Raw genomic sequence first — 101,418 nt, 5'->3', positions numbered from 1 at the left:
CAAACCGCAATCCCGGACAAGGCCCGAAGGGCCGCCGATCCGGGACCCACTCGCACCGCAGCGGCGTCAAGATCACGAACAAACGGAGTACCGTGCGGCAAGTCGGGATGAGAGTGGGCCCCGGCTCTGCGCTGGCGCTCCGGCCGGGGATGCGTTGGGAGATCGACAATCATCTCGAGGTATCGCGGCGAAGCGCCGCGAGATGCGGGGCCGGCCCGCGGCATCCCGTTCCTCGCCATCCCTCCCAAACCGCAATCCCGGACAAGGCCCGAAGGGCCGCCGATCCGGGACCCACTCGCACCGCAGCGGCGTCAAGATCACGCATAGATGCGGTGTCCTGAGGCAAGTCGGGATGAGAGTGGGCCCCGGCTCTCCGCTGGCGCTCCGGCCGGGGATGCGCCGCGAGATCGACAATCCTCCCGAGGTATCGCGCCAAAGCGCCGCGAGATGCGGGGCCGGCCTGCGGCGGCCAGGTGATGCGTCGGGTGATGCCGTGCGGGCCGTCGATGTTCTCGGGGGAGGGTGCGATACCGTTTGATACTGGCCGCCGGAATGACCGTCCCGATATGCCTTCGCTTCGCCATGATGGCGCCGCGTCGGACGGCTAGATGTGGTATCCCCATCCGAACCGGAGCGTCCCATGACCGCGGCCAGCCTGCCCTTCGTCGCCGCCTATCGGCCTCCGGCGCCGGTGCCCCATGCCGCACCGCTCAAGCCGCGCCAGTATATCCGCGCGCTGACCGACAATCCGCTGACCATCTGGACCCAGGCACAGTTCGAGGAGCTCTATATCCAGATCGACGGCCGGCTGCTCGGGCCGCGGCTGATCATCAACGACCCGGAGGGCATCCGCCATGTCCTGGTCGACAACGAGGCCAACTATCTCCGCGACGATCTGCAGAAGCGCATCCTGACCCGGACGATCGGGCTCGGCCTGTTCGCTGCGGAAGGACAGGCCTGGCGGGCGCAGCGGCGGATCCTGGCGCCGCTCTTCGCACCGCGCGCGGTCGGCGGCTTCCTGCCGGCCATGGTGGAGGCCGCTGCCGCCGGAGCCCGCCGGCTGGCCGCCCTGCCCGAGGGCTCGGTCATCGATGCCGCGCCGATGATGAGCGCGATCGCGCTCGACGTGCTCGAGCGGACGCTCTTCCGCGAGGGCTTCGGCGTGCCGCTGGCCGAACTGTCGCGACACTCCAACGCCTTCATCGAGGGCGCCGGTGGGGTCTCGCTGCTCGATCTGTTCGGCCTGCCGTCCTGGATCCCGACTTGGCGCGCGCTGAGGGCGCATCGCTCGCGCCGCTTCATCGGCGACATGGTCGACCGGATGGTCGCCGAGCGGCGCGCCCGGCTCGCGGCCGGGGCCGCCGGAACGGGGGAGGGCGAGATTCGCGACCTGCTTGCGCTGCTGCTCGATGCGGCCGACCGGGAGACCGGCATCGGCCTGTCCAACCGCGAGGTGCGCGACAACGTCCTGACCTTCATCGGTGCCGGCCACGAGACCACCGCCGGTGCGCTCGCCTGGACGCTGCTCCTTCTCTCCGGTGCGCCGGACGTGCGGGCGGCGGTCGAGGCCGAGATCGACAGCGTGCTCGGCGCGGGGCCGGTGACGGCCGAGACGGTCGCCGATCTGGTCCTGACCCGGGCGGCCATCGAAGAGGCGATGCGGCTCTATCCGTCGGCCCCCTTCCTCGGTCGCGCGGCGGTCAAGGACGACGTGATCGGCGGCCGGCCCGTCAAGGCGGGCACCATCGTGATGATCGTGCCCTGGATCATCCATCGCCATCAGCGCCTGTGGTCCGATCCCGGCCTGTTCGATCCGGGCCGCTTCCTGCCGGGCCGGCGCGATTTGATCCCGCGCTATGCCTATCTGCCGTTCGGCGCCGGTCCGCGCGTCTGCATCGGCTCCGTCTTCGCGCTGCAGGAGGCGGTCGTCGTGCTGGCCAACGCCTTGCGTGACCACCGCTTCGATCTCGTCGAAGGCGCTCGGATCGAGCCGACCCAGCGCATCACGCTGCGCGCGCGGCATGGCATCCCGATGCGGGTCTCGCGGCGGCGCTAGTAGGGTCGGCAGACCGGCAGAGGCTGCGGATCTCGGCTGCTGCCGGACGGCCTTGACGCGGATGCGGCGGCCGGCGCAGCGTCGTCGGCCTCAGAAGACCGCCGTCGCGAGGAGCCGCGCCCATGACCGTCCAGCCCAAGGCCACGATCTCGATCGCGGCTGCCGCCCTGCCGAAAGTCGCCTGGGGCGAGGGGCTGTCGGTCTACGACACCAACGGCAAGCGCTATATCGACGGCTCCGGCGGGCCGGCGGTCTACTGCCTCGGTCACGGCAATCGGGAGGTCAATGCAGCGATCGCGGCGCAGCTCGACCGGATCGCCCATGGCTACCGCTACACCTTCACCAGCGACCCGCTCGAGGAACTGACCGCTCTGGTGGCGGCGAATTGCGGTGGCGGGCTAACGCGGATGGTGTTCGTCTCCGGCGGTTCGGAGGCGGTCGAATCGGCCATGAAGATCGCGCTCCAGTATCACGCGGCCCGGGGCGACATGTCGCGCCGGCGCTTCATCTCGCGCGAGCGCTCCTGGCACGGCAATACGCTCGGCGCCCTGTCGATCTCGGGCTTCCGCGAACGTCGTGCGCCCTATGAGGGTGCCCTGATCGAAGGCGGCGCGCTGATTTCTCCGGCCAATGCCTATCGGCCGCCCGAAGGTGTTGCGCCGGAAGCCCTGCCGGCCTGGTATGCTGCCGAGCTCGAGGAGACCATTCGGAGGATCGGTCCGGATGCCGTCGCCGCCTTCGTATTCGAACCTGTGGTCGGTGCGGCCGGCGGCGTCGTGCCGGCGCCGCCCGGCTATGCGGCCGCGATGCGGGAGGTCTGCGACCGCTACGGCGTGCTGATGATCGCCGACGAGGTGATGTGCGGCGCCGGGCGTTGCGGCACGTGGCGGGCGCTCGCCCATGACGGCGTCGAGCCGGACATCATGACCGTCGCCAAGGGCCTCGGCGGCGGCTTCCTGCCGCTCGGCGCGACAGTCTACCACCAACGCGTCGCCGAGCCGATCGACCGGGTCTATGGCGGCGTGCTGACCGGCCATACTTTCACGGGCCACACCGCCGCCTGTGCGGCCGGCGTCGCCGTGCAGACGATCATGCGGCGTGAGAAGTTGGTCGAGCGTGTCCACGACCTCGGGCCGGTGTTCATGGGTCTGCTCGCGCGCGAACTCGACGGTATCGCGGCGGTCGGCGACCTGCGCGGCCGCGGTTTCTTCGTCGGGGTCGAGTTGGTCGCCGACCGGGCCCTGAAGACCCCGTTCGATCCGGCCGAGAAGCTCTACATCCGCATCCGCAACGCCGCCTTCGAGCGCGGTCTGATCTGCTACCCCTCGGGCGGCAATGTCGACGGCACGGCCGGCGACACGGTCATCCTGGCGCCGCCCTATATCGCCACCGAGGCCGAATTGGAGGAGATCGCCGTCCTGTTCGGGCTGAGCCTCAGGGCCGCCCTGGCGGAAATCGGCGCCGGCTGACATTCGCCGCAAGGGGGCTGCGGTCGGCGCCCAGAAATCCGGTCGCGGGCGAGAGACGGACGGGCATCACCCGCGCCTGGCCGGAACGGGCCATAGGTGGACGCCGTTGCGCGCCGCCATCCGAGGCCGTCAGGCGCCGCGCCAGAGGCCGACCCTTCGGCGCCTGGCCTCGGCGGCGGCGCGGGTCAGGGCGGCGTCCGGCTCCCCGGCCGGCTCGGCCCAGCCCGACCGGACCATCCATTCCGACAGGTCGACGGCGCCGACCCGGCAGCGCGTCTCGACGGCGCCTTTCGCGGGCTCCGCCGGCAGCGCGCACAGGACCGGCCGATTGCGCAGGAAGAGTTCGAGATGAGTCCGCGCACGCCCGCCACAGGTGTCGGGCGTGCCGTCGAGCATCCGGCAGGTGCGATCCGGCGCGGGGATGCGGATGCCGGCCAGCCGGATGCGCCGGCCGGACGCGGTGAAGCTGCGCCCGTCGGTGACCTCCACCTGGCTGAAAGGCGTGTCGCGCAGGCGGGGTTCGGCCGCATCGGCACCGGGCGCCGTGCCGACAGGCGGCAACAGCCCGGCGGTGCGGACGGGCGGCCTGCCACGGACTGCGCCGGATGCCGATGCCGTTTCCCCGGCGGTTGCGGCCTCGACGCCGGTCGAGCCGCCGAAGCGTCCGGCCGGCGGCACGACCGAATCGGAGCGTTCGGGCACGGTGAACCGCAGCGACCGGGTGACGGTGGCGGGGGCCGGCGGCCGGACCTCGCCGGCGCTGAAGTTCGACGGCTGGAACCGGCGCGGCCGGGTCTGGGCGTCGGCGGTCCGGCGCGCGGGCAGCGATCCGGTCTCGACCGGGTCGGCGGCCACGACGGTCGCGCCGCCCTCGGCCGGCCGGGTCGGGGCGACGAGCTTCGCCGCGATGATCCCCGCCATGGCGAGGCCGGTCAGCGAGACGGTGGCGAAATGGCTCTTCCAGGCCTTCATGGCAACCGGATCCGATGGGGCGGCGCCCTCAAGGCCGCGCCCCGGAACCGGTTTGCGGCGCTTTCGCGGCCGTTCCCGACGATTGCCCGGACACCGTGAATCCGCGGTTCACCGAAATGGTTAAGAAAATCATGGTCGGGATACGCAGGAACCCCGATTCCGGTGCTACCGTCGGGGCCAAGGCAATTGACGCAAAGTCGTTTGCCATTTGTTAACCATGAAAAATCAGCGAATTTTACACTTAAGGACTTGTTTATGGCGCGCCGCCACGGTGGGTGACGGGGAAGGGAAGGGTGCCGATCGAGGTCAGGTTTTGCGTACCAACACCGTCGTCATGCTTCTGCTCGCGCTCGTCTTCGGCGGCGCGGCCGTGTTCATGTCGCAGTCCTATCTTGAACGGCAGGCTGAGAAGCGCGCACGGACCATCGAAGTGTCCGGCCCGGCTGTCGCGGCGTCGACCGTCGTCGTGGCGGCCAAGCCGTTGAATTTCGGGGCAGAGATCGCGCGCGACGCGTTGAAGGAAGTGGCCTGGCCGGCGGAAGCCGTACCGGCCGGCGCCTTCCGCACTGTCGCCGAGCTCTTTGCCCAGCAGGGCCGCCGGGTTGCGCTGGTCGCCATCGAGGCGAACGAACCGATCCTGCCGGCCAAGATCTCCGGCCCTGGCCAGCGCGCCACGCTGTCCTCGGTGATCGAGGAGGGCATGAAGGCGGTGACCGTGAAGGTCGACGAGGTCAACGGTGTGGCCGGCTTCGTCCTGCCCGGTGACCGGGTCGACGTGCTGCTCACGCGCCATCAGGGCGAGGGCGATGCGATCACCGAAGTCCTGGTCGAGCGGGCTCGGGTGCTGGCCGTCGACCAGAGCTTCGACCAGCGCGCCGAGAAGCCCGCGGTGCCCAAGGCGGTCACGCTGGAAGTGCATTCCGGTGTCGCCCAGAAGGTCGCCTTCGCCTCGTCGGTCGGCACGATCTCGCTGGTGTTGCGCCGGGCCGGCGAGGCGCTGGCCGACAATCAGAAGAATACCCGGGTGCGTGCGGCGACCGTCTCGGTCTCCCGCGCCACCAAGCGCCAGGAATACGGGGTCCGCTCCGAGGTGGAGTAGGTCCGGGATGGTCCGACACCGCCGGCAAACGGCGGGTTGGAGAACGAAGCCGTCGCCGGAATGGCGATCGGGGGTGCGACGTGAACGATGATGGCGGAAGGCTCCGGTTCCGGGGCGTGGTGAAGACTGTCGGAGCCCTGTGTCTCGGCGCGGCGGTCCTGGCGGGGCCGCTGCTTGCGGCCGTTCCGACGGTGCGGGCGGAAGATCGGCTGGTCCGGGTCGGCGACGGCAAGGTCCAGCAGATCCGAGTGACGCGCGGCAAGTCCGAGACCATGCGCATCGAGGCCCCTTTCGCCGATCTGGTCGTCGGCGATCCGGAGGTCGCCGATGTGGTGCCGCTGACCGACAAGAGCTTCTATGTGCTCGGCCGCGCGATCGGGACGACCAACGTCTCGGTCTATGATTCCAAGAAGCAGTTGATCGGGATCATCGATGTCGAGGTCGCCCACGATTCGGGCCGCCTCCAGGCCGAGCTCAATCGCCGCCTGCCGACCTCGCGCATCACGGTTTCGACCTATAACGGCAAGGTCATGCTGTCGGGTACCGTGCGCGACGCGGTCTCGGCCGATCGCGCCGTCACCATCGCCAAGCAGTTCGCCAGCGAAGTGATCAATTCGATCGGCGTGACCGGCTCCCAGCAGGTGATGCTGGAGGTGCGCTTCGTCGAGGCGAACCGCGATGCCGGTCGGGATCTCGGCTTCAACTGGGGCATCTTCGGCTCGAAGATGATCCACAATCCCTCGACCGGCTCGCTGGCCTATCCGTCCAATGCCTCGGTTGCCGGCGCCTCGTCGGGCACGTCAGGCCTGCTGTCCGGCAACACGCCGTTCGGCGTCGCCGTCGCCCAGGTGCTCGGCAACGGCATCGGCGCCGATATCCTGATCAAGGCGCTGGAGGAACAGCGCGTCGCCCGGCGCCTGGCGGAACCGAACCTGGTGGCGCTTTCTGGCGATACGGCGAGCTTCCTGGCCGGCGGCGAATATCCCGTTCCAATGAACAACAAGAACGGCGAAGTCACCATCGAGTTCAAGAAGTTCGGCATCGGTCTCGCCTTCACGCCGACCGTACTCGAGAACGGCATGATCAATCTCAAGATCATCCCGGAGGTCAGCGAACTCGACTATTCCAACGCGGTCACGCTCTCCGGCGTCACCGTGCCGTCGCTGAACGTGCGACGCGCCGATACGACGATCGAACTGCGCGACGGCCAGAGTTTCGCCATTGCGGGCCTGCTCCAGTCCAACGTCTCGACGCTGCTGCAGCAGTTGCCATGGGCCGGCAACGTGCCGGTGCTCGGAGCGCTGTTCCGCTCGTCTTCGTACCAGAAGAACGAGACCGAACTGGTGATCATCGTCACGCCGCGCCTCGTGCGGCCGATGGTTCCCGGCCAGCCGCTCAAGACCCCGCTCGACAATCTGCGTGCGGCCAACGACCCCGAATTCTTCGCCGGCGGCAAGGGCGAGGTCCGTGCGGATTCCGTCCGCATGCCGCCAGGGGGGGCCGCCCCCGCACCGCTCGGCCATATCCTCGACATGCCCCTAGGAGGTTCTCGTGTTGTCCTTCGCTGATCGTTTCGCCCGGGGCGTCGCCCTCGTCGCCGTCCTCGCCCTCGGCGCCTGCTCGGGCGGCACCGACAGCCTGGAGAACCAGGATTCGGTGACCATGCAATTCGGCGACGCGGTCAACACCAACAAGGCGCTGCAGACCATCGATCCCTGGCCGCGCGCCGTCGCCGACACCCGTCTGACCACCAGCGGACAGCGCTCCGCGGCGGCCGGCGAACGCTACCGGACCGGCATGATCCTGCCGCCGGTGCCTGCCACAACCAACGCCATCTCGTCGGCGGCCCCCGCGCCGACTGCTCCCGCCGGCACGACCGCGCGCTGACCCCGCCGTCGTTGCTCGGTCATCAGGCCTCCCGGAACGCTCCGGGAGGCCTTTTTGCGTCCGTGCGGCCGGTCCTCGAGACCCGTCTCTGCCTGTTCCCGGAAAGCTCTCGTGATCCCGTTGGCATGCCGGACTGTCGCGTTGTTCATTCCGTAAAATTGTAATTGATATTGCTTCAACGCGCCTTCGACTTGGTGGTCCTGTGTTTACCGTCGCAGTCGGGTGATATTGGCGGGCGGTCATTGTTTATCCGACCTTAATGTCCCGGGCGTTGACTGCCAGGCGAGAGTGGATTGCGATCTGGCGATGCGCCGGACGGCATGAGAACCGGGAAGTCATTGACGATGTTCTTCAGTCGCATATCGGGCCAGGACAAGGTGATCGCCCTGAAGGTGATCGTCGTTTCTCCCGATACCGCCTCCCGCCCGGCCCTGGAGGCCGCGTTCGGAGCCGGTGCGCGGTTCACGGTCGAATTTGTCAGCGAGACGCTGGAACGGGCCGAGGGCCGCTTCGACGCCTCGGCTGCGGCCGTGGTGGTGGTCTTTCTCGACTCCGGGTCCCGTCCTGAACTGCTCGCCCTGCAGCGCTTCATGGCGCGGACCGGCGGGCGCGTGCCGGTGATCGTCGTCACCGAGAATTTCGACGAGGCGCTGGCCCGCTGGTTTCTGCAGATCCGCGTGACCGACTTCCTACGCAAGCCGGTCGAGCCGGCGGAGCTGGTGCGGACCTGCCTCAAGGCGGTCGAGGCACGGCCGGTTGGGGAGACCAAGGAAGCCGAGATCTACACCTTCCTGCCGGCCGCGGGGGGTGTCGGGGTGACCACGCTGGCGGTCGAGACCGCCTTCCTGCTGTTGAGGGAAGGCAAGAAATCGGGCACGACCACCTGTCTGGTCGATCTCGACTTCCAGAACGGGTCCTGCGCCGACCATCTCGACATCGAGCCACGACTGCTGCTCGACGAGATCGTGCCCAATCCGGAACGGCTCGACGACCAGCTTCTGGAGATGATGCTCGCCCATCACGCCTCGGGCCTGGCGGTGCTGGCCGCGCCGAACAAGCCGGCGGAGATGCGCAGCTTCCAGCCGGGCGTGGTGACGCGGCTGCTCGATCTGGTCTCCACGCGCTTCGACAATGTGGTCATCGACCTGCCGCGGACCTGGTTTCCCTGGACCGACGACGTCCTGGTCGGCTCCGACCACTTCTACATCGTCACCGAAATGACCGTACCCGGCCTGCGCCTGGCGCGCCGGCTGGCGACGGCGATCCGCGAGCGGCTTGGCGACGAAGCGACCCCGAAGGCGATCGTCAACCGATTCGAACAGCGCCTGTTCGGTCCCGGCCTGCGCAAATCCGATGTCGAGGCCGCGCTCGGTACCATGATGGCCGGGGTGGTCTCGAACAACTACCGGCTGGTACGCGAAGCGATCGACCGGGGCGTGCCGATCGAGGAGGTCAAGGCCGGCTCGAACGTCGTCACCGACATGCGCAAGATCATCTTCGCCGAGACGGGCGCGAAATGACCGGTTCGGTCTGCCGCGCCTGAAGAGGACATGCCCCCGATGCTCGGACGCTTCACCGCCCGCCGCCAGATGCCCCGTATCGACGAGGTTCCGCTGCCGCCCGTCCCCTCGGCGGCGGCCGGGACCGTGCACGAACTGCCGCCGCCGCCGGACATCGCGCCGCCGCCGCCGCCTCAGGGACCCGACGTGCACGAACAGAGAGCGCGGGTCGAGGAGGCCATGGCGATCGGCCCGGATGACGGGCCGGCCGTCGAGACGCCGCCCGACCCGCCGCCCGGTCCTCTGGTCGCCCCCAATGCGGCACCGGCCGAGGCCGACCCGAATGCGACCCGTCTCTCCGCCAAGCTGCTCGACGCCCGCGTCCGTCTGCACCGGCGGCTGATCGAGGAAATCAATCTCTCCTCGCTCGAAAGACTGCCCGAAGCGGAGATGCGCCGCCAGGTCGGCCAGTTGGTGCAGCAATACGTAGTCTCCGAGCGGATCGCGCTCAACGCCCAGGAACTGGAGATCTTCGTCAAGGAGATCATCGATGAGATGACCGGGCTCGGTCCGCTCGAGCCGCTGCTGCAGGACGATTCCATCGCCGACATCCTGATCAACGGCCACGAATGCGTCTTCGTCGAGCGGCGCGGCATGTTGGAGCGCACGCCGACCCGGTTCAAGGACGAGCCGCATTTGCTGCGCATCGTCAACAAGATCGTCTCCGCGGTCGGCCGGCGCGTCGATGAAAGCCACCCGCTCTGCGACGCGCGCCTGCTCGACGGCAGCCGCGTCAACGTCGCCATCCGGCCGATCGCGGTCGACGGGCCGCTGGTCTCGATCCGCAAATTCTCGAAGAAGAAGCTTTCGCTTGCCCGCCTGGTCGAGGTCGATGCGATCCGCCAGCAGATGGCCGACGTGCTCGCCGCTGCGGTCAAGAGCAAGATCACGCTGATCATCTCGGGCGGCACCGGCTCGGGCAAGACGACGATGCTCAACGCCCTGTCGGCCTTCATCCCCGAGACCGAGCGCCTGATCACCATCGAGGACGCGGCCGAACTGCAACTGCAGCAGCCGCATGTGGCGCGCATGGAGACCCGGCCGCCGAACATCGAGGGCAAGGGCGAGATCCGCCAGCGCGACCTGGTCAAGAACGCGCTGCGCATGCGCCCCGACCGCGTCATCCTCGGCGAGGTGCGCGGCGAGGAGGCCTTCGACATGCTGCAGGCCATGAATACCGGCCACGAGGGCTCGATGGCCACCATTCACGCTAACAACCCGCGCGAGGCGATCTCGCGCCTGGAGCAGATGCTCGGCATGTCGGCGATGCCGATGACGGTCTCCTCGATGCGCAGCCAGATCTGTGCCGCCATCCGGGTGATCGTGCAATTGCAGCGCATGAGCGACGGCAAGCGCCGGATCACTTCGATCGCCGAGATCACCGGCATGGAGGGCGACATCCTGCAGATGCAGGAGATCTACAAATATGTGCGCCTGAAGACCGATGCCGACGGCACCATCCATGGCCAGTTCGTCGCCACGGGCGTGCGTCCGCGCTTCCTCACCGAACTGGTCGCCAAGGGGATCAACATCCCCGGCAGCCATTTCGATCCCTCGAAGCCGCTCTGAGGACCCTCGCCATGCCGGCCCTCGACCAGATCGATCCGATCTACCTCGTCTCCGGCTTCGTCGGCATCGCCGCCGTGCTGGCGGTCGAAGCGATCTATCTCCTGTTCTTTACCGGCGAGAGCTACCGCGACCGCGTCAATCGGCGCCTCCGCGTGCTGTCCGACAAGCCCAACCGCGAGGAAGCCCTGGTCATTCTGCGCCGCGAGCGCGGGCTGACCGGCGAGGGTTTCTACATGACCCGCGTCAAGGCCTTCAATCGCCTGGTGTTGCAGTCGGGCGTGACCCTCGGCCTCTATCGCGTCGCGCTCCTGATGGCCGGTGCCGGGCTCGCATCCGGGATCGGCATATGGATCTGGAAGCAGGAGGTGCTGTGGGCGGCGATCGCGGTGCCGCTGTTCGGCCTCGCCGTCCCGCTCTTCGTGTTGCGCTGGCTGAGGGCGCGCCGCCACAACAAGTTCGCCGCCCAGTTCCCCGACGCGATCGACATCATCGTCCGCTCGCTCAAGGCCGGCCATCCGGTGCCGATCGCCATCGCCATGGTGGCCCGCGAGATGGGCGACCCGGTCGGCACCGAGTTCGGCATCCTGGCCGACGAGGTCACCTATGGCAGCGATCTCGAAACCGCCATGCGCAGTCTGATGTTCCGCGTCGGCCAGGAGGACCTGCCGCTGTTCGTCACCGCGGTCGCCATCCAGGGCTCGACCGGCGGCAATCTGTCCGAGATTCTCGCCAATCTGAGCCGTGTCATCCGCGAGCGCTTCAAGATGCGGCGCAAGATCCGCGCCCTGTCGTCGGAGGGCCGCTTCTCGGCCCTGGCGCTGACCGCAATGCCGATCCTGTTCTTCTGCGCGGTCACCTTCACCAATCCGGACTTCTACGGCGGCATCATCCACCTGAAGGTGACCAAGATCGTGCTCGGTGTCGCCGGGACCTGGATGATGATCGGCAACCTGATCATGCGCCGCATGATCAACTTCCGGGTCTGAGGGCGGATGCCATGCTCGACTTGATCGACGACGTCCTCGCCGGCTCCGACATCGGTGTCGTGCTGCCGAGCGTATTCCTGTTCCTTGCCGTCGTTGCCGTGACCATCGCGGTCGGCCAGTTCGTCCAGTCGCGCGGCACGATCCGGCGCCGCGCCTCCGAGGTCGGATCGCTCGACATCGACGTGACAGTCGACGATCCGCGCTCGCCGATGGCCGAGAGCCGGGCATCCGGCCGCAAGCTGATGGAGCGGGTCGCCAAGAACTTCGTGCCCGACGATGTGCACCAGATCGCCAAGCTGAAGCGGCAGCTGCTGCAGGCGGGCTTCTACGAACCGTCCGCGGTGGTCTGGTACTTCGTCGCCCGCGTCGGTCTGGCGCTCGCCTTCGGCGGCGGTGCCGCCGGTGCGCTGGCGACCGTTGACCTGACGCCGCAACTCTACTGGATGTTGCTCGGTGGTCTCGGCGTCCTCGGCTACCTGTTGCCGTCCTTCTATCTCGGCAAGCGCGTCAAGGCCAACATGGAGCAGCACCGTTCCGGCTTCCCCGACTTCATGGACCTGATGGTGGTCTGCGCCGACGCCGGCCTATCGATGGAATCGGCGATGGACCGAGTCGGCCGGGAACTCGCCCAAAGCTATCCGTCGCTCTCCGCCAACATCGCCATGACGACGCTCGAAATGCGGGCAGGGCGCACGCTCGGCGAGGCGCTCGACCATCTCGGCGACCGATTGGGGATCGCCGAGGCGCGCTCCTTTGCGACCCTTCTGCAACAGTCGGAAGAACTCGGTTCCAGCATGACCGAAGCCCTGCGGATCTACTCCGACGACATGCGTCATCAGCGGTTGAGCCGGGCCGAGGAGAAGGCCTATGCGCTGCCTGCCAAGCTTGTGATTCCCATGGGACTTTGCATCTTCCCGGTCTTGCTTCTCGTCACGATCCTGCCGGTCTATGTCCGGCTGAAAGGCTATTCGAACTGACCGGATCGCATGGCGCATCGACAATTCTTAACCGATCGGTGCTCTAGAATTCACAACGAGCCTGCGCCGAGGCGCCGGCTGAAGACGGGTGCGGAGTGGTGTCGATGGGCGGGATGGGGATGGGCAGCCTTCGAGAGCGGGTGCCGGGGGCGCCCGGTTCGATTGCGGCGCGGCGGGCCGGCGGTCTCCTCGGCCTCGTCTGCGCGGCGGCCCTGCTGGCCGGCTGCGAGACCGGCGCCATGCTGGTCCGCGGCGAGGCCGACGGGGCCACTCCGAAGCCGGTGGCAAGCGCCTCCGAACCCACAACGACGGGCTCCGCCGCGACGCCGGTCGTCGTGATGGACGATGCCGGAGCGGTCGCCGCGACCGGGTTGACGGGCGCCTCGCCGGTCGATCCGGTCAGTGTCGGCAAGCGCCATTTCCGGGAAGGGCATTTCGGCCTGGCCGAGCAATCCTTCCGCAAGGCCGTCGAACTCGGGCCGCGCGATGCCGAGGCCTGGGTCGGCCTGGCCGCCTCCTACGACCGTTTGCGGCGGTTCGATCTCGCCGACCGCGCCTATGCGCAGGCGATCCGCTTGGCCGGGGCAAATCCGGTCATCCTGAACAACCAGGGCTATTCGTACCTGCTGCGCGGCGATCTCGTGCGGGCCCGTGCCAAGCTTGCGCAGGCGCGCGCCAAGGATGCCGGCAATCCGGTCATCGCTGCCAATCTGGCGGCTCTCGACGAAAGCATGAAGCTGGGCAAGGACATCCGATAGGTGCGCGTTGCGCGGCCGTCGGCCTAAGCGTGCGGGGTGTCATGATGGCGGCCGGTCAGATTTGCGGGTCACGGACGCCGCGGGTCCGGCCCGAGGTCGCAACGACGGCTGCGCGGTTCGCTACGGGTCAAGCAGTCAAGCGGTTCGCTCGATGCGGACACTTGTTGTCCGTTCCGAGCGAACCGCCTGCATCGCTGTGGGCCTGAGGGCGTTGTGCAGGAACGCCGTCTCGGCTCGATGATCATCGGCGTCGTCGCCGGAGTTCGGCGGTTCCGCCTCGACCGATGCGTATTGAAGCCCATCCCGTCGGCGGTCCGGGAGCCTGCCGCCGACGGAGCCGGGCTGAAAGCCTTCCCTTAAGACTGATACATCCGGATCATCGTTCGAATGATTTCCCGAACGGAATCGCTTGCAAGGGAATAGTAGACGAGCTTGCCTTCCCGGCGCGTCTGAACCAGTTCGTCGGCGCGCAGGCGCGCCAGCTGCTGGGAGACGGCCGGCTGCCGGATCGCAAGCATGCTCTCAAGTTCTGTTACCGATCTCTCCCGCTCGCCGAGTAGGGCAAGAATGACCAAACGCCCCTCGTGGGCCATTGCCTTCAACAGCTCGCTCGCTTCGCGGGCATTGGCAACGAGGGCGGTCGGCTGCGGGCCTCCCGCGTTCGGTAGACCAGCGGGTGTTGTCGCCAACACAGTCGCGTCAAGTGCCATCAAGAGGTGATCTCCGTCCGAGAGTCATACTCAGGTTGTCCGGCTGCTGCGCGCCCGCATGCACAACAACTGGATGAAAACGTCGAGCAACCATTCAGCAGATTGCTCATGAACAGCCCGACATTCCGGAATGGTAGTTCACCAAATCGCTTTATGCAACGCGATCAAGGAAAGAAATAAACTGACATACCTGTAGTATATAAATCCATATCCATGCCAAGATCAGTTGATGCCAGTAGGAATGATTGTATGCTGTAAGTTCATGGCATTGTCACATGCGGAAAAAATTAAGTATGAAGTGCCGGTTTGTCTGAATATATGGTGGCCGTGCGAGATTGGATGCTTGCACATTTTACTCCGGAGTGAAGGCCACGAAACTTAAAGTCAGCATTGTATCGTTATAGAATATCAAGAATTTACGATCTGATCCGGCAGCCTGATTGGGAATCTGATCGTGCTCTTGGCCATGCCTTATTGGTGGGGCTGCCCTGAATTTCGAGCAAACCGAGTGTACAAACTAGAAATAGTTGTTCGAGCTAGCCGTCCCTCGTGCCGATGCGCGAGTATACCGCCTTGGCAATCAACGGAAGTGCGTAGATCGGAAACTGGGCCAGTGCGAAATAGGCCCATGTATCGGCCGGCGTGATACCCGATATCGCCCCGACGATCAGTCCCAGGTTGCGGTTGCCCCCGCACCAGCCTAGGGCAAGGGCCGTCGACCGCCCGAAGGGGCGACAGATTGCCGTCTGGATCACAATGCCGCCGACGGCCAATCCGATGCCGAGTGCCAGGATGCCGCCCATTCGGGAGGGCTCCGCAAGGAAACGCGCGGCAATGCCGTCCATGGAGCCGATGGCGAAGATTGCCAGCGGGAAGATCATCAGCCCGGTCAGCGATTGCCGATGCCGGAGGATGCGCTCGCTGCCGAGGCTCGCACGGATCGCGGTCGCGAGAAGGACGGCAGGACCGACGATCATGGCCAGGCGCCAGGCCAGGGCTGCGGCGTCGACCGGGAAATCGACGCCCAGACCGCCGGCGATCAACGGAATCAGGATCGGTGCGACGAGCGTCAAGCCAAGACACAGCGCCAGGGCCGGCGCGGCGTCGAGACCCAGAAGAGCGGCGAAGGCCGGTGCGGACAAGGTCGGCGGTGCGAAAGCGAAGATGTAGAGGCCGAGCATCAACCCGGGGCCGAGCGACGGGCCGATGATCGGTTCCAGCCCGAGAACCAAGGCAGGCGTTGCCAGCGACATGGCGGCGGCCCCGGCCAGGAGGGGAAGCGGCCGGCGCAGTGTTCCGGCCAGCCGGGCCGGCTCCACCATCAGCAGGGCGAGCGTCAGGATGCAGGCGACGAACGAGCCGAGCCAGGGTCTGACCTCGGTCGCGAGATCGGGAAGAAGCAGGCCCGTGAACACCGACGCCGCGGAGAGCGCGGTGCCGTGACGGCCCATCCAGGACAGAATTGCCTGCAATCAAATCCTCCTGCCGGGTCGCGGCTCGGGAACAGTCGGCGCAACCGGCGAACGGGCGGCAGGCACCAGGATCGGCCGTCCCTGTCCGCCGATCGGATCGCCTCGACGGCAGCGGCGCACCGGCACGTGTCCATGCCGGTGCTTATCCGTTTGGCATGTGCATCGGAAGTGGGCGCATCGCCGTGACCGATGCTGCGTCCAGCGCAGCGACGATCGGGGGCCGCGGTCATCGCCGTCCCGCTCAGAATGGGGCGTTTATTGGTGGACCGGTGCAAGGCACGCGTGCTCCCGCCGGTGACCGCTCGGGGCGATGCCAATCCGATCGCCCGGGCGTCGCCGCACCGGCATGCGGCCAAGGCGTTCCCGAACTTCGCACGCTGTGCGTTTCCAGCCTGTCAGCCAGCTAACGCCGCACGGTCCCCGATTCGATCAGCCTCCCCTTGACCCCTGGTCGGAATTGGCCTGTGATATCCGCGGGCAGGAGGCTTTTCTTGGGAGGGGCGTTCTGCCGGGTCGCGATCGCTGAGCGCCGAAACCCCGTCCATCCGGGCCTTCCGGCCGGAGGGGGATTTCCGCTTCTGCAAATGCCGCCCGGGCCTGCGCCGCGCATGTGACGCCGCGCTGGCGCCCCGGGATTGGCACGGATCTTGTGGAGGAGGGCGCGCTCGCCGGCCGTGAAGGGATGCGACGTGAATTTTCCGAAGGCAACAGCTAAGGGCTCGAACATGAAAACCAAATTCGTCACGGCGGCGCTCGGTGCCGTGCTCGGTTTCGCTGCCGCGACCACGGCGTCGGCGGGGACGCTGGACGACGTGAAGACCAAGGGCTTCCTGCAATGCGGCTCCAACACCGGACTGACCGGCTTTGCGCAGCCTGATACCTCCGGCAACTGGACCGGCCTCGATGTCGAACTGTGCCGTGCCATCGCGGCGGCCATCTTCAACGATCCGAACAAGGTCAAGTTCACTCCGCTGACCGCCAAGGAGCGCTTCACGGCGCTGCAGTCCGGCGAGGTCGATCTCCTCGTCCGCAACACCACCTGGACCATGTCGCGCGACACGTCGCTCGGCCTCAAGTTCGCGGGCGTGAACTATTATGACGGCCAGGGCTTCATGGTTCGCAAGAGCCTGAACGTCACGTCTGCCCTGAATCTTTCGGGTGCCTCGGTGTGCGTCCAGACCGGCACCACGACCGAACTGAACCTCGCAGACTTCTTCCGCTCCAAGGGCATGAAGTACGAACCGGTGGTGTTCGAGAAGAGCGACGAGGTCAACAAGGCCTACGATTCGGGTCGCTGCGACGCCTTCACGACGGACGCCTCGGGCCTCTATTCCGAGCGCCTGAAGATGACCAACCCGGGCGACCACATCGTCCTGCCCGAGATCATCTCCAAGGAGCCGCTCGGCCCGCTGGTCCGCCAGGGTGACGATGCCTGGTTCAATGTGGTCAAGTGGACGCTGAATGCCATGATCACTGCCGAGGAACTCGGCGTGACCAAGGCCAATGTCGACGAGATGCTGAACTCGACCAATCCGGACATCCGCCGCCTGCTCGGCAAGGAAGGCAAGTACGGCGAAGGCATCGGCCTGTCCAATGCCTGGGGCTACCAGATCGTCAAGCATGTCGGCAACTACGGCGAGTCCTTCGAGCGGACCGTCGGCCAGGGCTCGCCGCTCAAGATCGCGCGCGGCGTCAACGCGCTGTGGTCGAAGGGCGGCCTGATGTACGCCCCGCCGATCCGTTGAGCGTGACGGCTGCGGCCCGGTCCTCGTGGGATCGTGGCCGCAGCGTCCGCGGGGTGCGCCGTCCCGAAATCCGGCCTTCGGGCCGGTCCGCGGCCGGCGCGACCCGCGGAAGCGATCTCGACAACGACAGGACATCCGGCGGGGCCGGTCGGGACGGCGGTGGATCGTCGTCTGGGCCGGACAAGGAGGGGCGATGGCAGTAGCGGATGGGCCCGCAGCGGGCGAAGCCAAGGTCGTTTGGTACAATGATCCAGTCGTGCGTGGTCGCATCTTCCAGGGACTGACCCTTTCTTTCGTGGTCTTCCTGACTTGGGGCATCATCCACAATACCGCCGTCAATCTGCAGAGCCGGAACATCGCCCAGGGGTTCGGATTCCTCTCGACGACCGCCGGTTTCGATATCGCGCAGTCCCTGATCGACTATCCGCAGGATGCCGACTACGGCCGCGCCATCCTGGTCGGCCTCGTCAACACCATTCTGGTCGCCGTGCTCGGCGTGATCCTGGCGACTATCTTCGGCTTCATCGGCGGCGTCGCGCGGCTCTCGTCCAACTATGTCGTCCGCAAGCTGGCCACCGGCTATGTCGAGATCGTGCGCAACGTGCCGCTGCTGCTGCAGATCTTCTTCTGGTACTTCGGCGTTCTGCGCGTCTTGCCGGGCCCGCGCGACTCCATCCAGCCGATCCCGGGCTGGATCTTCCTGAACAATCGCGGCCTGATCATGCCGCAGGTCACGATGACGAAGATCACCGCCGACGCGATGTTCTATGGCGTGCTGGCGGCGATCATGGCGATCTTCGTGTTGCGCAGCGTCCTGCGCAAGGTGCAGGAGCGCACCGGGTATCAGGCACCGGTCTTCCTGATCTCGCTTGGCATCCTGGTCGCGTTTCCGGCCATCGCCTATCTGGCGTCGGGCGCCGGCGTGACCCTTACGGCACCCACCAGGTCGACCTTCAACATCTCCGGCGGCACCCGGGTCATCCCCGAATTCATGGCGTTGTTGATGGCGCTCGCCTTCTATACGGGCGCCTTCATTGCCGAGATCGTGCGCGCCGGCATCCTGGCGGTCAGTCATGGCCAGACCGAGGCGGCGTCCTCGCTCGGCCTCAAGCCGAACAACATCCTGCGGCTGGTCGTGGTTCCGCAGGCGCTGCGCGTGATCATCCCGCCGCTGACCAGCCAGTATCTGAACCTGACCAAGAACTCCTCGCTCGCGGTTGCGGTCGGCTATCCCGACCTGGTCTCCACTGGCGGTACGGTGCTGAACCAGACCGGACAGGCCGTGGAGGTGATCGCGATCTGGATGGTCATCTATCTCGGCACCAGCCTGACCACATCCGCCTTCATGAACTGGTACAATGCCAAGATGGCGATACGGGAGCGCTGAGCGATGACCATGACATCAGCCTCCGATACCGCAGCGATCGCCTTCGTGCGACGTGAAATGGTCCAGGCCGAACCGCCGCCGCCGAGCCTGGTCGGCATGCAGGGCTGGCTGAAGAAGAACCTCTTCTCCACGCCCGGCAACGTGCTTCTGACGGCCGTGGGGTTCTTCCTCGCGGCCTGGCTCATCTGGCAGGTGGTCGATTTCGCCATCGTGCGCGCCGTCTTCGTCGGCACGAGCGGCGAGGATTGCCGGAAGTCCGCCGATGTCGGCGCCTGCTGGCCCTATGTGCAGGCCTACTGGAAACTGTTCGTCTATGGCCGCTATCCGATCGCCGAGCGCTGGCGGGTCGACCTGACCGGTCTGGTTTTCGTGGTGCTGCTGGTGCCGCTGATGATCCCGGCCGCGCCGCTGAAGCGGCTGAACGTGATCCTGTTCTTTGTGATCTTCCCGGTCTTTGCCTTCTCGATGCTGGTCGGCGGCTGGTTCGGTCTGGTCCATGTCGAGACCGCCTTGTGGGGCGGCGTGCTGGTCAGCCTTGTGGTGGCCGTCACCGGCATCGTCATGTCGCTGCCGCTCGGCGTCCTGCTGGCGCTCGGACGACGGTCGAAGATGCCGGTGATCCGTCTGCTCTCGACCATCTTCATTGAATTCTGGCGCGGCGTCCCGTTGATCACCGTGCTGTTCATGGCCTCGAACATGCTGCCGCTGTTCATGCCGGCCGGCGTCGATGTCGACAAACTGCTACGCGCGCTGATCGGCGTCTCGCTGTTTTCCGCCGCCTATATGGCGGAAGTGGTGCGTGGCGGCCTGCAGGCGATCCCGAAGGGCCAGTATGAGGGCGCCATGGCGCTCGGCCTCAGCTACTGGCGCATGATGGGCCTCGTGGTTATGCCGCAGGCGCTGAAGCTGGTTATTCCGGGCATCGTCAACACCTTCATCGGCCTGTTCAAGGACACCACGCTGGTGTCGATCGTGTCGATCTTCGACCTGCTCGGCATGATCAACTTCACCCGAACCGACTCGGCCTGGGCGGCCCCGACCACCGCCATGACCGGCTATCTGGTCGCCGCCATCTTCTACTGGGTCTTCTGCTTCGGCATGAGCCGGTATTCGATGTTCATGGAAAACCGCCTCAACACCGGCCACAAGCACTGAACGGAGCTTCCGCCATGTCCGACAACACCGTCTCCGCGATCGAGCTCAAGGCCGACCGTTCCAAGATGAAGGTCTCCGACGAGACCGCCGTGAAGCTTGCCGGCGTCAACAAATGGTACGGCGATTTCCATGTCCTGAAGGACATCAATCTGACCGTCATGAAGGGTGAGCGGATCGTCATCTGCGGCCCGTCCGGCTCCGGCAAGTCGACCATGATCCGCTGCATCAACCGCCTGGAGGAGCACCAGAAGGGCCAGATCGTCGTCGACGGCATCGAACTGACCAACGATCTGAAGAAGATCGATGAGGTGCGGCGCGATGTCGGCATGGTCTTCCAGCACTTCAACCTGTTCCCGCACCTGACCATCCTGGAAAACTGCACCCTCGCGCCGATCTGGGTCAAGAAGATGCCCAGGAAGGAGGCCGAGGAGGTGGCGATGCACTACCTGAAGCGGGTGCGCATTCCCGAGCAGGCCAACAAGTATCCGGGCCAACTCTCCGGCGGTCAGCAGCAGCGCGTCGCGATCGCCCGGTCGCTGTGCATGAACCCGAAGATCATGCTGTTCGACGAACCCACCTCGGCGCTTGACCCGGAAATGGTCAAGGAAGTGCTCGAAGTCATGATCAGCCTTGCCGAGTCCGGCATGACCATGCTGTGCGTGACCCACGAAATGGGCTTCGCCCGCCAGGTGGCCAACCGCGTCATCTTCATGGATGCCGGCCAGATTATCGAACAGAACGAGCCGGAACGGAAGCCTTCTTCGGCAATCCGCAGCACGAGCGCACCAAGCTGTTCCTCAGCCAGATCCTGCACTGATCGAACGATGATATCCCGGGAAGGACGGTCCCCGGCCGCCTTCCCGGGCCTTGCTTCAGCTTGGAATCCCCCCGCGACTGTCGGCAGACCCGATGCGCTGCCGTGCCGTGCCGGACGCGGCCCATGATGCGAAGGCCGCAGCCTCACGTGAGGGCCCGGCCGCATGAGCGGCCATTGTCGGCGAACGCCACAACATCACAAGAATGCCACCGAACGCGCAGGCGCCGGGCGATATGCCCGGTCGGGCCTTGCATAGGCCGTGGCCTCGATCCTTGGCGCGCCCGATCCGCCTGTTGCGAGGCCGAGGGGGCAGGGCCGGCCGCGTCTCGCGTCGTTGAAACCGGCATTTCGTTGATGGCACCGTCATTGGCGCCGCGCTTCCTGAAGACCCGCAAGGAGCCTCGCCCCCGGCGCGAAAGGAGGCCTTCATATTCAAGTATGCCGGCGGCGCGATGTCGGTAACAGTCTGCAAAAGTTCCGGTTTGGCCGTTGCATGCGACAGGGCGCCTGTGTATGAAACGTTTACCATTGAACAAACGAGTACTCTGCCTTGTCTCGCGGACCGACACGTCGGCTTTTTCTGGCAGCGCCGTTTGGGATCGCGCTGGCATCAACGGCAACCGCGCCGGGGCAGGCGTTGACTCAAGACGAAACTGATCTTGCGAAGCTGATATCCAGAGGAAAGCTCCGCGTCGTCGTTCCTTCGTTCGAGTCTCCTCCGTTTTTCTACAGACGAGATGGAACACCGGCCGGAATCGACATCGATCTTGCTTCGGCAATGGCGACCGCGCTCGGGGTTGAACTCGAACTCGATCGTCGTCCGGCAAGCTTCAACGATGCCGTAGATGTCATCATCAGAGGTGAGGCCGACCTCGCTGTATGCAAACTGAGCCGTACACTGAACCGCGCGCGAGTGATCCGCTATTCGCAGCCTTACGCGCGGTTGAGCCACGGATTGATCGCCAATCGGGTTCGTTTTGCTGCATTGTTAGGCACGCGCAAAATTGAGACTGTTATCCGCAAATTCGACGGCCGAATGGGCGTGATTGCGAAATCGTCCTTCGCCGAATTCGCCCGACGCAATTTCCCGAATGCGAAGCTGGTCGAGTTCGCGTCCTGGGGCCATGTGCTGGACGGCGTGCGCAGCGGCGATGTCGATGCCGCCTATCGCGACGAGTTCGAGATCAAGCGCGTGCTGCTCGACGATCCGTCGCTGACGCTCGTCGCCCGTTCGGTGACGCTGACCGATCTGACCGACACGATCGGGATCGGCATCGCGCCCGGTGCCTCGCATCTCGCCGCCTATGTCGACACCTTTCTGGCGCTGACCGACCGCTCCAACGCCCTGTCGGCCGACGAGATCCTCCGACACTACAAGCTCGCCGAGAAACCGGCCTAACCTCCAGAGACCATCCGAGGAACCGGACATGAAGACCGATCGGATCGTTTCGATCCTGCAATCGCCGGTGTCGGTATTTGCCTTCATCGGCGGCGGCGTCCTCTTCGGGATCAAGTACCCGGATCTTTCCCGCGATCTGGCGCCGCTCGGACAGACCTATCTGAGCCTGCTCAAGATGGTCGTGCTGCCGTTCATCGTCTCGTCGATCATCTTCTCGGTCCGTGCCCTGATCCGGGACCCGGGTTCGTCGAAATATCTGCTCCGGATCGTGGCCGCGATCCTGCTGGTTTCGTTCATGTCGGTGGCGGTCGGCGGCACGCTGGCGCTGACCTTGAAGCCGGGCGAGATTCAGGACCAGCAGACGCGTCTGGAGTTCGGCAAGCTGGTCGCTCGCGACAACGGCGTCGCCACCGACCTGCAGATGACGCTCGCGGAACCCTCGAAGGCGCCGGATGCCCATAGCCCCTTCGCATATGTCGTCGAGTTGGTGCCGAGCAACATCTTCAACGCGCTCGCCAGCGGCGACACGCTGAAGGTTCTGTTGTTTTCGATCCTGTTCGGGATCGCCGTCGGGCATGTCCCGCATACCGTTTCGGCCAGTCTTGCCGATGCGCTCGACACCGTCTACCGAGCCTGCATCGTCCTGACCCGCTGGTTCAACGTGCTCCTGCCCTTCGCGTCCTTTGCGATGATCGCCGAGCAGGTTTCGAATCTCGGGCCCCAGTCGCTTCTTGTGATGCTCGACTATCTGCGTGTGATGGGCATCGCGACGCTGGTCTTCGTCAGCGCGTCCCTGATCATCGTCTCGCTCGCCACCGGCATGTCCATCTGGCGTGTCTTCCGCGAGCATCAGAACGTTTTCATGATGGCGATCGCCACGCGCTCCAGTGTCGCCTGCATTCCGGTCATGATCGAACTTCTCTCGGAGCGGCTGCAGTTCCGGCGCACCGTGGTCGAACTGATGGTGCCGTTGCAGACCGCGCTGCTGCGCGCCGGCCCGATCATGGTCTATGTCATCGGCACGCTGTTCATCGCCCAGCTCTATGGCCGGGAACTGCGTCCGGAGGAACTGGTCTTGCTCGGCCTCTCCTCTGTCCTGTTGGGGCTGACCACCGCCGGCATGTCGGGGATCGTGATCATCTCGCAGATGTCGATCCTGTGCGGCTACTTCGCGATCCCGTTCGAGGCCGCCTTCGTCCTGTTCATCGCCGTCGAGGCGGTGTCCGACACGTTCCGGACCCTGACCCTGGTTTCGACCATCACGGCCGCCACGGCCGCGGTGTCGCCGCTCGATCCCCGTGCCGACCCGATCGAGGATCTGGACTTCGATCTGGTCTCGCGCCCGGCGGCGTGACGGCGATGCCTGTGCGCCCCCGGCTCGGCGTCATCGGCGGGCTCGGGCCGATGGCCTCGGCGGACTTCTATCGCAAGATCGTGGAACTGACTCCGGCCGCGATGGATGCCGATCACCTGCCGCTGGTCCTGCTCAGCCTGCCGCAGATCCCGGACCGGTCCAGCGCCATCCTGGCCGAGACCGATGCGCCGCTCCCGGCCCTGACACAGGCGGTGGCGACGCTCGACGGACTTGGCGTTGAGGCGATCGCCATCGTCTGCAATACGGCCCATCACTGGTATGAAGAACTGACCGGATCGGCGCGGTCGACCCTGTTGCACATTGCCGATTGCGCGATCGCGGAACTGGCCGTCCATCGCGTCGCGGGGCCTGTCATGATCCTGGCGACGCGCGGGACGCTGCAATCCGGCTTCTACCAGCGAAAGCTCGCCGCGGCAGGGTATACGGCCTGTACGGCCTTCGACATCGGCGCCCAGGCGACCGTCGATACCGTCATTGCCCGGGTGAAAGCGGGCGACCTCGCCGGCGCGCGGGCGGTCATGTCCGAAGTCATCGAAGTCGCCGCGGCGTCCGGCGTCAAGGCGGGCCTGCTTGCCTGTACGGAACTGCCGCTGGCGGCGGAAGGCCTGGCCTCGCCCGACATGGTCCTGATCGATCCGACCGCCGAACTGGCGCGCGCCTGCCTGCGGCGCTTCGGCATGGCGATTTGATGTCGACCTTTCCGCAATATGCGTCTTAGGCCGGGCCGGTGACGACCTCGGTCTCCGGATGGCCGCCCCATTCGGACCATGAGCCGTCATAGAGGCCGAGCCGGTTGTGGCCGAGCGTCTCCAGGGCGAGCCAGAGTACGGCGGCGGAGACGCCCGAGCCGCAGGTCGTCACGACCGGCCGGTCGAGATCGACGCCGCCCGCGGAGAAGGCGGCGGCGATGGCGGCCGGTTCGGCCAGACGGCCGTCGACGACCAGGTTGGCATAGGGCACGTTCAGGGCACCGGGCATGTGACCGGACCGCAGACCCGGACGCGGCTCGGGTGCTTCGCCGGCGAAGCGGGCGGCCGGGCGCGCGTCGACGACCTGATGCGAGCCGGCGGCGAGCGCGCGGCGCACGTCCTCGAGGTCGCGGACCATGCCGTGGTCGAAGCGGGCGGTGAAATGGGCCGGCTGGCGGCGGGTCGGCTCGTCGGTCAGCGGCCGGCCTTCGGCCTTCCACTTCGGCAGGCCGCCGTCCAGGATGACCACGTCGCGCGCGCCGAAGATGCGGAAAGTCCACCACACGCGCGGCGCGGCGAACAGACCGAGGCCGTCATAGACGACGATGCGCATGCCGTCGCCAATGCCGAGCCGGCGCACTGCGGAAGAGAAGACCTCCGGGCTCGGCAGCATATGCGGCAGCGGGTTGCTCTCGTCCTTGACCGCGTCGAGGTCGAAATGCACTGCACCCGGGATGTGGGCGGCGCGATACTCGGCGGCGCCGTCCCGCTCCATCGGCGGCAGATACCAGGAGGCGTCGACCACCACGACGTCCGGCGCCTCGAGATGGTCGGCAAGCCATTCCGTCGAGACGAGGTGGTTCGAGCGATCGGCGGCCGGCATGGACGTCTCCTGTCAGGTTCGGGCCGACGGTGATAGGGCCACCGGCCGGCCTTGTCGAGCCGGCCCGGTCCGCTACGTGTCCCCGAAGTCCCATCGGCGAGGAGAGTCCGGCAGTGCCACAGACCATTACGACCGGATGCAAGGCCTTGGTCGAGGCGGCCGAACGCGCGATCGAGACCTTGTCGGTCGAGGCGGCGGCGGATCTGATTGGTCGCGACGATACCGTTTTCGTTGATCTGCGCGACCCCCGCGAACTGGAGAGGGAAGGGCGCATGCCGGGTGCCTTCCATTGCCCGCGCGGGATGCTCGAGTTCTGGATCGATCCGGAGAGCCCCTATCACAAGCCGGCCTTCGCCGAGGACAAGCTCTTCGTCTTCTTCTGCGGTGGCGGCTGGCGGTCGGCGCTGGCGGCAAAGACCGCGCAGGATATGGGTCTGAAGCCGGTCGCCCATATGGCGGGCGGTTTTTCGGCCTGGAAAAAGGCGGGCAGGCCGGTCGCCTGACGCCGCCGGGCGGGACGATTTGCTCCGGCTGCCGAAATGATCAGTCCGGTTGAAGGGCGGGTTCAAGCATTCGCGTTGGACCGCGCCTGTCCGCCGTGATTGCCTGCTGTCCATCGCAACACGGAGGGATCCGGCCCATGCGGCTCGTTATCGCCAACAAGCTCTACTCGTCCTGGTCCCTGCGTCCCTGGCTGGTCGCTGCGCATTTCGGCATTCCGTTCGAAGAGCTCGTCATCCCGCTCGATCAGCCGGATACCCATGCGCGCATCCTGGAGCATTCGCCGAGCGGCCGCGTGCCCTGTCTGATCGACGGCGATCTGCATGTCTGGGAATCGCTCGCGATCATCGAATATCTCGCCGAGACCTTCCCGGATCACGCCATCTGGCCGCGCGACCGGGAAGCGCGTGCGCTGGCGCGGTCGATCTCCAACGAGATGCATGCCGGCTTCCAGGGCCTGCGCAAGGCCTGCCCGATGAACCTGCGGCGGGACTTCGCCTGGCGTGATTTCGGTCGCGAGGCGTCCGAGAATGCGGTCCGCATCGTCGAATTGTGGCGCGACGCGCGTCGCCGGCACGGGGCTGCCGGGCCGTTCCTGTTCGGCGCCTTCTCGGCAGCCGACGCCATGTATGCGCCAGTGGTGATCCGCTTCAACGGCTACAACTGGCCGGTGGAGCCGGACATCCGCGCCTATATGGACGCCGTGCTGACCCTGCCGGCCTTCGAATCCTGGCTCTCCGCCGCCCGCAAGGAGACCTGGATCGTGCCCTCCGACGAGATCGAGCCGGTCTGACGCTCCGGAACGACATGCCGCCGCCGACCCGGGTGAACCGGGCCGGCGGCCGGACTTCAAGACGATGTCAGTTTGTCAGGCCGAACGGTCCGGGCAGGCCGCCGGGTCACTGCACATAGAGGCGATGGCCGCCGGGGTGCTGCCAGTGCGGATGGTGGCCGGCATGAGGGCGGTGGACCCAGGGCTGCCAGACATAACCGCCGTTCCAGTGCGGGCGATGATGGTGGTGCGGCGGGCGAACCACATAGACCTGCCCGCCATAGACGGGAGGACGGACGACATATCCGTTGCCGCCGTAGCCCTGGCCATAGCTACCGCCATAGGATCCACCCTGGCCGTAGCCGCCGCCATAACCCTGGCTGCCGCCATAGCCGCCCTGGGATTCGTAGGTCTGTCCGTAGCCGCCGTCATATTGCGCCTGGAGCAGCGTCGACGCACTGCCGGTGTCCGCCTCGCCGGACGCCTCGCCGGTCGCGGCGGGAGCCTCTTCGCCGTTGTCCTGGACCGCGTCAGCCGGCGGGATCAGGTCCTCGTCGGTGCCGGCGGTATCGGCAACCGTCGTCAGTCGGGCGGCATCCCCGGCCGTCGCGGTGCCGGAGGCGGCCTGGGCGGCCCCGGCGAGGGCGGTGGAAAGCAGAAGGGCGGCAGCGGATGCGATGAGGGGACGCATGGTGTCCTCGATTCGGGGACGGGTTCGGCCGCACGGGATCGTGCCGGCCGTAGCGGGTCGCGTCCGGACGACCTGACCGGGCGCAACGGACTCGGCGGGACCGCCGGAGCGGTCCGGTACGGCCCGCTGCCGAGAGCGAGCCGACGCTTCGAAGGCGTGTTATGGATCGGGCAGTTCGCGGTCCGACGTTACGGTACAGCGCGCACCGCCGGCTCGAATCTGGGTGGGTGGGGGAGATGGGCTTCGCGCAGGCGGCGCTGCCGTCGCTTGGGGCGACAGGAGCGCCGGGGACTGGCGCTTCGTCACGACCTTGACCTCGGTGAGGGTTCGCGGGATGAGGACGATTATTGTCCCGCCTAAATGAATGCACACGGAATCAAGATGTTGGCTGGGGTTCATCGAGGCGGCGCCGGGGCGTCGAAAGGATGGCGGCGGTGCGGCGATTGATCGTCCACATCGGGACGCCGAAAGCGGCGTCGACCAGCCTGCAGGCCTGGCTGGCTGCCGAACGCACCCGCCTGGCGGCCGTGGGAATCGAGTATCCGGCCCTGGCGAAAGCGGATTCCGGTCATCGGCGGCTCGCCCTAGGCCTGGAAGGGACGCTCGGCCCGGCTGCGCGGCGGGTGGAGATCGAGCGGCTCGGCCATGTGCTTACAGGGACGTCGGCGGATGCGGTGATCCTGTCTGCCGAGCAGTTCGAGGGAGCCCCGGAACCCGCCGACGTCCCCGGACTGATCGCCGAAATCGCCGCACGGCACGGCTTCCGCCCGCTCGCCCTGGCCGTCGTTCGCCCGCGACCCGACTATCTCAACGCGGTCTATGCGCAACATGTCCGCCGCCTGTTCACGGCCGAGCGCTTCGGCCCCTTTTCGGTACGGATGGAAGGCCATCCGCGGTTCGACTATCCGCGGCGGTTCAAGCCATGGTTCAACCGTAACGACATGGACTTCATGGCGATTCCTCTCACGGCGTCTGAACTTTCCGGCGGCATCGGCCCGCGCCTTCTCGCCGCCGCGGGCCTGACCGCGCCGCCTGATGCCGGTCCGGCTCCGCGGCTCAACGTGACGCCGGGGCCCGCGACCATCGAGGCGTTCCGGCGGCTCGCCGCGCAATCGGGGCGTCGGCGCCTCGGGCGTCGCGACGGTCCGGCGCGGGCGGCGTTGGAAACGGCCGCAGAGGCCGCCGGATGGAACCGCTGCCGGTTTTCGGGCCTTGCGCCCGAACTCGCCGCCCGAATCGAGACCCGCTACGCCGACGCCGACGAAGCCTTCGCGCGACGTTTCTGGGGACGGTCCTTCGTGGAGGTTTTCGGCGCGGAGCGTGCGGCATCGGCCGGCTCGAACGAATGGAACGGCCCAGGTCCCGAATCGGCTGCCATCGACGATCTCGTCGCCGACATCCTGGCCCGGTACGGCCGGCCCGAAAGGGTGAGCGAAAGACTGACCCGACGCTGGCGCATCCCCGGGTGAGCCTGCCGCCACCGTCGGAACGAATTCGGGTGGACAAGTGCCGAGGGTGCGGTTGACGGCGGCGGACCGAGGGCGTTTCGTCGACCCATGACCCTCAACCTCTTGAAGCTCTGCGTCGGCTGCGACAGCGTGCGCGACCTCACCGATTGGGTGGACGAGCGGCTGGCCGAGAAGCGGCGGCTCGGCCAGGAGCCGGTCCACATTCATCGCACGCGCCAGATGCCGAAGCGCCGCGACGAAATCCTGGAAGGCGGCTCGCTCTATTGGGTGATCAAGGGCAGCATCATGCTGCGCGAGCCGATTGTCGATCTGCGCGCGGTGACGGACGAGAATGGCGTGCCGCATTGCGACATCGTGCTGACCGGCGCCTTCGTTCAGGTCGAGCCACGCCGCTTCCGGCCGTTCCAGGGCTGGCGCTATCTCGACCCGAAGGAGGCGCCGGCGGATCTGCGCTCGGCCGGCGCCCGCGATCTGCCGCCGGAATTCGTCAAGGAACTGGCCGGGTTGGGGCTGCTCTGAGCGGGCCGGGTCTGATCGCCGGCCGGGGTGGCGCATCGCGACTTCCTCAACCCGGTTCGCCGCGCTAGACTCGTCGCTCCAGGGCCGCCGGATCGGCGGCCGGTATTCGGACTTCGATCATGGCTCGCACGCTCGCGCTCATTGCCGTCACTGTCCTGGCCGGCCTCGGCACCACCGCTTCGGCCGGGGCCGCCGAATGTGTCGGCGCGCGCAACAATCCGGCCTTCTCGTCGAGTGCCGCAACGGGCGCCGCGGACCCTTGCCGCGTTCCGGCGAAGCCGGCCGTGACCGCGACGGCCCGTCCGCTGCCGGCCGGCAAGCCCAACCCCTCCGCGCTCGACATTCCCGCCAAGACGCCAAAGGCGAAGGCCGAGACCACGACTTCGGTGGACGAACAGGGGCGCACCGTCTATCGCACCGGCGAAACCGAGGTCCGTGTCGGCGGATATGTCCGGGTCGATGCGGTCAGCCGTTCCGGCAATCTGAAACCCTGACGGCGGATCGGCCGCGTCGGAACGGCCGGCCGTTCGGTAACCGGTATCAAACGGCGCAATTGTCGATCAGGCGGGTCCGGCCGAGCCAGGCGGCCACCAGCAGCCGCAGCGGCCGCCCGGGCGCGGACCTGTCGAAGATGGGCTCCAGGGTCTGGGCATCGCGCAGGTCCAGGTAGTCCAGCGCCCGGAATCCGGCGGCCAGGATGGCGCGGCGCCCGTCGTCGAGGGCTTGGTCCGGCGGCACGCCGTCGCGCAAGGCCGCCGCCGTCTGCATCAGAACGTCATGCAGCACCGGCGCGACATCCCGTTCCTCAGGGTTCAAATAGGCGTTGCGCGACGACATGGCGAGACCGTCCGGCTCGCGGACCGTCGGCGCGCCGACGATCTCGACCGGCAAACCCAGATCGCGCGCCATGCGGCGCACCACGGCGAGTTGCTGGTAGTCCTTCTCGCCGAAGATGGCGAGGTCGGGCATGGCGGCGACCAGCAGTTTGGCCACGACGGTCGCCACGCCGCCGAAGAAGTGCGGCCGTGAGTCCGATTCGAGGCCGAGCGCCGGACCGGCCGTCTCGATCCGGGTTGCAAAGCCCGGCGGATACATCTCGGCGGCCGAGGGCGCAAAGACCAGATCGGTGCCGAGCAGTTCCAGAAGTTCCATGTCGCGCACCTCAGTGCGCGGATAGCTCTGGAAATCCTCATGTGGCGCGAACTGGGTCGGATTGACGAAGATCGAGACGACCACCCGCTCGGCCCGTTCGAAGCCGATCCGGACCAGGGACAGATGCCCGTCGTGCAGCGCGCCCATGGTCGGCACCATCGCGATGCGGTCGCCGGTGCGCCTCCAACCGGTGACGCGGGCGCGCAGATCGGCGACGGTGCGAACGATGGCGGGGCCGGTCGCGGTGTGGGCGGCGGCGGTATTCGTCTCCATGCGTTTCCCTCAGGCGTCTCTGTTTGTCATCCTTGGGTCCGTCGACCGGTCGGGGCTTCGCGCGCCATGGTCGCATGGACCGGGTGGCGGAGTCCTGGGGGAGACGGATCGAGTCCGGCATCGCGATCCCCATCGGCGGGTCCTCGACCGCCGGGAAAGCGAGCCGGGCAGCTCAGGGCCATTCCGGTTCGCAGCGTTAGTCCGAACCTTCGACGTGCGGCCCCCTCGCGCGGCGAACCGGCGCCGCGGAGGAAATTCCCGAGATCGGGCTTTTCCGGGGCATGGCGCGATGCCACTTTGACAGATGGCGCGTCTCCGGGCCGTTTCGGCGGTACGATACGTTCGGGCGTCGGCGAGGAGAGGTTCAGGCATGGTCGACGACCGCAACGATCGCGACGGGCGCCCGGCAGCGCGGGCCGGCGAAGGCCTCGAACGGTCGGCGCCCGGTGCGCGTGCGGTCGAGAGCTTTCTCGCCGAGGCCGCACGCCTGGCGCCGCGGGCCGGCGCCGGGCGGCTCGTCTTTTCGCTGGACGCGACCATGAGCCGCCAGCCGACCTGGGACCGTGCGGCCGAGCTTCAGGCCGGCATGTTCGAAGAGGCGGTCGGGCAGGGCGGGCTGCTGGTCAGTCTGGTCTATTTCCGGGGTCTCGGCGAATGCCGGTCAAGCCGCTTCGTCGGCGACGCGGCGGCTTTGAAGCGCCTGATGAGCGGCATCGAATGCCGCAGCGGCTTCACCCAGATCGGTCGCGTCCTCGGACATGCCGCCGCGACCGCGCGCGAGGCGCCTTTGGCCGCTCTGGTCCATGTCGGGGATGCCGCCGAGGAGGAGATCGACGGGCTGGCCGGCCGGGCCGGGGATCTGGCCCTGCTGGGTGTCAAGGCCTTCATGTTCCAGGAGGGTGACGATCCGGCCGCCGCCAAAGCCTTCGCCGAGATCGCCCGCCTGACCGGCGGCGCGCATTGCCGGTTCGATGCCGGGTCGGCCGGTCGGCTGGCTTCGTTACTCAGGGCCGTTGCGGCCTATGCCAGCGGAGGCTATCCCGCACTGGCGCGCGCCGCAGAGCGCGGCGGCGAGGGGGCGCGCCTGCTCGTCGGTTCGCTCGGTCGGGACCGTGGAGCATCATGAACACCATCTTCCTCGGCGTGGCCGCCCTGCTCGCATTCCTTTTGATGGCGAAGAGCTTCGCGAACGCCAATCCGACCCTGCTGGCACGCGGCTTCAAGCAGGTCATCGGTCTGACATTGCTGATTTTTTCCGGTTTTTTGCTGATGACGGGACGCTATCTGGTCGCCATACCGCTGGTCGTGTTCGGGCTCAGCTTGCTGCTACCGAAGCTGCTTCAGGCTCGCACGCGCTCGGCTGCGGGCGATGACGACGCGGTCGAAGCGGGACGCCGGTCGTCGGTGCGTACGGCAGTCCTGGACATGGAACTCGATCACGATTCGGGAGACCTGCGCGGCCGGGTCCTGGCCGGCGCCTTCGCCGGCCGCGATCTGGCCCGGCTCACGACCGACGACCTCAGGCGCCTCTGGCGAGACCTCCGCTCCGATCCGGAAAGCCGGGCTCTGCTAGAGGCTTATCTGGATCGCCGGGATCCCTTCTGGCGTGAAGACCTGAACGGCGACACGGCATCGGGGCATGGCGGCGCGGCGGCTGCGGGCGCGATGACAGAGCAGGAGGCTTACAAGATTCTTGGCCTTGAGCCCGGAGTTGGCGAGACCGAAATCCGAGACGCGCATCGGCGCCTCATGAAAGCGGTTCATCCCGATCACGGCGGCTCGACCTTCCTGGCGGCGAAAATCAACGAGGCCAAGGACCGACTCATCGGGAAGCATCGCACGCGCTCCAATCACTGATTACTCGACACGGGAAACCGGGTGGCTCCGGGGCAAGACCCCGGCCTCCCACTCATTGACGCAAGGCAAGACAGGCATAGTTGCTGCGCTTCAGACTGGCACAGGCGGCATTGGCGGAGGCCTGGTCGGCAAAGCCGGCGAAGCGCGCGCGATAGAAGGTCGAACTGCCCTTGGAAACGGCCTCGGCCACCGGATGGCTGCCGGAGAGGGCACTGCCGACCTGACCGCGGGCCTTGGTCAGCAGAGCCTTTGCGGCCGATTCCGTGTCCACGGCTGCGATCTGCACCATCCAGCCTTTGTTGCCGGATGCGGCATCGCTCTTGACCGGGTCCGGCTTCGCCCCCGCATCCGGCTTCGTCGTATCGGCGCGGCGCGGATCGGGCTTGCGGCCGGCAGGGTCGACCGACCGTGTCACGATGGAGTCGATCTCGCGTTCGCCGACGGTGCGACGCGGATCCGCATAGCCGCTCGCCGTGCTGCCAGGGATGGCGGCGGGCGGGGTCAGGCCGGCGGAGCGCACGGTCGCGCTCGAAGAGGCCGGAGCGCCGGGAGCCGGCGCCGGACTGGTGGCGGCGGTCAGCGTCGGCATCGAGAAGCTGGACACGCTCGCCGCGGCGGTGCGGGTGCCGATGGAGGGCGGCAGGATCGAGATCGGCTCGTAGGCCGGCCGGGAGCCGGCCTCCGGCAGCAGGATCGCCTTGGCCATGGCGACCGCGGCTCCGCGCTCGATCGGCGCGCGCTCCTCGGTCCGGGTGACGGCGCCGTCGATCGATGCGACCTTGTCGCCACCGGCCTTGCGGGTCGGGACCGGCGCGTCATCGCGGCCGGTGTCGTTGATCGCGAAGGTCTTCGACCCGCGACTGGCTGCGGGCAGATAGGTCTCCAGCAGTTGTGCCATGTGGTTGTCGCGCGAACGGCCGGTCGGTCCGCCCATCACGGCGGCGACGAGGTGCCGGCCGTCCCGGCGGATCGAACTGACCAGGTTGAACCCGGACGCCTGGGTGTAGCCGGTCTTGATGCCGTCGATGCCTTCGACCCGGCCGAGCAACCGGTTGTGGTTGCCGATCACGCCGCCGCGCCAGGCGAAAGCGCGGGTCGAAAAGAAGCGGTAGTAGTCCGGGAAGCGGTCCTGCAGCGCGAGACCAAGTGTCACCATGTCTTTTGCGGTGGTGATCTGGCCCGGATTGGGCAATCCCGAAGCGTTGCGGAAGGTCGTGTCGCTCATGCCGATCCGGCGCGCGGTGCGGGTCATCCGCGCCGCAAAGGCATCCTGCGAGCCGGACAGGTTCTCGGCGATGACCACGGCGACGTCGTTGGCCGACTTGGTGACCAGCGCGCGGATCGCGTCGCCGACCTCGATCGTATCGCCCGGACGCAGACCCAGCTTCGACGGTGCCTGATTGGAGGCAAAGGCCGAGACCTCGAAGGGCGTGTCAAGCTTGACGCGGCCGCGCTCCAGTTCTTCGAACAGGACGTAGAGCGTCATCATCTTGGTCAGGGAAGCCGGATAGCGCTGCGCATCGGCGTTGCGGGAGAACAGCACCTTGCCGGTTTTGCCGTCGACCACGAATGCGGCGTAGCGGCCGCTTTCTCCCATGGACTCCGACTTCGCAGCGGCATTTCCGCCGGGCGCGGCCGTTCCGCGCCGATGCCGGCGCGCGGCATCCGCCTCGACGACAGACGCGCAAAAGACCACCGTTGCGAGAATCGCCGCCATGAGGCGGCCCCGCCCGAACAGACGATTGTGATGCACTTTCCCGTCCCCGGTTGCAGCGGCCGGATCGTCCCGATCCGGTCGGACTTCACGCCGGGACGCCTGATCTGACGCCCACACTCCACACGGCCAGCCCGCCACGTCCCGGTTCGTTGTCCGGGTCGGTCTCACCGGCAGCCATCGTCTGACCCGAGATCGGGGCCGGATGGTGGCGCCGGCGGTCCTGGGCGTTGCGGACCGTCCACGGTCGTTAGAATGCCGTGCTCTCGGTTGAAGAAGGGTAAACCGTATTAGTTGCGTATGAAATCATTTTGCGGCGCAAAAATTCTGTTGACCCTGGGCTGGGGGCTGCGTATTGTGCGCTGCAACATAGAACGGACTGCAGGAATGGCCCGCGGTCCTGAAGAAAGGAAACGAACATGGTCAACGTCGACGAATTCCAGAAGGCTTCGAAAGAGAACATGGATAACGCCATGAAGCAGATCGGCGTGATTTCCAAGGGCGTGCAGGCCATCGCGGTCGAAGTCGCGGACTATTCGAAGAAGTCCTTCGAGCAGAGCACGGCCACGGTCGAGAAGCTGTTCGGCGTCAAGACGCTGGATAAGGCGATCGAACTGCAGAGCGAATACGTCAAGTCCGCCTACGAAGGCTATGTCGCTGAACTCACCAAGGTCGGCGAGATGTATGTCGACCTCGCCAAAGAGCTCTACAAGCCCTACGAAGGCGCTTTCGCCAAGTTCCAGGCCAAGTAAGTCCGGTGCGCCCTTGAGGGCGCCCGACTGATCAGACGAGCGATCCGAGCCCGGCCCAGTGCCGGGCTTCGTGCTTTTCGGGACGGATTGATACGCATCCGGTCTTGCGACCGCCGTCCAGCCGTCATGCAAATCTGCCATCCGTTTATGTCGCAGCGCGGAAACCCGACCGACCGCGGGCGCCTGCGCTCGTGCCGATGCCGCCCGGCCCCTCCGTGAATCTCGCGCGATCCGGCCGCGGATGCGGCCCTGTCCGGCACGCGCCGGCTTTCCGAAGCGCCGGCCCTGCGAGGGCCGCGCGCTCGTCCGTCACACCGGGGTGGCGGTTTGTCCGCTCAATTCCTTGAGCGTCGCGTTGCCCTTGTCGGAAACTCCCTTAAAATGAATCCGGAGCCGCCCCATATGTGTTCGGGTCGGGCGGCTTGATGCGCGGCGGCGGACCGGCCGAGAGTGCCTATCGGGCTCCCGGCATCACGGTTCCTTGCTTGGCGGCGGGCTTACCGAATCCGGCGTAGCCGGACATTATTGGCGGACGAAAATGGACGCGAGTCAGGCCGACAGATGAGCAAAGACGCGCGGCGACCTGGAGAGCAGGATCCCGGAACGGTCGTGGTCACCAAGACGCGACCGAAGACGAAGCGGCCGAACATGTACCGCGTGCTGCTGCTGAACGACGACTACACGCCGATGGAATTCGTAGTCCACGTCCTCGAACGCTTCTTCAACAAGGGGCGCGAAGAGGCGACACGCATCATGCTGCATGTCCATCATCATGGCGTTGGGGAATGCGGCATCTACACCTACGAGGTGGCCGAAACCAAGGTCACCCAGGTGATGGACTTCGCCCGCCAGCACCAGCATCCCCTGCAATGCGTCATGGAAAAGAAGTGAGGTCCTGCCAGTGCCATCCTTCTCACGCAGCCTCGAGAAGGCGCTCCACCAGGCGCTCCACTATGCCAACGAGCGCCGGCAGGAATATGCCACGCTCGAGCACCTGCTGCTTGCGCTTCTGGACGACCAGGATGCGGCCGCGGTCATGCGGGCCTGCAACGTCGACCTGGAGCTTCTGAGGCGCAATCTCGTCGAATATATCGACACCGAGCTCGACAACCTGGTCGGCGACGGAGAGGACGATTCCAAGCCGACGGCCGGATTTCAGCGCGTCATTCAGCGTGCCGTGATCCACGTCCAGTCTTCCGGTCGGGAAGAGGTGACGGGGGCGAATGTCCTGGTCGCAATCTTCGCCGAGCGGGAGAGTCATGCGGCCTATTTCCTGCAAGAGCAGGACATGACCCGCTACGACGCCGTCAACTACATCAGTCACGGTATCGCGAAGCGCGTGGGGCTCGCGGAGAGCCGCCCGGTGAGAGGAGCCGACGACGAGATGTCGGGAGGCGAGAACGGCGAAGGGCCGAAGAAGAAGACCGACGCGCTCGAAGCCTATTGCGTGAACCTCAACGACAAGGCGCGCAAGGGCAAGATCGACCCGCTGATCGGACGGGACAGCGAGATCGCGCGCACCATCCAGGTGCTGTGCCGCCGCTCCAAGAACAACCCGCTCTATGTGGGCGATCCCGGCGTCGGCAAGACCGCCATCGCCGAAGGTCTTGCCCGGCGGATCGTCAACGGCGAAGTACCGGACGTGCTCAAGGGCTCGACCGTCTTCGCCCTCGACATGGGTGCCCTGCTGGCGGGCACCCGCTACCGCGGCGACTTCGAGGAGCGGCTCAAGCAGGTCGTCAAGGAGATCGAGGAATATCCCAAGGCGATTATGTTCATCGACGAGATCCACACCGTGATCGGTGCCGGAGCCACGTCGGGCGGCGCCATGGATGCCTCCAACCTGCTCAAGCCGGCGCTCGCCGGCGGCTCGATCCGCTGCATCGGTTCGACCACCTACAAGGAATACCGCCAGTTCTTCGAGAAGGACCGGGCCCTCGTCCGTCGTTTCCAGAAGATCGACGTGAACGAGCCGACCATTCCGGATGCGATCGAGATCCTGAAGGGTCTGAAGCCCTATTTCGAGGACCATCACCGCGTCCGCTATACCAACGACGCCATCAAGGCGGCGGTGGAACTGTCCTCGCGCTACATCAACGACCGCAAGCTGCCCGACAAGGCGATCGACGTGATCGACGAGAGCGGCGCGGCGCAGATGCTGGTGCCGGAATCGAAGCGCCGCAAGGTGATCGGCGTGAAGGAGGTCGAGGACACCATCGCCACCATGGCGCGCATCCCGCCGAAGTCCGTCTCCAAGGACGACGCCGAGGTGCTGCAGCATCTGGAGACCAATCTCCGGCGCGTGGTCTACGGCCAGGACAAGGCGATCGAGTCGCTCTCGGCGGCGATCAAGCTCGCCCGGGCGGGCTTGCGCGAACCGGAGAAGCCGATCGGCTCCTACCTGTTCGCCGGACCGACCGGCGTCGGCAAGACCGAAGTGGCGCGCCAGCTGGCCAAGCTGCTGGGCGTGGAACTGCTCCGCTTCGACATGTCGGAATATATGGAGCGCCACACCGTCAGCCGCCTGATCGGCGCACCGCCCGGTTATGTCGGGTTCGACCAGGGCGGCCTGTTGACCGATGGCATCGACCAGCACCCGCACAGCGTGCTGCTGCTCGACGAGATCGAGAAGGCGCATCCGGACCTGTTCAACATCCTGTTGCAGGTCATGGACCATGGCAGGCTGACCGACCACAACGGCAAGCAGGTCGACTTCAGGAACGTCATCCTGATCATGACCACCAATGCCGGCGCAGCCGACCTCGCCAAGGCGCCGATCGGCTTCAACCGGGTCAAGCGCGAAGGCGACGACCAGGAGGCGATCAACAAGCTGTTCACGCCGGAATTCCGCAACCGGCTGGATGCGGTCGTGACTTTCCAGCACCTCCCCATGGAGGTGGTGCACCAGGTCGTCACCAAGTTCGTGATGCAGCTGGAAGGTCAGCTGGCCGACCGCAACGTGACCTTCGAACTCGACGACGCTGCCGTGAAGTGGCTCGCCGAAAAGGGCTACGACAGTCAGATGGGCGCCCGCCCGCTCGGACGCATCATCCAGGAACACATCAAGAAGCCGCTCGCCGACGAGGTTCTGTTCGGCAAGCTGCGCAAGGGCGGCGTGGTCAAGGTTTCGGTGAAGGAGGGCGGCACGGAACTGTTGCTCGACTCGATCCCGGCCGAGGCCGCCGCCCCGGCGGAACCGCAGCCCGAGCCGGAAGTGCAGGCCAAGGCGCCGCCCAAGGCCAAGCCCAAGAAGGCCGGTCCGCCCGTCCCGGCGCGCGGCAGCAAGGGACTGATCCCGAAGGTGCCGCTCGGCTGAGCTGCCCGCTCACGATGCGACGATCGATCGGCCCGTCCGGAGACCAACCCGGGCGGGCCTTTGCGTGAGCACCGGCGCTCTGGCCCGCCGGCTTCGCCGCTGCTCGGGCGGCCCTCTCCATCTTTGCGCTTGCTGCACCGCCTGCATGTGGCTCGGCAGGGCTTTGCCGCAATTCCGGCGCCCGGGGCGATGAGGTAGGACGGAAAGGCGACGTCTCCGCTGAGTCGGTGTGCCGTCTGCCTGCCCGACACTTCCAGCGGCCAGTTGCGCCCGCGACGTCCCGGAGTTTTCCATGGCCACGATTTCGAACCGGCTGCGCATCGCTGTTCTGTTTGGCGGCCGGTCCGCCGAGCATGAGGTGTCGGTCATGTCGGGTACCAACGTGATGCGCGCACTGGCGCCGACGAACTACGACATCGTGCCGGTCTACATCACCCGGGACGGCCGCTGGCTGCTCAGCCGTTTCGAGGACGGCGTGCCGGAGCGGCCGGAAACCGGCACCGAGATCTGCCTGATCCCGGGCGGGCAGGGACGGGCACTGGCCATTCCGCAAAGTGGCGCACCCTACGAAGTCCCGGAGATAGGCGTTCTCTTTCCGGTTCTGCACGGACTGCAGGGCGAGGATGGGTCCGTTCAGGGGCTCGCCGAGGTTGCGCGCATTCCGTTGGTCGGATGCGGCATCATCGGCTCGGCCAATGCGCTCGACAAGGACGTGGCCAAGCGCCTTCTGATCGAAGCCGGCGTCCCCGTCGCGCGTTCGGTGACCGTCCACCAGGGTGCGGAGCCGACATTTGCGGCGCTCGAGGCCGCACTCGGCCTGCCGCTCTTCGTCAAACCGGCCCGGCAGGGTTCCTCGGTCGGCGTCAGCAAGGTGGTCGACGAGGCCGGCTATGCGGCCGCGCTCGAGGAAGGCTTCCGCCACGACCGCAAGCTGCTCGCCGAGGAATTCATCAAGGGGCGCGAGATCGAATTCGCCGTTCTGGAAGACCCGGCCGGCGGCCTGTTCGTGTCCCGGCCGGGCGAGATCGTGCCGGCCGAAAGCCACGGCTTCTATACCTACGACGCCAAATATGTCGACGAGGCCGGCGCGGCGCTGAAGGTTCCGGTCGAACTGCCCGATGCGGTCGAGGCGGCGCTCAAGGAGACCGCCGCCCGCGCCTTCCGGGCGCTCGGCTGCGACGGCATGGCCCGGGCCGACTTCTTCCTGATGGACGACGACCGCTTCGTCGTGAACGAACTCAACACCATCCCGGGCTTCACCAATATCAGCATGTACCCGAAAGCCATGGCGGCCAGCGGGATCGGCTATGCCGAGCTGATCGACCGCCTGGTCGCCCATGGTCTGGCGCGGGCCGGCCGGGTCGGCTGAGGCCGACGGGACCGTGCTATTCCCGGCTGTGCGTCGCAGGTTGTCTTCGATACCGTCTCCCGCATGCGCGGGCCGGTCGCCTGATGCAAGGTCCCATTTTGACTCTGGGTGCTCAGACATGCTCGACCATATCGGCGTTCCCGTCTCCGACCTTGCCCGCTCGCGCGCCTTCTACGAGGCCGTGCTGGACCCGCTCGGCTATGGCGTCGTCATGGAGGTGACGGCGGCGGAGACCGGCGCGGAGGCGCATTGCGGTTTTGGTGCGAACGGCAAGCCGTCCTTCTGGATCGCTTCCGGGCAGGCCCTGACCGGCTGCCTGCACGTCGCCTTCCGGGCTCCGGACCGAGCGGCTGTCGACGCCTTCCATCGCGCCGCCATGGCCATGCTTGCCATCGACAACGGCCCGCCCGGCCTCCGGCCGCATTACCACCCGAACTACTACGCGGCCTTCGTCCTCGATCCCGACGGCCACAATATCGAGGCGGTGTTCCACGGGGCGGGCTGACCCCGGTTCGTCCCGGACCGCCGTGCCTCTGCGAACGGGCGGCCCTTGACGGCTCCCGCATTCGTGCCCTGCGGCCCTGTCCGGTTGCCTGCCGGGCGGATCCCCCTTATGTCCGGGGCGCCGAATTCGGGGCGCCCGATGGATAACCCTGCCGATCCTGCCGATCCTGCCAATCCTGCCGAGACCGTCTCCACCGCGCGCTGGTTCGCGCGCGGCGCGCGTCAGTTCCTGTCGATCCCGGCCATGATCCTGATGGCCTCCTTCGTCGGCTTCGCCGGGTTGGCCCGCGCCTCGGGGATCGGGCTGGTCGAGACGGTCGTGATGGCCGGCGGGATCTGGGCGCTGCCGTCCTGCGTGGTGCTGGTTGGCGCGGTGCAGACCGGGGCCTCGCTGGCGGCGACCTTCATCGCCGTCAGCCTGTCGGCCTTCCGGCTGATGCCGATGGTCATGTCGATCGTGCCCGTGATGCGCGCCGAGCGAACCTCGAAGCTCACGCTCCTGTTCCTGTCGCATTTCGTGGCCGTGACCGCCTGGGTCTTCGGCATGGCCAAGCTGCCCGGCCTGCCGCGCGAGGCGCGGGCCGCCTATTTCGCCGGTTTCGCGGTCACGTTGACCTCCGGGGCGATGATCGTCGCCGGCGTCTCGCACGAACTGGCCGGCGCGCTGCCGCCGCTGCTCGCCGCCGGGCTGACGCTGCTGACCCCGCTCTATTTCACCGTTTCGCTCTGGGGCGCGGCGCGGCTTGCCTCCGACCGGCTGGCGCTGGCCTTCGGCGTCGCGGCCTGGCCGGCGATGCACTGGCTGGAGCCGAATTTCGAATTGATCTGGACGGGCCTCGTCGGCGGCACGGCCGCCTTCCTGGTCGGACGCCGGATCGATGCTGGGCGGCGCCGGCGGGTGCCGGCGGCGACCGAGAATGCCGGGATGGAGGTCGGACCGTGAATCTCCTGACCGCCACCTATCACCAGTTCGATGCCTGGTGGTGGCCCTATCTCTTCATTCTGATCGCCGGTTGGTTCGCCAACGACATGTGGCGCATCCTTGGCGTAGTCCTCGCCGGGCGGCTGTCCGACGACAGCGCGATCTTCACCTATGTGAAGTCGGTCGCCACCGCCCTGGTCGCCGGGGTGATCGCCCAACTGATCTTCCTGCCGTCCGGCAGCCTGGGGCTGGCGCCGATGTGGCTGCGGCTCCTGTCGGTCGCGGCCGGCTTCGCCGCCTACAAGGCGTCGCGCAACAACGTGCTGGTCGCCGTGCTCGTCGGCGAGGCGGTGCTGCTCGGACTCTGGGCCGGCCTCGTCGGCATGCCGTAGGGTCCGAGGCATCGCGGGCAGCGCGCCGGACCCGTTCGTGCCGAGCCCGGCGCAAGCCGGCAAGGCCGGCCGGACCGCGGCCGATGCGCGCTTGGGGCCTTCCGATCCGCGTCGCCACGGGCGATACTGGCGTCAAGCGGAGTTGAGCCAGCCATGGATTGGTTTCGGCGGCGGGCCGACGCGCCGCGCCTTGCAGCCGACGAACTGCCGACCGAAATCGTCCGGCCGCCGCCGCGCCCGCCGACCCTGCCCGAGTGGGTACTCGCCGGCGCGCGCGCGACGCTCGACGGGTCGACGCTGGTGCCGGTCCTCAACTTCCTGGCCTTCGGGACGCTCGCCCGCGAAGCCGGCCTGTCGTTCGGCGAGATGCTTATCGTCGGCGCCGGGGTCTGGTGGATGTCGGCGCAGGTGGTGCTCGCCCATGGCATCGCGCAGGGTGCCATGCTGGCGCCGACCGCGCTTTCGGTACTGCTGGCCTCGATCCCGCTTCTGCCGATGGTCGTCTCGGTGCTGCCGCTGTTCGGCGCGCGCGACCGGCGCCGTTTCGCCCTGCCGATCGCGCAGGCGATCTCGACGGTGCCCTGGTCGATGGCCCAGCAGCGCCTGCCGCTCCTGCCCGAGGCCGCACGTCTGCCCTTCTTCTCCGGCTACGCGATGGCCTTCATGACGTTCAGTCTCGCCGCCGGAGCGATCGGCCACCAGGCCGCCGCGGCCCTGCCGCCGCTGGTAACGGCGCTCCTGGTCTTTATCCTGCCGATGCATCTCCTGTTCAATGCGGCCGGTTCGGCGCGCAGCGCCACGCCCTGGCTGGCGATCGCCATCGGGGCCGTCGCGGCGCCGCTGCTCGAACCCGTTCTGAAGGATTTCACCCTGATCGGCGTCGGCCTCGTCGGCGGCACGCTGGCCTTCGCGACGGTGCGCCTGTGGCGCCGCATCCTGCCGCCGGAGGTGCCGTGAACGGTCCGGCCTTCGCGCATCCCGGCGACATCGGGCTGACCGCCTTCGTGCTGGTGGCCGGCGTGGCAGTGATCGCGGGCCTGCGGCTCGCTGGCATCGTGATCGGGTCGCGGCTCTCTGCCAGCCATCCGCTGTTCGAATGGGCGCGTGCGGTCGCCGCCGCCGTCATCGCCGCGCAGGTGGCGCTGCTGGTCGGCCATCCGATGGGCTCGGTCGGCGTCCTGCCGCTCGGCGTCCGCCTCGGCGCGGTCCTGGCCGGATTCCTCGCCTATCATTTCACCGGCCGTAGCGTGCTGGCCGGCGTCGCCGTGGGCGACGCCGTCATCCTGGCCGCCTTGGCGGCCGGGGCGTAGGTCGCGTCGTCTGCGACCCCGACATCATGGCCTCGGGTGCCGCTGGGCCGCAGACGGTGTGAAGGCGAATGCCGTCAGAGCGCGGCGCGGATGGCGTCGGCCTGCCGGCCGAGTTCGGCCATGTCGGCCACCGAGCGGGGCAGGGGACGCAGCTTCTCGCCCTCCTTGCGCGGAATGACATGGAAATGCAGGTGGAACACCTCCTGCCCGCCGGCCGCCTCGTTGAACTGCTGGATGGTCACACCGTCGGCCGAGAAGGCCTTGCGGGTGGCCAGCGCGAGCTTCTGCACAACCGCCGTCACTGCCGCCAGATCCTCGGCCGGGCAGTCGAAGATGTTGCGCGCGGGTGTCTTGGGGATGACCAGGCAATGGCCGTCGGTCGCCGGCATGATGTCCATGAAAGCGAGGGTGCGCTCATCCTCGTAGAGCCGGAAGCAGGGGATCTCGCCGCGCAGGATCTTGGCGAAGATGTTGTTGCTGTCATAGGCCGTGGACATGGGCGGCTCCGGGCAGGGCGTGCGGGTGGCGTGTTGTTTCATCGCTGAGTAAGGCCGGCGCCGGTGGCGGTCAATCCCGCCGAGCGGGTGCCCTGCCGCCTCAGCGGCGGCAGGGTCGGGCGGTCGCCTTTCGGCAAACCCTACACCCACTCTACCCGGTGCGCCTCGATCAGGCTCGGCGGTTCCCATTTGTCGGCGAGGCGGCGGATCACGGCGTCGGGGACGACGGCATCGCGGGCGCGGTTCTGAGCGAGAATCTTCGCCTCCGGGCGGTCGAAGGCGTGGATCGCGATCTCGGCCTCGTAGTCGAGCAGCAGGCCGAGCACCTTGGTGCGCAACTGCCGGGTCAGGTTGGTTGCGTTCCACACGAAGGGCTCGCGCCGACGCAGGTGCACCCGTGCGGCCTCGTGGACGGCCTGCACGACGCGGCCCTGCGGGTCTTCCGGATCGATCCCCAACGTGCCGCGCAGCCGGTCGAGGGAGACCTGCGGCAGGTCCTTCAGGGCGGCCGCGGCGTGGGTATCCTTGCCGGCCCCCGGCAGGCCGGACAGGACGACGACCCGGCTGCCTTTCGGCGCGGGCGCCGCATAGTCGGGCGCGCGGCTGGGTGTGGCGAAGAAGCGGACGCGGCTCTCGTCATTGGCGAAGGGGAAGGGGTGGTCGAGCAGATCCTGCTCCTCGAGCCAGAGCTCCAGGAGGTCGAGCTTTTCGGTCGTTTCGTCCGCATTCGGCGCGATGCGGCCGCGATTGTCGGCGCGGACCAGGGTGAGGAGCGCGCGCCAATGGCCGACGGCCGCGAAGGTGATCGCCTCTCGGCGCATGTCCGTTGCGGTCCAGAGGTGGAACGGCTTCTGGTGCCAGGCGATCAGCCATTGCACCTGCTCACGCAAGGGAAGCGGCAGGCCGGCGCGCCACAGCGCCGTCCAGGCCATGCGTGCGCCGAGCCGGGCATGGCCGGGCTGACGGATGCGCATGCGGTTCTCGGTACCATCCCATTCCTCCACGGTCGTCGCCGGCTTGGCGACATCGTGGAACCAGGCCGCGAGCAGGAGCGCCTGGCGGGTCTCGGGATCGAAGGCGCGATAGGCCGGGTCGGCGAGAAGCTCGCCGACCACCATTTGGGTATGGGTCCAGACATCGCCCTCGGCGTGATAGACCCGGTCCTGCGGGCAGGCGGCCATGGCTGCCACCGCCGGCCAGGCGCCGGCGATCGCGGCGGTGTCGGGCGTCTCGGACAGGAGCAGCGGCAGCCAGGTCATGCCAGCCCCCCGAACAGGTCGACGCCAGGGGCGAGCCGGTTGGTGACGATCGGCCGGTCGGCCCAATGCGAGCCGGACGACAGGATCGCCTGCAGGAAGTCGGCGCGCACGAACTTGTACCGGCCGATCACCCGGCCGTCCTGCTCCTGCTTCACGTAGAGCCCTTCCGCGCGACGGCTCCGGTCGGTCTCCCGGGCGACGCGCGCGGGGTCCTGGCCGGTCTCGCGGGCGGCCGCAGCCAGCGCCGCCTCCCAGTCGTTCGACTTGTAGAGCGAAGGCGCGATCAGCGCCTCGAGCGCCTTGCGGGTCTCGACCCGGCCCTCATGCAGGACCGGCACGGACACGATCGGCAGTCCCTCGAGCAGGGTCCGGCGTGCGGGTGTCGACAGGAACCGGCCGGTCTCCCGGTCGAACACGTCGAATTCCAGGAAATAGTGCGGCAGCCGGTCGTAGAAGACCGTGTGCTTGGCGAAGCACCACTCCCCGTAGACGATGTAGCGCCGGCCGAGCACTTCATGCAGGTCGGGCTCGATCGTCTGCGCCCAGGCCTTGAGGAGCGCGAACTGCGCCTCGCGCGGGCCGCCGGCAAGCGGATGGCCGCGCGACTGCAGCATCAGCCGCCCGTCGGCGTCGAAGCTGATCCCGGCATTGGCGCCGTCGATCTTCTCCTCGATCACGAGGATGCCATCGGTCAGGTCGCCGACCGGGATCTGGCCGGACGGGTCGTCGCCGGGCTGCAGCCGGGACCCGACGAGATGGGGCGTGCGCGGGTATTTGATGAAATCGGAGGACATCGGAGGCTCGCATCGGTCCGCGTTCGCGGACGAGCCCAGCTCAACCGCGTCGCATCAGATCGGATAGGGGCAGGATCTGGCCGGGCGCAGGCCCGAACCGGGTGCCAGGGATCACATGACGTCCTCTCTCAGGAAACCCGATATGCCGCAGTTCCCTGGGGAACACAAATCACGCCGCCGCAACCGCCGGGAAGGCGCTCGGCCCCGCCCGTCGCCAAAAGCCCTCGGCGCGGGCTTGTGCGGCCGACGCCCGTGGCCGGCGTCTGTCGTCAGAATCCGTCGGCCTCGGCGCCGTCCGGATGGCGGTAGGGCGCGTGGGCGGCGAGCATGTCGCCGATCTGGGCGACCTCCTGGCGTTCCATGGCCAGGTAGCGGTCGACCGCGCGGCGCAGGCCCGGATCGACGATGAAATGGGCCGAGCGGGTCGTCGTCGGCAGATAGCCGCGGGCGAGCTTGTGTTCGCCCTGCGCGCCGGCCTCGACCCGAGCGAGACCGCGGCGGATGGCAAAGTCGATCGCCTGATAGTAGCAGACCTCGAAATGCAGGAAGGGCTGCTCCTCGGTCGCCCCCCAATAGCGGCCATAAAGGGCATCCGACCCGATCAGGTTGAGGGCGCCGGCGATCGGCCGGCCGTGGCGGGTGGCGAGCACGAGCAGGACCGCATCGGCGAGCCGTTCGCCGATCAGCGCGAAGGCGGTGCGGTTGAGATAGGGCCGGCCCCATTTGCGGCCGCCGGTATCCATATAGAAGGCATAGAAGGCGTCCCAGTCGGCCTCCTGGATCTCGGCCCCGGTCCTGGCGACGATCTCGACGCCATTGGCCAGCGCGTCGCGCCGCTCGCGCTTGACCTGCTTGCGCTTGCGGCTCTGGAAGCTGTCCAGGAAATCCTCGAAGTCGCGAAAGCCGCGATTCGGCCAATGGAACTGCTGGTCGGTGCGCGCCAGCCATCCGCCGGACGCGAAGGCGGCGACATCGTCGTCGAGCAGGAAGGTCGCGTGGACCGAGGAGGCGCCGGCCTGTCGGGCAAATCCGGCGAGCCCCTCGACCAGCAGCGCCCGGTCGCGCGCCGCGTTCGCACCGGGCCGGACCAGCAGGCGCGGGCCGGTCGCCGGGGTGAACGGCACCGAGACCTGCAGCTTCGGATAGTAGCGCCCACCGGCCCGCTCATAGGCCTGCGCCCAAGCGTGGTCGAAGACATATTCGCCCTGGCTGTGGCTCTTGGCGTAGCAGGGCGCGAGAGCTGCGGTCGCCCCGTCGACCCCCACCAGCACGAGATGCCGCGGCGTCCAGCCGGCGCGCGCGGAGACCGAACCGGATTCCTCCAGGGCCGAGAGGAAATCATAGGCGAGGAACGGATTGTAGGCCGGCGCCACAGCCTCCGCGACGCCGTCCAGACGTACCGGACCGCCCGGCGCCAGCCGCCAGCCGGGATTGGCCAGCGCATCCCAGGTCTCCCGCCCGATCTCGGCGATCCCGGCGGCGACGCGCAGCGTGGCGGTTTCGGCAGGCGCTTTCGGCATGGGGCGGGATCCGGAAAGGCGATACGGCCCCAGTAGATAGGCCCAGGCCGCGATCCCGCAAGCGCGAAAAGCGCGCTCCGCTTCACGGCTCGGCGATGACGGGGCGGCCGACATCGCGGCATGAGCGCCAAGCCTCCATCCCGACCAGGCTCCCGCGCTCCATCCCGCGGTTCCTTCCCCTTCGCCCCTCGGAGGGGGGAGAAGGTGCCCGAAGGGCGGATGAGGGGGGACCGATGCCGCGGAAGGGCTGAGAAATCGCGGATCGGATCGGTTGCCAAAGCGATCGTCAGAAAAGAAGATGCCCGGCCTTGCGACCGGAACGGCCCCCAAAAAAACGAACAGGCCCGGTCTTGCGACCGGGCCTGGCGTTCCTGGAGAGCGTTTCGGGGGGCGATGATCCGCTCTCCGTGGAATGAAATCAGTGGCAAACCTTGGTCTTGTAGGGGTTGCCGTAGGCGTCGTAGGCCCAGACCTTGTGGCACGACGGCGCATAGGCCGGGGCCGGCACGACATAGGCCGGGGCCGGGCCGTAGTAGTAGCCGGGGCCGTAGTAGTAGGGGCGCGACGCGGCGACGACAGCGCCGCCGACGATGGCGCCGCCGACGAGGCCGGCGATGAAGTTGCCGCCGCCGGCCTGGGCCTGGCTGGTGGTGCCGACCGTGGCAGTGGCAATGGTGGCGGCCGCGACGGCCGCGGCGAGGAACTTGCTGGCGGTATTCATGGCTCTCTTCCTTCCCTCAGGGGACGGCTCTGACCCCCGTTCGATGGTCAGACGGTAGCCGTCCATCTCATAACCAAGTCCGAACGGTACGTTCAGAAATCGTTCATCTGATGGCAGGTCGATCACGAACCCGTGATCGCCAGGACTGCCGACCCGGAGGTTGGTCGCCTAGCGCGGCTTCGCGTCCGGGTCGAAGCCCTCGAACACTATCTGGTCTGCATAGGCTGACGCAACGGCGCGATCGGCCTCGGTGCGCACCGTCCAGGTGATGACTGGCTTTCCCATCACTTTTCGCGCGAAAGTCGGTCCCAGCGCCGGCAGATACTTGACCCCGTAGGAGATGAAATGGGGTTTGGTCCGCGGCATGTGAAGGAGGTGGCGCAGGGAGAATCGCGCCAGCGCGCCAAGCCGGCCGTAGTGGTCGGGATCGCGGGCATCGTCGGCGACGATCCCGCGCGGCAGGTCGGGCGCCAGGCGGCCGACCTCGGCGACCATGTCGGGATCGAAGGACTTCACCGCGACCGGGCCGCGATAGCCCTTGAGACCCGCGACGGTGCGCCGGACCAGCCGCAAATCGGCCGGCCGGTTGAAATCGCTCTTGATCTCGATGACCAGGCCGACCCGGCCGGCCACGGTGTCGAGCAGTTCGGCGAGCGTCGGCACCCGGTCGTCGGAGACGCGGAACGGCGCGGACTTGATCTCGGCCAGCGTCTTGCGGTCGAGCCGGCCCTGGCCGGTGGTCAGCCGGTCGAGGGTGAAGTCGTGGAAAACCACGGCCTCCCCGTCGCCGGTCAGTTGGACGTCGACTTCGATGGCGAAATCGCGCTCGACGGCGGCACGAACCGCCGTCAGGGTGTTCTCGACCCGGCCCGCCTTGATGTCGTGGTAGCCGCGGTGGGCCACCGGGCGGCGTAGGAGGAAGCCGAGATCCATCGGAACACTCCGGGTCAGGCGATCTCGAAGATGCCTTCGACTTCGACGGCGACGCCGAAGGGCAAGCCGGCGACGCCGACCGCGGAACGCGAATGCCGACCGCGCTCGCCGAGCACCTCGACGATGAGGTCGGAGGCACCGTTGACGACCTTCGGCTGGTCGCCGAAGCCGCTGGCGGAATTGACGAAGCCGGTCAGCTTGACGCAGCGAACGGAATCGAGATCGCCGGCATGCGCCTTGACCTGGGCGAGCAGGTTGATGGCGCACAGGCGCGCGGCGGCGCGGCCGGTGTCGATATCCGTATCGGCGCCGAGCTGGCCGACATATTCCACACCGTTCGGACCCATCGGGATCTGGCCGGAGACGAACAGGAGATTGCCGGTCTTCACGGCCGGGATGTAGTTGGCGGCCGGCTTGCTCGGGGTCGGCAGGGTGATGCCGAGTTCGGCGAGGCGCTGTTCGGTCTGGCTCATGGTGCTGTCGTCCGGCTTGGAGGATGGAGCCGTTCCCATGGCCGAAATCGGCCCGCTTGGCAACATCGCGGGGCGCAGTCCGGACACTCGGAAAGGGGCTTCCGATTGCGCGTCCCCTCCGCAGGCCGGCGGACATCTGGGCTGCCAGCCGGTGCGGCGTTGTCCTCGACCCTCGGACCGCCCGGGCCATGCCGGGATCGCTGTCGAGACGGGCACACCAAAATGAGGGTTGTCCCGGCGGCGCCCGCTGGCCGGTTCGGGCAAAACCGGATAGCAAGGTCGCATCCACCCGCGGCGGCTGCGGTCGAGCCCAGGCAGGTCCCGTTTTCGCCGAATTTGGCGTGCTGATGGGACCGACATCAGACGAGGAAATCCATGATCCGCTCCACCGCGATCCTCCTGTCGGCGGCCGTCATCCTGGCGCCTGGCCCAGCCGGTGCGGCGAGCGCGACGATCACCGGCCTCAAGTCTCATCGGGCGGTCTATGACCTGAAGCTCGCCAAGCGCACAGACAAGTCGGAGATCGGCGGCGTCACAGGACGGCTGGTCTACGAGTTCGTCGGCTCGGTCTGCGACGGCTACGCCACGCAGTTCCGGCTGGTCACGCGCCTGGAAAATACCGACGGCAAGTCGCGCGTCACCGACATGCGCACCTCGTCCTTCGAGGATGCGGACGGCAAGCTGTTCGATTTCCTGTCGCAGAACTTCATCGAACAGACCATGACGGACGAATCGAAGGGCTCGGCCAAGCGGACCGAAACCGGATCCGTCGCCAGCATCGTGCGGCCCGCCGAGCGCAAGGTGCCGCTGCCGGCGGAGGCTCGCTTCCCGACCCAGCACATGGCCGACCTGATCGACGCCGCCAAGGCCGGCAAGAGCTTCGACCAGATCCGCCTCTATGACGGCTCGGACGGCGGCGAGCGCATCTACGATACTGCGGCGGTGATCGGCAAGCCGATCGAGGGCCCGGGCGAGGCCGGCGAGGAGAAGGCCGCCGACCGGCCCGAATTGGCCGCGGTCAAGCGCTGGCCGATGACCATCTCGTATTTCGATCCGGCCAAGCGGGAGAAGGGCGAGGACACGCCCGAATACCAACTGTCGTTCCAACTCTACGAGAACGGCATCAGCCGCCGCCTGCGCCTCGACTATGGCGATTTCGCCCTCGACGGCCGCATGACCGAACTGACCTTCATCGACGTGAAGCCCTGCAACTGAACGGAGCCCAACGTTGAGGCCGAGGCATCACGGCGGCGATATCATGGCGGGCAGCGCAGATAGTCCGGGTCGATGATGCCGAAGATCGTCACGTTGCCGATGTGAACCGGCACCGCCGGCACAAAGTAGCCAGGCTTCGGCCCGTCGGTTACGCTGGCGTAGTGGAAGACGTGGCCATTTGGGACGTGGCCGATGATCCGTTGAGACCTGGGACCTTCCAAAACGGGGATTGGGGTGCCCTGCGGCGAGCCGGTGGGGTCGACCAACCGGCAGGACCCTTGCGCGGCGGCACCGGATGCGGCCATCGCCGACATTGCCAGAGCAAGTCCCAGGCTCCGCATCATGCTTCGGCTCCGTTCCCGAACCGGGGTCAACCGATCCGGCGTCCCTTGGTGGTCGCCTGACGGGCGTCGATCTCCAGCGCGATGACCTTGCGGCCATCAAAGGACAGCGCGATCTCGCCGCGCTTCAGTTTCAAGGCGACATTGCCGAATATTTCGCGCCGCCACCCCTTCAGGACCGCGACGTCGGCATTGTCGTCGGCCGCGATCGCTTCCAGATCGTCCACCGTGGCGATCACCTTGGCGGCCACGCCGTGGGTCTCGGCGACGAATTTCAGCAGCACCTTCAGAAGGTCAACTGCCGCGCCCGAGCCGTCCGGCATCGGCTTGCCGCGCGGGATCGCCGGCAGCTTGTCGCGCGGGGTGGCGAGCGCGCGCTTCACGGCGGCGACGATCTCCTCGCCCTGGCGCGAGCGCTCGTAACCCTTCGACAGGCTGCGCAGATTGCCGAGCCGCGACGGCTCGACCGGCTGCTCGGCAACGATCTCGTAGATGGCCTCGTCCTTGAGCACGCGCGCGCGCGGCACGTCACGGGCCCGCGCCTCGCGCTCGCGCCAGGCGGCAAGCTCTTTCAGAATGGCCAGTTCGACCGGTTTCTTCACGCGGATCTTGAGCCGCTCCCAGGCGTCCTCTGGGCGCAGGTCGTAGGTGCCGATCGAGGTCAGCACCTTCATCTCTTCGGCGACCCAATCTTGCCGGTCCTGCTCGGCCAGGCTGGCGCTGAGATAGTGGTAGACCTCGCGCAGATGCGTCACGTCGGACAGCGCGTAATCGAGCTGGCGCTCGGACAGCGGCCGGCGGCTCCAATCGGTGAAGCGCGACGACTTGTCGATCTGGTGGCCGCTGACGCGGTTGACCAGCTGATCGTAGGAGATCGAATCGCCGAAGCCGCAGACCATCGCGGCGACCTGCGTGTCGAAGACCGGCGCCGGGATGAAGCCGCCGAGATTGAACACGATCTCGATGTCCTGCCGGCCGGCATGGAACACCTTGACGACGCGCTCGTCGCGCATCAGGTCCAGAAAGGGCGACAGGTCGAGACCGGGCGCCAGCGGATCGACCACCACGGCGAGATCCGGCCCGGCCAGCTGGACCAGGCAGAGCTTCGGCCAGTACGTGGTTTCGCGGAGGAATTCCGTATCCACGGCGACATAGGGGTGGCCGGCCAGGGTGCGGCAGGCATCGGCGAGGGCGGCGGTCTCGGTAATCATGGTCATGTCGGCTCTATAGCGCGTCGTTCCGCGCTTGTCGTGGGGCATTGGCGCAACCCGGAACCTCACGGACAACAAGGATCGCGACGAAATCTTGCTGAAACATCGGCCACATCCTGCCGAAACGCGGGCGTGCCAGGGTGCCCCCCGTCGAAGGTCGGGGGGCTCCCACATGTTGCATGCGATCCGGATGAAGCTGCGTGCCGAATTGGAGGCGCCGCGCGAGGCGCGCGGCTTCGGCACGGGATGGATCGCCGGCACGCTGGCACTCCTGGCCGGGGCGACCGGCCTGCTCCTGGTGCTGGTCCTGAAGCATCCCGGCTGGCTCGGCGTGCCGGAACTCTCGCTCCTGCGCGACCACGCGCTGTTCCGCCCCGTGCTCTGGGCGGTGGTGATCGCCGCCTATCTGCTGTCGATCTTGAGCCTGGTGCTGCGGCCGGAGAAGATCCTCGGCTTCGCCGGCATGACGGTGACGCTGGCGGCGACCATTCTGGGCGCCGTGCCGGGCGAGCCGGCCAGCGCGTCGACGCCGGGCGGCCTGTTCCTCGGGGTCGATTTCTTCGTCCTCAACGTGCTCTTCATGGGCTTCCTGTTCGTGCCGCTGGAACGCTTCCTGGCGCTCCGGCCCGAACAGGTCCTGTTCCGCGAGGAATGGCGCGAGGACATCTTCTACTATCTGGTCAGCTCGCTCTTCGTGCAGGTGCTGACCTTCCTGACCCTGGCGCCGTCCAAGGCGGTGATCGCGGTCACCGGCGACTGGTCGGCCTTCCGCGCCGCCGTCGGTGCGCTGCCCTGGCTCGTCCAGGTGGTCGCCATCATGGTGCTGACCGATTTCGCCCAATACTGGGTGCACCGGGCCTTCCACCGCGTGCCGTTCCTGTGGCGCTTCCACGCCGTCCACCATTCGGCCAAGTCGATGGACTGGCTCGCCTCGGCGCGTATGCACTTCCTGGAGATCATTGCCCTGCGCAGCCTGACCGCGCTGCCGATGTTCGTGCTCGGCTTCTCGGAGAGCGCGCTGCAGGCCTATCTCCTGATCGTCTACATCTATTCGGCCTTCATCCACGCCAATATCCGCGGCCGCTTCGGCGTTCTGGAGGAGATCTTCGTGGTGCCGCGCTTCCACCACTGGCATCACGGCATCGAGCGCGAGGCGATCGACGTGAACTTCGCCATCCACTTCCCGCTGCTCGACCGCCTGTTCGGCACCCACCACATGCCCGAAAACCGCTGGCCCGAAGGCTACGGCATTTCCGGCCACCCCGTGCCCAAGGGCTACTGGGCCCAGTTCCTCTACCCGTTCCGGAAGGGATAGCGCGGCGGCGGCGCAAGTCCTCGCTTCAAATCGATGCCGCCTTGTGGTCGAATCCGCCGGACCAACGCAAGGCGGGATGGATATGGTCGACCTCTCCCAGTGGTTCCGGAACTGGCACGGAAATCCCGGCGCGACGTCGGATGTCGTTGAAATCGAACAATCCAGGTTGGGCATTGCACTGCCGGGCGAGTATCTGGATTTCGTTCGGCAATCCAATGGTGGCATGGGCTTTGTCGGCGATGCCTATGTCGATTTCTGGCGCATCGACGAACTCAGACAGTTCAATAGCGAATGCGAAAGCCACATCTACGCGCCGGGAATCCTGTTGTTCGGAACGAACGGCGGCAACGATGGCTACGGCTTCGACTTCCGCGAACCCGTCGTGCGCTTCGTTCGCATTCCCTTGATCGGAATGGCTCTTGATATGATCGAACACCTGGGAGACACGTTCGGAGCTTTTCTGTCAAACATTTCGAGTGACCAATGAGCGGGAGCGCAACGAACGGGCGATCAACCGATCGATTCAGCAAGATCAGGCATCACATCACACCCTTGATTTTGGGAGGTGATCCGGTCAGCGAAAACAATATCATTTGGGTCACGCGGCAAGAGCATTTTGTACTTATACGATATTGGAATGAAATCATCGCAAGAATGCGAAGGCAGAATAACCCATAGCGGTTGACGTCAATCATAGATACTTATATTCTTGATTCTGGTTTTTTACTGCGAATCGTGTCGGACTGCTGTCTTCGCCGACGGCAGATATTTGAGCCGTGGCACGCTCAGTATCCTTGCTTGGCCAATTCGGCGGCCCTGGCGTCCAGGGCGGCATCGATGTCGGCATCGGTCGCTTCTCCGCCGGCCGCGATCGAGGTCTGCAGGGTGGCGCGCAGGGCGCTGAGCCTGGCCTCGCGCTCTTCGACCAGTCGAAGTCCCTCGCGGACGACCTCGCTGGCCGACCCGTAGCGGCCGGCCTTGACGGTTTGGTCGACGAACTGCTCCCAGCGCTCGCCAAGAGATACGTTCATGGTCGGGTCCTCCTTCTGGGCTGACAGGATAGGTCGATAACGAAAACTGCGCAATTTATGTCATCGTCAGGGGTGTACCGAGGTCCGGGAGAGTTTCTTCCCGCTGCACGTCCCCGTGCTTGGAAGGCCGCGCAGAGGGGGCGATGGCGCCTCCGTCCGGCCCGCAATCCGGCCGCGCGCAAGGAGCCGTTTCGGGCCGCACCGAGCCCAAGGGTACTTGAACCCTGTCCCTTGGCCCGTTCGCGAAGGGATAGCGCGGCGGCGGCGCAAGTCCTCGCTTCAAATCGAGGGCGAAGGCGGCTAGAAGACAGCCCGATGAGTTCGCCGGGCCGCGCGTGCCCGCCTTTCAGAAGCAGGACCACCATGCATCGCTATCGCTCCCATACCTGCGGACAACTCGGCCGCGCCGCCGTCGGCTCGACCGTCAGGCTCTCGGGCTGGGTCCATCGCGTGCGCGATCACGGCGGCGTGCTGTTCATCGACCTGCGCGACCATTACGGCATCACCCAAGTGGTGATCGACCCGGACAGCCCGGCCTTCAAGGCGGCCGAGACGGTGCGCGCCGAATGGGTCATCCGGCTCGACGGCAGCGTCAAGGCGCGCACGCCGGAGACCGTCAACGCGAACCTCGCGACCGGCGAGATCGAGGTCTATGCGCGCGAGATCGAGGTGCTCTCGGTCGCCCGCGACCTGCCGCTGCCGGTCTTCGGCGAGCCGGACTACCCGGAAGATATCCGGCTCAAGTACCGCTTCCTGGATCTGCGCCGCGAGACGCTGCACGCCAATATCGTCAAGCGGACGAAGATCGTCGCCGACATGCGCCGTCGCATGGGCGAGGCCGGCTTCACCGAATACACCACCCCGATCCTGACCGCTTCCAGCCCGGAAGGCGCGCGCGATTTCCTGGTGCCGAGCCGCATTCATGCCGGCAAGTTCTTCGCGCTGCCGCAGGCGCCGCAGCAGTACAAGCAGCTGCTCATGGTCGCCGGCTTCGACCGCTATTTCCAGATCGCGCCCTGCTTCCGCGACGAGGATCCGCGCGCCGACCGCCTGCCGGGCGAGTTCTACCAGCTCGACCTGGAGATGAGCTTCGTCACCCAGGAAGACGTCTGGGCGACGATGGAGCCGATCCTGCGCGGCGTCTTCGAGAGTTTCGCCGACGGCAAGCCGGTGACACAGTCCTTCCCGCGCATCCCCTATGACGTGGCGATCCGGAAGTATGGTTCCGACAAGCCGGATCTGCGCAACCCGATCGAGATGCAGGCGGTCACCGACCATTTCCGGGATTCCGGCTTCAAGGTCTTCGCCCGCATGATCGCCGACAACCCGAAGGTCGAGATCTGGGCGATTCCGGCCAAAACCGGCGGCAGCCGCGCCTTCTGCGACCGCATGAACGGCTGGGCACAGTCCCAGGGCCAGCCGGGGCTGGGCTACATCTTCTGGCGGTCCGAGAACGGCGCGCTTGAAGGCGCCGGTCCGCTCGCTAAGAATATCGGCCCGGAGCGCACCGAGGCGATCCGCACGCAGCTCGGTCTCGGCGAGGGCGACGCCTGCTTCTTCGTCGCCGGCGAGCCGGACAAGTTCTACAAATTTGCCGGCGAGGCCCGCAACCGCGTCGGCGCGGACCTGAACCTGACCGATACCGAGCGCTTCGAGTGCTGCTGGATCGTCGACTTCCCGTTTTACGAATGGGACGAGGAGGAGAAGAAGGTCGAGTTCGCCCACAATCCCTTCTCGATGCCGCAGGGCGGGCTGGAGGCGCTGGAAACGCGCGACCCGCTGACCATCAAGGCGTTCCAGTACGACATGGTCTGCAACGGCTTCGAGATCGCCTCGGGCTCGATCCGCAACCAGTCGCCGGAGCTGATGGTCAAGGCCTTCGAGATGGTCGGCCTGAGCAAGGCCGATGTCGAGGAGCGCTTCGGCGGCATGTATCGCGCGTTCCAGTATGGCGCGCCGCCGCATGGCGGCATGGCGGCCGGCATCGACCGCATCGTCATGCTGCTCTGCGGCGTGCAGAACCTGCGCGAGATCACGCTGTTCCCGATGAACCAGCGCGCCGAGGACCTGCTCATGGGCGCGCCGTCCGAGGCGACGCCGAAGCAGCTGCGCGAACTGCATCTGCGCCTGAACCTGCCGTCGGCCTGACGACGGCGTCCAGCATTGATTAACCGCGTGCGGTATCCTTAACCCCGCGCGCGGTTTTTCCGGCCCGTCCAAACGGGCGATTCACCTTTCCGGGCTAGCGTCGCCTCGTCTTTTTGAGACGAGTGGGTGTTGCCTTGAGTGCTTCCGCGTCTTCCGTCCCCCTGGTCGTCGACGTCGACGGAACCCTGATCCGCACCGATCTGCTTTACGAGGCCTTCCTCGATACGGTCGGGCTCGGCACGCGCCATGTCCTGGCGGTCGCGCAGAGCCTCGCCGCCGGAAAGGCTGCGCTGAAGCGCTTCCTCGCCGAGCGCTCCGGGCTCGCCTACGAGACGTTGCCCTACGATCCGGCCGTGCTCGACCTCGTCCGCAGCGCGCGCGCCGAGGGCCGGCCGGTCTATCTCGCCACCGCCGGCGACCGGCTGCATGCCGAGAAGATCATGACCGAGCTCGGCCTGTTCGACGGCTTCTACGCCTCGGACGGCCGCACCAACCTGTCCGGCGACGCCAAGGCCGACAAGCTCGCCGCCGAATTCGGCGAGCAGGGCTTCGACTATGTCGGCAACGACGCGGCCGACCTGCCGGTCTGGCGCAAGGCGCGGCGGGCCTATGGCATCCGCCTGGTCGCCACCGTCAAGGCGCGGCTGGCTGCGCTGAAGCCCGATTGGGTCGAGCTGTCGGCCGAGCCGGCCAGTCTGCGCGTCTGGGCCAAGGCGATCCGGGTGCACCAGTGGTCGAAGAACCTGCTGGTCTTCGTGCCGCTGATCACCGCACACCATTTCGGTCTCGCCGATCTCGGCGCGGCGCTGATCGCCTTCGCGGCCTTCTCGCTCTGCGCCTCTTCCGTTTATCTGGTCAACGACATGGTCGACCTGAAGGCCGACCGGGCGCACCCGACCAAGCGCAACCGGCCGCTCGCCGCCGGCCGCATCACCATCGCGGAGGGCGCGATTGCGGCCGCCGTGCTGCTCGCCGTCTCGGCCGGGCTGGCGCTCATGGTCTCGCCGGTCTTCCTGATGATCCTGGCGCTCTACTATCTCTCCACGCTCGCCTATTCCTTCGTCCTCAAGCGCAAGCTGATGGCCGACGTGATCGTGCTGGCCGGGCTCTACGGCCTGCGCGTCTTCGCCGGCGCGGTGGCGATCGGGGTCTTCGTGTCGGAATGGCTGTTCGCCTTCTCGATCCTGTTCTTCACCGCGCTCGCCCTGGTGAAGCGCCATGTCGAGCTGTCGGTGCTGATGGCGCGCGGCTTCGACCAGTCGGCCAATCGCGGCTACCGGGTCGCCGACCGGGCGATCGTGCTGGCGCTGGCGGCGGCGGCCGGCATGAATGCCGTCACCATCTTCGCCTTCTACGTCTCGACCCCGACGGTGGCCGGCCTCTACACCCATCCGCAGATCCTGTGGCTGATCTGCCCGATCCTGCTCTACTGGATCGGCCGGGTGCTGATGATGGCCGGGCGCGGCGATCTCGACGACGACCCGATTGTCTTCGCCATCCGCGACCGCAACAGCTGGGCGGCGGCCGCCTTCTCGGGCGCGTGCATCCTCGCCGCGCTCTGAGCGGCGGCGGGACCGGGAAAGAAGGGCAGGGTGCGGCCGTGAGCGTCGAACTGTCGGGCTGGGGACGCTATCCGGTCGCCGCCACGGACCTCCTGCAGCCGGCCTCGGCGCAGGCGGCGGCCGCCATGGTCGCCGGGCGGACGGGGGCTATCGCGCGCGGCAACGGCCGGGCCTATGGCGATGCGGCGATCGGCGAGGAGACGACGGTCTCGCTGCTCGGCCTCGGCCGCATGCGTGCCTTCGATCCCGCGACCGGCTGGCTCACCGTGGAAGCCGGCGTCACGCTCGCCGAGATCGTGGCGGCCTTCCTGCCGCGCGGCTTCTTCCCGGCCGTGGTGCCGGGCACCCAGTTCGTCACGGTCGGCGGCATGATCGCGGCCGACGTGCACGGCAAGAACCATCACCGCGACGGCGGTTTCGGCGACCATGTCGCCGCACTCGACCTGATGCTGCCGGACGGCACCCGGCTTTCCTGCTCGCGCGAGCAAAATGCCGAGCTGTTCCACGCCACCATCGGCGGCATGGGGCTGACTGGCTACATCCTCGCCGCGACGATCCGGCTGATCCCGGTCGAGACCGGCTGGATCCGCCAGCGCACCCTGGTCGCCGAGACCGTGGCCGACACGGTGCGCCTGCTCGACGCGGCGCAGGACGCGACCTATTCGGTCGCCTGGATCGACGGGCTGGCGCGCGGTGCCGCCCTCGGCCGGTCGCTGGTCTATCTCGGCGAGCACGCCACCCGCGCCGCGTTGGGGGGCGCCCAAGTCCCCTATCGCTTCGGCCCGGCCGCCAAGGCCGGACCCGGCGTGCCCTTCGACCTGCCGGCGCTGACCCTCAATCGGCTCTCGGTTGCGGCCTTCAACGAAGCCTATTTCCGGCTCGGCGCCGCCAAGGCCGGCCCGGAGCGGCTGGTCGGCTGGCGGCCCTATTTCTTCCCCCTCGACGGGGTCGCGGACTGGAACCGCATCTACGGCCGCAACGGCTTCGTGCAGTACCAGTTCGTGCTGCCGGCGGCGCGTTCCGCCGACCTGCTGCCCGACCTGCTCGACCGCATCGCCCAACGCGGCAGCGCCTCGTTCCTGGCCGTGCTGAAGCGGCTCGGCCGGGGCGGTGGGCTCCTGTCCTTCCCGTTCGAGGGCCACACCCTGGCGCTCGACATGAAGATGGAGCCGGGCCTGCTCGCCTTCCTGGCCGAGTGCGACCGCTTGGTCGCGGCGGCCGGCGGGCGTCTCTACCTCGCCAAGGATGCGCGCCAGACGCGCTCGACCTTCGAGGCCGGCTATCCGGGCCTCGCCCGCTTCCGCGACATCCGCCGCCGCTACGGGCTCGAAGGCCGGCTCGCCTCGCGCCTCTCCAGAAGGATCGGACTGTGACCGAAATGAAGACCGTCCTCGTCGTCGGCGGCACCTCCGATGTCGGCCGCGCCGTCGCGCTCGCCTATGCGACCGCCGGCTGGTGCGTGCAACTGGCCGGTCGCGACGGCCCGGGCCTCGAGCGCGAGGCCGCCGATATCGCGACCCGCACCGGCATGGCGGTGACGACCCACCGGATCGACATCCTGGACACGGACGCCTTCCCGGCCTTCGCGGACACCCTGCCGGCACTGCCCGACACGGTCGTCTCGGTGGTCGGCCTGCTCGGCGAGCAGGCGCGCGCCGAGACCGATCCGGTCCATGCGACGACGGTGATGCGCAGCAATTTCGAGGGGCCGGCCCTGCTGCTCGGCCTCTTCGCCGAACGCTTTCTCGCGCGCGGCCACGGCACGCTGGTCGGCGTCAGTTCGGTGGCGGGCGAGCGCGGACGGGCCTCGAACTACGTCTACGGCGCTGCCAAGGCCGGCTTCACGGCCTTCCTGTCCGGCCTGCGCAACCGGGTCGCCAAGCGGGGGCTGCATGTCGTCACCGTCAAGCCGGGCTTCATCCGCACCCGCATGACCGCCGGCATGAAACTGCCGGCGCGGCTGACCGCCGAGCCGCAGGCGGTCGGCGACGCCATCTTCCGGGCGGCCGAGACGCGGCCGCGCGACGTGATCTATGTGAAGCCGGTCTGGGCGCTGGTCATGGCGATCATCCGGGCCCTGCCGGAGACGATCTTCAAGCGCACCAAGCTCTGAGCGCGGGGGCGGCGGGCCGGTCAGTCCTCGCGCGGGACGCGGCCCCAGCTCGACGAGCCGTCGCGCATGGCGAAATAGCTGCCGCAGCCGTATTTCCAGTCGCGCGGCGTGCCCACGTCGACATGGACCAGCGACTGGTGGCAATACTGCCCGACGCCGCCGACGCCCGGCACGGTGCGGGCGAAGCTGGTCAGCGACTGGGCCGAGACGCCCGGGATGACGATGTCGGCGGCGGCGCAGCGCCGGTGCAGCGAGCCCGGGCGGCCGTGGTCGCGATAGCCGGATGTGATCACGACCTTCTTGCCGTAGTGGCTCTCGATCTTGCGCAGCACTTCGATCAGTTCGGGCCGCAGGCATGCGGTATCGACGGACTCGGTCTGCAGGACGTAGGGCACGCCGAACGGGGTGCGGGTGATGACCGGCGGGGTCGCGGATGGCACTTCCGGCTTGGGCGTCGAACTCGTCGCCGACGTGAGCAGTGCGAGGATCGAGTTTGGCCGGGAGGGAGGGGGCGGAGCCGGCGCGGCGACCTCGGGCGCGTTGAGCGGTCCGCGCCGCGGCATGATGGCGCCCGGTGCCGTCGTCGCGGTCGCGGACGCCGCAACGGCAGGGGCGGACGCCGCCACATGGGGCTTCGGCAACGGCAGGGGAACCGGGATCACGGCCGGTGCGGGGTCGACTGCCGCGACCTTCGGCTTGCGGATCGGTAGCGGCAGGAACTCGGGTGCGTCTTCGTCTTCCTCGGCGACCGGCGGCGGCAGGATGGCGGGCTTCGGTTTCGGCATCTGCTGGATGCCGGGCCGTGCCGGCACGATCAGCCGGTCGAACGGGGAGGACTGCTCGCCGAAATCCGCATAGGCCAGGACCGGCATCGCGACGGTCTCGCCGGTCCTCAGCGAACTGGTCGTGATCACCAGTCCCTTGCCGGCCGGCTTCACCGCCGAGGCGGCGACCGACCGATCGCGCCCGGGCGCCACCGGCAGCCGGTCGACCTTGCCGGAGGCGATCGACTTCCGGGCGGTGGCCGGCACGGCTTCCGCAACGAACGATGCGGTGGTCTTCGGTTCGGCCTGATCGGTGTCGAGCGGGTCGACGCTGAAGGGCTCCACCTCGACCTCGGCGCGGGCCACGGCGGCGCGCATCGGCGCGTCCTCGCTGTTTCCGCCAACAATCCAGGCCGTCCCGATCCCCGCTACCGAAGCGAGACCGAGACCGACCAGGACGAGGCGGACAGGCCGCATGCAGTAGAACTCCCTCATCGCGACCGCACGCCAAGCGTGCGATTGGCCCGCGCGGTGCCGACCTGTAAGTCTTTTAGCCAGATCCGGTGCCACGGCAAGGCCTTGACGAGCACTCATTCGTCGCTCGCGACCCGAACCTTAGCGCCTCGAATCACCCTTGCAACATGGTTAACGCCACAGTCCACCGCAAATCCTTACCGAGTCGTGTCCAAATGCCCCACAATGGGCGCATTCGACGGCGCGCGCTGCACGAAATGCGTGTGCTCTGCCGGCCGAACCGCCGCCCGCCGGCGCGCTGACGGTGCCGCTTGGCAGGATCGGATGTCGGGCGAGGGCGGTGGGGCCGTCGGTCTCGGCAGGTCCCTGCCGCCGGCCCGGTTTCCGGTGATGGCGGTCGGTCGCCGCACCGGAAGCCAGTTGAACGGCCGGGCGGCGCATACCGGCCCGGCCGTCGGTCAATGCTGGCGCGGGAAGATCACTTGTTAGCAAGGACATCCACGGCGAGCACGGACGGGATCGTCTGCGGGGCGACCATGGCGGTGCCGACCACCTGGGCGACCGGCACGGGCTGGGCCGGCTTGGCGATGATCGCGATCGACTTCGGTGCCTTCAGGAAGGCGGCGACGGCGTCCGAGACCTTCTTCTCGAAGGGCTTGTTGTTCATCGAGGCGATCATCAGCGGGACCATGGCGGACAGGCCGACGACATACTGATCACGCTTGGTGTTCTGCGCCTTGGCCTGGGCGTCGAGCATGCGGTCGACGATCGAGGCATTGTCGAAGCGCAGCGCGATCTGTTCGATGGTGAAGCTTTGCAGCACGGTCAGCTGGGCGTTGGCATCGTCCTTGGACGCCTGCAACTGCTTGAGGGCGTCCTGGGATACGTTGCCGAAGGCGAACGAAAGGTTCAGCGTGCCCATGTCCTTGGCCGCGATGGTCAGGCGGTCGAGCGACAGGCGCTGGGCCTTTTCGTCCCAGACCGCGTCGGAATCGACATCGACCGCGATCTCCTTGTAGCCGAGCGCCACGATGTCCTTCATTTCCGGATTGGCGGCATCGACCGGCACCACGATCTTCGAGACCGAGGCCGAGCCCTTGTTCGGATTGGCCGGATCGACGCTCGCCGAGATCGAGGCGACCGAGAATTTGGTGTTCGGTTCCGAATAGGTGATGTCGGACATCTTCAGGCTGCCGACCTTTTCGGCGAACGGCGAGAGCTGCGTTGCGCCTGCGGTGGCGCTGGAATAGGCCGTGATGTTCATCGAACCGACCGTCAGCGTGCTCTCGTCATCCTTGCCGGTGATCTGCTGGATCGCGATCGAGCCGATGGTGTAGCCGCCGGACGCGTTCGCGGCGACATTCGAGAAGGTCGTGGTCGGTGCGGTGAACACCTTTTCGGTGCCGTCGCCTTCCCGGACGATCTTGTAGTCCTTGACGGTGAAATTGCTGTCGTCGCCGCTCACGTCGCCATGGCTCACCGACTTGGCGCCACCCTTCTTCAGGACGCCGTCGATGTCCGCGATGACCCGGTCGCGCAGGGACTGGGCATCGGCCGCAGCAGGCGCGAACAGAATGACACCGCCGAGCAGCGTGGCGGCAAGGCTCGGGCGGAAGGCAAGCTTGGTCATGGAGCGTGGTCCCGTTGGGTAGGCCGATCGGTCGCGACCGGCGGAGGAAGGAGGAAGGAAGAAAGAAGAAGGGGTGGGCAGACGCCCGATGCCCCAAGTCAGGGGCACCGGGTTCGCCGGATCGGAGAACGCCGGCGGTTCTACTGGTTCGCCTCGGCGTCGAGCATCAGGAGGTCGGGCAGACTCTGCGGCCGCGCCTGGGCGGTGCCGATGATCTGAACGATGGGCAGCGCCGCGGTCAGCTTCGACGAGATCGTCAACGATTTCGGATTGCGGACAAAGGCGGTGACGGCGTCGACCATGCGGCGATTTCGCTCCGGATCGCGGACTTCGGCAAGAACGAACTGCAGGCCGGCGAGGGCCTGATTGCGCAACACATCAGGCGATTGCTTCATTTTCGCGGCAGCGAATTTCAAACCGCGATCCGCCAGCGAGTCGTCCGTGTAGCCGAAGCTCACCGTCTTGAGCAGCAGGCCGACGAGATATTGCTGCGCGGTCTTGGGATCCTCGAAGACCGCGCGCGGCAGATTGCCGAGCGCGAGGGTGGCGAACAGGCTGCCGGCACCGGTCATCGAAAGGCGCGCTGTGTTCAGTGTCAGGTCGGTGCTCGCCTCATCCCAGCGGGCATCGATCTCGCCGGACAGGTCGATCCGGTCGTAGCCGAGCGCGACGAGAGCTTCGCGACCCTTTCGGTCCTCGACATAGGAGGCCGGAACGGTCAGGTTCTTCAGCGTCATGCGCACCGAGGTCGGGATCGCCTTGACGTAGCCGGCCAGATCGAGAGCGTAGCTGCCGAGCGCGATCCGTTCCTTTCGGGCCGGGCTGACCTCGACATTGTCCAGCCGGACGAAGCCGAGCGTTGGAATCACCGACTGGGGATCGACCTGACCGCCGGTCGTGGCGGCCGAGAACGCCTCCTCGAACGCGGCGCGCGGCGGAAAGACCAGGTCGCCGAAGGAGAACTTGCCGACGCGGATGACGTTGCCCTTTCCGTCGGCATCGAGGCCCTCCAGCGAGAACTCGCCGAGGCCGGCGCCCGAGAAATCTTTGAACGCCAGCCGCGCCATCCGGAACCGGTCAAGGTCCTGCGCTTTGATGTTCCAGCCCTCGAGCGAGTAGCTCTTGATCCGGAACGCGCCGAGATAGCCCAACCCGAACTTCATTGCCGAGGCCGGATCTTTTTCGAAGTATTTCGGATCGACCATGATCTGGTCGAGGATGCCGCTGATCGGCGTGTCGAACTGGCGCAGCTCGAAGCCGCCGATCTCCGCCTTGGCGATCGAGAACTCGGCCGGCCCGGCCGTCACCGAGATGCCCTCGGCTGTGGCCGAGGCCTGGAGCTGGCGCCAGACGCCGTCGCCGCGTCCGTTCACATAGGCCGCATCGTCGACGATGTGCAGGTAGGCCCCGAAATCGTAACCAGAGATCTGAGCGGACCCGATGCGGATGTCGATTTCGACCGGTGCGCCCGATTTCGCATCCCGGACAGTCGACGTGATCCGGCCGGCGCCCGAGGTCGCACGCTCGATCTTTCCGTCGGCGAGGCCGATCAGAGTGAGCCCGTCATAGCTGATCGAGACCGACTGCCCCTCCTTCGGGGTCATGGTCATGTCGAAGCGTCCGATCCGCGCGGTCGAGGCTCGGGCGCCGAGCAGTGCCCTTAGGTAGAGCAACTGATTGGAGAATGGCCGGTTCGGGTCGTAGCTGACCTCCGGCGATTTCGGCATCACCACGTCGGCCGCGTCGAGACCACCGATGGCGATCGAGATGCGCCCGTCCTCGGACTGACCGGCCGACGCGGCGACCACGATCGATTTGGCCGAGATGACGCCGTCCGGACTTTTGGCCAGGCCGGCGAAGAACACGCTCGGCGTGCGCTGAACCAGGGACGGCAGCGCACCGATGCTGCGCGTGGTCACTTTCAGGTCGCGCACTTCGACGGTGTCGGCGCCCGGCTGATAGGTGATGGCGCCGGTCTCGACCGTCAATCCGGTCGCACGCAGCGTCTCGAGCCAGCTGCGGACGATGTCGTCGGCCGTCTCGGCGGCGGCAGGGCGGCTCGATCCGACCACAAGCGCAGCCAACAGGATGGCACTGGCGCGACGCAGGACGGCCGGCGAGGACGGGGGCGGCGAGTGAAACATGAGAACTCCCACGGTTCGTGCTGCCATCCCGGAATTGCCCGGACGGCCGGGAGTTTTCTCCCTTTGTCGCCCAGTGTGACACCGGATGCGGACGCACGACAATATGGCGTTCGGCAACCGATCGGACGGCTTTCGCCCGGACGACGGCGGCTGTCAAGCGGCGGATCCAAGGCTGTCATGGTGCCGCATGCCCGAAAAGGCGCCAATCGGATTGAACCCCGTGCCGGCGCCCGGAAAGGCGACAGGGTTACCGCCTCTTAACCGGTCATGGTTCATGCTTTATTACGGTGTCTTCTTCGTTCCCGTGTGCCGATCGGCACCGAGGCGGGCGAGGTCGGTTCCAACGGTTGAAACCGTATCGGACATGAGCGTGGCGCGACGGATCGCCTTTTGGACCCTGCTGGCCTGTTCGGGCTTCGCCATGCTGCTCGCAGGGCTGGCCGGCGCGCGCGCGGAGCCGTCACGGCCGCTCAGCATCGTCCCGCCGGCGGCGTCCGGCAGCAAATCCGGCGGCAAGCCGAGCGTGGCCCACCGCGCCGCGAAGCCGCGGTCCGGCCAGACCGCGCCGTCCCGCCGCGTCGCTGCGCCCGCGAAGGGGCCGCCCCCGCAGCGGACCGACCCGTCGACGACCGGAGCCGTCCCTCCCGAGCCGGCCTTGACGGCCGGGGCGGCCGGGGCGACCGGGGCTACAGGGGCGGCGCTGCCCGGTCGGCGGGCGGGCGGCAGCCCGGCTTTGCCGCTCGCCGCCGTGCCGACCCGCGGGTCAATCGATCCGCTCACCGCGATCGGCGGCGCCGCAACGGCTACTCTCGGCGAGCCCATGGCCTATGCGCCGGCGACGACCGGCAATGCGCGTCTCGATGCGATCGCGACGGGGGCGGGCGGCGGCCGGGAATCGATGAGCCTGGGTGTGGCCGGCCGGACGTCGGCCGGTGCGCCCGCCATGGCGGCGCCGGCTGTCGACGCTCCGGCTGCCGGCGAGCCGCCGGGTGACGCGGGCGGCCCTCCGGCCGTCGCCAGCCATCCATCGATCGCCGTCGATCACGAACGGACCCGGTTCACGATCGACCTGTCGCGGCCGGTGGCGATCGACAGCTTCGGTCTGGCTGATCCCTACCGTATCGTCATCGACATGCCCGAGGTCCGGTTCGATCTCCCGCAGGAGGCCGGGCGCGCCGGCGGCGGGGCGATCGCGAGCTGGCGCTGGGGGTTGTTCATGGCCGGTCGATCGCGGTTGGTGTTCGATGCCAACGGGCCTCTGGCGATCGAGCGGGCCGCGATCGAGCGCGGCGAGAATGGCGGCCCGGCCCGCCTCGTCCTCGTGCTGCGCGAAACCTCCCGCGAGGCCTTCATGGCCGCGCATGTCCGCCAGACCCGGCCGCCGGCCCTGAGCGAGGGCACCGGCGTGCTGGCGAAAGGTGATCGCGAGCCGACCCGCGCGCAGAAGGTCAAGCCCGTCGTTGTCATCGATGCGGGCCATGGCGGCATCGATGTCGGGACCCGCAGTCCGGCGACCGGCACGGTCGAAAAGGGTGTCGTGCTGGATATCGCACGCCTTCTGGAAAAGAAGCTGGTGTCGACCGGACGTTACGAGGTGCATATGACCCGGCGCGAAGACACCTTCGTGCCGCTCGGCGAGCGCGTTCGCATCGCACGCCAGCATCATGCGGATCTGTTCCTGTCGATCCATGCCGATGCCGAATATGACCGTCTGGTGCGCGGTGCCACCGTCTACACCCTCGACGATCGGGCGTCCGATTCGGCCGCCGCGGCCCTCGCGGCGAAGGAAAACGCCTCCGATGCGCTTGCAGGTGTGGTGCCGGACGAGGCGCCCAGCGCGGTCGCGGACATTCTGATCGATCTGATCCTGCGCGAGACCAAGCGCTTCAGCCATGTGCTGGCCCGCAACCTGGTCGAGGACCTCGGTGCGGTCGGGCGTCTGGTCAAGGTCCAGCCGCATCGTTCGGCCAATTTCCGTGTACTCAAGGCGCATGACGTGCCTTCGGCCTTGGTCGAACTCGGCTTTCTGACCAACAAGGACGACGAGCAGCTGCTGATGTCGGCCGACTGGCGCGAAAAGACGACCTCGGCGCTGATGTCCGCCATCGACCGCTATTTCCAGAACCGGGTCGCCAACGCGCCGTGAGCCGTTGCCCATCGCCCGTGGCCAAATTCCCACGGCCGGTCGGCGGATAGCCCGGTGACGGAACGGCCGTCCGCCCGACGCCGCAGCTTTGCCATAAACCTGCAAAACAAAGGCTTCGCGTCGCACGTGCCGGGGCGCGGACCCGCTTCGGGCAGCCGATCGGTGCTTGACCGCGGGGCGTCGGTCCGGGCGGTGGCGCGCGCAGTCTCCCGGAAGGAGATGGCCGGACGCAAGGCGGGGCAGGCGGCGCCACGCGGCGGTTGTCGGGGTTCGGCTCGGTCGCGAGGTCGCCCGGCTGGGCGCTCGGGACAAGGCGGGGGATCCGGCGTTTCGGTGATTTCGCCGGCGCCCGTCCTGCGCTAAGGGATTATTCGAGGGCATGGCCGGTCCGGGTCCGGTCCGTGCATGCGCCGGTCTGGTCGGCGGCGCCGGGAGCAGTTGGCTTCGCAGGCGTCGCGGGCCGGTTTCTCGGGTATCGAAGGCTCGAGTTCCGTGGATTCGGGGCGGCTGGGCAGGCGGAATATGGAAGTCGGTTCCGACGCGGCGGGCGCGATCCCGACCCTGCGGGCCCGGCGAACGGGGAGAATGCCGGCGGCATGTTCATCTTCAGGTTTTTCGGCTGGCTGTTCGGGCTGGGTGCCGTGGTGACGCTGATCATCGCCGGCGGCCTAGTCCTGGCCTATCGCTATGTGGCGTCGGATCTCCCCGACTATGCGGGCCTTCGCAACTACGAACCGCCGGTGATGACCCGGGTACACGCCTCGGACGGCAGCCTGATTGCCGAATATGCCCATGAACGCCGGCTGTTCCTGCCCTCGCAGGCGATTCCGCAGCTGCTCAAGAGCGCCTTCATCTCGGCTGAGGACAAGAATTTCTACGAGCATCGCGGCGTCGATCCCGAAGGCATCGCGCGTGCCGTCTATACGCTGGTCTCCGACCGCCTGCGCGGCGGCAAGAAGCGTGCCCAGGGCGCCTCGACCATCACCCAGCAGGTCGCCAAGAACTTCCTGCTGACCAACGAGCAGAGTGTCGAGCGCAAAGCCAAGGAGGCGATCCTGGCCATGCGCATCGAGGAGGCGTTCAACAAGGAGCAGATCCTCGAGCTCTATCTGAACGAGATCTATCTCGGCATCGGCGCCTACGGCGTCGCGGCCGCTTCGCTGCTCTATTTCGACAAGTCGGTCCACGAACTGACCATCGCGGAATGCGCCTATCTGGCCGCGCTCCCGAAGGCGCCGAACAACTACCACCCATTCCGCTTCCCCGAGCGTGCGGTCGGCCGCCGCAACGACATCATCGATCTGATGGCGCAGAACGGCTACATCAAGCGTGAGGAGGCCGACAAGGCGAAGAAGGAACCGCTGACGGTGGTTCCCCGCCAGACCGGCCCGCATCTCTTCGCCTCCGACTATTTCGCCGAGGAGGTCCGCCGCGAGCTCGCCGAGCGCTATGGCGAGAAGGGCCTCTACCAGGGCGGCCTGTCGGTGCGCACCACGCTCGATCCGAAGATGCAGGTCATCGCCCGCAAGGTGCTGCTCAAGGGCCTGATGGACTACGACCAGGATCAGGGCTGGCGCGGGCCGATCTCGAAGATCGATCTGGCCGGCGGCGACTGGGGCCCGAAGCTCGCCGAGGTCAAGACGCTCGCCGACATGCCGGAATGGCGCGCGGCGGTGGTGCTGTCGGTTGTCGACCAGGAGGCGATCATCGGCCTGCAGCCGCCGAAGCTGTTCGGCGGCACGGTCTCGACGCAGCGCGAGCGCGGCTTCATCGCCGCCGATCAGCTGAAATGGGCGAAATGGGCCGACGGTCCGCGCAAGGGCCAGAGCATCAAATCCGCCGCGCAGGTGCTGCAGCCCGGCGACGTGATCCTGGTCGAGAAGGCCGGCACGGGCAGCGGCGACCGGCAGGGCTACCGTCTGCGCCAGTTCCCGGAGGTCTCCGGCGCGCTGGTGGCGATGGACCCGCATACGGGGCGCGTCCTGGCCGTGGCGGGCGGCGCCTCCTTCTCGGACAGCGAGTTCAACCGCGCCACCCAGGCCTGGCGGCAGCCGGGCTCCTCGTTCAAGCCCTTCGTCTATTCGGCCGCCCTCGACAACGGCTATACGCCGTCGAGCGTCGTGCTCGACGGGCCGATCGAGATCAGCCAGGGCGTCGGCGCGGCACCGTGGCGGCCGGAGAACTATTCCGGCAAGTTCTACGGCCCCTCGACGCTGCGCGTCGGCATCGAGCAGTCGCGCAACACCATGACGGTGCGGCTCGCCAAGGACATGGGCATGCCGCTGGTGGTCGAATACGCCAAGCGGTTCGGCATCTACGACGAATTGTCGCCGGTGCTGTCGATGTCGCTCGGCGCCGGCGAGACCACCGTGCTGCGCATGACCTCGGCCTACGCGACCATCGCCAATGGCGGCCGCCGCGTGAAGGCGACCTTCATCGACCGCATCCAGGACCGCTACGGCAAGACCATCTACAAGCACGACCCGCGCATCTGCCAGGGCTGCGAGGCGAGCGCCTGGGCGGCCCAGGAGGAGCCCAAGCTGATCGACGACCGCGAGCAGGTGCTCGACCCGATGACCGCCTATCAGATCACGTCGATGATGGAGGGCGTGGTCCAGCGCGGCACGGCGACCGTGCTGCGCGAGGTCGGCAAGCCGGTCGCCGGCAAGACCGGCACGACCAACGACGAGAAGGACGTGTGGTTCATGGGCTTCACGCCGGACCTCGTGGTCGGCGTCTATGTCGGCTACGACAAGCCGCGTCCGCTCGGTCGCGGCCAGTCCGGCGGACACACGGCGGCCCCGATCGCGAAGGACTTCTTCGTCGAGGCGCTGAAGGACAAGCCGGCCGTGCCGTTCCGCGTGCCGCCGGGCATCCGCCTGATCGCCATCAACCGGAAGAGCGGTCTCAAGGCCTCGCCGGGCGATCCGGAGACGATCATGGAGGCCTTCAAGCCCGGTACTGCCCCGCCGGACAACTATTCGATCATCGGATACGAGCAGGGCGAGTTCTCGCGCGCCCGTCGCGTCACCCCGGAACAGGAGCGCGGTCTCCAGCCGGGTGGGCTCTACTGACCGGGCAGGCAGCCAGACCCGGTCTTGCGTTGCGTCCGCGGTCGGGCCGTCCGGTGCGCGCGCATTCTACGGAGCCGGCGAGGCGGCGGCGACCGTGGGGGGCGTGAGGCGATAGAGCCGATAGGCGCCGGCCGGCCCGGTCGGCGCCACCGTCCAGCCCGCCTCGATCAATCCGTCGACGATGCCGAAGCGTTCGTTCCAGTCGTCGAGGACGATTGCATGGCTGACGGCGCCGCGGGCCGCGATCCGCGCGATGGCTTCGCCGCGCCGCACGCCGTTGCTCGGCAATGTCAGGGCGCGGTGCTCGGCAATGCTGGACGGGGTCTTCAATCCGACCATGTCGATGAGCGGCAACGATGTCGCCCAGGCGATGTAGCCGGCATCGTGGATCAGCAGGCGGGCATTCGCCGGCAGCGCCTCGCGGGCATGGCGGGCGATCCGGTCGAGATCGCCGGCCGTGAAGGCCGTGGCGTCGCGGTAGCGCGCCAGCCCGGGAAGAGCGAGCAGGGCGGCCTGAAGGGCGAGCACCGCCGCCACGGCGTTCGGCATGCGCCCGAGGGCGCCGAACCGTTCCGGCCCGGCCCAGAACAACCCGGCCGCGCCGAACATCACCACCGGCGCGAAGACATGCAGGTAGCGCTGCTCGTTGTGCGACAGGCCGCCCGGCATCTCGCGAAAATAGAGCGTGAGCACGATCGCGGCAAAGACGGCGCCGATGCGACCGGCAGCCGTCACCGGCAGAAGCAGCAGTGCAGGCAGGACCGTCAGCCCGAAGCCGGCCAGGAACTGTGTCGCGTCGGTCACGAATGAGCGCGCCTTGAGGCCGATCGGCAGGTCGGTTTCCGCGAACCACGCTTTCTTGGCGCCGATGGTTCCCGGCAGCACCGTGCCGGTATCGACCCACTGCCAGATCAGGAACGGCGCGACGATCAGCCCGGCGGCCAAGGCGCAGGGGAGGACCCGACGGACGGCAGCCAATGTCCCGCCGCCGGCCTCGTCGCGCATCCGCCAGAGATCGCAGGCGCCGAGCAACAGTCCGAGCACGGCGAGTTCGGGACGCAGGACCGGCAGGATGCCGATCAGAACCCAGAGCAGCCATCGCCGTGCTGCGCTGGTCGCCGCATCGCCGTAGAGGACCAGCGCCCAGATGACCGCCGCCATGGCGAGGCCGGTCTCCAGCCCGTTCAGGAGTTGGAACGGACTGTGGGCGGCGAGGAGCCCGGCAAGCGCGAAGGCAAAGGCGCCGGCCCCGCGCGCGCCGCTGCGCCGGGCGGCCGCGATCAGGCCGCAGCCATAGGCGAAGGCACCCAGATAGGCGAGGAGCGTGAGGCCGACCGGCAGCGGCATGATCCGCCCGAGACCGGCAACCAGGATCAGATGCAGCGGGCTGGTCGAGCCGACCAGGGCCGACGCTTCGGAGAAGCTGGCATCGACGCCCCCGGCGAGCAGAACCTGCGCGTTGTGGAGCACGATATAGGCATCGTCGAGCGGGAAGACGGTCGCCATGCCATGCGCGATCTGAAGTCCGGCGAGCGCGAGAAGCAGGGCCGCAAGTCCGGCCTCCACCTGCAGCCCGGACCTGGCGGCCGACGGCAACGAGGCGCCGACGGCAGGGCGCGGTGGGGGCGAGGCGGCAAAGGTGGCTGGGCTTGCGGTCATGGTCTCTGCCGGATCGGTGCGGAGCGCGGCAGACCATAGGCCGGCAGGTGTTGCCATCCGGCTTATGGAGACGGTTTTCAAAACATGAGCGAGGCGATGAAGCCGCGCACGATCGGCGCCCAGAGTTTCTGACCGCGCAGCATCAGCAGGTTGCCGTCGACGCCGGGAACCGCCGGCGTCATGACGAAGGAGCTGCGGGCACCGCCCTCGGCGAAGGCCTTGTGCCAGGTTTTCGGAACGTCCGGCCCCCAGGCGAGATCATTTTCGGCATAGAGCCAAAGGCCGGGAATGCGGACTGAACGGCCGTATTCGGCAAAGAGGGCGGTTGCGATGTCGGGACGACACGGGCGGCCGGGCGAATGCCGGGGCAGGGCTCCGGCGCCGCCGGAGAAGTCGATATAGGCGACAACCCCCTCGGGCTGCCGCGTCGCTGCGGCCAGGACGCCCAGCGCTCCGACCGACGTCCCGACGAGCAGGATGCGATCCCGGCGGGCCCAGGGCTGCTGCTGCACCCAGGCGATCGCGGCCTCGACCGGCCGTCCGGCCGCCTCCGCGATGCGGCGATAGTCTGGCGTACGCTCGCAGTTGCGCGCATGCAGCGCCTCCACGTCAGTGCCGCCGGTCGGCCCGTAGCCCGGACGGAACGGCGCCACCACGGCGAAGCCGCGTCGGACCCAGAATGTCGCCTGATCGCGCGGGATGGAGCGCGCGAGGGCCGTGCGCCCGTGATGGTCGACCGGACGGCCATGGGCGAAGACCACCACCGGGAACGGGCCGGGGCCCGCGGGACGATGCAGTTCGGTGGTCATCTCGATCCGGTCGAGCGGAATGCGCACCGTCTCGGACAGTCGGTCCTGGGCCCGAGCCAGACCGGCAAGCGCCAGCACGAGCGCACAGGCCGAGATGGCCGCGCGCGCGGCCCGGAAGCGATGCCGTCCTGCCGGTCGCGGTCCGGACATGCTGTCGGCCATGGCGGCGCGGCTCCCCTCCTGGCGATGACGGACCGGCCGAGCATCGCGGCCGGAAGCATCGCGGCATGGGCGCGGTGGCGTCAAGCGGAGGCGAACGGACGACTCGATCATTCGCAGTCGGTTTCGGTCCGCGCCGCGCAATTGCAATGCGGCAACGCCATCGGTATGGTCGCGGCCCGCCGCCCGAAGCCAACCGGTGCCGGAGGCGCGACGCCCAGGACGAGATCGATGAGACCCGAAATCCAGACCATCGTAGACGAGATCAAGCAGGCTCTCAGCCTGCTGAGGAGGCATCTTTGACTGGGATGTCGCACTGAAGCGGCTCGACGAGCTGAATGCCCGGGCCGAGGATCCGAATCTCTGGAATGACCCCGCCGTTGCCCAGAAACTGATGCGCGAGCGCGACCAGATCGCGAAATCGGTTGATGTCGTGCGTGGCATCGGGCGCGAGCTCGACGACCATCTGACGCTGCTGGAACTCGGCGAGGCCGAGAACGACGAGGCCACGATCGTCGAGGCCGAGGAACAGCTCAAGCATCTCGGTCAGGACGTGCAACGCCGGCAGATCGAAGCCCTGCTTTCGGGCGAGGCCGACAGTTTCGATACCTATGTCGAGTTTCATGCCGGCGCCGGCGGCACCGAATCCCAGGATTGGGCCGAGATGCTGATGCGCATGTACATGCGCTGGGCCGAACAGCACGACTACAAGGTCGAGATCATCGAATATACCGCCGGTGAAGGTGCCGGCATCAAGGGCTCCACCCTGCTCGTGAAGGGGCCGAACGCCTATGGCTGGCTGAAGACGGAATCGGGCGTGCACCGGCTCGTCCGCATCTCGCCCTTCGACGCCAATGCGCGCCGCCAGACGAGCTTCGCGTCGGTCTGGGTCTATCCGGTGATCGACGATTCCATCGAGATCACGATTCCGGAATCGGACGTTCGCGTCGACACCTACCGTTCATCCGGTGCCGGCGGCCAGCACGTCAACACGACCGATTCGGCCGTTCGCCTGACCCATATTCCAACCGGCATCGCTGTGGCCTGCCAGGCGGAACGGTCGCAGCACAAGAACCGGGCCAAGGCCTGGGACATGCTGCGGGCGCGCCTCTATGAGGTTGAACTGAAGAAGCGCGAGGAGAAGGCCAGCGCCGAGGCCGCCGCAAAGACCGAAATCGGCTGGGGCCACCAGATCCGCTCCTATGTGCTGCAGCCCTACCAGATGGTGAAGGATCTGCGTACGGGCGTGCAGTCGACCGATCCCGCCAAGGTCCTGAACGGCGATCTCGATCCGTTCATGGAAGCCTCTCTGGCGGCTCGCGTCTCCGGTGGCGCGGTCGATGCGGTGGCGGATATCGAGTGAACCGTACCGGCGGTCCCGATGGGCGGCGCGATGCCGCCTCCGGGGCCGTAGCACGTCGCCTTGTCGACGGCCTGCGCGGCTCCGGGCCGGATCGGCGGCGTCGACGATCGGCAGGTGCGACGGCGGGACCGGCCAAGCCCGGATTGGCGGTCGCGGCAGGTCTCTGTCATAAGTCTGTGATCTTGGAATGCCGCGCCGTCGGGGCCATCTCAAGGGGTGCGGCCGTGTCGGTCGCCGTTCGGGTCCGCCATGGTCTATTCCAACGTCACGCTGCCCAATCTGATCACGGTCGCGCGGTTGATCGCCGTGCCGATGGTGGTGGTTGCGATCACCGAGCAGCGGCTCGATCTGGCGTTCTGGCTGTTCGTCCTGGCCGGCGCCTCGGACGGCGTCGACGGTTGGATCGCGCGGCGCTGGAATTTGCGCACGCGTCTCGGCGCCTATCTGGATGCCATCGCCGACAAATCCCTGCTGGTCGCCATCTATGTGACGCTCGGCATCGAAGGCGTGCTGCCGCGCTGGCTGGTGATTCTGGTCGTGTCGCGCGATCTTCTGATCGTGGGCGCATTCCTGTTGTCCTGGGTGATGGGCCGGCCGGTCGAGGTGCGCCCGTTGATGATCTCCAAGATCAACACAACGGCGCAGATCTTGCTCGCCGCTACGATTCTGGGGGATCATGCCTTTGCGGTGGATTTGCTTCCTCTGGTTGCAGTCGGGCTCTGGATCGTCGCCGGGCTGACGGTCGGCTCCGGCGCGGCCTATCTGGTCGGCTGGCTCAGGGCCATGTCGGCGGACAGCGAAGCCGGGTCGGGGGCAGGGACGTCGTGGCCGGATCCCCGGTAAGGCGGTGACGGATCGAGTTGCGCCGCGACCTGCGCGGGACGGCGCCGTGGGCGGGGAGGGATGCCGTTGAGCCTGACGCGACAGATCCAGTTCTGGTTTGCGGCCCTGTTCGTCCTGATCCTGTTTCTGTGGCTCTTCTCCGGCGTCCTGTTGCCTTTCGTCTCCGGCATGGCGCTCGCCTATCTGCTCGATCCGGTTGCCGACAGGCTGCAGAAGGCCGGCCTCTCACGGGGCATGGCAACGGCGGTCATCGTCTTCGGACTGATCCTCGGTCTGGTCGTCATTCTGATCCTGGTCGTGCCGTTGCTGGCCAACCAGATCAGCGGCTTCATCCAACTGCTGCCGTCCTACGCGACACGGCTGCAGTCCTTCTTCTCCCAGGCGATGGAGGGACGGCTCGGTCGCCTGATGGGCACCAACGCCAAGGACTTGGAGGCGTTGCTCGGGTCCTCGCTCAGCCAGGGCGCCGGCTGGATTGCCGGCATCCTGCATTCCGTCTGGAACGGCGGACAGGCGCTGGTCTCGGTCGTGACGCTGATGGTCATCGCCCCGGTCGTCACCTTCTACATGCTGCTCGACTGGGACCGCATGATCTCGAAGGTCGATTCCTGGCTGCCACCGCGCCATCGGCCGACCGTGCGCCGGCTCGCCCACGAGATGGATGGCGCCGTGGCCGGCTTCGTACGCGGTCAGATTTCCGTCTGCATCGCCATGGGCGCCTTCTATGCGACCGGTCTGACGCTGCTCGGACTCAATTTCGGCCTGTTCATCGGGCTTCTCTCCGGAATCCTGGGCTTCATCCCCTATGTCGGCTTCGGCATCGGGCTGATCGCCTCGATCGTCATCGCCTTCGGCCAGTTCTGGCCCGAGTGGCAGTGGATTCTGGTCATGCTCGCCGTGTTCGGCGCCGGCCAGGTGCTGGAGGGTTCCGTGTTGCAGCCCAATTGGGTCGGCAAGAATGTCGGACTGCACCCGGTCTGGCTGCTGTTCGCCCTGTTCGCTTTCGGCTCGATGCTCGGCTTCGTCGGCATGCTGGTCGCGGTGCCGGCGGCGGCGTCGATCGGCGTTCTCGCGCGCTTTGCCCTCCATCAGTATCTCGCCAGCCCGCTCTATGCGGCGACCGGCGACGATTGAACCGATGCCGACCGGACCTGCACCCCCGTCGAATCCCCGCCAGCTGCCGCTCGCTCTGGCCGCGGCACCGCGCTTCGGCATGGAGGACTTCATCGTCGGGACTGCCAACGCGGCTGCGCATGATCTGGTCCTGGCCTGGCCGGACTGGCCGAGCCCGGTCGTGCTGCTGAGCGGTCCTGAGGGGGCCGGCAAGAGCCATCTCGCCACGATCTGGGCTGCGGCTGCGGCCGCCACCATCCTGCCCGCGGGCGATCTGGGTACGATCGATCCCGTCGCGCTTGCTGCGCGCGGCGGTGTGGCGGTCGAGGATGCCGGCCCCGGGGTCGACGAGCCGGCGCTGTTCCATCTGCTCAATGCTGCGCGCGAGGCCGGCAGCCCGGTTCTGATCACGTCGCGCGCGGAGCCGGTCGGCTGGGGGCTCGGCCTGCCGGATCTCGTCTCGCGCCTGCGCGCGGCGACGCCGGTCCGCCTGGAGGAGCCGGACGATGACCTGCTCGAAGCCGTGATCGGCAAGCTCTTCGCGGACCGGCAGACCATGGTCGACCCGCAGGTCGTCCGCTTCCTGGCCCGGCGCATCGAGCGCTCCTATGGTGCGGCCGTGCGCACGGTCGAGCGCATCGACCGCGCGGCGCTCGCCGCGAAGGCGCCGATCACGCGACCGCTCGCGGCACGCCTGATCGCGGATGCCTGGTCGCGCGAGCCGCATCTGCCGGGTCTCGAAGAAACCGAGCCGGATGAACACAATCCGTCATAAAGTACGGATAGTTTCGCGCGCGTCGGACCGGGTTTCCGAAACCGGCGCCGCAGGAGGGGACGAAGCATGGACGAGACGGTCGAGACCAAACCTTCGCGCAGGCGCAACAGCGAGACCGCGCCCGCCGCCGAGGCGACTGCGGTGCCTCAGCCGGCACCGGTACCGTCCATTCCGCTCGACAGTCCCGATCGCTTCGTCAATCGCGAACTGTCGTGGCTCTCCTTCAATCGGCGCGTCCTCGAAGAAAGCGCCAACACCAACCATCCGCTGTTGGAGCGCCTGCGCTTTCTGTCGATCTCGGCCAACAATCTGGACGAGTTCTTCATGGTGCGCGTTTCGGGGCTGATCGAACAGCATCGGGCCGGCATTCTGACGCGGTCGGACGACGGGCTGACGCCGGCCGAACAACTGACCCGGATCGGGGAGGCGGCCGAGGCGCTGACCGACGAGCAGCAGCGGCTGTGGGGTGAGTTGAGGGCGGAACTCGCGGCCGTCGGGATCGTCATCGCCGATGGGTCGTCGCTCGACAAGGCGACCCGCGCCTGGCTCGACCAGTATTTCCTGACCCATGTCTTCCCGGTCCTCACGCCGCTCGCCTGCGATCCGGCGCACCCCTTTCCATTCATTCCCAATCTCGGCTTCTCGCTGGTGCTCGATCTGGCCAAGATCGGCAGCAGCGCGACCATGACGGCGCTGATCCGCATTCCCCCCAAGATCGACCGATTCATCGAATTGCCGGCGAGCGAGACGGAGCCGGGCATCCGCCGCTTCATCAGCCTCGAGAACATGATCGGCCTGCACATTGCCGGCCTGTTCCCGGGCTACCAGTTGCGCGGCAAGGGCGCTTTCCGGGTGATCCGCGACTCCGACATCGAGATCGAGGAGGAGGCCGAGGATCTGGTCCGGGTGTTCGAGACCATGCTGAAGCGGCGGCGTCGCGGTTCGGTCATCCGATTGGAGATCGAGGCGCATACGCCGGAGCGTCTGCAGTCCTTCGTCGCCCGGGCCCTCGGCGTCGCTTCCGACGGCATCTTCCAGGTGGAAGGTCTGCTTGCGATGACCGAGCTGTCGCAGCTTGTCGGCGTGGAGCGGCCGGAGCTCAAGTTCACGCCCTACGAGCCTCGATTTCCGGAGCGGATCAAAGAATTCGGCGGCGACTGTTTCGCGGCGGTCAAGGCGAAGGATCTGATCGTCCACCATCCTTACGAATCGTTCGACGTCGTCGTCCAGTTCCTGAGCCAGGCGGCGCGCGATCCGGATGTGGTCGCCATCAAGCAGACCCTGTACCGGACCTCCAAGGACAGTCCGATCGTCAAGGTTCTGTCGGAGGCGGCCGAGTCGGGCAAGTCGGTCACGGCGGTCGTCGAACTCAAGGCGCGCTTCGACGAGGAGGCCAATATCCGCTGGGCGCGGGATCTGGAGCGCGCGGGCGCGCAGGTCGTGTTCGGCTTCGTCGAGCTGAAGACCCATTCCAAGTTGTCGCTGGTCGTCCGCCGGGAACGGGGCACATTGGCGACCTATTGCCATATCGGCACCGGCAACTATCACCCGATCACGGCGCGCATCTACACCGACCTCAGCTATTTCACCGCCGACCCGACGATCGGCCGTGATGTCTCGAAGATCTTCAACTACATCACCGGCTATGCTCAGCCGCACGAACTGGAGAAGATGGCGATCTCGCCGCTGACCATCCGGCCGCGCATTCTGCAGCATATCGAAGCCGAGATCGCCCACGCCAAGGCAGGCCGCCCGGCGCAGATCTGGGCGAAGATGAACTCGCTGGTCGATCCCCGCATTATCGACGCGCTCTACGAGGCGAGCCGGGCCGGCGTCCAGATCGACATCGTCGTACGCGGCATCTGCTGCCTCAGGCCGGGCGTCCCCGGTCTGTCCGACAATATCCGGGTTAAGTCGATCGTCGGCCGTTTCCTCGAACACAGCCGTATCCTGTGCTTCGGCAACGGCCATGGGCTTCCCTCGCCGCAGGCGATCGTCTACATCGGCTCGGCCGACCTGATGCCGCGCAACCTCGACCGTCGGGTCGAGGCGCTCGCTCCGCTGACGAACCCGACCGTCCACGAGCAGGTGCTGGACCAGATCATGGTCGCCAACCTGCGGGACAATCAGCAGAGCTGGCGTCTCCTTCCGGATGGCGGGCACGAGCGCATCGTACCGGCGGCGGGCGAGGAACCGTTCAACGCCCATAAATACTTCATGACCAACCCGTCGTTGTCCGGCCGTGGAAAATCACTCAAATCCAATTCTCCCAAATCGATCGCCGGGCGAAATCACCGCTCCTGAGGCGGTGCACCCCGGCACTGAGGTTGCGCCCGGTCGACTGAGCGGGCGCGGTCCGATCGCGGTCATCGACATCGGCTCGAATTCGGTCCGTCTGGTCATCTACGAGCGGCTCTGCCGGTCGCCGACACTGCTTTTCAACGAAAAGGTCCTGGCCGGCCTCGGCAAAGGCGTGGGCAAGACCAACCGCCTCTCGGACGGTTCGGTGACGGCTGCACTGGCCGCCGTGCGCCGGTTCCGGCATCTGGCCGACCAGTCCGGCGCGATCGAACTGCATGTGCTTGCCACCGCCGCGGCGCGCGAGGCGGCCAACGGGGCCGCCTTCGTTGCGGAACTCGAGCGGATCTGCCGGGTGCCCGTGCGCGTCCTGAGCGGACCCGAGGAAGCCTATTTCGCGGCCCTCGGGATCGTTTCGGGGATGCACCAGCCGAGCGGCATCGCCGGCGATCTCGGCGGCGGCAGCCTGGAACTGGTCGAGGTCAACGGCACGGAACTCGGCCAGGGGCGGACCTTTCCGCTCGGCGGCATCCGGCTGTCGGAGGCTGCCGAAGGATCGGCGCGCAAGGCCGAGAAGATCGCCGAGGACATCCTCAAGTCCTCCGACGTTCTCGCCCGCGGCGCCGGGCGGCCCTTCTATGCGGTCGGCGGCACCTGGCGCTCGTTGGCCCGTCTGCACATGTTCCAGACCGGCTATCCGCTGCATGTGATGCATGAATATTCGCTGCCGGCGGCGGAAGCGCTCGACTTCTGCCGGATGGTGGCGCGCGGCGACATCGAGGCGCTCGACCGGATCGAGGTCATCTCCAAGCAACGGCGCGACCTGCTGCCTTATGGCGCCACGGTGCTTGCGCAGATCATCAAGATCGGCAAGCCCAGCGCGATCATTCTCTCGGCGTTGGGATTGCGCGAAGGCCTGCTGTTCGAACGGCTGGCGCCGGACGAACAACGGCTCGATCCGCTGATGGCGGCAGCCGAGGAACTGGCCATCCTGCGCTCGCGATCCCCGCGCCATGCGCTTGAACTCGGCCCCTGGACGGGGGCCGTATTCCGTGCGCTCGGCATCGACGAGACCGCCGAGGAGGAGCGGCTGCGCAACGCGGCCTGCCTTCTGTCCGACATCGGTTGGCGGGCCCATCCCGACTATCGCGGCGAGCAGAGCCTCAACGTGATCGCCCATGCGGCCTTCATCGGCGTCGATCATCCCGGCCGGGCCTTCCTGGCCCTGGCAAGCTACTATCGGCACATGGGTCTGATCGACGATGCGCTGAGCCCGCGCATCCGGGAACTGGCCTCGGTGCGGCTGAAGGAGCGCGCCCGCTGCCTCGGCGCGGCGTTTCGGGTCGCCTATATCCTCTCGGCCGCGATGCCTGGCGTCATCCCGCTGGTCGGTGTCGCGGCCCGCGGCAGCACGCTCGTCATGACCCTGCCGCGCGATCTCGCCGAACTCGATGGCGAGGTGCTGCAGCGCCGCCTGCGCCAACTGGCCAAGCTCGGTGGACTGGACGCTGCCGTCGAAGTCGTCGCCTGAGCCGCGCCGGAGGTCTGACCCCATGACCCGCGAGGTCCAGCAGCGGCCGCCTGCGGTCGTCCGCGTCGCCGATCTGGTCGCACGCGGGCTTGTTGCGCCGGAAGCGGCGCCGGCCGTCGAGCGGGTGACGCAGGAATTCTCCCTGCGGATCACCGCCGAGATGGCCGCAGCCATCGATCCGGCCGATCCTTCCGATCCGATCGCCCGCCAATTCGTGCCCGGGACGGCGGAACTCGATATCGCGCCGGACGAGGTTGCCGATCCGATCGGCGACGGTGCGCATGAAATCGCACCCGGACTGATCCGCCGCTATCCGGACCGGGCGCTCCTGAAGCCGACCCATCTGTGCCAAGTCTATTGCCGCTTCTGCTTCCGGCGCGAGACGGTCGGCGGCGATCCGGGCCTCGGCGAGGCCGAGCTTGCAGCCGCACTCGACCGCATCCGTGCAGAGGCGGGCCTGTTCGAAGTGATCCTGTCGGGCGGTGATCCGCTGGTCCTGTCGGACCGGCGGATCGGCCGGATCCTTGATGCGCTCGACGCCATCGATCATGTCGGCGTGGTCCGCTTCCATACCCGCATACCGATCGTCGACCCGGCCCGAATCACGCCGGCCTTGCTGAACCTGCTCGACCGACGAGCTGCGATCTGGTTCGTGCTGCACGTCAACCATGCCTCAGAACTGACGGAAAACGCGAAGAAATCGATCCGCGCCTTGAGCAGGGCGGGGGTCCCGCTGCTCGCCCAGACCGTCCTGCTCAAGGGCATCAACGACGACGCCGCGATCCTGGAGGATCTGTTCCGGTCTCTGGTCGCGCTTCGGGTGAAACCCTACTACCTGCACCATCTCGACCGCGCACGCGGTACCGGCCATTTCCGGACTTCCCTCGCCGAGGGCCGGTCGCTGATGCGCACCCTGCGCGGCCGTCTGACCGGGATCGCCCAGCCGACCTACATGCTCGACATCCCGGGCGGATACGGAAAGGTGCCGGTCGGTCCGGACTACGTGGCATCAGCCGGGCCCGGGCTCTATCGGGTGACCGATCCGCATGGGGCGACGCATGACTATCGTGACGGCTCGGACGGCGTGCCGGACTGAGGCGGTGCCTATCGGTCGCGGCCGCGCCGGTCGATGCCGAAGATGAGGCCGAGTTCGACCGCCTCGCCGCCGAACCGGGCGCGAACCGCGTCCATCGCGCGTTCCGCCTTGGCGCGCCGACCCGCCCCCTCGTCGACCAGGTCGGCCGGATCGCAGGCCTCGGCGGGCACCAGATCGGCGACGCCGATACCGATGAGCCGGAAGGCACGGCCGTCGCATTCGCGCTCGACCAGGTCCCGGCCGGCACGGAAGATGCGGTCGGCCAATTGGCTGGGATCGGATAGCTTCCGGTTGCGGGTGACGGTCTTGAAATCCTGCGTCTTCAGCTTGACGGTGACGGTGCGTCCGCCGATTCCGGCCTTCTTCAGCCGCGCCGAGACCTTTTCGGAGAGCCGGCGCAGGATCGGCTCCAGGCGCGCGAAGGCGGCGATGTCGTCGTCGAAGGTGACCTCGGCGGAAACGCTCTTGGCCTCACGGTCGGGCGTGACGCGGCGATCGTCTTCGCCGCGCGACAGGCGCGCAAGGCGCTGGCCCATGACGCCGTAGCGCTTCATCAGGGCGGTCTCGTCCATGGACTGCAATTGACCGATCCGGCGGATGCCGTCGCGTTCGAGTTCGGCGGCGAGCGCCTTGCCGACGCCCCAGATCAGCGTGACCGGTTGGGCAGCCAGGAAGGTGCGCGCCTCGACGGCGCCGATCACCGAGAAGCCGCGCGGCTTCTCGAAGTCGGAGGCGATCTTGGCCAGGAACTTGTTCGGCGCGAGACCAACCGAAATGGAGATGCCGATTTCGTCTTCGACCCGCTTCGCGAAGCGGGCGAGGGTCAGGGCCGGGGCGGCGTGGTGCAGGCGATCGGTGCCCGAGAGATCCAGGAAAGCCTCGTCGATCGAGACCGGTTCGACCAGCGGCGTCAGTTCCAGCATCAGCTGCCGGACCTGGCGGCCGACCTTGACGTATTTCTCCATGTTCGGCTTGATCACAACGGCCTGCGGGCAGGCCGCCAATGCCTTGAACATCGGCATGGCCGAGCGGACGCCGTGGATGCGGGCCAGATAGCACGCCGTCGAGACGACGCCGCGCTTGCCGCCACCCACAATCACCGGTACATCCCGCAAGGATGGATCGTCGCGTTTTTCGATCGAAGCGTAGAAGGCGTCGCAATCGACATGGGCAATCGAAAGCCGATCCAGTTCAGGATGGGCGACAAGGCGGGGACTGCCGCAGGATGCGCAGCGCCACGCTCCCGGCCGCGAAGGGACCAGGCAGTCACGACAGAAGCCCTCAACCCCTGAGTTCTGGGTAGGGAGCACGCTTCTCGTTCCTGTTTCGTTTCTGCGTCGATGCAATATACTCTTTCCGCGTCCGCCGGCCAGTGGCATCCGGCGTGCGTCCGGGGCGCCGGCGGCGCCGGTCAGTTCGAGGAGGGTCCGGTGACGCATTTCACGGTCGCCGTCGTGATCGATCACGATCCTGACAGCCCCGAGGGGCGTGCGGACCTTGCCGCGACGCTGCAACCCTTCCACGACTTCAAGCGCACCGGGATCAACGACGCCTATGTGCGGGATGTCGATGCGATGGATCGGGTCGTCGAACGCCTCGGCGAATGGCCGGGCGGTGATCTCAGAGGGGTGGCCATGTCCTTCGGATGGGGCTACCTAAACGATTCGGATGCGATCGATATCCAGGGACCGCACCGCTTCGGCCATCTCCTGGTGTTGAATGGCTTGGCAGCGCGTGCGATCGACCGCACCAATCCCAACGGGCGCTGGCTCGGCTGGTCGCTCGGCGGCGGCAGGCCGTTCCTGTGTCGCGACCGTGTGCTTCCCCATGACTATGCCCGGCTCGGCGATATCGACTGGCGGACCATGCGGAGGCTGGCGCGCGACCGCAGGCGGGTCCGGCTCGCCGAGGTCAGTCAGGCCGCCGGAATCCCGCTGAGCGACGCCGACGCGGTGCATCGCCGGGTGGGGGAATGGCTCGAGGTCTGGCGTCAGATGCCCGAGCCGCGGCCCTATGGCCGGGAATTTTCAGCCTGGCTGCGCCAGCAGGCCGGTGGCGCCGCCGCCCGCTGGCACGCGGCCGCCCCGGTCCTGCCGGCAACCGGGCCGGGCGAGCGGCTGGAGGACTGGGTCGCCTGGGCGCCGGGCTTCGGCGCCACGGCCGTGGTGGTCGACGGCCGGTGGCACGAGAACGGCCCGGCCGGATCAGGCGATCCCGCGGATGGCGCAACCATCTCCTGGGCCGCGTGGGACCGGCAGATCATGGATCTGATCGACACCCAGCGCCGACGCCACCCGCAGGCCTGGCTGGCCATGGTCGACTGTCATTGCTGAGCGTGCGCCGAGATCACGCCGGCAATGTAAGCTTCGACTTCGGCCCAGCGATTGGCGCGCAGGTTCATGCCCGGGATTTCCCGTGCCATGGCGAAGAAGCGCGGATCGGCCACGAACTGGATTACATGGGCTTCCGGCAGGGTCTCGCGCACCGAAACAAGATTCGAGGGCGAATCGTCAAGGAAGAACACCGGCCCCTCGGCACGTGCCGCGAGGCGGGCCATGGCCGGCCCCTTCGGTCCGTCATTGGTCAGCACAGGATAGGGCAGACCGCGTGCGGTCAGCGATATGCGGCGGGTTTCCCGGTGCTTGTGCGGAGCGTTGGTCAGCAGGACGACGTCGGCCCGCTCGGCCAATCGGCCGAGAACCTCGACGGCGTCCTCGACCACCTCCTGGTGGGCGATCTCGTCGTCGAAGAAGCCGAACAGGAGACGGCGGACATCGTCCTGCCCGGCGGCCTCGTCGGTGGCGCCATGACGGATGTTTCCGGTCAAACCGTAGCTGACGGCATCCAGCCGGAAGCCGGAGCGCTCCAGATAGCGCTCGAAATGGCGCACGAAATAGACGGCCACTTCATCGACATCGGACACGACCAGAGGGCGACCACCATAGGGCAGGGCGTCGATGGCGGAGAGGATATCGAGGCTGTGCGGATCGAGGGTCATTCCGGATGGGGTCCCGACAGTCGGTGATGAGCTGCGGCAACCATCAGGGGACGGAGCCGTCGGTTCTCGGTGAATTCCAGCAGGAGCGATTCGTCGTTCATGAGGAAATCGAGTATGCCTGCCAGGAAGCCCGGATCGGAGGCGGCAACGCGCAGCGTTTCCGGCCCGATCCCGCTCTCGGCCAGGAAGCGGCCGAGATGCTCGGGTCGTTCGGCCAGAAAACCGAGTGCCGCGATCGCGATCCCCTCGGCCTCGTCATGGTTCATATGATCCCGTCGCTGCTCACGTCGCACGGAGCGAACCTCCGGTTTGCCAATGCGAAACGAATTATCACTAAAATCGAGCGCTGGGCAGAGATTGCGTTTGTGCAGAGTAGAGAGAGACAGAATGGCGAAGACCGTGCTGATCGTCGAGGACAACGAGTTGAACATGAAACTGTTCAACGATCTCCTCGAAGCCCACGGCTACCGGACGCTGCAGACCCGCAACGGCCTGGATGCCATGGATATCGCCCGGTCGCACCGGCCGGATCTGATCCTGATGGATATCCAACTGCCCGAGGTGTCCGGCCTGGAGGTGACCAAGTGGCTCAAGGAGGATGACGACCTCCGCGCCATCCCGGTGATCGCCGTGACGGCCTTCGCCATGAAGGGCGACGAAGAGCGCATCCGGCAGGGCGGATGCGAGGCCTATATCTCCAAGCCGATCACGGTCGCCAAGTTTTTGGAAACCGTTCGCTCGTATCTTGGGGATGCCTGATCAAAAGTCGAGGCGACTTTTCTCTCGACGCAAGATCAGTTCTTCCGGAGCCAACGATGACTGCCCGCATTCTCGTCGTCGACGACATACTGGCCAATGTCAAGCTGCTCGAGGCGCGGCTGACGGCTGAGTATTTCGATGTCGTCACGGCAATGAACGGTCTCGAGGCGCTCACCATCTGCGCCGAAGTCATGCCCGACATCGTGCTTCTCGACGTCATGATGCCTGGCATGGACGGATTCGAGGTCTGCCGACGGATTAAGGCCAATCCGGCGACCGCCCATATCCCGGTGGTCATGGTGACGGCGCTCGATCAGATTTCCGATCGGGTGAAGGGCCTGGAGGCGGGCGCCGACGATTTCCTGACCAAGCCGGTCTCGGACGTGGCCCTGGTCACCCGGGTCAGGAGTCTCTCCCGGCTGAAGATGTTGACCGATGAGCTGCGCATGCGTGCGGCGGCCAGCCGGGACAGAAGCATCGAGGGCGATTTCGACATCGATCAGGTCGTCGGCTCCGCCAAGGGGCGCATCCTGGTGGTCGAAGACCGGCGTTCCACGGCCGAGCGTCTGCAGGCCATGCTGGGCGCGGCCCATTCGGTGACGCTGCAGGCCAATCCGCAGGAGGCGCTGCTGACGGCCGCGGACGGGGCCTTCGAACTGGTCGTGGTCAGTCTCGCACTCGCCAATTTCGACGCGCTCCGGCTCTGCTCGCAATTGCGCTCGCTCGATCGGACTCGGATGCTGCCAATTCTGCTGATCGTCGATCCGGAAGATCAGCCGCGCCTGCTGCGCGGGCTTGAGATCGGGGTCAACGACTATCTGACCCGCCCGATCGATCGCCAGGAACTGCTGGCGCGGGTCCGTACCCAGATCCGGCGTAAACGCTACAACGACCACCTGCGCGACAATGTCCAGCAGACCATCGAGATGGCGGTGACCGACGGCCTGACCGGGCTCAACAATCGGCGCTACATGTCGACCCACTTGGCGACGCTGACCGAGCAGGCCAAGGAGCGCGGCAAGCCGCTGTCCATCCTGATCCTCGACATCGATTTCTTCAAGGCGATCAACGACACGCACGGTCACGATGCCGGCGATGAGGTGCTGCGCGAATTCGCCGACCGGATGCGGTCCAACGTGCGCGGCATCGATCTGTGCTGTCGCTACGGCGGTGAGGAATTCGTGATCGTGATGCCGGATACCGACCTCACCCTGGCGCAGGTCGTGGCCGAGCGGCTGCGCCAGCGCGTCGCCGGGGACCCGTTCGTCATTGCGGGCGGGATGAAGCAGATCGACGTGACCATTTCGATCGGCCTGGGCACGCTCGAGGGTGTGCAGGATACCGACGAGCAGATCATGAAGCGCGCCGATCTGGCGCTCTATCGCGCCAAGCGCAACGGCCGGAACTGCGTCGTCTCCGACGCCGCGTGACGGCCCGGCGGAGGTAAGCTTAACGCTTTACTAACCAAAGGGATTCGTCCCTCGCGCCGCGTCGTTTGCGTTGCGCGGTGCTCGGTCGCCTGTCAGAAAGTCCTCAGGGAATGGGTGAAGGCAGGCCGCAGGGTCCGTCTTCTCCCGGCAAGCCTGCGGATCCGGGCCGCCGCAAACATCCCGGTTCGCAGGTGGTCGGCCGTCGTCGGGTCGAGTGGCCTCCTCGTAAGGGCCCGCGACGGCCGACCGTCCCTCGCCACATCCCGGCGGGACGGCCCCGGCAGAGCTGCCGCCGGGTCTCGGGCTGGCAGTGCCGTGTCAGCTCTTCGGAGCCGGTGCTGCCGGCATCTTGCCCGGCTTCGCCTTTGCCGCTGCCGGTGCCGCCGCCGCCTGGCAGGCGTAACGCACCTCGTACTGCAGTCGTATCAACTCCATCGTCTCTACTGGCGTACAGGCGCGGCCCTTGCTGTGCAGGTAGTCGATGGCGGCGTCGCGATAGACGGTGACCGGCGGGTTCACGTCGATCTTGACCAGACCGCGCACGAAGCCATAGGCGGCCGCATCGCCGAAGCTTGCGGTGATCATCATTCGATTCTCGAGCGGCTTGTCGAAGATGCGAAATGTGCGCGCCATGTCGACAGGCCCATTGTCCGACGGCACGTAGCGCGGACCGTCTGCCGGCGGCACCACATGCTCTTCGACCACGACCCCATCATAGTTCTGGATTACGTAGTTCACGTTCGACGAACATGCGGCGAGCGGCACGGCGGCGGCGGCAACCAGCACAATTTTCATGACAACCCTCGGCTGAAGCCCGAGGAATTTAGAGGACGCAACCGTACGCTTCAATGACAATCAGCTGATATTTTAGAGGGTGGGCGGAGCCGTCTGCGCTTGGACGGCATCCGGAATCCATCGTTGAGGACCCCCGTCGGTTCGGAAGGGAGCCTCGCCCTTCAGCCCGCCGACGGACCACCGCCGCCGGCAGCCGGCGGCGTCTGGCCGGGCAGAGGTGCCGGCGGCGGCGCATCGGTCGCACCCTGGCGGGCCTTCCAGCGTTCCATGCGGCGTTCTTCCTTCCGCCGGGCCCGTTCCTTAGCGGAACGCTTGTTGGCACCACCGGTGACCTTGCGCCAAAGGGACTTGAAGAACCGGATCATGCGAACCCCCGAAAGCCATCTGCCCGAATGACCATTCTGACCATCCGTTCTCGGCTGGCAAGTCGGAGCGGACGGTGTGGACAGGAATTGCGCCGCGGGGCCTCCTGTCGGACGGCAGCCGGGATCTCCGTGCCGAAACAAGGCAATGCCTGGGGGCCATAGTCCGTCGCATGACGGCGCGCCGGGCGCGCCTCAATCGAAGTCGAACAATTCGCCGAGCATCGACTTGCGTCGGTGCGGATAGGGCTGCCCCTGGTGCTGCGCCTGATGACCGTAACCGCCGTGGCGTCGCTCATGGCGGTCGTCATCGTCGTCGTCTCGACGGCCCCAGCCCGACGGTTCTGCGCGCGGCGGCAGAGGCTGCGAGCCGAACAGTCCGCCAGCCTGTCCGGCCCGCGGATCACCCTGATAGGCCGGGGTCGGCGGCTGTGCGGCCGGCGGCGACGCGCGCTCGATGATCTTGTCGAGTTCGCCCCGATCGAGCCAGACGCCGCGGCATTTCGGACAATAATCGATCTCGATGCCCTGGCGTTCGGTCATGACCAGGGCTTCGCCGTCGAGCGGACACTTCATCGTGGATATCTCCATGTCGGGTCCGGGCACCGGCCCGGCTGTCAGCTTCCGGTCATGAAGGTGGGGTTCCGTTGCTGCATTTGCCAGAGGGGCCGGGCGGTCGGCCCATCACGCGAAGCGATCGCGGAACCAAGCGATCAGGCAGCCGAGGACGAGCCCGAGCGCCAATGCGGCGGCCAGGACGATGGGGGCAGGCGGATAGGAGACGCGGAACGGGGCCACGGCGGCGGCCAGAACCCGGACATTGGTGCTGGGCAATGCCTCCTGTTCGCCGCTCTGCTTGGCGCGCGACAGGACCGTCTCGAGCAGTGCGCGGGAGGCTTCCGCATCCCGCTGCAGGGCGCGCAGGCGGATCTGGGCCTCGTTGTTGGTCAGCGCCTTCTGCTTGAGGCCGTTGAGGCTCGCCGTCAGGCCTGCCTCGTTCTTGCGCGCGAGATCGAGCGCGCTGCGTGCACGCTCGACGGCCAGGCGCACCTCGCTGTCGAGTTGCGCCTTCACCGTGGCCTTCTGGGCCTCCAGGCTTCGAACCTGCGGATGCCTCGGCCCCAGCCGCTCGCCGAGATTGGCCAGGCTGCGCTCATACTCGGCAAGACTGGTTCGCAGGCCGGCGATGACCGGACTGTCGAGCGCCTCGGACGAGGCGGCCGAGCCGCCGCCCGCCTGCGCCAGGCGCGCGCTTTGCGCGAAGCGCGCCTCCGCCGCCTCACGCTGCAGACGCGCCGCGCCGAGACGGCCGTTCAGGTCCTGAAGCTGCTGCTCGTCGATCAGTACGCCCTGGGTGCCGACGAGGCTGTTCTTGCGCCGGTAGTCCTCGACGCGGTCCTCGGCGGCGGCGACATCCTGGCGCAGTGCCTTGAGGCGGCCGGTCAGCGATTCCGTCGTCTCGCGTGTGGCGCTGGTCGACGCATTCGCCTGTTCGGTCAGATAGGCGGCCGCGATGGCGTTGGCGATCGAAGCCGCCTTCTCGGCATCGCGCGAGAAGATGCCGATCTCGATCACATAGGTGTTGCCGACCCGCGCGATCCGGCTGAGCCGCCGCAGCCGGTCGAGCGCGATTTCGGTCGGCTCGGCCGAGCGCGCCTCCTGGCCGAGCAGCGCGCGCAGGCGGGTCGTCAGGCCCGGCCCGCCGCCGACCAGGAACTCCGGATCGGCCGCGAGGTGCTTGGCCTCGATCACCCGGCGCAGAACGGCGTCGGAGCCGACGATCTCGACCTGGCTGTCGACGAGCAGGGAATCGGCACCCGACGAGGACGAACCGAGCCCGGACGGGACGACTTCGCTTTCCAGGATGCGCTTCGGCCGGGGATCGATCAGGAGACGGGTCGTCGAAAGATAGAGCGGGGTCGACAGCAGCACGAACAGGAAGGCGGCGCCGAGTGCGACAGCGACCGTCCCGGCGATCCACAGCTTGCGCCGCCACAGCGAGCCGAATACGGCCGCGACGTCCCGGCCGAACGCGTCCAGCCCGGCCCCTGCCGATCGGTCAGGGCCGGCCGGGGTCCTTTGGAAGTCGAAATCGGCGGAAACCATCAACCCGATCCAGATTGCATCAAATTGGCACGAATTTGGCGAAGTGCGCCGCCCTGCGATGTCCCGATTGCTGGAATTGCAATGCTTGTGCCTGGACCGGTCAGGCGCGGCCGGTCCAGCGTCGAAGTCGATCGCGCAAGGCCGGGAACCGGCGGAGCAAGACCTTGGCATGCCAGACCGCGGCAAGCCCGAGGCCGCGCGGACCGAGCGGCCGGACCACCTCGAACAGGGTCCGGTCGTCGACCCCGAACGCGCTCTTGTAGGGCTCGTCGCCGATGGTCAGGTCGAAATAGGTCAGGCCATCCTCGGCGAAGGCCTGCATGGCCCGGTGGATCTGCAACCGGCCGAGGCCAAACCGGCCGTAGCGCTCCATGTCGAAGGAGGGGATCAGCAGCAGGAAGGCACCGTCATGGACGAGGCCTAGGCCGGAGGCGATGACGGTCCCGTCGAGCGTCAGGCCCATCATGCGGGCCGCCGGCCGCGCCGTGGTGCCGGCGACCAGGTCGCGATAGAAGGCCGCCCACATCGGGTCGGCCATCACGTCGTCGCGGCCAAGCGCCGCGAAGCGGGCTGTGCGTTGGGCGTAGAGCTCGTCGAAGAGAGCCTCGGCCGCGGCGCCGCCGTCGTGGAATGCGAAGCCGAGCGTGCCGAGGCGTCCGAGATTGGACTCGCTCCGGCGCAACTCGCCAAGCTGCTTCTTGCTGATCGAACCGGACGCGTGCTGGCTCCAGGGATGCGCGATGGCGACGCCATGGGCGTGAACCGGAAAGGCGGCCCGCGGGCGCAGCCAGAGCAGCGGATTGGGACGCCCGCCGACCGTCGCGGGCAGCTTGCGCAGATGGACGATATCGGCTGCGGGCAGCGCGCTTTCGATCTGCCGCCAGAGGGCACGGAAGGTCGCGGCGTCGGGCATGAACCCGCGCGCGAGCACCGGCGCGCAATAGTCGGCGACGCGCAGATCCGCGAAGGCGATGATCCGGCCCCCGTCCCGGAACCGGCACAGCGGCAGGATCATGGCCGGCCGGCCGGTATCGGCCGCGCTGACCAGGACGACGACCGGCTCGGCCCGGCCATGGGCCGCGAAGGTCTCATAGAGCGGGGCGGCGAAGTCGTAGCGCTGGAAGGCCGTGACCGCCCCGTCGGCCTCCAACTGACGCCAGACCGTCTCGATCGACGCGGCGGACTTGTGCACCGAGATCGCAAAGGTGGTGCCCGTCATGCCTCGCGCCTCCGACCGGCCGTCGGCGCGGTCGCGGCGTCGACTTCGGCGCGGTAGCGCGCGACGACCCCCTCCGGCGACAGGCGCTCGAACAGGGTCGGTGCCGCGGCCCGGATCGCCGCCCGGTAGCGGGCATTGTCGCGGACGAGGCGGACCAGCCCATCGGCGATCCCGGTCACGTCGCCCGGCCGGACGCCGATGCCGACCTCGAGCCCGTCCAAATAGCCATCGATGCCGGTGCCGGCCGCGTAGAGGATCGGCACCCCGGAAAACAGCGCTTCCGGATAGACCATGCCGAAGGTCTCGTCGCGCGACGGCATCGCCAGGGCCATGGCCCTGGGCAACTCGGAAAGGAAGGCTTCGTGGCCGACAGGACCGCGCAGCAGGGCACGGCCTTCGAGACCGTGGGCGGCGATCAGCGCCTGGACGCGGTCCCGATCCGGGCTGTCGGGCGGCGCATCGCCGACGATGTCGAGCCAAAGGCCGTCGAGCACGGGGCCGGCCGCCGCGAAGGCGGCGATCAGGTCCGGCAACCCTTTCCTGTCGAGCGCGTCGAGCCGGAGCGCGACCACGATGCGTGGTTCGGGTGCGTCCGGCTCGATTTCGGGTCGCGCGTTCAGGACGATATTGGGCAGCAGCCGCGTCCGGGCCGGGTCGGCGCCGGTATGCCGCTCGAAGCCGGCCCGGTACCAGGCCGAGACGTAGAAGATGCGGGCGGCGTCGCGCGCCATCCGCCGGAACAGGGGCCGGTAGGTCGGCTTCAGCCGAAAGACCTTCTGTTCGACCTCGCCGCGCACGGACTGGAACAGCGCGGCACCGGTGGCGCAGGCTACCATCCAGGCGGCGATGCCCTCGAAGGTAAAGCGGTGGCTGTGGACGATATCCGGCACGATCCCCTCGGCGGCCAGGAACCGGCGGATGCGGCGGGCGAGGCGCCACTGCCAGAGAAGCATGCCGACGCCCAGCGGAAGGGCAAAATAGCCGTGCGCGATCAGACGCCTGCCACCGACCATGCCGAGATCGCGCCAGTAGGTGCGCCACGGCCGGCCAACCCGCTGCAGCGAGACGACCACCTGCGGATGGTCGGTCATCCGGTCGACCAGCCGCTCGACCGCGTTGGTGGTCGGCGTGCGGATCGGGTTCGGATAGTCGGAGGAGATGTGCAGGATGAGCGGCTTGCGGGGAGACACTGATGCAGGCGTGACGGAGGTCATGGGCGGACCCGCCGCACGGCTTCCCGGGCGACCAGAATGGCGAGCGGGCCGATGCCGAGGATGTAGCGCCGCCACAGGCGGCGCGGCTCGCTGATCAGCCGGTGCAGCCATTCGAAACCGAGCGCCTGCATCGGCTTCGGCGCTCGTGTCTTCAGGCCGCTGACGAATTCCATCGCCGCTCCGATGCACAGACCCGTCCCGGTGACGCCGGGCGCGGATGCGAGCCGGTGCGCCAGCATCTCCGATTGCGGCGAACCGACGGCGACGAACAGGAAGCGGGACGGATGGTCGGCGACGAAACGCATGCAGGCGGCCATGGCGGCCTCGTCGTCGGCAAACCCCATCGGCGGGCAGTGGCCGACGACCTCGATCGTCGGGGCGCTGCGGGCCAGTGCCGACAGCACCTCGGGGCGCGGCGCGATCACGGCGATGCGGTCGCCCGGGCGCAGGACCTCGGCGAAGATGCGCTCGACCACGTCGGTGCCGTTGAGATGCGGAAGCCTGAGGCCGAACAGGAGGCCGAGGCGGCGGACGACATGGCTGTCGCACCAGCACTGCCAGGCGTCTGTATAGAGCGGCCCGAGCTCGGGGCGGCGCATCAGGCGGACCAGATGGTCGACATTGGGCGTCGCCACATAGCGGAACGGCTCGCCGCCGTGCCTTTGCGCGAGCGTGGCCAATACGGTCTCGACCGGGGTCAGATCGTAGGGAGCGCCCAGAAATGTCACGCGGGACCGATCCCCGCCCGTCAACGTCATGGCACGTCGTATCCGTCGCCCTTCGGCATCACGTCCCGAATTGGTGTCCACACTTGGCACAGCCTGCATCCATCGGCAGACATGCCGCAGCGATCGTGGCATTTTTCGTGCCGTCGGGGCAGGCACGCCGCGTGCTTGCGCGAGGCCCCGAAGGACAGGTCCAAGGTCTGGATCTGGGAGAGGATGGTACGATGCGGCGGGCGATGGTCTATTCCATCCTCGATCAGGCGGTGTTGAGCGCGTTCAATCTGGGGCTCTCGCTGCTGCTCGTCGCGACGGTTGCGCCGGCGGAATTCGGCCGGTTCAGCTATGTGCTGGCGATCTTGTTGATCCTGGGTTCGGTGCATAATGCGCTCGTCGCCACGCCGATCGGCGTCTCGTTGCCGGGCCAAGGCACGGCAACGCGGGCCGACGTGCTTTCCGTATTGCTCGGCGCCGATCATCGCCTGCGCGTCGCCCTGATGCCGGTGGCGGCGATCCTCCTCGCCTTCGCCGGCACCGACGCGGCCTATCTCGGTCCGGCGCTGGCGCTATGCTTCTTCTCGCTCTGGCGCGAGACGCAGCGCGGCGTCGCCTTCGCGCTGTCCGAGGCCGGCCGGGCACTGGTCATCGATCTGGTTGCGGTCTCGGTCTCGGCGCTGGCGGCAGGCCTGCTCTGGCGGATGATGCCGCCGGTTCCGGCGCTTCTGTCCGGTATGGCGGCCGGCAGCGCCGCTGCCGTCGCCGTCGCACACGCCACCGGGCCCTTCGGTCGTCTCGGCTTCCGCAGGGAGCGTGCCGCGGATGTCGGATTTGGGGCCGATAGTCGGAGCGGCGGCTGGCGCCGCTATGGCCGGTTCTGGCACGAGGCGCGCTGGAGCCTGCTCGGCGCGGTCACCACAGAGGCGCAGTTCCGCGGCTATGTCTTCGCCGTCCAGGCTCTGCGCGGCGCCGAAACACTCGGTGCGATTCAGGCCGGTCGCGCCCTGATGGGGCCGCTGCCGCTTCTGGCCTCCGCCTGGTCGCGGGTCGCCCGGCCGGAGATGACCCGGGCCCTGGTCGAACGCCGCGATGCCGACGCCTTGCGGACCGTGATCCTCGGCACCGGCGGGGTGCTGTTTCTCTCGCTCGGCTATCTGGCCGCGCTGGCGCTGGCCTGGCCATGGATCGAGCCCCGGCTGTTCGGCGGCCGGTATCCCGGCATCGGTGTCCTGACCGCCGCCTGGGGGCTGACGACCCTGATCGGCACCGGCCATATCTGCCTCGGCACCTATCTGCAGGCCGCCCGCTGCTTCCGGCCGCTCGCCTTCGTGTCGGTCGGCGGGGCGGCGGCCTCGGCCGTCGCGCTGGCCGGACTGGCGACGGCGGTGCCGACCGTCTACGCCGTCGGGGCGGTCGCGGTCGGCGAAACCGTCGCGCTGGTCTGGTCGCTCGTCCTGGTGGTCGGGAACGGCCGCCGGAGCGGGGCTGTCGGGGAGGGGGCGCGGCCATGACCCTTGCCGACGAGGCGCATCGGCCCGGCACCCGACACGCCGGCGACACGGCCATCTGGACGCGTCGGCTGGCGCGCTGGATTCCTGCGCTGATGCTTGCCTACGGCCTGCTGATCTGGCCGATCCTCTATGGCCGCAGCCCCGATACGGGGCCGGCCTTCCAAGTGCTGCAGAGTGAATCGAGCGCGCTCAGCCAAGTCTATTTCCCGCTCCTGCTGCTCGCCGCCGGCTTTGCCTGGATCGCGACCAGCTACGGCCGGCGGCGTCCGATCGACGATGCCGTGACGGGGCTGATCGCCCTGTTCGTGACGCTGTGCCTGATCTCGGCGCTCTGGTCGGTGGCGCCCGGGATCGCGTTGCGCCGGGCGGTGCTGCAGGTCGCCATCGTCGCCGCACTGATCCTGTCGGTCCGAGCTGCGGAGGATCCGGACGGGGTGGTCGCGCGCATCTTCTGGACGCTGGCGGCGATCATGCTGGTCAATCTCGCCATGGTGGCGGTGAAGCCGGCCGGCCCGCTCGGCCACGAGGGCGTCTACCCGCAGAAGAACGGCCTCGGCGCCGCCGCCGCGCTGGCGATCCTGTTCGCGCTCCACCAACTGTTCGCTGGCGCGCGCTGGACCCGCGTCGCGGCCTTCCTGGTGATCGCCGCCGCCGTTCTGCTCCTGGTGCTCAGCCGTTCGAAGACCTCGCTCGGCCTCGCGGTCCTGGTGCCGGCGATTGTGCTCGGCGCGGCCGTCATCGCGCGCGCCACCCGCCTGTCGCCGGCCGTCCTTGTCGGCCTCGGTGCGGGGCTTGCCTATGTCGTCTATGCGGTCGGCGTCGCCGCCTATCTGTGGGATTTCCCGGCCGTAGCGACGGCGCTGTTCGGCGACCCGACGCTGACGACCCGGACCGAGATCTGGGATTTCGCCCTGCCGATGACCGAGCGCCGGCCCTGGCTCGGCTTCGGCTTCGAGTCCTTCTGGCAGGCGGGCCCGGACTCGCCCAGCCTGCGCGAGGCGCGCGGCTTCGTCGCCAAGATGCCCCATGCGCACAACGGCTATATCGACATCCTGCTGCAGCTCGGCCGCGTCGGCCTCGCGCTCCTGATGGTGATCCTGTTCGCCGCCCTGCATGCCTGCGGCGGCGCCCTGCGCGCGCGGTTCGGTCTCGGCTGGCTCTGCCTCGCACTGATGCTGTTCACGGGTCTCTACAATTTTCTCGAAAGCGCCTGGTTCCGCGGCTTCGACTTCTTTTCGATGTCCTTCGTTCTGGCGGCGGCCCTGACCGGCGAGATCCGGCGGAGCGCGGCGCCATGACGGCCCTGACCATCGGCATCGCCAGCATCGGCCGGCCCTCGCTCATGGCGACGCTCGCTTCGCTGGCGGCGATCGAACGGCCGGCAGGTCTCTCCATGACCGTACTGGTCGCCGACGATTCGCCCGACGGCGCGGTCGCGCGCCTGATCGCGGGCGCCGGGCCCTGGCCGTTCGGGCTCGCCGTGCTGCCGGTCGCCGCCGGCAATATCTCGGTCGCCCGCAATGCCTGCCTGGCCGCGGCCGCGACGCCGCTGATGGCCTTCGTCGACGACGACGAGCGCGTCAGCACCGACTGGCTCGTCCGCCTCATCGCCGCCATGGCCGAGTTCGAGGCCGACGTGGTGATCGGACCGGTCTTCCCCGTCTATCCGCCCGGCACCCCGGACTGGCTGCGCCGGGCCGACCCGCTCCATGTCGACTGGGGCCGGCGCGGACGCCGCGTCGATACCGGCCGGACCGGCAATGTGCTGTTCCGGCGCGACGATCCGCGCTGGTCGGGCCTGCGCTTCGATCCCGCCTTCGGGCGGACCGGCGGCGAGGACACGGACTATTTCCACCGTCTGCATCGCGCCGGCGCCGCGATCGTGGTGACCGACGACGCGCGCATCGACGAGGAGGTGCCGGCGGCGCGGCTTCAACCGGCCTATTTGCGCCGCCGGACGCTCCGCTCCGGTCAGTCCTATGCCGCCTTCCGGCTCGGCGGGCGGCGCGGGTTCGGTCCGGCCGGGCTCATCTTCCACGCCGGCAATGCCGCCAAGGCCCTCGCCGGGCTGGCCGCCGCGCTCCTTTTGCGGCCGGTCGACCGAGCCCGGTCGCTGCGCTTCGCGCTGAAGTTCTGGCTCAATCTCGGCAAGCTGCGCCAGCTCACCGGCCGCGATCTGCCGTCCCTCTACTGACAGGCGGCGACGCCCAGGGCGGCAGGCCGTGCTTCCAGGCGCGCAGCGGATTGCGCAGAGCAGACGCCGCGCGCGGGCGCCAACCCGCGAGGCGATCGAGGACCGCCTCGGCCGGCCGGTCCGCGCGTACGGTATTGCGCGGCACGAGCCAGGCCGCGGCGCCGGCGAGTCCGCCCGATGAACTATAGACGCGGCGATAGCCGGCGGCAGCGAGCGCACCGAGCACGCGGGCATCGAAGGCCCCGAACGGGATCGAGGCCTCCGTGACCGCGGCGCCGATCGCATCCTCGATGATGTGGCGCGCATCGTGGAGTTCGCGCCTGAGTTCCTGGTCGGAGGCCCGGCGCCAGTCGACATGGTCGGCGCCATGGCTGCCGATGGCCATGCCGGCTCGGTGCAGGGCGGCGAGATCGGGTGCGGCGAGATATCCCGGCCGGCCGATCCGCCCGACGAGCACGAAGAAGCGCGCCGTCAGGCCGGCTTCGAGCAGCCGCGGCAGCGCGATCGAGAGATCGGAGAGATTGCCGTCGTCGAAGGTGATCTCGATGGCCGCGTCGCCGGCCGCCCGGACGAGCGCGGCGGCGAAGGCCGGCGCGCCGATCCAGTAGGGCCGTTCCGCAGCGTCGACATGCGGCCCCGGCATGCCGAGGCCGTGGAAGGTCAGGATCTTGCGGTGCGGCAGCCAGCGGCGGCCGGCCGGGCCGGCATCGGGAGCGGGCCGAAGCGCGGGATCAGACGGCATTCCGGTAGGCCGCGCCATAGAACAGGGTCATCAGCACGATGCGGATGTCGAGACTGAGCGACCAGTTTTCGACATAGACCAGATCGTACTCGATGCGCATGCGCATCTTCTCGTCGGTATCGGTCTCGCCGCGCAGGCCGTGCACCTGCGCCCAGCCGGTCATGCCCGGCTTGACGATGTGGCGCCGGGTATAGTGCGCGATGCGGCTCTGGAAGGCGTCGTCGAGCGCGACCGGATGCGGGCGCGGACCGACGATCGACATGTCGCCCATCAGCACGTTGAGGAGCTGCGGCAGTTCGTCGACATTGGTCCGGCGCAGGATGCGCCCCAACCGCGTGATGCGCGGGTCGCCGCGGCTTGCCTGGGTGAAGTCGGCGCCGGCCTCGACAACCCGCATGGTGCGGAACTTGAAGACCGTGAAGGGGGTCTGGTTGAAGCCGTAGCGGGTCTGGCGGAACAGGGCAGGGCCGTGGCCGTCGAGGCGGACCAGGATGCCGACGATGACGAGCAGCGGCGCCAGCGCGATCAGGCCGGCCGTCGCCACGACGACATCGAAGGCTCGCTTCTGCATCCGCTCCCAGGCATCGAGCGGCGCCCGCGCCAGCACGACGCCGCCGACGCCCTCATGCGACAGCGCGAAGACGCGCGAACTGAGCCCGGTCGGAGCCAGCCGGATGGTGGCCGGCGTGACCATCAGGCCGTCGGCGACGCGGTCGATCAGTTCGGCGTCCTGGAACGGCAGCGAGAGCAGGATCTCGTCGGGCTGCAGGTCGCGCGCGATGCCGACGACATCGCCGACCGGGTCGGCGCGGCCGTCGAGCGCGACGACCTCGAAGGCGCTGGCCGTGATGGTCGGGTCGTGCGCGATCGCCGTGGCCGCATCGCTGGCGCCGGTTCTGGTCACCAGCAGGACGCGCCGCGGACGCACGCGCCCACTGGCGGCCAGCGCCGCAACCAGCCGCGTTGCGACGAAATGGGTGACGAGGAGCAGGACGAAGCCGGCGACATAGACCGCCGCGGTGACGCCGCGCGACATGTCGAGGCTCGATTTCAAAAGGAACATCAGCGCGATCACCGCCCCGAAGGCGATCGTCCAGGCGACCCAGAGATCCAGCGGCCAGCGCACGTCGTCGAGCAGGGCCGACCGGCGGTAGTCGCCGCGCAACCCCGAGACGATGACCAGCATCAGCGCGAAGGTGATGCCTTCGCCGAGATGGCCGGAGTGCGGCGGCGTGCTGTCGAGGACGTACCGGTAGTATGTCGCCCCGAGGACCACGGAGGTGACGACGACCACCAGCATGTCGGCAAGGGCGAGCGCGACCGAAAGCCAGATCCAAGCGAGGCTGAATTTCCGTCGGCTGGCCGGTTCCCGCTCCGTGATTCCGATCGATGTCACCGTCGACTCCGTGAGCCTTTTCGGCTGGGCGCTTCCTCCCACAGCAACGGTCTTGCATGCAACCGATAGGCCAGTAAATCTGTCCCTTTGGGGGACAGTCCGTCTCACCGGGTCCCCGATCGGATCGCCGCCAGGGTGGCGCCGATGTCGCCGCCGAGAAAATGACTGCGTGTGGCATGGGACGGCAGGGCGCGGGTCGGGATCAGACTGGCGTAGGCCGGCAGCCACGCCAGGTTCCAGTCCTCCGGCCGGCTCTGGGTCCGGCCGGTGCGGCGGGAGAGGACGGCCGGATCGGCGATGCCGGCCAGGACGAAGCGGCCGAGCCGTTCGAGCGCGGCCCGGTCGAAAGGCTTGCCGCGGGCCTCGGCGATCACCGCCAGGAGCACCAGCGGCGCCGTCGCGAAGGCGTGATAGTCGAGCGCTTTGGCACCTCGGTCGAGTTCCGCCTTCAGGCTTCCGTCCGCGGCCACCGCCGCGAGCCCAGCGGTCAGGATGTCCTGTCCGCGCGCCAGATGGGCCTGCGAACCGGTGGCGAGCCCGGATGCCGCGAGTGCGAGCCCGGACCAGTAGAGCAGATTGTTGGCCGGAATCCGGTCCTGGTCGAGGACTGCGACGACGCCGTCCGCCATCGCTCGGAGCCAGTCCTCAACCGGCCGGCCATGGCCGTCGAGCGGGCGGAGCTTCAGATAGCCGAGGGCGAGGCCGGTCAGATACCAGGCCCGCTCATATTCGCCCTGCTGCGTCGCAAGGGCCCCGACGAGCACGCCGCCGCGCGCCCAGGCGCGCAACTGGCCCAGCGCGCAGGCGCCGGCCGATGCGTCGCCGCCGAGCGCATAGTCGTCCGCGCCGGCCTGAACCGCCCGGACCACCGCCTCATAGATCGCGACGGCCCGGTCGCGCGCCGCGCGGCGTGCCGGATCCACCTGGCCTCCGGCAGGGTCGGCATAAAAGCCGTCGACATTCAAAGGCTCTGCCGGTGGGGGAACGATCCGGCACGGGACCTCGGCAACCGTCGGCCGGTGCATTGTCGCCGCGACGATCAGGACCATGGCGACGATCGGAAACCGGGTGAGGCGGCCGGACCGAGGCGGGGGCGGGGGCAGGCTTCCCAAAGCGCGATGGTCCTTTGCGGGTGAGGGGCCTTTTGCGAGGCACCGGGCGTAGGAAGTCGGGACGGCATCATCATTGCATGCAAGAGAGGCGCCGTCCCGGATGCGGTTGCGCTCGTCATCAGGGCGTTCTCGCCCTGGACAGGCGCCGCCCTGCACGGCAGATCACTGCCGGATCGCTCGCGGATCCCGTCGCACCAATCTCCGAGGCCAGCATGTCCCTCCGCGTCGTGACGCTTCCCGGTACCGGGCTGACGGCCTCGGCTCTCGGCTTCGGTTGCGCCTCGCTCGGCTCCCGGATCGGCCGGGCGGACGGCCTGCGGGCGCTGGCGGAAGCGCATGACGGCGGGGTGACATGGTTCGACGTGGCGCCGCCCTACGGGGCCGGCGAGGCGGAAGCGATTCTCGGCGAGTTTTTGGCCGGCCGGCGCGACGGCGTCCGCCTCTGCACCAAGGTCGGGCTCGCCGGTCCGGAGCGGTCGGGTCTGATGCGGCTCGCCTACCGGCTCGGCCGGCCGCTCGCGGCCCGCTTTGCCGGCCTGCGCCGCCGCTTCCGCGCCGCCGCGGCGACGCGCTACCGCCCAATCGCGCTCGATGCCGCCGGCATCGCCGCTTCGCTCGACCAGTCGCTCGCGCGGCTGCGGACCGATCATGTCGATGTCTTCGCACTGCATGCGCCGAGCCCGGCCGACACGGTGCGCGACGACGTGGTCCGCGCCCTGGAGGATCTCCTAGCCGCCGGCAAGGCGCGTGCGGTCTGCGTCGCCGGCGACCTCAACGCCTGCCGGGCCGGGGCCGGGGCCGATTTGCCCTATCGCGTCCTGCAACTGGCCGACGATCCGCAGACCGAACCGCTGGCCGCTTTGCGCGAAGTGGCCACGCGGCCGATCGCGACCGTCACCCATTCGGTCTTCGGCTTCGACGGCGCGCTCAGCCGGCTCGTCGCCCGCCTCGAGTCCGATCCGCCCGCCCGCCGGCGCCTGCAGGCGGCCGGCTATGACGCCGCGCCGCGCGAGGCCGCCGCCAGCCTGCTGATTGACCGCGCCTTCGCGTCCAATCCGGATGGCGTGGTGCTGGCCTCGATGTTCGCAGCCCCGCATCGCCGGCTCAATCTCGCCCGTGCGGCCCTGCCGCCGAATCCGGCGGCAGTCCAGATCGCGCGCGATCTCCTTCGGCCGGCGGGCGCGTGATGATCACCGAGCGACTCGACGGGCTCGATGCGGGCCGCCACGACCTCTGCATCGTCGGTGCTGGTCCGGTCGGGCTGACGCTGGCGCTCGAATGGGCGCGGTACGGGCGGCGCGTCCTGGTGCTGGAATCCGGCGGGCGCCGGCCGGTCGGGGGCGGCACCATAGCGACAGGGCCGGGAGCCGACA

Annotated in this window: 91 protein-coding genes and 1 pseudogene; 57 read left to right on the top strand and 35 right to left on the bottom strand. The window is 67.7% G+C overall.

The window, feature by feature from the left end:
- Positions 1-640: 640 nt before the first annotated feature.
- Together KL771_RS22895 and KL771_RS22890 are read left to right on the top strand one after the other, a co-directional pair.
- On the top strand, positions 641-2,056 hold the full coding sequence (locus KL771_RS22895) for a cytochrome P450 (RefSeq protein ID WP_261970827.1): 1,416 nt from the start codon (positions 641-643) through the stop codon (positions 2,054-2,056).
- Positions 2,057-2,178: 122 nt separating this feature from the next.
- A complete protein-coding gene (locus KL771_RS22890) occupies positions 2,179-3,525 on the top strand; it encodes an aspartate aminotransferase family protein (RefSeq protein ID WP_261970826.1) in 1,347 nt (448 codons plus the stop codon).
- 129 nt (positions 3,526-3,654) lie between these two features.
- On the opposite strand, the gene KL771_RS22885 is transcribed toward KL771_RS22890, so the two are convergent.
- A complete protein-coding gene (locus KL771_RS22885; RefSeq protein WP_261970825.1) occupies positions 3,655-4,497 on the bottom strand; it encodes a thermonuclease family protein in 843 nt (280 codons plus the stop codon).
- Between the two features lie 313 nt (positions 4,498-4,810).
- Here KL771_RS22885 and cpaB point away from each other — a divergent pair, with 313 nt between their 5' ends.
- The 8 genes from cpaB (at position 4,811) to KL771_RS22845 (ending at position 13,332) form a co-directional block, all read left to right on the top strand.
- Complete coding sequence (cpaB, locus tag KL771_RS22880; protein ID WP_261970824.1) at positions 4,811-5,596, top strand: Flp pilus assembly protein CpaB; 786 nt, start codon at positions 4,811-4,813, stop codon at positions 5,594-5,596.
- 116 nt (positions 5,597-5,712) lie between these two features.
- On the top strand, positions 5,713-7,164 hold the full coding sequence (locus KL771_RS22875; protein ID WP_261970823.1) for a type II and III secretion system protein family protein: 1,452 nt from the start codon (positions 5,713-5,715) through the stop codon (positions 7,162-7,164).
- On the top strand, positions 7,148-7,483 hold the full coding sequence (locus KL771_RS22870; RefSeq protein ID WP_261970822.1) for a hypothetical protein: 336 nt from the start codon (positions 7,148-7,150) through the stop codon (positions 7,481-7,483). The genes KL771_RS22875 and KL771_RS22870 overlap by 17 nt, the downstream gene beginning before the upstream one ends.
- 344 nt (positions 7,484-7,827) lie before the next feature.
- Positions 7,828-9,003 carry an AAA family ATPase gene (locus KL771_RS22865; RefSeq protein WP_261970821.1) on the top strand — a complete coding sequence of 392 codons (1,176 nt, stop codon included), beginning with the start codon at positions 7,828-7,830 and terminating at the stop codon, positions 9,001-9,003.
- A 219-nt stretch (positions 9,004-9,222) separates the two neighbouring features.
- On the top strand, positions 9,223-10,611 hold the full coding sequence (locus tag KL771_RS22860; protein ID WP_390867509.1) for a CpaF family protein: 1,389 nt from the start codon (positions 9,223-9,225) through the stop codon (positions 10,609-10,611).
- Between the two features lie 11 nt (positions 10,612-10,622).
- Positions 10,623-11,597: a type II secretion system F family protein gene (locus tag KL771_RS22855; RefSeq protein ID WP_261970819.1), complete on the top strand. Its 975-nt coding sequence runs from the start codon at positions 10,623-10,625 to the stop codon at positions 11,595-11,597.
- A gap of 11 nt (positions 11,598-11,608) precedes the next feature.
- Positions 11,609-12,574, top strand: coding sequence for a type II secretion system F family protein (locus KL771_RS22850; RefSeq protein ID WP_261970818.1), 966 nt, complete (start codon positions 11,609-11,611; stop codon positions 12,572-12,574).
- 104 nt (positions 12,575-12,678) lie between these two features.
- Entirely contained in the window at positions 12,679-13,332 is a 654-nt protein-coding gene (locus KL771_RS22845; RefSeq protein WP_261970817.1) for a tetratricopeptide repeat protein, read from the top strand.
- 356 nt (positions 13,333-13,688) lie between these two features.
- Here KL771_RS22845 and KL771_RS22840 read toward each other — a convergent pair whose 3' ends face one another.
- Both KL771_RS22840 and KL771_RS22835 read right to left on the bottom strand, forming a co-directional pair.
- Positions 13,689-14,042 carry an ArsR/SmtB family transcription factor gene (locus tag KL771_RS22840; RefSeq protein ID WP_054361783.1) on the bottom strand — a complete coding sequence of 118 codons (354 nt, stop codon included), beginning with the start codon at positions 14,040-14,042 and terminating at the stop codon, positions 13,689-13,691.
- Between the two features lie 536 nt (positions 14,043-14,578).
- Complete coding sequence (locus tag KL771_RS22835) at positions 14,579-15,514, bottom strand: hypothetical protein (RefSeq protein WP_261970816.1); 936 nt, start codon at positions 15,512-15,514, stop codon at positions 14,579-14,581.
- Positions 15,515-16,239: 725 nt separating this feature from the next.
- Between KL771_RS22835 and KL771_RS22830 the strand changes: the two genes are divergently transcribed.
- The 7 genes and pseudogenes from KL771_RS22830 to KL771_RS22800 all read left to right on the top strand — a co-directional run bounded on the left by KL771_RS22830 (position 16,240) and on the right by KL771_RS22800 (position 24,081).
- On the top strand, positions 16,240-17,259 hold the full coding sequence (locus tag KL771_RS22830) for an amino acid ABC transporter substrate-binding protein (protein ID WP_261970815.1): 1,020 nt from the start codon (positions 16,240-16,242) through the stop codon (positions 17,257-17,259).
- 193 nt (positions 17,260-17,452) lie between these two features.
- On the top strand, positions 17,453-18,646 hold the full coding sequence (locus KL771_RS22825; RefSeq protein ID WP_261970814.1) for an amino acid ABC transporter permease: 1,194 nt from the start codon (positions 17,453-17,455) through the stop codon (positions 18,644-18,646).
- 3 nt (positions 18,647-18,649) lie between these two features.
- The gene (locus tag KL771_RS22820; protein ID WP_261970813.1) at positions 18,650-19,801 is read left to right on the top strand and encodes an amino acid ABC transporter permease; all 1,152 of its coding nucleotides are present in this window, start codon (positions 18,650-18,652) and stop codon (positions 19,799-19,801) included.
- A 65-nt stretch (positions 19,802-19,866) separates the two neighbouring features.
- Positions 19,867-20,618 (top strand): annotated as a pseudogene (locus KL771_RS22815) (amino acid ABC transporter ATP-binding protein).
- Between the two features lie 550 nt (positions 20,619-21,168).
- Positions 21,169-22,017, top strand: a complete 849-nt coding sequence (locus tag KL771_RS22810) for a substrate-binding periplasmic protein (RefSeq protein ID WP_261970812.1) — start codon at positions 21,169-21,171, stop codon at positions 22,015-22,017.
- A 28-nt stretch (positions 22,018-22,045) separates the two neighbouring features.
- Entirely contained in the window at positions 22,046-23,371 is a 1,326-nt protein-coding gene (locus tag KL771_RS22805; RefSeq protein ID WP_261970811.1) for a dicarboxylate/amino acid:cation symporter, read from the top strand.
- Between the two features lie 5 nt (positions 23,372-23,376).
- On the top strand, positions 23,377-24,081 hold the full coding sequence (locus KL771_RS22800; protein WP_261970810.1) for an aspartate/glutamate racemase family protein: 705 nt from the start codon (positions 23,377-23,379) through the stop codon (positions 24,079-24,081).
- Between the two features lie 25 nt (positions 24,082-24,106).
- Here the strand turns inward: KL771_RS22800 and sseA are convergent, their stop codons facing one another.
- Positions 24,107-24,964 carry a 3-mercaptopyruvate sulfurtransferase gene (gene sseA / locus KL771_RS22795; RefSeq protein ID WP_261970809.1) on the bottom strand — a complete coding sequence of 286 codons (858 nt, stop codon included), beginning with the start codon at positions 24,962-24,964 and terminating at the stop codon, positions 24,107-24,109.
- A gap of 113 nt (positions 24,965-25,077) precedes the next feature.
- Between sseA and KL771_RS22790 the strand changes: the two genes are divergently transcribed.
- Positions 25,078-25,467 (top strand): rhodanese-like domain-containing protein, encoded by a 390-nt coding sequence (locus KL771_RS22790; protein ID WP_261970808.1) that lies wholly within the window; start codon positions 25,078-25,080, stop codon positions 25,465-25,467.
- 137 nt (positions 25,468-25,604) lie between these two features.
- On the top strand, positions 25,605-26,258 hold the full coding sequence (locus tag KL771_RS22785; protein WP_261970807.1) for a glutathione S-transferase family protein: 654 nt from the start codon (positions 25,605-25,607) through the stop codon (positions 26,256-26,258).
- A 106-nt stretch (positions 26,259-26,364) separates the two neighbouring features.
- Here KL771_RS22785 and KL771_RS22780 read toward each other — a convergent pair whose 3' ends face one another.
- On the bottom strand, positions 26,365-26,928 hold the full coding sequence (locus KL771_RS22780; protein WP_261970806.1) for a hypothetical protein: 564 nt from the start codon (positions 26,926-26,928) through the stop codon (positions 26,365-26,367).
- Positions 26,929-27,362: 434 nt separating this feature from the next.
- Between KL771_RS22780 and KL771_RS22775 the strand changes: the two genes are divergently transcribed.
- The 3 genes from KL771_RS22775 (at position 27,363) to KL771_RS22765 (ending at position 29,410) form a co-directional block, all read left to right on the top strand.
- A complete protein-coding gene (locus KL771_RS22775) occupies positions 27,363-28,397 on the top strand; it encodes a hypothetical protein (protein WP_261970805.1) in 1,035 nt (344 codons plus the stop codon).
- 87 nt (positions 28,398-28,484) lie between these two features.
- On the top strand, positions 28,485-28,916 hold the full coding sequence (locus KL771_RS22770; protein ID WP_261970804.1) for a DUF1489 family protein: 432 nt from the start codon (positions 28,485-28,487) through the stop codon (positions 28,914-28,916).
- Between the two features lie 119 nt (positions 28,917-29,035).
- The gene (locus KL771_RS22765) at positions 29,036-29,410 is read left to right on the top strand and encodes a hypothetical protein (protein WP_261970803.1); all 375 of its coding nucleotides are present in this window, start codon (positions 29,036-29,038) and stop codon (positions 29,408-29,410) included.
- Positions 29,411-29,456: 46 nt separating this feature from the next.
- Here the strand turns inward: KL771_RS22765 and panC are convergent, their stop codons facing one another.
- Positions 29,457-30,341: a pantoate--beta-alanine ligase gene (gene panC / locus KL771_RS22760; RefSeq protein WP_261970802.1), complete on the bottom strand. Its 885-nt coding sequence runs from the start codon at positions 30,339-30,341 to the stop codon at positions 29,457-29,459.
- Between the two features lie 370 nt (positions 30,342-30,711).
- On the opposite strand from panC, the gene KL771_RS22755 reads away from it, so the two are divergent.
- Positions 30,712-31,467, top strand: coding sequence for a VWA domain-containing protein (locus KL771_RS22755; protein ID WP_261970801.1), 756 nt, complete (start codon positions 30,712-30,714; stop codon positions 31,465-31,467).
- Positions 31,464-32,198: a DnaJ domain-containing protein gene (locus tag KL771_RS22750; RefSeq protein WP_261970800.1), complete on the top strand. Its 735-nt coding sequence runs from the start codon at positions 31,464-31,466 to the stop codon at positions 32,196-32,198. Before KL771_RS22755 ends, KL771_RS22750 begins: the two co-directional genes overlap by 4 nt.
- 52 nt (positions 32,199-32,250) lie before the next feature.
- On the opposite strand, the gene KL771_RS22745 is transcribed toward KL771_RS22750, so the two are convergent.
- Entirely contained in the window at positions 32,251-33,795 is a 1,545-nt protein-coding gene (locus tag KL771_RS22745; RefSeq protein WP_261970799.1) for an SPOR domain-containing protein, read from the bottom strand.
- 536 nt (positions 33,796-34,331) lie between these two features.
- On the opposite strand from KL771_RS22745, the gene KL771_RS22740 reads away from it, so the two are divergent.
- From KL771_RS22740 to KL771_RS22700, 9 genes are all read left to right on the top strand, one after another.
- Positions 34,332-34,664 carry a phasin family protein gene (locus tag KL771_RS22740; RefSeq protein WP_054357244.1) on the top strand — a complete coding sequence of 111 codons (333 nt, stop codon included), beginning with the start codon at positions 34,332-34,334 and terminating at the stop codon, positions 34,662-34,664.
- Between the two features lie 561 nt (positions 34,665-35,225).
- Positions 35,226-35,555, top strand: coding sequence for an ATP-dependent Clp protease adapter ClpS (clpS, locus tag KL771_RS22735; protein WP_054357243.1), 330 nt, complete (start codon positions 35,226-35,228; stop codon positions 35,553-35,555).
- A 10-nt stretch (positions 35,556-35,565) separates the two neighbouring features.
- Positions 35,566-37,980, top strand: a complete 2,415-nt coding sequence (clpA, locus tag KL771_RS22730; RefSeq protein WP_261970798.1) for an ATP-dependent Clp protease ATP-binding subunit ClpA — start codon at positions 35,566-35,568, stop codon at positions 37,978-37,980.
- Positions 37,981-38,272: 292 nt separating this feature from the next.
- The gene (locus tag KL771_RS22725; RefSeq protein WP_261970797.1) at positions 38,273-39,349 is read left to right on the top strand and encodes a D-alanine--D-alanine ligase family protein; all 1,077 of its coding nucleotides are present in this window, start codon (positions 38,273-38,275) and stop codon (positions 39,347-39,349) included.
- Between the two features lie 118 nt (positions 39,350-39,467).
- On the top strand, positions 39,468-39,854 hold the full coding sequence (locus KL771_RS22720; RefSeq protein WP_261970796.1) for a VOC family protein: 387 nt from the start codon (positions 39,468-39,470) through the stop codon (positions 39,852-39,854).
- A gap of 138 nt (positions 39,855-39,992) precedes the next feature.
- The gene (locus tag KL771_RS22715; protein WP_261970795.1) at positions 39,993-40,796 is read left to right on the top strand and encodes an AzlC family ABC transporter permease; all 804 of its coding nucleotides are present in this window, start codon (positions 39,993-39,995) and stop codon (positions 40,794-40,796) included.
- Positions 40,793-41,167, top strand: a complete 375-nt coding sequence (locus tag KL771_RS22710) for an AzlD domain-containing protein (RefSeq protein ID WP_261970794.1) — start codon at positions 40,793-40,795, stop codon at positions 41,165-41,167. Before KL771_RS22715 ends, KL771_RS22710 begins: the two co-directional genes overlap by 4 nt.
- Positions 41,168-41,320: 153 nt before the next feature.
- Positions 41,321-42,124 carry an AzlC family ABC transporter permease gene (locus KL771_RS22705; protein WP_261970793.1) on the top strand — a complete coding sequence of 268 codons (804 nt, stop codon included), beginning with the start codon at positions 41,321-41,323 and terminating at the stop codon, positions 42,122-42,124.
- A complete protein-coding gene (locus tag KL771_RS22700) occupies positions 42,121-42,477 on the top strand; it encodes an AzlD domain-containing protein (protein WP_261970792.1) in 357 nt (118 codons plus the stop codon). Before KL771_RS22705 ends, KL771_RS22700 begins: the two co-directional genes overlap by 4 nt.
- Positions 42,478-42,551: 74 nt before the next feature.
- Here KL771_RS22700 and KL771_RS22695 read toward each other — a convergent pair whose 3' ends face one another.
- The 7 genes from KL771_RS22695 to KL771_RS22665 form a co-directional block, all read right to left on the bottom strand.
- Positions 42,552-42,974 (bottom strand): HIT family protein, encoded by a 423-nt coding sequence (locus tag KL771_RS22695; RefSeq protein WP_261970791.1) that lies wholly within the window; start codon positions 42,972-42,974, stop codon positions 42,552-42,554.
- Between the two features lie 140 nt (positions 42,975-43,114).
- Complete coding sequence (locus KL771_RS22690) at positions 43,115-44,233, bottom strand: AAA family ATPase (RefSeq protein ID WP_261970790.1); 1,119 nt, start codon at positions 44,231-44,233, stop codon at positions 43,115-43,117.
- On the bottom strand, positions 44,230-45,027 hold the full coding sequence (locus tag KL771_RS22685) for an RNA ligase family protein (RefSeq protein WP_261970789.1): 798 nt from the start codon (positions 45,025-45,027) through the stop codon (positions 44,230-44,232). The genes KL771_RS22690 and KL771_RS22685 overlap by 4 nt, the downstream gene beginning before the upstream one ends.
- 269 nt (positions 45,028-45,296) lie before the next feature.
- Positions 45,297-46,547 carry a GNAT family N-acetyltransferase gene (locus tag KL771_RS22680; RefSeq protein ID WP_261970788.1) on the bottom strand — a complete coding sequence of 417 codons (1,251 nt, stop codon included), beginning with the start codon at positions 46,545-46,547 and terminating at the stop codon, positions 45,297-45,299.
- A 418-nt stretch (positions 46,548-46,965) separates the two neighbouring features.
- Complete coding sequence (locus KL771_RS22675; protein ID WP_261970787.1) at positions 46,966-47,268, bottom strand: hypothetical protein; 303 nt, start codon at positions 47,266-47,268, stop codon at positions 46,966-46,968.
- A 168-nt stretch (positions 47,269-47,436) separates the two neighbouring features.
- Entirely contained in the window at positions 47,437-48,201 is a 765-nt protein-coding gene (locus KL771_RS22670) for a glycerophosphodiester phosphodiesterase family protein (RefSeq protein WP_261970786.1), read from the bottom strand.
- A gap of 14 nt (positions 48,202-48,215) precedes the next feature.
- Entirely contained in the window at positions 48,216-48,674 is a 459-nt protein-coding gene (locus tag KL771_RS22665; RefSeq protein WP_261970785.1) for a RidA family protein, read from the bottom strand.
- A 375-nt stretch (positions 48,675-49,049) separates the two neighbouring features.
- On the opposite strand from KL771_RS22665, the gene KL771_RS22660 reads away from it, so the two are divergent.
- Positions 49,050-49,889, top strand: coding sequence for a cell envelope integrity EipB family protein (locus KL771_RS22660; RefSeq protein ID WP_261970784.1), 840 nt, complete (start codon positions 49,050-49,052; stop codon positions 49,887-49,889).
- A 41-nt stretch (positions 49,890-49,930) separates the two neighbouring features.
- On the opposite strand, the gene KL771_RS22655 is transcribed toward KL771_RS22660, so the two are convergent.
- Together KL771_RS22655 and rnd are read right to left on the bottom strand one after the other, a co-directional pair.
- Positions 49,931-50,233, bottom strand: coding sequence for a hypothetical protein (locus KL771_RS22655; protein WP_261970783.1), 303 nt, complete (start codon positions 50,231-50,233; stop codon positions 49,931-49,933).
- A gap of 26 nt (positions 50,234-50,259) precedes the next feature.
- The gene (gene rnd / locus KL771_RS22650; RefSeq protein ID WP_261970834.1) at positions 50,260-51,441 is read right to left on the bottom strand and encodes a ribonuclease D; all 1,182 of its coding nucleotides are present in this window, start codon (positions 51,439-51,441) and stop codon (positions 50,260-50,262) included.
- Between the two features lie 172 nt (positions 51,442-51,613).
- On the opposite strand from rnd, the gene KL771_RS22645 reads away from it, so the two are divergent.
- Together KL771_RS22645 and KL771_RS22640 are read left to right on the top strand one after the other, a co-directional pair.
- The gene (locus tag KL771_RS22645; RefSeq protein ID WP_261970782.1) at positions 51,614-52,756 is read left to right on the top strand and encodes a sterol desaturase family protein; all 1,143 of its coding nucleotides are present in this window, start codon (positions 51,614-51,616) and stop codon (positions 52,754-52,756) included.
- A 76-nt stretch (positions 52,757-52,832) separates the two neighbouring features.
- Positions 52,833-53,243, top strand: coding sequence for an SMI1/KNR4 family protein (locus tag KL771_RS22640; RefSeq protein WP_261970781.1), 411 nt, complete (start codon positions 52,833-52,835; stop codon positions 53,241-53,243).
- Between the two features lie 298 nt (positions 53,244-53,541).
- Here the strand turns inward: KL771_RS22640 and KL771_RS22635 are convergent, their stop codons facing one another.
- Positions 53,542-53,787, bottom strand: coding sequence for a type II toxin-antitoxin system ParD family antitoxin (locus KL771_RS22635; RefSeq protein ID WP_261970780.1), 246 nt, complete (start codon positions 53,785-53,787; stop codon positions 53,542-53,544).
- A gap of 363 nt (positions 53,788-54,150) precedes the next feature.
- Between KL771_RS22635 and aspS the strand changes: the two genes are divergently transcribed.
- The 4 genes from aspS to KL771_RS22615 all read left to right on the top strand — a co-directional run bounded on the left by aspS (position 54,151) and on the right by KL771_RS22615 (position 59,610).
- Complete coding sequence (aspS, locus tag KL771_RS22630) at positions 54,151-55,935, top strand: aspartate--tRNA ligase (RefSeq protein WP_261970779.1); 1,785 nt, start codon at positions 54,151-54,153, stop codon at positions 55,933-55,935.
- Between the two features lie 134 nt (positions 55,936-56,069).
- Positions 56,070-57,497 (top strand): UbiA family prenyltransferase, encoded by a 1,428-nt coding sequence (locus KL771_RS22625; protein WP_261970778.1) that lies wholly within the window; start codon positions 56,070-56,072, stop codon positions 57,495-57,497.
- 38 nt (positions 57,498-57,535) lie between these two features.
- Entirely contained in the window at positions 57,536-58,870 is a 1,335-nt protein-coding gene (locus KL771_RS22620) for an FAD-binding protein (protein WP_261970777.1), read from the top strand.
- Positions 58,871-58,875: 5 nt separating this feature from the next.
- Positions 58,876-59,610: an SDR family oxidoreductase gene (locus KL771_RS22615; RefSeq protein ID WP_261970833.1), complete on the top strand. Its 735-nt coding sequence runs from the start codon at positions 58,876-58,878 to the stop codon at positions 59,608-59,610.
- Positions 59,611-59,630: 20 nt separating this feature from the next.
- On the opposite strand, the gene KL771_RS22610 is transcribed toward KL771_RS22615, so the two are convergent.
- From KL771_RS22610 to KL771_RS22600, 3 genes are all read right to left on the bottom strand, one after another.
- Positions 59,631-60,752, bottom strand: a complete 1,122-nt coding sequence (locus tag KL771_RS22610) for a YcbK family protein (protein ID WP_261970776.1) — start codon at positions 60,750-60,752, stop codon at positions 59,631-59,633.
- Positions 60,753-61,326: 574 nt separating this feature from the next.
- Positions 61,327-62,478 (bottom strand): hypothetical protein, encoded by a 1,152-nt coding sequence (locus KL771_RS22605; protein WP_261970775.1) that lies wholly within the window; start codon positions 62,476-62,478, stop codon positions 61,327-61,329.
- A 140-nt stretch (positions 62,479-62,618) separates the two neighbouring features.
- On the bottom strand, positions 62,619-64,622 hold the full coding sequence (locus KL771_RS22600) for a hypothetical protein (protein ID WP_261970774.1): 2,004 nt from the start codon (positions 64,620-64,622) through the stop codon (positions 62,619-62,621).
- A 370-nt stretch (positions 64,623-64,992) separates the two neighbouring features.
- On the opposite strand from KL771_RS22600, the gene KL771_RS22595 reads away from it, so the two are divergent.
- Positions 64,993-66,768, top strand: a complete 1,776-nt coding sequence (locus KL771_RS22595) for an N-acetylmuramoyl-L-alanine amidase (RefSeq protein WP_261970773.1) — start codon at positions 64,993-64,995, stop codon at positions 66,766-66,768.
- 596 nt (positions 66,769-67,364) lie between these two features.
- Positions 67,365-69,842, top strand: a complete 2,478-nt coding sequence (locus KL771_RS22590) for a penicillin-binding protein 1A (protein WP_261970772.1) — start codon at positions 67,365-67,367, stop codon at positions 69,840-69,842.
- A gap of 66 nt (positions 69,843-69,908) precedes the next feature.
- On the opposite strand, the gene KL771_RS22585 is transcribed toward KL771_RS22590, so the two are convergent.
- Positions 69,909-71,501: a hypothetical protein gene (locus tag KL771_RS22585; protein WP_261970771.1), complete on the bottom strand. Its 1,593-nt coding sequence runs from the start codon at positions 71,499-71,501 to the stop codon at positions 69,909-69,911.
- Positions 71,502-71,578: 77 nt separating this feature from the next.
- Entirely contained in the window at positions 71,579-72,472 is an 894-nt protein-coding gene (locus KL771_RS22580) for a dienelactone hydrolase family protein (RefSeq protein WP_261970770.1), read from the bottom strand.
- Positions 72,473-72,700: 228 nt separating this feature from the next.
- On the opposite strand from KL771_RS22580, the gene prfB reads away from it, so the two are divergent.
- From prfB to KL771_RS22545, 7 genes are all read left to right on the top strand, one after another.
- Positions 72,701-73,832, top strand: a protein-coding gene (gene prfB, locus KL771_RS22575; RefSeq protein ID WP_261970769.1) for a peptide chain release factor 2 whose coding sequence is annotated in 2 segments (ribosomal slippage) — positions 72,701-72,769 and positions 72,771-73,832 — 1,131 coding nt in all. Because the reading frame shifts where the segments join, the coding sequence is not laid out codon by codon here.
- 249 nt (positions 73,833-74,081) lie between these two features.
- Positions 74,082-74,675, top strand: coding sequence for a CDP-alcohol phosphatidyltransferase family protein (locus KL771_RS22570; protein WP_261970768.1), 594 nt, complete (start codon positions 74,082-74,084; stop codon positions 74,673-74,675).
- Positions 74,676-74,735: 60 nt separating this feature from the next.
- Entirely contained in the window at positions 74,736-75,809 is a 1,074-nt protein-coding gene (locus tag KL771_RS22565) for an AI-2E family transporter (protein ID WP_261970767.1), read from the top strand.
- A gap of 4 nt (positions 75,810-75,813) precedes the next feature.
- On the top strand, positions 75,814-76,563 hold the full coding sequence (locus KL771_RS22560; protein WP_261970766.1) for a DnaA/Hda family protein: 750 nt from the start codon (positions 75,814-75,816) through the stop codon (positions 76,561-76,563).
- 66 nt (positions 76,564-76,629) lie between these two features.
- Complete coding sequence (locus KL771_RS22555; protein ID WP_261970765.1) at positions 76,630-78,867, top strand: RNA degradosome polyphosphate kinase; 2,238 nt, start codon at positions 76,630-76,632, stop codon at positions 78,865-78,867.
- 4 nt (positions 78,868-78,871) lie between these two features.
- On the top strand, positions 78,872-80,392 hold the full coding sequence (locus tag KL771_RS22550) for a Ppx/GppA family phosphatase (RefSeq protein ID WP_261970764.1): 1,521 nt from the start codon (positions 78,872-78,874) through the stop codon (positions 80,390-80,392).
- Positions 80,393-80,414: 22 nt separating this feature from the next.
- Positions 80,415-81,488 carry a lysine-2,3-aminomutase-like protein gene (locus KL771_RS22545; RefSeq protein WP_261970763.1) on the top strand — a complete coding sequence of 358 codons (1,074 nt, stop codon included), beginning with the start codon at positions 80,415-80,417 and terminating at the stop codon, positions 81,486-81,488.
- An 8-nt stretch (positions 81,489-81,496) separates the two neighbouring features.
- Here KL771_RS22545 and KL771_RS22540 read toward each other — a convergent pair whose 3' ends face one another.
- Positions 81,497-82,798: a DNA polymerase IV gene (locus tag KL771_RS22540; RefSeq protein ID WP_261970762.1), complete on the bottom strand. Its 1,302-nt coding sequence runs from the start codon at positions 82,796-82,798 to the stop codon at positions 81,497-81,499.
- A gap of 144 nt (positions 82,799-82,942) precedes the next feature.
- Between KL771_RS22540 and KL771_RS22535 the strand changes: the two genes are divergently transcribed.
- Positions 82,943-83,821 carry a hypothetical protein gene (locus KL771_RS22535; RefSeq protein ID WP_261970761.1) on the top strand — a complete coding sequence of 293 codons (879 nt, stop codon included), beginning with the start codon at positions 82,943-82,945 and terminating at the stop codon, positions 83,819-83,821.
- Here KL771_RS22535 and KL771_RS22530 read toward each other — a convergent pair.
- Positions 83,812-84,486 carry a hypothetical protein gene (locus KL771_RS22530; RefSeq protein ID WP_261970760.1) on the bottom strand — a complete coding sequence of 225 codons (675 nt, stop codon included), beginning with the start codon at positions 84,484-84,486 and terminating at the stop codon, positions 83,812-83,814. The two genes, KL771_RS22535 and KL771_RS22530, sit on opposite strands and share 10 nt — an antisense overlap.
- The gene (locus KL771_RS22525; protein ID WP_261970759.1) at positions 84,483-84,752 is read right to left on the bottom strand and encodes a DUF3572 domain-containing protein; all 270 of its coding nucleotides are present in this window, start codon (positions 84,750-84,752) and stop codon (positions 84,483-84,485) included. Before KL771_RS22525 ends, KL771_RS22530 begins: the two co-directional genes overlap by 4 nt.
- A gap of 121 nt (positions 84,753-84,873) precedes the next feature.
- Here KL771_RS22525 and KL771_RS22520 point away from each other — a divergent pair, with 121 nt between their 5' ends.
- On the top strand, positions 84,874-85,245 hold the full coding sequence (locus tag KL771_RS22520; protein WP_054357207.1) for a response regulator: 372 nt from the start codon (positions 84,874-84,876) through the stop codon (positions 85,243-85,245).
- 56 nt (positions 85,246-85,301) lie between these two features.
- Positions 85,302-86,675 (top strand): PleD family two-component system response regulator, encoded by a 1,374-nt coding sequence (locus KL771_RS22515; protein WP_261970758.1) that lies wholly within the window; start codon positions 85,302-85,304, stop codon positions 86,673-86,675.
- A gap of 318 nt (positions 86,676-86,993) precedes the next feature.
- On the opposite strand, the gene KL771_RS22510 is transcribed toward KL771_RS22515, so the two are convergent.
- The 7 genes from KL771_RS22510 to KL771_RS22480 all read right to left on the bottom strand — a co-directional run bounded on the left by KL771_RS22510 (position 86,994) and on the right by KL771_RS22480 (position 93,099).
- A complete protein-coding gene (locus tag KL771_RS22510; RefSeq protein ID WP_261970757.1) occupies positions 86,994-87,470 on the bottom strand; it encodes a hypothetical protein in 477 nt (158 codons plus the stop codon).
- 161 nt (positions 87,471-87,631) lie between these two features.
- Positions 87,632-87,835 carry a hypothetical protein gene (locus KL771_RS22505; protein ID WP_261970756.1) on the bottom strand — a complete coding sequence of 68 codons (204 nt, stop codon included), beginning with the start codon at positions 87,833-87,835 and terminating at the stop codon, positions 87,632-87,634.
- Between the two features lie 192 nt (positions 87,836-88,027).
- Positions 88,028-88,423 carry a TFIIB-type zinc ribbon-containing protein gene (locus KL771_RS22500; protein WP_261970755.1) on the bottom strand — a complete coding sequence of 132 codons (396 nt, stop codon included), beginning with the start codon at positions 88,421-88,423 and terminating at the stop codon, positions 88,028-88,030.
- Between the two features lie 93 nt (positions 88,424-88,516).
- Positions 88,517-89,938: a GumC family protein gene (locus tag KL771_RS22495; protein ID WP_261970754.1), complete on the bottom strand. Its 1,422-nt coding sequence runs from the start codon at positions 89,936-89,938 to the stop codon at positions 88,517-88,519.
- Between the two features lie 100 nt (positions 89,939-90,038).
- Complete coding sequence (locus KL771_RS22490) at positions 90,039-91,157, bottom strand: GNAT family N-acetyltransferase (RefSeq protein ID WP_261970753.1); 1,119 nt, start codon at positions 91,155-91,157, stop codon at positions 90,039-90,041.
- Positions 91,154-92,371, bottom strand: a complete 1,218-nt coding sequence (locus tag KL771_RS22485; protein ID WP_261970752.1) for a glycosyltransferase — start codon at positions 92,369-92,371, stop codon at positions 91,154-91,156. Before KL771_RS22485 ends, KL771_RS22490 begins: the two co-directional genes overlap by 4 nt.
- Entirely contained in the window at positions 92,368-93,099 is a 732-nt protein-coding gene (locus KL771_RS22480; RefSeq protein WP_261970751.1) for a WecB/TagA/CpsF family glycosyltransferase, read from the bottom strand. Before KL771_RS22480 ends, KL771_RS22485 begins: the two co-directional genes overlap by 4 nt.
- A gap of 221 nt (positions 93,100-93,320) precedes the next feature.
- Between KL771_RS22480 and KL771_RS22475 the strand changes: the two genes are divergently transcribed.
- From KL771_RS22475 to KL771_RS22465, 3 genes are read left to right on the top strand one after another with little or no spacing between them, the layout of a single operon-like run.
- Positions 93,321-94,601 carry a hypothetical protein gene (locus tag KL771_RS22475; protein ID WP_261970750.1) on the top strand — a complete coding sequence of 427 codons (1,281 nt, stop codon included), beginning with the start codon at positions 93,321-93,323 and terminating at the stop codon, positions 94,599-94,601.
- Entirely contained in the window at positions 94,598-95,899 is a 1,302-nt protein-coding gene (locus KL771_RS22470; RefSeq protein ID WP_261970749.1) for an O-antigen ligase family protein, read from the top strand. The genes KL771_RS22475 and KL771_RS22470 overlap by 4 nt, the downstream gene beginning before the upstream one ends.
- Entirely contained in the window at positions 95,896-96,795 is a 900-nt protein-coding gene (locus tag KL771_RS22465) for a glycosyltransferase family 2 protein (protein WP_261970748.1), read from the top strand. The genes KL771_RS22470 and KL771_RS22465 overlap by 4 nt, the downstream gene beginning before the upstream one ends.
- Here the strand turns inward: KL771_RS22465 and KL771_RS22460 are convergent.
- The 3 genes from KL771_RS22460 to KL771_RS22450 form a co-directional block, all read right to left on the bottom strand.
- On the bottom strand, positions 96,764-97,537 hold the full coding sequence (locus KL771_RS22460; protein ID WP_261970747.1) for a polysaccharide deacetylase family protein: 774 nt from the start codon (positions 97,535-97,537) through the stop codon (positions 96,764-96,766). The genes KL771_RS22465 and KL771_RS22460 overlap by 32 nt on opposite strands.
- Positions 97,527-98,933 (bottom strand): exopolysaccharide biosynthesis polyprenyl glycosylphosphotransferase, encoded by a 1,407-nt coding sequence (locus tag KL771_RS22455; RefSeq protein WP_261970746.1) that lies wholly within the window; start codon positions 98,931-98,933, stop codon positions 97,527-97,529. The genes KL771_RS22460 and KL771_RS22455 overlap by 11 nt, the downstream gene beginning before the upstream one ends.
- Positions 98,934-99,037: 104 nt before the next feature.
- A complete protein-coding gene (locus KL771_RS22450; protein WP_390867506.1) occupies positions 99,038-99,958 on the bottom strand; it encodes an alginate lyase family protein in 921 nt (306 codons plus the stop codon).
- Positions 99,959-100,257: 299 nt separating this feature from the next.
- On the opposite strand from KL771_RS22450, the gene KL771_RS22445 reads away from it, so the two are divergent.
- Both KL771_RS22445 and KL771_RS22440 read left to right on the top strand, forming a co-directional pair.
- Positions 100,258-101,232: an aldo/keto reductase gene (locus tag KL771_RS22445; protein ID WP_261970744.1), complete on the top strand. Its 975-nt coding sequence runs from the start codon at positions 100,258-100,260 to the stop codon at positions 101,230-101,232.
- Positions 101,232-101,418, top strand: a 187-nt coding sequence (locus tag KL771_RS22440; RefSeq protein ID WP_261970743.1) for an NAD(P)-binding protein, incomplete at its 3' end; no start/stop codon positions are given. The genes KL771_RS22445 and KL771_RS22440, both read left to right, overlap by 1 nt.

It is taken from the genome of Prosthecodimorpha staleyi (assembly GCF_018729455.1).
Lineage (GTDB): Bacteria > Pseudomonadota > Alphaproteobacteria > Rhizobiales > Ancalomicrobiaceae > Prosthecodimorpha > Prosthecodimorpha staleyi.
Note: the sequence above shows the minus strand (reverse complement) of the source record. Positions and strands in the feature narration are given on the sequence as shown.

Coding starts and splice junctions, on each gene's coding strand:
- KL771_RS22715 (WP_261970795.1), top strand. CDS start 39,993: ATGGATAACCCTGCCGATCCTGCCGATCCTGCCAATCCTGCCGAGACC.
- KL771_RS22475 (WP_261970750.1), top strand. CDS start 93,321: ATGCGGCGGGCGATGGTCTATTCCATCCTCGATCAGGCGGTGTTGAGC.
- KL771_RS22740 (WP_054357244.1), top strand. CDS start 34,332: ATGGTCAACGTCGACGAATTCCAGAAGGCTTCGAAAGAGAACATGGAT.
- KL771_RS22665 (WP_261970785.1), bottom strand. CDS start 48,674: ATGAGCCAGACCGAACAGCGCCTCGCCGAACTCGGCATCACCCTGCCG.
- KL771_RS22680 (WP_261970788.1), bottom strand. CDS start 46,547: ATGCCGAAAGCGCCTGCCGAAACCGCCACGCTGCGCGTCGCCGCCGGG.
- KL771_RS22765 (WP_261970803.1), top strand. CDS start 29,036: ATGGCTCGCACGCTCGCGCTCATTGCCGTCACTGTCCTGGCCGGCCTC.
- KL771_RS22885 (WP_261970825.1), bottom strand. CDS start 4,497: ATGAAGGCCTGGAAGAGCCATTTCGCCACCGTCTCGCTGACCGGCCTC.
- KL771_RS22820 (WP_261970813.1), top strand. CDS start 18,650: ATGACCATGACATCAGCCTCCGATACCGCAGCGATCGCCTTCGTGCGA.
- KL771_RS22830 (WP_261970815.1), top strand. CDS start 16,240: ATGAAAACCAAATTCGTCACGGCGGCGCTCGGTGCCGTGCTCGGTTTC.
- KL771_RS22895 (WP_261970827.1), top strand. CDS start 641: ATGACCGCGGCCAGCCTGCCCTTCGTCGCCGCCTATCGGCCTCCGGCG.
- KL771_RS22590 (WP_261970772.1), top strand. CDS start 67,365: ATGTTCATCTTCAGGTTTTTCGGCTGGCTGTTCGGGCTGGGTGCCGTG.
- KL771_RS22675 (WP_261970787.1), bottom strand. CDS start 47,268: ATGAATACCGCCAGCAAGTTCCTCGCCGCGGCCGTCGCGGCCGCCACC.
- KL771_RS22770 (WP_261970804.1), top strand. CDS start 28,485: ATGACCCTCAACCTCTTGAAGCTCTGCGTCGGCTGCGACAGCGTGCGC.
- KL771_RS22515 (WP_261970758.1), top strand. CDS start 85,302: ATGACTGCCCGCATTCTCGTCGTCGACGACATACTGGCCAATGTCAAG.
- sseA (WP_261970809.1), bottom strand. CDS start 24,964: ATGCCGGCCGCCGATCGCTCGAACCACCTCGTCTCGACGGAATGGCTT.
- KL771_RS22545 (WP_261970763.1), top strand. CDS start 80,415: ATGACCCGCGAGGTCCAGCAGCGGCCGCCTGCGGTCGTCCGCGTCGCC.
- KL771_RS22750 (WP_261970800.1), top strand. CDS start 31,464: ATGAACACCATCTTCCTCGGCGTGGCCGCCCTGCTCGCATTCCTTTTG.
- KL771_RS22670 (WP_261970786.1), bottom strand. CDS start 48,201: ATGGATCTCGGCTTCCTCCTACGCCGCCCGGTGGCCCACCGCGGCTAC.
- KL771_RS22465 (WP_261970748.1), top strand. CDS start 95,896: ATGACGGCCCTGACCATCGGCATCGCCAGCATCGGCCGGCCCTCGCTC.
- KL771_RS22695 (WP_261970791.1), bottom strand. CDS start 42,974: ATGTCCACGGCCTATGACAGCAACAACATCTTCGCCAAGATCCTGCGC.
- KL771_RS22615 (WP_261970833.1), top strand. CDS start 58,876: ATGAAGACCGTCCTCGTCGTCGGCGGCACCTCCGATGTCGGCCGCGCC.
- KL771_RS22585 (WP_261970771.1), bottom strand. CDS start 71,501: ATGACCGCAAGCCCAGCCACCTTTGCCGCCTCGCCCCCACCGCGCCCT.
- KL771_RS22605 (WP_261970775.1), bottom strand. CDS start 62,478: ATGACCAAGCTTGCCTTCCGCCCGAGCCTTGCCGCCACGCTGCTCGGC.
- KL771_RS22635 (WP_261970780.1), bottom strand. CDS start 53,787: ATGAACGTATCTCTTGGCGAGCGCTGGGAGCAGTTCGTCGACCAAACC.
- KL771_RS22685 (WP_261970789.1), bottom strand. CDS start 45,027: ATGTCCTCCGATTTCATCAAATACCCGCGCACGCCCCATCTCGTCGGG.
- KL771_RS22525 (WP_261970759.1), bottom strand. CDS start 84,752: ATGAACCATGACGAGGCCGAGGGGATCGCGATCGCGGCACTCGGTTTT.
- KL771_RS22720 (WP_261970796.1), top strand. CDS start 39,468: ATGCTCGACCATATCGGCGTTCCCGTCTCCGACCTTGCCCGCTCGCGC.
- aspS (WP_261970779.1), top strand. CDS start 54,151: ATGCATCGCTATCGCTCCCATACCTGCGGACAACTCGGCCGCGCCGCC.
- KL771_RS22485 (WP_261970752.1), bottom strand. CDS start 92,371: ATGACCTCCGTCACGCCTGCATCAGTGTCTCCCCGCAAGCCGCTCATC.
- KL771_RS22645 (WP_261970782.1), top strand. CDS start 51,614: ATGTTGCATGCGATCCGGATGAAGCTGCGTGCCGAATTGGAGGCGCCG.
- KL771_RS22745 (WP_261970799.1), bottom strand. CDS start 33,795: ATGGGAGAAAGCGGCCGCTACGCCGCATTCGTGGTCGACGGCAAAACC.
- KL771_RS22450 (WP_390867506.1), bottom strand. CDS start 99,958: ATGCACCGGCCGACGGTTGCCGAGGTCCCGTGCCGGATCGTTCCCCCA.
- KL771_RS22780 (WP_261970806.1), bottom strand. CDS start 26,928: ATGCGTCCCCTCATCGCATCCGCTGCCGCCCTTCTGCTTTCCACCGCC.
- KL771_RS22510 (WP_261970757.1), bottom strand. CDS start 87,470: ATGAAAATTGTGCTGGTTGCCGCCGCCGCCGTGCCGCTCGCCGCATGT.
- KL771_RS22505 (WP_261970756.1), bottom strand. CDS start 87,835: ATGATCCGGTTCTTCAAGTCCCTTTGGCGCAAGGTCACCGGTGGTGCC.
- KL771_RS22855 (WP_261970819.1), top strand. CDS start 10,623: ATGCCGGCCCTCGACCAGATCGATCCGATCTACCTCGTCTCCGGCTTC.
- KL771_RS22530 (WP_261970760.1), bottom strand. CDS start 84,486: ATGACCCTCGATCCGCACAGCCTCGATATCCTCTCCGCCATCGACGCC.
- KL771_RS22800 (WP_261970810.1), top strand. CDS start 23,377: ATGCCTGTGCGCCCCCGGCTCGGCGTCATCGGCGGGCTCGGGCCGATG.
- KL771_RS22860 (WP_390867509.1), top strand. CDS start 9,223: ATGGCGATCGGCCCGGATGACGGGCCGGCCGTCGAGACGCCGCCCGAC.
- KL771_RS22495 (WP_261970754.1), bottom strand. CDS start 89,938: ATGGTTTCCGCCGATTTCGACTTCCAAAGGACCCCGGCCGGCCCTGAC.
- KL771_RS22555 (WP_261970765.1), top strand. CDS start 76,630: ATGGACGAGACGGTCGAGACCAAACCTTCGCGCAGGCGCAACAGCGAG.
- KL771_RS22580 (WP_261970770.1), bottom strand. CDS start 72,472: ATGGCCGACAGCATGTCCGGACCGCGACCGGCAGGACGGCATCGCTTC.
- clpS (WP_054357243.1), top strand. CDS start 35,226: ATGAGCAAAGACGCGCGGCGACCTGGAGAGCAGGATCCCGGAACGGTC.
- KL771_RS22725 (WP_261970797.1), top strand. CDS start 38,273: ATGGCCACGATTTCGAACCGGCTGCGCATCGCTGTTCTGTTTGGCGGC.
- KL771_RS22445 (WP_261970744.1), top strand. CDS start 100,258: ATGTCCCTCCGCGTCGTGACGCTTCCCGGTACCGGGCTGACGGCCTCG.
- KL771_RS22640 (WP_261970781.1), top strand. CDS start 52,833: ATGGATATGGTCGACCTCTCCCAGTGGTTCCGGAACTGGCACGGAAAT.
- KL771_RS22690 (WP_261970790.1), bottom strand. CDS start 44,233: ATGACCTGGCTGCCGCTGCTCCTGTCCGAGACGCCCGACACCGCCGCG.
- KL771_RS22570 (WP_261970768.1), top strand. CDS start 74,082: ATGGTCTATTCCAACGTCACGCTGCCCAATCTGATCACGGTCGCGCGG.
- KL771_RS22705 (WP_261970793.1), top strand. CDS start 41,321: ATGGATTGGTTTCGGCGGCGGGCCGACGCGCCGCGCCTTGCAGCCGAC.
- panC (WP_261970802.1), bottom strand. CDS start 30,341: ATGGAGACGAATACCGCCGCCGCCCACACCGCGACCGGCCCCGCCATC.
- KL771_RS22460 (WP_261970747.1), bottom strand. CDS start 97,537: ATGCCGTCTGATCCCGCGCTTCGGCCCGCTCCCGATGCCGGCCCGGCC.
- KL771_RS22490 (WP_261970753.1), bottom strand. CDS start 91,157: ATGACGGGCACCACCTTTGCGATCTCGGTGCACAAGTCCGCCGCGTCG.
- KL771_RS22560 (WP_261970766.1), top strand. CDS start 75,814: ATGCCGACCGGACCTGCACCCCCGTCGAATCCCCGCCAGCTGCCGCTC.
- KL771_RS22565 (WP_261970767.1), top strand. CDS start 74,736: ATGCCGTTGAGCCTGACGCGACAGATCCAGTTCTGGTTTGCGGCCCTG.
- KL771_RS22470 (WP_261970749.1), top strand. CDS start 94,598: ATGACCCTTGCCGACGAGGCGCATCGGCCCGGCACCCGACACGCCGGC.
- KL771_RS22660 (WP_261970784.1), top strand. CDS start 49,050: ATGATCCGCTCCACCGCGATCCTCCTGTCGGCGGCCGTCATCCTGGCG.
- KL771_RS22890 (WP_261970826.1), top strand. CDS start 2,179: ATGACCGTCCAGCCCAAGGCCACGATCTCGATCGCGGCTGCCGCCCTG.
- KL771_RS22655 (WP_261970783.1), bottom strand. CDS start 50,233: ATGATGCGGAGCCTGGGACTTGCTCTGGCAATGTCGGCGATGGCCGCA.
- KL771_RS22785 (WP_261970807.1), top strand. CDS start 25,605: ATGCGGCTCGTTATCGCCAACAAGCTCTACTCGTCCTGGTCCCTGCGT.
- KL771_RS22840 (WP_054361783.1), bottom strand. CDS start 14,042: ATGGCACTTGACGCGACTGTGTTGGCGACAACACCCGCTGGTCTACCG.
- KL771_RS22850 (WP_261970818.1), top strand. CDS start 11,609: ATGCTCGACTTGATCGACGACGTCCTCGCCGGCTCCGACATCGGTGTC.
- KL771_RS22805 (WP_261970811.1), top strand. CDS start 22,046: ATGAAGACCGATCGGATCGTTTCGATCCTGCAATCGCCGGTGTCGGTA.
- KL771_RS22600 (WP_261970774.1), bottom strand. CDS start 64,622: ATGTTTCACTCGCCGCCCCCGTCCTCGCCGGCCGTCCTGCGTCGCGCC.
- KL771_RS22520 (WP_054357207.1), top strand. CDS start 84,874: ATGGCGAAGACCGTGCTGATCGTCGAGGACAACGAGTTGAACATGAAA.
- rnd (WP_261970834.1), bottom strand. CDS start 51,441: ATGATTACCGAGACCGCCGCCCTCGCCGATGCCTGCCGCACCCTGGCC.
- KL771_RS22845 (WP_261970817.1), top strand. CDS start 12,679: ATGGGCGGGATGGGGATGGGCAGCCTTCGAGAGCGGGTGCCGGGGGCG.
- KL771_RS22825 (WP_261970814.1), top strand. CDS start 17,453: ATGGCAGTAGCGGATGGGCCCGCAGCGGGCGAAGCCAAGGTCGTTTGG.
- KL771_RS22755 (WP_261970801.1), top strand. CDS start 30,712: ATGGTCGACGACCGCAACGATCGCGACGGGCGCCCGGCAGCGCGGGCC.
- KL771_RS22500 (WP_261970755.1), bottom strand. CDS start 88,423: ATGGAGATATCCACGATGAAGTGTCCGCTCGACGGCGAAGCCCTGGTC.
- KL771_RS22865 (WP_261970821.1), top strand. CDS start 7,828: ATGTTCTTCAGTCGCATATCGGGCCAGGACAAGGTGATCGCCCTGAAG.
- KL771_RS22610 (WP_261970776.1), bottom strand. CDS start 60,752: ATGCGCGCCGCCGTGGCCCGCGCCGAGGTCGAGGTGGAGCCCTTCAGC.